The organism is Rhizobium sp. NLR16a (assembly GCF_017948245.1).
Taxonomy (GTDB): Bacteria; Pseudomonadota; Alphaproteobacteria; order Rhizobiales; family Rhizobiaceae; genus Rhizobium.
On record NZ_CP072865.1, the window covers coordinates 1,529,604 to 1,640,290 of the forward strand.

Here is a 110,687-nt window from a genome sequence, read left to right on the forward strand (position 1 = left end):
CATCGAAGCGCGGGCGAATTCGCGGATCGATTCATCGAGGTTGTACATGGCCATGGCAACGCCGGCGCCCGGAGCGTTAAAGACTTCCTTCTCGATGACCGTGCCGTCTTCGCCGACGAACTTGATCGTCAGCTTGCCCTTGCCGGGGAATTTGAAGTCGGTGGCGCGATACTGGTCGCCGAAAGCGTGACGACCGACGACGATCGGCTGGGTCCAGCCGGGAACCAGGCGCGGCACGTTGCGGCAGATGATCGGCTCGCGGAAGATGACGCCGCCGAGGATGTTGCGGATCGTGCCGTTCGGGCTCTTCCACATTTCCTTGAGGTTGAATTCCTTGACGCGGGCTTCATCGGGCGTGATGGTCGCGCACTTGATGCCGACGCCGTACTTTTTAATGGCGTTGGCGGCGTCGACGGTGACCTGGTCGTTGGTGGCGTCGCGGTTTTCGACCGAGAGGTCGTAGTAGTCGATGTCGAGGTTGAGATACGGATGGATCAGCTTATCCTTGATGAGCTGCCAGATGATGCGCGTCATTTCATCGCCGTCGAGATCGGCGACGGGATTGGCGACCTTGATCTTCTTCATGTATCTGCCTCGTTAAGCTTGGAATGGGGCGGTTGCCCCGGCTGGGTGATGTAATCCGGAGCGCTATAGCATTGTGAGCCGGGAACGCAAAGCTGCAACGGGCAGGGACATGACGTTTTTGCCGCCATTGCCAAGGGCCGGAAAATGGCTAACCTCCGCGGCATAAGCCCGACCGAGTCCCGGACATTTTGCCATGAAGAAGATCGCCGTTCTGTTCGCCGGCCTCGTTGTCGCCGTGTCTGTTGCACCTGGCCTTTTGCTTGCGGCCGATGCGACTGAGCCGGTCAAGGAAATCATGAAGGACACGCAGACAAACTGGGCGAGCGATGTCAGCGACTGGATCGATATTTTCGAGGAAAGCGTGCTCGGCCGGCTCTACAGCAAGGACTTCGGCGACAAATACAAGGCAGCCGCCCAGAACCCGGCCACCGACGAGGATGGCATTTCGCCCTTCGACTATGACGTAATCGTCAACGGCCAAGATGCCTGTCCGCTGCAGGACCTTTCCATCGAAGGCGGTCAGCCGGCAAACGGCACGACAGAGGTGACGGTGAAATTCAAGGCGGCGACCTGCATGGAAGGCGCACCTAACAAGGATGACTTCACGACTGTGCGTTTCGAGGTCATTGAGGAGAACGGCAAATCCGTCATCGACGACATCATGATTCAGGGTGACGAGGGGCAGGGGCCGACCTCGCTCAAGGAGACTATGGTGCTGATCGCCAAGGGCGAGTAAGCGCGACATTCGATCGGCATTGGCGTGTCAGCGGTTTGATTTCCGCTCCGGCGGCGGTATCTATCGATGCTTCATGGCATGAGGGGCTCATGCATTTGTTTTCCCGTTTTCAGTTCCGCGACTGGCTGCTTGCCAATGATCCGGCGCTTTCGCGCCTGCGCATGGCCTCGCGGGTGACGCTGACCATCGTCCTCGTGTTCCTGACCCTGCTTGCGATAAAAGCTTTCATCTTGCCGCTGCCGACGGCGGCCTTTGGCCTCGGCATCGTGCTGTCGATCGAAGGTGGGGTGGCGGTGCGCGATAGGGGCAATGCGCGCCAGCTGGTGACGCGGCTGTTCGGCTGCGCCGCAAGCCTTGCTGTCGTCGCCATTGCCGCAGGGCTCGAGGATCAACGCGTTCTTTCCGATCTCGTTTTTCTCGTCATCATCCTGCTCGCATCGGCGGGCCGCGTGTTCGGACCGCGCGGATTTGCGATCGGCATGTTCGCCTTCACCTCCTATTTCATGGGGGCCTATTTCCAGCCGCTGCTTGCCGAATTGCCCGAGGTGACGATCGGGCCGGTCGTCTCCGTGCTTGTCGGCCATGTGGTAAGGGTGGTGCTTCTTCCTGATGACTGGCGGCGCGATCTGCTGCGCTCGCTCGAAAGTGTCAGCGGGCGGATCAATCAGATCCTCTTCAAGCTCGCTGCCCTTGCCGCCAGTGGCGACATCGGCGATGCCGATCGGCAGGAACTGCGCCAGCTGGAAGACCGGCTGAAGGAAGTGGTGCTGATGGCCGAGACCTTCATCCCGCGCCCATCAGCGGGCGTCTTCGACGGCGCTTCCGATCCCGCTGCGGAGCTGGCGATCCGGCTCTTCGACGCGCATCTTGCCGCCGAAAGCGCTATCGTGCTGAGCTTCCAGAGTCCACCGCCCTTTGCACTCGTTCACGCGGTGATCGAGGCTGAGGCGGCGGAACTCAAAAGATATGAGGGAATGGCCGAGGCCATCAAGGATCAGCCGCAGGGCGAAACCGTACGGGCGCTGCTCTGGCTGGGCGAAGCGCGGCGGCAACTGGTCGAGGCGATCAACAAGGGACGGGCATCCGGTTTCTCCGGCATTGATGCGGCCAAGGATACCGCGCAAGTTCAGGCGATCGATTTTTCGCTGGCCAATCCGCTGTTGCGTTCAGCGCTGCAGATCACGCTCGCCTCGGCGATCGCCATGGGCTTTGGTTTGCTCTTGTCGCGCGAGCGCTGGTTTTGGGCGGTGCTTGCCTCTTTCCTTGTCTTTACCAACACCAATTCGCGCGGCGATACAGCCATGAAAGCGTTATCGCGTTCGCTCGGCACGGTGTTCGGCATCGCCATGGGCCTCCTCCTGGCGACGTTGATTTCGGGCGTGCCCGGTGTCGCTATTCCGGTCATGGCCATAGGCATCTTTCTCGCCTTCTATTTCCTGCAGGTTTCCTACGCGACGATGACCTTCTTCGTTTCGATCGTGCTCTGTCTGGTCTACGGCATGACCGGCGTATTGACGCTCGATCTGCTCAAACTGCGCATCGGGGAGACGATGATCGGCGCGGCGGCCGGAACGGCAGTCGCTTTCGTCGTTTTCCCGGCGCGCACGCGTAGCGCGCTCGATACGGCGCTCGCCCGTTGGTTCCAGGCGCTGCGCGAGCTGCTAGGCGCAATCGGCGCGGGCAAGAGCGGTTTCGAGTTGATCGAATTGTCGCAGAAGATCGACGCCTGCTATCGCGACGTGACGGTGGCGGCTCGCCCGCTTGGCTCCTCCTGGTCGGTGGTGACGCGGCCCGGCCAGATCCGCCAGACATTGGCGATCTTTCTTTCCTGCACCTATTGGGCGCGGATCCTGGCGAGGAGCTACGAAGCACCGCCTGCCGACAATGATCAGAAGAGGCTGATCGCGGCGGATCTCGCGTTGATTGCTGACGCGGCGCCGCGCGGCTCTGCTTGTTTCTTCGTCAGGCGCAAGGCGTCGCGAACGACAGGGCGGCATTTGCCAGTGTCGCGAGAAGGCGCCCGGGTGGGGCTCGAGATGATCGGTTCGGCGCTGGAAAGGCTCTATCCGCAGGCAGACACCTTGCCGTTTGCGTCGGGCGAGGCTATTGCGCGCTCGAAACAGGGATAAGACTATGGCAGGCACGAACAGCGAGCGTCAACTTGTGGCCGAAGGGCCGGCCATCATTCTGGTCGAGCCCCAGATGGGCGAGAATATCGGCATGGTGGCACGCGCCATGGCGAATTTCGGCCTGGCCGAACTGCGTCTCGTCAATCCGCGCGACGGCTGGCCGAACGAGAAAGCGCAGGCGACCGCCTCCAAGGCCGATCACGTGATCGAAGCGACGAAGGTCTACGCCACGCTGGAGCAGGCAATCGCCGATCTCAATTTCGTCTATGCAACGACGGCGCGCAGCCGCGACAACTATAAGCCGGTGCGCTCCCCGGTCTTTGCCGCGCAAACGCTGCGCACAAAGTTCCGGGCAGGCGAGGCAACGGGCATTCTCTTCGGTCGTGAGCGCTGGGGTCTGACCAATGAGGAAGTGGCGCTGGCTGACGAGATCGTGACCTTCCCGGTGAATCCCGCCTTCGCGTCGCTGAATATTGCTCAGGCCGTGCTTCTGATGTCCTATGAATGGATGAAGTCCGGCATGGAAGATCTGGAAGCCGTGCCGTTCCAGGCGCTCGGGCAGCGGCCTTCCACAAAGGAGCAGCTCTTCGGCCTGTTCGACCAGCTGGAAGAAGCGCTCGATTCGCGCAACTATTTCCATCCGCCCTCGAAAAAGCCGAAAATGGTGGACAACCTTCGCGCTGTTCTCTCCCGCCGGGCCTTCACGGAACAGGAAATCAGCGTGCTGCGCGGCGTCATCTCCTCCCTCGATCGCTTTTCGCGAAACAGTCCGCGCAAAGGCGGTTTCACCAGATCCGGCAAGGAAGCGCCAACCGATGACAGCGCCGACCAATGAGCTGAAACCCGTCCTCATCTTTGATTCAGGCATAGGCGGGCTGACCGTGCTGCGCGAGGTGCGTGTGCTAATGCCGGAACGCGGCTTCATCTATGTCGCTGATGATGCGGGCTTTCCCTATGGGGGGTGGGAAGAGCAGGCGCTGAAAGAGCGCATCATCGGGCTCTTCGGCAAGCTGCTTCAGGAGCACGATCCAGAAGTCTGTATCATCGCCTGCAACACCGCCTTCACGCTCGTTGGCGCCGACCTGCGGGCCGCCTTTCCCCAGATGACCTTCGTCGGCACAGTGCCGGCGATCAAGCCGGCGGCGGAGCGGACGCGCTCAGGTTTGGTTTCGGTGCTGGCGACGCCGGGGACGGTCAAGCGCGCCTATACGCGCGACCTCATCCAGTCCTTCGCGCAGCAATGCCACGTGCGGCTTGTCGGCTCGGAAAACCTTGCGCGCATGGCCGAAGCCTATATTCGTGGTGACGCCGTCTCCGACGAGGCGGTGCTTGCCGAGATCGACCAGTGCTTCGTCGAGAAGGGCGGCCAGAAGACAGATATCGTGGTGCTTGCCTGCACACACTATCCTTTCATGGCCAATCTTTTCCGCCGCCTTGCGCCCTGGCCGGTCGACTGGCTCGATCCAGCCGAGGCAATCGCGCGGCGCGCCCGCACGCTGGTGCCGCTGGTTGCCGATGCAGTGCATCCTGATAATTTCGACTTTGCAGTCTTCATGTCAGGCAATCCCGATTTTGCGACGCGGCGGCTGATGCAGGGATTCGGCTTGAGGGCATGAGCGGAATTGTCCTGTGGGTTGGCGAAATCGGCCCTGAAAAACTGTCCATTCTTTGATAGACGGAGCGTTGCCGTTTCGGAAGAATGGCGCTTCATTCATGTGAGTCTCTTCGCCGCGAGGATCAGCATTGCAGGTTGGCATCGATATGGGATTGGCGTCCGGCGCTCCGGCGACACTTGATATCGAGGAGTTGCTGGCGACCCGTCTGCTCGTGCAAGGCAATTCCGGCTCCGGCAAATCGCATCTCCTGCGCCGCCTGCTCGAGCAGTCCGCCCAATGGGTGCAACAGGTCATCATCGATCCCGAAGGTGATTTCGTCACCCTTAGCGACAGGTTCGGCCATGTGGTCGTCGACGGCGAGCGCACCGAGGCGGAACTGGCAGGCATCGCCAACCGCATCCGGCAGCATCGAGTTTCCTGCGTTCTGACGCTCGAGGGCCTCGATATCGAGCAGCAGATGCGCGCGGCTGCCGCCTTCCTCAACGGCATGTTCGATGCCGATCGCGAATATTGGTATCCTGTCCTCGTGGTCGTCGACGAGGCGCAGATGTTTGCGCCGTCGGTCGGCGGAGACGTTTCGGAGGATGCGCGCAAGATGTCGCTCGGCGCGATGACCAACCTGATGTGCCGCGGCCGCAAGCGCGGGCTTGCCGGGGTGATCGCAACGCAGCGGCTCGCGAAGCTCGCCAAGAACGTCGCGGCCGAAGCCTCGAACTTCCTGATGGGCCGCACCTTCCTCGATATCGACATGGCGCGCGCCGCCGACCTGCTCGGCATGGATCGGCGCCAGGCGGAAATGTTCCGCGATCTGAAGCGCGGCAATTTCGTCGCTCTCGGGCCGGCCCTGTCGCGCCGGCCGCTGCCGATCCAGATCGGCGCGGTGGAGACCTCGGCGCGCTCATCGAGCCCGAAGCTGATGCCGCTGCCGGATGCGCCGCAGGATGTCGAGGACCTGATCTTCACGCCCGACCCGGAAGAGTTTCAGCGCCCGCTCGTGCGCCGCACACCGCCGGCGCCGAGACCGACGACCGATATCCTGGCCGAACTCTCGCGCTCAGCGCCAGCCACATCCCCAGCGCCGGTGGAGACGAGGGCGAGCCAGGCGGAGATCTCCGCCGAGGAACGGGAGGAGCGCCTTGCCGGTGTGCTTGCCGAAATACTCGACGATCCCGCATCCGCCTTCCGCACCGATTCCGTGCTCTATCAGGACTTTCTTGTCCGGCTGCGCATGCGCCGCGTGCCGGGGCCGCCGATCGCGCTGCCGGATTTCCGCCGGCGCGTGGCGATCTCGCGCTCTGGCGTCGATGCGGCAACAGCGGCAAGCGATGAGTGGGCGACGGCGCTGTCGCTGTCGGCGGGCGTCACCGACGATTTGCAGGGTGTCTTCCTGATGCTGGCCAAGGCCGCCGTCCGCGCTGAGGCGTGCCCGTCGGATGCGCGCATTGCCCGCGCCTATGGCACACATTCGGCGCGGCGCGCGCGGCGCCTGCTCGGCTATTTCGAGGAGCAGGGTATCGTCGTCGTGCATACGGATTTCTCCGGCAAGCGCATTGTGGCGTTTCCCGACATGAATTGTCAGACGGCTCCAGGCGACGCCAACGCGCCGGATACGGGCGATCAGCCTCTGGCTGCGGAATAGTGGCGTTTTCGGGCTTTGGCTCAGTTGACATTTTCATAGCAGGCCTCTAAAGACCGCGCCAAGCACCGGGCAGCAATGTCCGGTGTTTCATTTGACATGTCCCGTGGATCGTTCCTGTTCGCGTAACCGGAACATCCTGTCAGGCCTCGGCAGAGGTCAGAGGAGGGCGTGTTTCCTTCGCACGGTTTGGCAACAAGCCGCCATAAACATTTGAAAGGAAATACGATGAGCAAGCGCGAATCGTCCAAATACAAAATTGACCGCCGTATGGGCGAAAACATCTGGGGTCGTCCGAAGTCCCCGGTGAACCGCCGCGAATACGGCCCGGGCCAGCACGGCCAGCGCCGCAAGGGTAAGCTGTCGGACTTCGGTGTGCAGCTGCGCGCCAAGCAGAAGCTCAAGGGTTACTACGGTGACCTGCGCGAGAAGCAGTTCCGCGCGATCTTCGCAGAAGCCGCCCGCCGCAAGGGCGACACCTCGGAAAACCTGATCGGTCTGCTGGAATCGCGCCTCGACGCGATCGTCTATCGCGCCAAGTTCGTTCCGACGGTCTTTGCTGCCCGTCAGTTCGTCAACCATGGCCACGTCACCGTCAACGGCGTCCGCGTCAACATCGGTTCCTACCGTTGCAAGGCCGGCGACGTCATCGAAGTTCGCGAAAAGTCGAAGCAGCTCGTGACTGTTCTGGAAGCCGTCAGCCTCGCCGAGCGCGACGTTCCCGACTATATCGAAGTCGATCACAACAAGATGGTCGCCACCTACGGCCGCGTTCCGACCCTCAGCGACGTTCCGTTCCCGGTCGTCATGGAACCGCATCTGGTCGTCGAATTCTATTCGCGTTAACAAAAACCAGGCGTTTTCGCATATAGAAAAGCCGCTCTTCCGGGCGGCTTTTTTGTTATTCGGAGAGAAGCGATGGCGGATTTGCAGGCGACCCTCGATAGCATTTACAGCGATATCCTGCCGCGTATCGGCGAGGGCAAGGTCGCCGACTATATTCCCGAGCTTGCCAAGGTGGACCCGCGGCAGTTCGGCATGGCGATCGTCACCGTCGACGGTCAGGTCTTTCGTGTCGGCGATGCGGATATCGCCTTTTCGATCCAGAGCATATCCAAGGTCTTTACGCTGACCTTGGCCCTCGGCAAGGTCGGCGAGGGACTGTGGAAACGCGTCGGACGCGAACCTTCGGGATCGGCCTTCAATTCGATCGTGCAACTCGAACACGAGAGCGGCATTCCCCGCAATCCCTTCATCAATGCCGGCGCGATCGCCGTCACCGACGTTGTCATGGCCGGCCATGCGCCGCGCGAGGCGATCGGCGAGCTGCTGCGTTTCGTGCGTTATCTCGCCGATGACGAGTCGATCACCATCGACGACAGGGTGGCGCGGTCGGAAACGCAGACCGGCTACCGCAATGTTGCGCTTGCCAATTTCATGCGCGCCTATCGCAATCTCGATCATCCCGTCGATCACGTGCTCGGCGTCTATTTCCATCAGTGCGCGCTCGCGATGAGCTGCGAGCAGTTGGCCCGCGCCGGGCTGTTCCTGGCGGCGCGGGGCAGCAATCCGATGACCGGTCATTCCGTGGTCTCGCCGAAGCGGGCGCGGCGCATCAATGCATTGATGCTGACCTGCGGCCATTATGACGGTTCGGGCGACTTTGCCTATCATGTCGGCCTGCCCGGCAAGAGCGGCGTCGGCGGCGGCATTTTTGCGGTAGCGCCCGGCATTGCCTCGATCGCGGTCTGGTCGCCGGGGCTGAACAAGGTCGGCAATTCGCAGCTTGGCGCCGTGGCGCTTGAGATGCTTGCGGCCCGCACCGGCTGGTCGGTTTTCGGCGATTGAGGCTGTGTTGCCGGATGACTTTCTGCTAAGGCAGGCAGACCTTCGATAGGACGGAGCAATGAATATCGCAGCCAACATCGCTGATGATCCGGAAACTGGCGAAATCGACGACGGCGCCGGCCCGGCACTCTTTGCCGATGCGCCACGTTCGGTCTCCTTCAACAAGCTGCGCAAGCGCCTGCTCAGGCAAATACGTGAGGCTTTCGATGACTTTGACATGCTGAAGGGGCAGAAACGCTGGCTGGTCGGCCTTTCCGGCGGCAAGGATTCCTACGGTCTCATGGCGCTGCTGCTCGATCTCAAATGGCGCGGGCTGCTGCCCGTCGAGCTTATCGCCTGCAATCTCGACCAGGGACAGCCGAACTTTCCAAAGCATGTGCTGCCGGATTATCTGACGAAGATCGGCGTCCGGCATCGGATCGAATATCGCGACACCTATTCGATCGTGAAGGAAAAGGTGCCCGAAGGCGCCACCTATTGCTCGCTCTGTTCGCGGCTGCGGCGCGGCAATCTCTACCGGATCGCGCGGGAGGAGGGCTGCGACGCACTGGTGCTCGGCCATCACCGTGAGGATATTCTGGAAACCTTCTTCATGAATTTCTTTCATGGCGGGCGACTTGCCTCCATGCCGGCAAAGCTTCTGAACGACGAGGGCGACCTGATGGTGCTTCGGCCGCTCGCCTATGCCGCCGAGGACGATCTTGCCAGGTTCGCCGTCGCCATGCAGTTCCCGATCATCCCCTGCGATCTCTGCGGCTCCCAGGACGGGTTGCAGCGCAATGCGATGAAGGACATGCTCGCCGATATCGAACGGCGCATGCCTGGACGCAAGGACACGATGCTGCGGGCGCTTTCGCATGTGAACCCGTCGCATCTGCTCGATCCGAAGCTCTTCGACTTTTCCAGCCTTGGCGTCACCGATCCTTCATCAAAGGGCGGCTAAGCAGGCTGGCTCTTTGCATGAAGGACAGCAATTCGCATGACTATTTCAGATCAGGATATTCTCTTTCTCGGCGAATGCGTAAAGGAGGCGGCGCGTGCGGAGATCATGCCGCGTTTTCGCAACCTCGGCGACACGGATGTTTCGGAAAAAACCTCGGCAACCGATCTGGTGACGCAGGCGGATCTGCTTGCCGAACACCGGATCACCGCGGCCCTGAAAGAGCGCTTTTCCTCTGCACTCGTCGTCGGCGAAGAAGCCTATGACGCCGATAAATCGGTGGTGCCGGCGCTTGCCGATGCCGAGCTTGCCTTTGTCATCGATCCTGTCGACGGCACGTTCAATTTTGCCGCCGGACTTCCCGTTTTCGGAACGATGCTTGCGGTTACCGTCAGGGGCGAGACCGTCGCCGGCATCATTCACGATCCCGCTCTCGGCGACACGGTGACGGCGATCAAGGGGGCGGGCGCCTTTCTGACGCGCCAGGACGGGCAATCGAGCAGGTTGACGGTGGCTGAGCCTGCCGCCTTGAACCAGATGGTCGGCGGCATGTCGTGGGGCCATATGGAAGAGCCCGATCGCTCGCGCATCTGCGCCAACATGGCAAAGGCGCGTATGACCTTCGCTTTCAACTGCTCGGCCTATGAATATTGGATGGTCGCGTCTGGCAAGATGCATTTCATCGGGCACGCGAAGCTGATGCCCTGGGATCACCTGGCGGGCGTGCTCGCGCATCAGGAGGCGGGCGGCCACACGGCGAAATTCGATGGCACGCCCTATCGTCCGGGCGAGACGGTCGGCGGCATCATCTCTGCGCCTGACAAGGAAAGCTGGCAGCTGATCAGGCGCGAGATCGTCGGCATCTGATATAAGGCCTCGGCCGAAGTGAGAGGATTTGATATGACAACAAGCGTTGACGTGACCGCTCTTGCCGATCTCTTGCGCCGCGCGGCGAAGGCCGAGATCCTGCCGCGCTTCCGCCGGCTCGGTCGGGATGAAGTGCGCGCCAAGAGCGAGGCAACCGATCTTGTCACCGAGGCCGACGAGCAGGCCGAGCGGATAATCAAGGCGGAAGCGCAACGGCGCTGGCCGGACGCGCTGTTCCTCGGGGAAGAGTCGGTCGCGGCCGATCCGACCCTGCTTGGCAGGCTTGCCGATGCCGATCTCGCGATCGTAGTCGATCCGGTCGACGGAACGTTCAACTTCGCCGCCGGCATCCCGGCCTTCGGCGTCATGGCCTCGGTCATTTCAGGCGGCGAGACCATTGCCGGCATTATCTACGATCCGATGGGCGACGACTGGGTGATGGCGGAGAAGGGCGGTGGTGCCTGGCTGCGCAGGCCGGATGGCGAGGCGCAGCGGCTGCAGGTCGCCGACCCTGTCGCGCTCGACCAGATGGTTGGCATGGCTTCGACCGGCTACCTGCCGGTGGCGAAGCGTGCCGAGGTCCTTGGCAATCTCGCCAAGGTGCGTTTCCTCACCAACTACCGCTGTGCTGCCCACGAATACCGCACCCTTGCCGGCGGGCACGTCCATTACCTGATGTACAACAAGCTGATGCCCTGGGATCATCTTGCCGGCACGCTGATCTCGCAGGAGGCCGGCGCGTATGCCGCCCGCTTCGACGGCTCGCCCTACCTTCCGCAGCATCTCGACGGTGGACTGCTGATTGCGCCCGACAAGGCATCGTGGGATACGCTACGGCGTGAGGTCGTTACCATCTAAATCTATGCGACCGGCCGTCGCAAAGCCGGTCGCAAATGACAATTCAGGCGTAGAATTTTTCCATCAGGAAGTTTTCCAGGCCCTGTCCGCGCTTCTCGACGATTTGCCGGGTTATCACGCGAAATCCTTTGCGTTCAAAGAACGAGCGAGCAGTTCTGCTTGCTTCCGTATGTATTCGGCGAAACCCCAGGCTGAGAGCCTCTTCTTCGACCCGGCCCAATAGGCGGGTTGCTGCGCCGACCCCTTGATAGCCAGGGTGCACGAACATCATGTCGACGCACCCATCGCTGGTGAGATCCGAAAAACCCACAGGGTTTCCGGCGATCTCTGCCATCCAGGCCGGTCTGCTCATCCTTCGCTTTGCCCATAGGCTGCGATCTTCCACCTTCGCCCAAGCTTCGATCTCGGCGGCGGAATAGTCTTTCGACGAGACTTCCCGGATGGAGCGCAGAAAAATCTCGATTGTGGCGTCCACGTCACCCGGCGCATAAGGCCTGATCAGAATTCGCTCGTCCATCAAGACCGCCTTGAATTGATCCGGTTCACCTGCCTCAGAAATGGGCGGCGCCCGGATCGAGCTGCGGACTGTCGCCGGGATGGGTGAAGAGCTTGCCGTTCTCAGCCCACAGCGTGGCTGCGATCGTCACCAGACCGAACAGCGCGAATCCGCCGAAGAGCGGCTGCACCGTGCCGTTGAACATCTGGCCGACCAGGCCGCCGAGAATAGCGCCGAAGGTCGTCGAGACGAAGCCGGTGATGGCGGTCGCCGTGCCGGCGAGATTGCCCATCGGTTCGAGGCTGATGGCGGTGAAATTGGTGGCGATCACCGCAAACATCATCAGAACGATAGTGAAGATGCTATAGGCGGTGGTGAAATCCGGCGTGCCCGCCAAGGCGATGACGAAGCCGAGAGCCGACAGTGCCGTGAAGATCAGCAGGGCGGCATGCGAGATCCGGCGCATGCCGAATTTGCGGACGAAGAAGCCGTTGGCGAAATTGGCGACGGCAATGCCGCCGGCGGTCGCCGCAAAGGCGATCGGCAGCCAGTCACCGAGGCCATAGACCTCGCCGAACACCTGCTGCACGGAAATCACATAGGCGCTGATGACGCCGGTGAACATGGTCAGACCGATCATGTAGCCGCAGGTGATGCGGTTGGTCAGCACGGTCCTGAGGCCGTCCGCGACCGAGCCGACCGACAGCGGCAGGCGTTCTGCCGGAGGAAGCGATTCCTTCAGCCGCAGAAGAGCCCAGACGAACAGGATGCTGGCGACGGCGCCGAGCAGGATGAAGATCCAGTGCCAGTTGGCATAGAGAATGATGAGCTGGCCGACCGAAGGGGCGACGATCGGCACGATCATGAAGACGATCATGACATAGGACATGACGCGGGCCATTTCGCGGCCGCCGAAGCAGTCGCGGACGATGGCCATGGTGGTGATGCGCACGGCCGCGCCGCCCACGCCCTGAACGAAGCGCATGAGGAGCAGCATTTCGAAGCTCGCTGTTGCGGCAGCGGCAAACATCGCGACCACATAGCAGGCGAGGCCACCGAGCAGGATATTGCGGCGGCCGAATGTGTCGGAAAGGCTGCCGAAGAATATCTGCGAGACGCCGAAGCCGAGGAAGAACACGCCGATGATGAGCTGGGCATCGTTGGTGTTGGTAACGCCGAGGGAATGGCCGATATTGGGCAATGCCGGCAGCATGCTGTCGATTGCCATGGCAATGCTGGCGGTCATGATGGCGATGGTGACGACGAATTCGCCGAAGCCCATGCCGATGCGGCGGGAACCCTGGTTTTCCTGGTGCGGTTTATGCGGCGGCGTCATGTGGTGAAATCCTGGATGCGGAAGGGACCGGCCATTCAAACGGCCGGGTTGTGCTGATGGAAGAGGCGGCCCTTTTCAGCAATCAGCACGAAGACGAGCCCGACGATCGATACGGCAAAATAACCGGCCACCATCGGCAGCGCCGTGCCGTCGAAGGCCTGGCCGATGCCGGCGCCGATAAGGGAGCCGCCGACCGTGCTCATGAAGCCGAGAACGGAGGAGGCGGTGCCGGCGACGTGCCCGAGCGGCTCCATGGCAAGCGAATTGAAGTTCGAGCCGATCCAGCCGAACTGGAACATGGCGAGGCCAAAGAAGGAGATAAACAGCGCAAACGGCATCGGCTCGGAGCTTGCCGTCTGGACGATCAGCCAGATGGTGTTGATGGCGATGAAGCCGAGGAGTGAGCCGTGTGACAGGCGGCGCATGCCGAGCTTGCCGACAAAACGGGAATTGAAGAAGGACGACAGCGACATGAAGATCGCCACGCCGGCAAAGGCGAACGGGAAATAGACGCCGAGGCCGTAGATGCCGACATAGATCTGCTGGGCGGAGTTGATGAAGCCGAATAGCGCGCCGAAGATGAAGGTGCTGGCGATGGTGTAGCAGAGCGCCACGCGGTTGGTCAGCACCAGCTTGAAGGCGCCGAAGATCGCGCGGGCGGTGAAGGGGCGGACATTCTGCGGATGCAGGGTTTCCGGCAGGCGGACATAGGCCCAGACGCCGATCGCCGTTGCCATTGTTGCGATGAAGAGGAAGATCAGGTGCCAGTTGCCGAAGAACATGACGACCTGGCCGGTGCCCGGCGCAATGACCGGCACGATCATGAAGACCATCATGATGAGCGACATGACTTCCGCCATCTGCCGGCCGCCATAGATGTCGCGGACGATGGAGATGGTGATGACGCGGGTGGCGGCCGAGCCGACGCCCTGGATGAAGCGCAGCACCAGCAGCCCGGCGAAGGAGGGAACGAAAACGATTCCGATGGCGGACACGATATAGACGACGAGACCGATCAGCAGCGGTGTGCGACGGCCGAAACGGTCGGAGAGCGGACCGTAGAACAGCTGGGCGCAGCCGAAACCGAGCAGATAGGACGAGACGACGAACTGCCGGTGATTCTCGCTTTCGACGCCGAGGCTCGCGCCGATCTGCTGCAGGGCCGGGAGCATGATGTCGATGGCAAGCGAGTTGATGGCCATCAGGAAGGCGGCAAGCGCGATGAACTCACGCTTGCCCATGGGCAGGCGGCCCGCGGACACGGCTTGTAATGAATCTGTCACAATGAAATTCCCATAAACAGGCCAAGGCGCTGCTCACCGCAGCGCCTCGGACTCGAGAAACAGATTTGGAAACCGGGCGGACGCCCGGTGACCGGTCAGGTCAGGCGGCGCCGCGCACGGTGATGCCATTTTCCTGGAGATGCTGCTGCAGCTCGCCAGCCTGGAACATTTCCCGGACGATGTCGCAGCCACCGACGAACTCGCCCTTTATGTAGAGCTGCGGGATCGTCGGCCAGTTGGAATAATCCTTGATGCCCTGGCGGATTTCCGAATCGGCGAGCACATTGATGCCCTTGTAGTCGACTCCGATGTAATCGAGAATCTGCACGACCTGGCCGGAGAACCCGCACTGCGGAAACTGCGGCGTGCCCTTCATGAAGAGGACGACGTCGTTGCTCTTGATTTCGTTGTCGATGAATTCGTGAATGCCGCTCATGTGACTTGATCCTTTCAACAGGCGAGTTAAAGGCCCGCCGTTTCAATCGTTTCCCTTAGATAGCATGTGACAGCAGGAATTCCAGCCGCCGCAGCCAAAAAAAGACTATCCGGTCAGACCACTTTGCGATTGTTGCCGTCGCGTTACGGTCGGAAGTCTGCTTCGCGCCTCAGACGCCACGCTGACGGCTGCGGCCGGCGGCGGTGCGGCGCTTGCTGACCTGTTTGCGGGCGCGCTTGCGCTTGGCCGTGGCCGTCTTCCGGCCAGCCGTCGTCGTCGCGGCGGGGCGGGCCTTGCGCCTCCTGCGCTTCGTCGTGACGCGACCGGTGGTCTTCTTCAGGATTTCCTTCAGCACGCTGTCGACGACACCCGATATCAGTTCTTTTACAAGATCGGCCACAAAACCCCTCCGTTCGCTTTGAAAAACGACGTGCTCGCTATTGAATTCCGGATGAGTTCGGTTAGCAAGACGGCTTTGAAATCATACCTGCTTTTTCGCTATATCGGCGGCCAGCAGGTGGTTTGCAGCAATATGCCGGCTATTTGCCCGGCCGGAACAGCGGAATGACATTGATAAAGAAGCGGGTCGTCCTGCATTTCCCGGGCTTCGAGCCGCTCGACGGTCTTGCCCATAGGGCGCGGTACGAACGCTCCGCCAGACAGAGTGCGGCCGCCTGGGGCTACTCCGTCGAAACCGGCGCGCCGGAGGCGGGAAGCGATCCTCTCAGCTTCGAGGTCACGACGGGCAGCGCAGGAACGCGCGAAACGGCGTCTGCCGCGGAGACCGGTTCCGCCGGCTGGTGGACGATGAGCCGGATCCACATGGTTGATCACGACATGCTCGTGCGCAGGCTGCGTGGGCGCAACATGCTGAGCCGGATCATTGCAGGCTTTCGGAGCTGCGCCGAGATCATGCTTGAAGGTGGCATGCGGGGATATTTCAGGCATGCGTGGCGTTTCGGCCTGTTCTTCCTCTTTCCGTTCCTGCTGACGGCGCTGGCAATCGCGCTGACCGCCGAGATGGTTATCCTGCCCTTTTGTCTCGGCTTCTCCGCCTGGCACGTGCTCTGGAGCGGGCCACTGGCGCTCTGCTTCTTCATCTTCGCCTTCCTGCCTTTTTCCGAGCGCTTCCATACGCTGCACCTTTTTGCCGATTGGGAAATGGCAGTGGCGCTCGGCCGTATGGATCGGGCCGACTTCAACGACTGGCTGGAAGAGCGGGCGACTGCGGTGCGCAAGTCTCTCGCCGAGGAGGCGGACGAGTACGTGATCTCCTCGCACAGCATGGGATCGAGCGTCGCCGCCCATGTCATCGGCATATTGCTTGAAAGGGAGCCGGAGATTTTCAAGGGCAGGCGCGTCGTGTTTGCCACGCTCGGCAGCGCCATTCTGCAATGCGCCCTGCTGTCATCGGCAACATTGCTTCGCGCCCGCGTCGGCCTGATCGCCCGCTGCCCGGAGATCTCCTGGCTTGACGTTCAATGCCTGACGGATTCGATCAATTTCTACAAGGTGCCGGTCGTTGCCGTCGCAGGCCATGCGGACGCGCCTCCGGCGAAGATCCTTCTTATCCGCGTCAAGCAGATGCTGACGGGCGAGCACTACCGGAAGATCCGCAAGGACCAGCTGCGCGTCCACCGGCAATATGTGCTGGGGCCAGATCTCAAGGCACCCTTTGATTTCACGCTGATGACGTCAGGTCCGATGCCGGCGTCGGTCTTTGCATCTCCGGATCAGAACAAGCTGCCGACTTGAGGGCTGGGTTCCGTCGGCAGCGTAGACTGAGGGGGACGTGGTTGTGTTGAATTGCTCCGTGAAAGAGCTCGACCCATTTCCGCATGCCGCCATCATGGGAGATTCTCTTCACCGTCGCCGGCCATGTGAACGTCTCCCGCAGCAGTTTCGTCCAGACGCCGTACGAAGTCCGCAAAGAAGGCCGAGGCATAAATGGATCTTCGGTGCACGGCGATCGTCTGGGGAATTTCGGAGAACGCTCCCTCCACCAGTCGGAAGCCGGAAATCCGCTCCGACGTCCGAACGAGGAATTCGGTCAATCCCGCAGCCGCGTCGCATTGCGACCCGACAAGGAGATCGATGGCAGCTGCCGGGCTGTCAGTAAGCGAGACAGTGGCTTCTTCAAGGATACGTTCGAGCTGCTTCGTATAGGCGGCGCTTCTTGCGGAGGCTATCCGCACTCCTTCAGCATCAACGTCTCCGACCGTTCGAAACGCTGAGTCCTCCGGCACCAAATAGGTCGCTCTGACCGAGATGTAGGGAGGTGAAAAGGAAAACCGGTCGGCTCTCGAGGGATCCGAGGCAATGAAAGCAATGTCCCACTCGCCGCGATCCGCAGCCGCGAGGATGTCGGCGGCCGAACCGTACTGGATCAGCGACACTCCGCGATCCAGCTGTTCGGCAATTTGGTGGCCGATCCGAGCGCTTGGACCGACCAAGGCGCCGGCCTGATCGTCCCAATGGACCAATGCTGCATTCGACATGTTGACGGCGGCCCGGATTACGCCCGCGGGCGCTATCTCGGACAGAACCTTCTTCCGCGTCGACATCGGCGCGAACTCCCTAAGATGCAAACCGAGATGCGAGCGCTTCCGATCCTCTCGCAAGGAGGGCGACGTCTACGCCAACGGCGGTGAACAACGTCCCGAGCGAAATGCAACGGGCTGCGAACGACTCGTCCGGCGTGAGGATGCCTGCCGGCTTTCCAAGAATTTTCAGACGTCCGATCGCGTCCTCGATCGCCGCGATCACCTCGGGATGCCCCGGTTGGCCGGGATGGCCGAAGCTAGCCGCCAGGTCGGCGGGGCCGATGAAGATGCCGTCGACGCCTTCGGTCGCTGCGATGGCCTCCAGCCGACCGAGTGCCTCTCGGGTCTCGATCTGCAGAAGCAGGCAGATCTCCTGTTCGGCAATCCGCGCGTAGTTCGGCACGCGCCCGAAGCGGGTGGCGCGCGTCAAGGCGGAGACCCCGCGAACCCCGTGCGGCGGATACCGTATGGCGGCGACCGCCGCCTTCGCTTCCTCTTCGTTCTGCACATAGGGAACGAGGAGCGTCTGGACGCCGATATCCAGAAAGCGCTTGATCAGCACCGGATCGTTGAATGCCGGGCGTACGACCGGGGAAACGTCGTAAGGCGCGACCGCCTGCAATTGCGGCAGGACGGTGAGGACGTCGCTTGGAGAGTGCTCGGTATCGAACAGCACCCAATCGAAGCCTGACGGCGCGACGATTTCTGCCGCGTAGCTTCCGGGAAGGCCGCACCAGAGACCGATCTGGCTTTCACCGGCTCTCAGTTTCCGCTTGAAGTGATTGACGGGAAGTTCCATCGGCGCCTCACACGAACGAGACGCCGATGGAGCCGACCGGACCGTAGTCGGCCTGGATGACATCGCCCTTGACGATGTCCACGGGGCGGGTGAACGAGCCGGCAAGCACGATCTGGCCCTTCTTCAAGCCGCCTCCGACGGCATGGAGTTTGTTCACGAGCCAGGCGACACCCGCGGCCGGATGCCCCATTATAGCTGCGGAAACACCAGATTCCTCGATGATGCCGTTTTTCGAAAGCGTCGCGCCGACCCAGCGGATGTCGATATCCATCGGCCGGATGATGCGGCCGCCCACGACGATCGCTCCGAACGCGGCGTTGTCGGCGATCGTATCGGTGATCGCTCTGGGCACCTCGGTTCGGTAGTCGATGATCTCAAGCGCGGGAACGACAAATTCAGTCGCGCGCATGACATCATAGATCCGAGCGCTCGGTCCTTCGAGATCCTCTCCCATTACGAAGGCGAGCTCGACTTCCAAGCGAGGCTTGATAAACAGCTCCGCCCTGATCTGCGCGCCGTCGTTATAGAGGGCGTCGTCGAGAATGACGCCGTAGTCGGGCTCGGTCATTTTCGAGGCCATCTGCATCGCCCGAGATGTCAGCCCGATTTTATGACCCGCGATCCGCGCGCCCTTTGCAATCCGTGCCTGCGCCCAAAGCGCCTGGATCTTATATGCGTCTTCAAGTTCGAGATCCGGGTATGTCTTACTTGGCTGGACGATGGGTCTGCGGTCAGTTTCTGCCCTCAGCAGCGCGTCGGCTGCGGCCTGGCGTTCCTTTTCGGTGATCATTATTTAGCTCTGCTGGTTGCTTACTTGATCGGGGGACGCGGCAGGATGGCCTCGCCCGGCTCCATGACGTAGGTGTAGTCGAGCGAGAACCACGGGCCAGTGACGTCCGCGTTGGACGGGTGCGGCTCGTCATGACGGACAAAGTCGCCTGTCAAAGCCGCGGTGACGCCGAACTGCACATCGGAATCAATGTTCGGATCGCTCGGGTCGAAGACCTGGGAGATGAGAGTTTTGTATCCCTCTTTGAAGATCAGGGCGTGCAGATGCGCAGGTCGGTAAGGGTGGCGGCCTTGCACTTGGAGAAGCCGACCTACGACCCCGTCGACAGGGATGGGATAGCCCACCATCTTGACCGTTCTAAACCAGAACCGACCCTCGTCGTCCGTGGTGAACTTGCCGCGCAGGTTCATTTCCGCCTGATCAGGATCCTGGTTCTCGTAAAGGCCGACAGGAGAGGCGTGCCATACGTCGATTTCGGCGCCCGGGATGGGCTTGCCACCCCGATCAACCACCTTCGCGTGGACGAACAAGGGTGTTCCCGGCGTTTCCGACCGGATGATGGTTCCGCCGTTTTCGACCCGCGGAGAGTTGAGCCGCCAGAACGGCCCGAGTAGCGACTGTGAAGTCTCGGTTTGCCCGTTGTCGCCGTTGTTGAGCAGGCACACAAGCGAGGAGACGCCAAGCGATCCGGCCATGAGCACGAATTCGTTGTGGCTGTCGGTCTGCAGCCGGCCGATTTCGTTGAGGATGGCGGTCGCTTCGCGAAACTCGACTTCCGACAGCCTGACTTCCCGCACGAATGCGTGGAGATGCTTCACCATTGCGACGAGTATGTCCCGCAACCGTGGATCTTCGGTGCGGTTCATCACGGCGAGGACGGCCGGCGTCAACTCGCTTTCCGTTCTGATTGTCATAAGGCTACCTCCCAATGAGGTTCGACTATCAAAATAATCGATTATCTGTCAAGCTGTAACTGTACATTCCATCCTGACGGCTAATGTAAATACGCCTGAATATGGCAATAAACCTTTGAAATATCATGATTAAAATGGCGTTCTAAAGGCGCGGCCACGGACGCTCAATGCTTTTCGGTGCGTCCGGGTTTGACACGAATAATCGTTTATTGTACCGATAATCGAAACTTGCGCTGGATTGCTGGGAGGAAGAATGGACACGGCCGACGACAGCTCTCTTGGGCCGTTGACAGAAGATGTGCCGTCAATCGGCTTTCTCGACGATGGCAAGAACACCATCGGCAGCCAACTCGCATCGCGCCTTCGGGAGGCGATTATCTCCGGTGAGCTGGAAGCGGGAAGCAAGATCAATCTCGACAAGGCGCGGAAGACTTTCAACGTCAGCCTAAGCCCGTTGCGGGAGGGCTTAGCCCGGCTCATTTCAGACGGCCTGGTCGAGTTTCAGGACAACAGAGGCTATCGCGTCGCGCCAATCTCACTGGCTAATCTCGAAGAGGTCACGAGCCTGCGCGAGGAGCTCGAGGTTTTCGCGCTGCGTGAATCCATGCGTCTTGGCGACGTCGAATGGGAGGGCAACATCATGCGTGCGCTTCATCGTCTTAACCGCACGGAGCGCGACGCCGCGCGTCCCGAAACGCTAGAGCACTGGGAAGCGCTTCATCGCGAATTCCACCTCACCTTGATCTCTGGCTGTGGCAAACCTCTGCTATTTCACTTCTGCAGTCTTCTGCTGAATCTCAATGACCGATATCGCCGCGTTTTCCTGATCCGTACATCGGGAGACCGCAATGTAGGGCAGGAGCACAGCGAGATTGCCCAGGGAGCGGTCGCGCGTGATGTCGACTATGCCTGTGAGAAGCTCCGCCAGCACATCCATCGCACCGGCACCAATCTCCGCAACCATCTCGCGACGAAAGGGATCGCATGATGGCCGCCGCGACATCGAAATCGGCGCCCCTGATTGGCGTTGCGCATTTCTCATCGATATTGCTGCCTCCCGTGCAATTTGCGAAGGTCGCCGCCCGCGCAGGGTTCTCCAGGATCGGGCTCAGGCTGAATCCGGCGTTCCCTGGTGCGCCTTACTACGAGCTGCCTGTCGGTGGTTCGGCTGCAGGCGATCTGAAATCCGTGCTTGCCGGCGAAGGCGTCGAGGTTTTCGATATCGAATTCTTCGTAATCGACCCCTCATTCAAGGCCTCGTCGGTTGAGGCCACCATCGCTGCGGCCGCAAACATTGGAGCGCGCCGTCTCAGTGTCTGCGGCGACGATGCTGACCAAGCCAGATTGGTATCGAACTTCTCGGATTTCTGCGGCCTCGCGGGCCAGTACGGCTTAGCTGTCGACATCGAGAACATGGGTTGGCGGGTGATTAAAACCTTTCAGGACAGCGTCAATCTTGCGAAGGCGAGCGGTGCCCGCAATGCCGGTGTCCTCGTCGACGGAGTCCATTTCTTCAGGAATGGCGGCACACTCGCCTCGCTCCGAACCGAGATATGCTGGGTAAAGCACGTTCAGTTGTGCGATGTCGCTGGACCGGCGCCGGTGACAGCAGAGGAGATGGTCGCTGAAGCTAGAGGTGGGCGGCTCGCACCGGGGGAGGGCGAATTGCCGTTGAAGGAACTCGTCGCAACGGTCGCTAGCTCCGCGGCGATCTCGGTGGAAGTCCCACTCGCAGGGTCTGTCCCGCCTGAGACGCATTTGAAACATCTGTACGACAACGCCGAAGGATTATTCGGGCCGGATCGCTGATCCGGCGCCGGCGAGGCGTGAGCCGCGTCGGAGGGAGGAAGTCAACATATGGGTTATACGTTCGATTTTGGTGCGGTCTTCGACCGCGCCCCGGAATTGCTGTGGGGTTCGCTTGGAACGCTCGGTCTGGCGGTTGTCGGAATGATCCTTGCGCTCGCGATCGGTATTGTCGGCGTCGCTGCGAGAACGTCCAAGAACAAACTCGTTCGGGCTCCGGTGATTGCCTTTGTCGAGATTGTCCGAAACACACCGTTTCTGGTGCAGATATTCTTCATCTACTTCGCGCTTCCGCTCATGGGTATCCGTCTCAACCCCACCGCTACCGCCATCATCGCGCTGGGGATCAACGGGGGCGCCTATGCGATTGAGATCATACGAGGCGGCGTGGAAAGCGTGAGCAAGGGGCAGGTCGAGGCGGGCTTTGCGTTAGGCCTGCATAAAACCGATGTGTTCCGGCTGATCGTTCTGAAGCCGGCTCTCCGGGCGATCTATCCGTCCCTGACCAGCCAGTTCGTGATGCTGACCTTGACGACTTCGGTCTGCACTTCGATCGCCGCCTACGAGCTGACCTCGGCGGCGCAGCGAATCGAATCCGACACTTTCCGGAGTTTCGAGGTCTATTTCAGCGTGACCGCAATCTATCTGCTCATCTCGAGCCTGATGATGGGCATCTTCGCCCTTATCTCCCGTTCCTACTTCAACTACCCGACCCGATAGGAGGCGTTCATGGGTCCCATCGGTGAAAACGAGCTGTTCTTTCTCTTGCAGGGTCTGAAGTGGACTGTGCTGCTGGCCATCATCGGGTTTGTCGGAGGAGGTGTATTTGGAATCCTGATCGCTCTGGTGCGCACGTCGCAGAACCCTGTCGCACGCTACGCATCGTCGGGCTACATAGCGCTCTTCCAGGGCACGCCGCTCCTGATGCAGCTCTTCGTCGTCTACTACGGCGTCGCGCTATTGGGCGTCGACGTCAATGCATGGATCGCTGTGGCCATCGCGTTCACCCTCCATGCAAGCGCCTTCCTTGGCGAGATCTGGCGCGGCTCGATCGAGGCCGTTCCGAAGGGCCAGACCGAAGCCGCGAACGCACTGGGGCTGCATTACGTCTCCCGGATGAAGGACGTTGTCCTGCCGCAGGCGCTGAAGATTTCGATGCCTGCAACCATCGGATTTCTCGTTCAGCTGATCAAGGGCACATCGCTCGCAGCAATCGTCGGCTTTATCGAGCTTACCCGTGCCGGACAGATCATTTCAAACCAGACCTACCGTCCACTGCTCGTCTTTGGGATCGTCGGAATGGTCTACTTCATTATTTGTTGGCCTCTTTCCCACATCGGGAGCGGCCTCGAAAAACGGATGGCGAAAGCTGCCCGGTAACCTTGCTTCGCCCGAAGCAAGACCACAGAGGAGGAGAACGTAATGCATAGCAATCGCAGACAATTTCTTGGAATGGCCCTGGCTACGGCCGCCTTCGTCACGGTGGGCGCAGCTGCGGCTTCCGCGGCGACCGTCGAGGAGATAAAGGCCAAGGGCACGATCGTCGTCGGCATTCAGGGCGACAACGCGCCATGGGGCTTCGTCAACACGAGCGGCAAGCAGGACGGGTTCGATGCCGATGTCGCGACACTTTTCGCCAGGGAACTCGGAGTTAAAGTCCAGTTCCAACCGCTTGCCGTCGCCAACCGCATTCCGGCCCTGACCACCGGCAAGGTCGACATCCTGTTCGCCACGATGGCAATGACGGAAGAGCGCGCAAAATCGATCCAGTACAGCAAGCCATACGCGGCGAACACGATCTCGCTTTATGCGGCAAAGGCCGACACCGCGAAAACGCCTGCCGATGTTGCTGGGTGGGAAATCGGCGTGCCGAAGTCCAGCTCGCAGGACAAGGCCATTACCGACGCTGTGGGATCGACGGCGACCGTCCGCCGCTTCGACGACGACGCTTCAACCATTCAGGCGCTGGTCTCCGGACAGGTCAAGGCCGTCGGAGGCAACATGTTCTACGGACAGCGGCTGGATGCCGCCAGCCCAGGCACCTACGAGCGGAAGATCGACTTCCTGACGACTTACAATGGCGTCGGAACGCGACTGGGCGAGAAGGACTGGAACGAGGCCGTCAATGCCTTCCTCGACAAGATCAAGGCTAATGGCGAACTTGCAGCCATCACCAAGAAGTGGATGAAGATCGATCTGCCGACGTTCCCGGAATCCATTCCCAACATCCCGTTCACCGTCAAGTAAAGCATAAATGGAGGGCGCCGTGCTCAGTTCCGCTAACGACCAGCCGACATTGATATCGCTTGAAAAAGTGGAGAAGTGGTACGGCTCCTTCCATGCGCTGAAAAACATCAGCCTGTCGGTTCGCAAAGGCGAGAAGATCGTCCTCTGCGGGCCTTCGGGTTCCGGCAAGTCGACGTTGATCCGCTGCATCAACGCCCTCGAGCTAATTCAGGAGGGCAGGATCGTCGTCGAGGGGCAGTTGCTCGACGGCACCAGCAAGGCGGTTGATGCCATTCGGCGCGAAGTCGGGATGGTGTTCCAGAACTTCAATTTGTTCCCGCACATGACCGTTCTGCAGAACTGCGCGCTCGCGCCCATGAGGGTCCGCGGAACGAGCCGCGCTGACGCCGAGCGACTGGCGAGAAAATACCTCGAACGGGTTCGAATCCTTGATCAGGCGGAGAAGTATCCCGCGCAGCTCAGCGGAGGGCAGCAGCAGCGTGTCGCTATTGCCAGGGCCCTTTGCATGGAACCCAAGGCGATGCTGTTCGACGAACCGACATCTGCGCTCGATCCGGAAATGGTCAAGGAAGTGCTGGACACGATGATCGGACTGGCACGCGACGGCATGACCATGATCTGCGTCACCCATGAAATGGGCTTCGCCCGCCAGGTTGCAGACAGGGTCATCTTCATGGCTTCCGGCGAGATCGTAGAGGAGGCCGAGCCCGAGGTCTTCTTCAAGTCTCCGAAGCATGAGCGCACCAAGGCTTTCCTTGGCGAGATCCTCGCACATCACTGAGGTGATTGGGTTATTGAAATGAATAACAAAAAATTTCTCGTCGGTCTCATCGGGGCCGACATCCAAATGTCGAAGTCTCCCGCACTGCACGAAACCGAGGCGCGGCACCTGGGGCTGGATTACCATTACGAACTCTTCGATTTCGCCGAACGCGGTCTAACCGCTTCTGCGCTGCCTGAATTGCTCGCCGAACTTGAGGACCGCGGCTTCGCTGGAAGCAACATCACGCACCCGTGCAAGCAGACGGTCATCGCTCATCTCACAAGCCTATCCGAGGACGCCGAGATGCTCGGAGCAGTCAACACGGTCGTGCTTCGGGACGGAGAGCGGATCGGGCACAATACGGACTGGTATGGATTCTACAAGAATTTCGAGCGCGGTATGGCTGGTGTCGCCAAAACTCACGCCATCCTGCTCGGGGCAGGCGGCGCAGGGGTCGCCGTCGCGCATGCGGCAATCAAGCTCGGCATCGGGATGCTCTCGATCTTCGACCAGGACGCACATCGCGCCGCCACACTTGCCGATCAGCTCAACCGACGCTTTTCAAGAACCTGCGCCCAACCGATCAGAGACGTCGGTGCGGTGCTCGCTTCGGCCGACGGGCTGATTCACGCTACGCCGACGGGCATGCGAAGTCATCCGGGTCTCCCGATCGAACCGGAATGGCTTCACCCACGTCACTGGGTCGCCGATATCGTCTACATGCCACTTGTGACCGAACTTCTGGCTCTGGCAGAGAAGAAGGGGTGCAGGACCTTGCCGGGAGGCGGCATGACGGTGTTCCAGGCGGCGGCGGCCTTTGAACTGTTCACGGGTGTAAAACCGGATGCGGAGCGCATGTCGCGCCACTTCGAAGAATTGTGTAGAGCTACAGCCTGACCGGGAGGACACGCCTTGCCGCACATCATTATCGACTATAGCCAGGGTGCTGCCGAACGGGTGGCGATCGATGAATTGACCAGAGCGGTCCACCACCGGGTGCGAGACGGAGGCCTGGTGAAGCCCACTGCCGTGCGGACCTTCGCCAGGGAGGCGACCTTCTCCTGCGTCGGCGACGAGCATCCGGAAAATCACTTCATCCAGATAATCGTGCGCATGGCGCCTGGCCGGCCGGCAGAAACCAAGCGGGAATTGTTGAAGTCGGTCCTCGAAGCTGCGCGCGCTGTCGCAGCTCCCGCGCTGCAAGCAGGCCGGCTGGGGCTGCGGGCCGATCTTTACGAATCCGATCCGAATTTCGCATTCCAGGAAATAGCGTTCGCCTGAGCTTGGCAACGCCTTACACAAGGAAAATCGCAATGAGCCTGATCTACGTTCTTAATGGCCCAAACCTCAATTTGCTCGGCAAACGTCAGCCTCACATCTATGGTCACGAGACGCTGGCCGGTGTCGAGGCAGACTGCCGGAAACTGGCCTCGGAACTCGGCCACGAGATCCGTTTCCACCAGAGCAACCGTGAATACGAAATCATCGACTGGATCCACGAAGCGCGCGAAGACGGAGCCGGTATCGTCATCAATCCGGCCGCATTCACCCACACGTCGCTTGCGATACTCGATGCCTTGAACACGTTCGAAGGTCCAGTCATCGAAATCCATATCTCCAACATGTATAAGCGCGAAAGCTTCCGTCATCATTCCTTCGTTTCCCACCGCGCCGACGGCATCATCACCGGTCTTGGTACGGAGGGCTATCAGCTCGGAATCCGGCGCGTCGCGACGATGCTCACGGCAACGACGAAGGACTGACAAATGACTCCTCCGGTCAAACTGGCGGTCCTCGGCGCGGGGCTTATCGGGAAGCGCCACATCAAACACGTGCTGGACGAACCGATGGCGGAGCTTGTCGCTATCGTCGACCCGAGCCCGGTTGGAGAGGCGATCGCCAGCGAGGTCGGCGCCAAATGGTTTTCGACCTTCGCTGAGATGGTCGCCGCAGCGCGCCCTGACGGCGTCATCATTGCGACACCCAACCAGATCCACGTCAGAAACGGTTTTGAAGCCGTAGAAGCCGGCATCCCGGCATTGATCGAGAAGCCAATCGTCGACGATATTGCCGCTGGCGAGAGGCTCGTTGAGATGGCCGAGGCCAAAGGGGTTCCGCTGCTGACCGGGCATCATCGCCGACATAATCCGATGATGCAAAAAGCTAAACAGGTTATCGAAAGCGGAAAGCTCGGGCGAATACTGATCGTGAATGCCATGTTCTGGCTATTCAAACCGGAGGAATACTTCGACACTTCCTGGCGGCGCGAACGCGGCGCGGGACCAGTCTTTCTCAATCTGATCCACGACATCGACAACCTCCGCTATTTATTCGGGGATATCACGGCGGTCCAGGCGCTCGAATCCAACGCAGTTCGCGGAAACGCCGTTGAGGAGACCGCAGTGATCCTGATCGAGTTCAAAAACGGAATTCTCGGCACTGCTTCCGTTTCGGATTCGGTCGTCGCGCCATGGAGTTGGGAGATGACGACCGGCGAAAACCCCGCCTATCCTAAAACTGAGGAGGCCTGCTACATGATCGGCGGCACGCACGGGTCGCTGTCGGTGCCGTCACTCAACATGTGGAGCAATCCCGGCAGCAGGGGCTGGACGGAACCGTTCGAATGTCATCGCGCCAAAATCGAAAACCAGGATCCGCTGGTCCTGCAGATACGCCAGCTTTGCAGGGTCATTAGAGGGGAAGAAGCGCCGCTGGTCAGCGGACGTGAGGGACTAGAAACCTTAAAGGTTATCGACGCCGTGAAGCGATCCGCCGCAGCGGGCAAGCGAATCAGCCTGACCTAAATGGTTGCGTGCCAGCTCACGGCGGTCGGGAGCGTTACGCGCGGTGGCGGCATCCCTGGGACATCCCTCGAGTCAGGCCCGAGGACAGGAATGAGGGAGGTTGAAGTACGGCGCACAACGAGGCCGGACACCTTTGTCATCCAGAACCGCTTTGCAGAGAACTAAAGACCCGGCAGGAAGGAATCCTTCCATCCGGGTCTCTTTATTTCAAAGCTTCAACCGGCCGAAGCCGGTATGTCAATCCGGCGCGGATGTCTGCAGAGCGAGAGCGTGCAATAGGCCGCCCATGTTGCCCTTCAGCGCCTCGTAGACCATCTGGTGCTGCTGCACGCGGCTCTTGCCGCGGAAGGCTTCGGCGACGACTTCGGCGGCGTAGTGATCGCCGTCGCCCGCGAGATCGCGGATCGTCACCCTGGCACCGGGAATCCCAGCCTTGATCATGTCTTCGATATCGCCGGGTTTCATGGCCATGATGTTACTCCTTGCGCATCATTCCGCGGCAAGTTCGCCGCGGCCTTCCATGAAATCAGGGAACCACGATTCATGGGCATCGCGCAATTGCTGAATCGGCAGTGAAATAAGATCGCCGACATCAAGTGCATCTCCACCGACCGTGCCGAGGCGACGGAAGGGAACGCCGGCACCTTCCGCATTGACGCAGACGAAATCGGCAACATCGGCCGGCACAGCCAGCACGTAACGGGCCTGGTCTTCGCCGAAGAGCAGCGCATGCGCAGCACCCTTGCCTTCGCCCAGATCGATCTTCATGCCCTTGTTCGAGGCCATGGCCATTTCGGCGAGCGCGACGGCCAGGCCGCCCGAGGAAATGTCGTGGCAGGCGGTCGCCTGGCCGTTGCGGATGACGGAGCGGACGAAATCGCCGTTGCGGCGCTCGGCGAAGAGATCGACTTCCGGCGCCGGCCCTTCACGGCTGGAGAGCAGGTCCCTGAGATAGACGGACTGACCGAGATGGCTGCCGTCCACGCCGATCATGATCACCTTGTCGCCGTCATTGGCGCTGCCGATGCGGACCATCTTGCGCCAGTCCGGCAGCAGGCCGACGCCTGCAATCGTCGGGGTCGGCAGGATGGCGACGCCATTGGTCTCGTTGTAGAGCGAGACGTTGCCGGAGACGATCGGGAAATCGAGCGCCCGGCATGCTTCGCCGATGCCCTTCACCGCCTGAACGAACTGGCCCATGATCTCAGGCTTTTCGGGGTTGCCGAAGTTGAGATTGTCGGTGGCGGCAAGCGGCTCGGCGCCCGTCGCGGTGATGTTGCGCCAGCATTCGGCGACCGCCTGCTTGCCTCCCTCGAACGGATCGGCCTCGACATAACGCGGCGTCACGTCGGAGGAGAAGGCGAGCGCCTTGCTCTTGTGGCCATCGACGCGCACGACGCCGGCGTCGCCGCCGGGGAGCTGCAGCGAATTGCCCTGGATCAGCGTGTCATACTGTTCGTAAACCCAGCGGCGGCTCGACTGATTGGCGGAGCCGACGAGCTGGAGCAGCGCCTGGCCGTAATCCTTGGGGGCGGCGACGAGATTGGCGGGCAGGGGCGCAGGCTTGCCGGATTCGCGCCAGGGGCGATCATATTCCGGCGCCTGGTCGCCGAGATCCTTGATCGGCAGGTTGGCGACTTCTTCGCCCTGGTGCATGACGCGGAAGCGCAGGTCGTCGGTGGTCCTGCCGACGATGGCGAAATCGAGGCCCCATTTGACGAAGATCGCCTTGGCTTGCTCTTCCTTCTCCGGCTGCAGCACCATGAGCATGCGCTCCTGGCTTTCCGACAGCATCATCTCGTAGGCGGTCATCCGCTCTTCACGGACCGGCACCTTGTCGAGTTCCAGAAGAATACCCAGATCGCCCTTGGCGCCCATTTCGACGGCCGAGCAGGTGAGGCCGGCCGCACCCATATCCTGGATAGCGATGACGGCGCCGGTCTTCATCAGTTCGAGGCAGGCTTCGAGCAGGCATTTTTCGGTGAAGGGATCGCCGACCTGAACCGTCGGGCGCTTCTCCTCGATCGATTCGTCAAATTCAGCCGAGGCCATCGTCGCGCCGCCGACGCCGTCGCGGCCGGTCTTGGCGCCGAGATAGACGACCGGAAGGCCGACGCCCTTGGCTTCAGACAGGAAGATGGCATTCGATTTCGCGATGCCGGCGGCAAAGGCGTTGACCAAGATGTTGCCGTTATAACGCGCATCGAACTCGACTTCGCCGCCGACGGTGGGAACGCCGAAGGAATTACCGTAGCCGCCGACGCCGGAGACGACACCGGAGACGAGATGGCGGGTCTTGGGATGATCCGGCTCACCGAAGCGCAGCGCGTTCATCGCGGCGATCGGCCGCGCGCCCATGGTGAAGACGTCGCGAAGGATGCCGCCGACGCCGGTCGCAGCACCCTGATACGGTTCGATGTAGGAGGGGTGATTGTGGCTCTCCATCTTGAAAACCACGCAATCGCCGTCATCGATATCGACGACGCCGGCATTCTCGCCGGGCCCCTGGATGACGCGCGGCCCCTTGGTCGGCAGTGTCCGCAGCCATTTCTTCGAGGATTTGTAGGAGCAGTGCTCGTTCCACATGGCCGAGAAGATGCCGAGTTCGGTGAAGGTCGGCTCGCGGCCGATCAGATCCAGAATGCGCTGATACTCATCCGGCTTCAGGCCGTGGTTTGCAATGAGGTCCGGCGTGATCGGGATGGTGTTTGGAATGGTCATGAGCGGAAAGTCCCTGGCGCGTTTTGCGCTGTCTTTAGCTTATGTAGCGGCGACGCGCGACAGAAAAAAGCCCACCGTCAACAGAGGGCGGGCAGGCTTTTCTCGTAAAGGCGGCAATCGCTCAGAACTTGTAGCCGATCTGGATGCCGGCGCGCGTCATGCCGTCGTTCGGGCCGTCGCAGAGATTGGCATGAGAGGAGTGGGCGATCTGGGCCATCACGTTCCAATTGCGGGTGAAACGGTAACCGGCGCCGACATATTCGTGGAACAGAACGCGACAGCCGAGTTCCGGGCCGTCATCATTGTCGTCCAGCTCGCCGGTGTGGATGACGCCGCCGAATCCGGTTTCGGCAAAGAGCTTTTCGTTGAGATCGACCGTCCAGGTGAAGCCCGTGAAGAATTGCGTTGCTTCACCCGAGGTGCCGATGGAGGTCCCAAGATGGACGCGGGGATGCAGCAGCTGTTGTTGCCAGCCGACAGCCCCCTCATATCCGAAAGGATCGAAGAGAGCGGTAATCTCCGGAAAGACGCCATCTTCCCCGGCCCGACCCGATTGCACCGAGGCGGAAGCCCCGAAACGCAATTCATCGAATATCTGCTCGCTGGCATTGGCCGAACCCACCATCGAGGCGGCGGCTACGACTGCCACGGATGCCAGCCCCAAGAAGCGTAACGCGATCCTTCCGAACTCGACCCTCATCTGCCGTCCTTTGATTCGCACCAAGCGGGAATAACAAAGAGGTAGCACGGGGGGCGAGGCGGTAAAGCGCTCTCGTCAGGCGTGTGCGCTTTTTCGAAATTATGGCGTGCATTTGCAACAGATCATATTTCGCCGTCATAGGCGGAACCGCCATTTTCCAGCAGCCGGCGCAGGATCATCAGGCCTGCGGTCAATTCCTGGCCTGTTTTGGGTGAGGAGAAACCGATGCGAATGCGGTAGTAGGTTTTCTCGCCGCGGGCCGCCTTGAACTCGTCTTCGTCATCGACCAGCACGCCGTCGCGAAAGGCGGCATTCTTGAAGGTGCCGGACATCCAGGGCTCCGGCAATTTCAGCCAGAGGAAAGGCGCATGCGGATGCGACGCGAAGTCGAAACCCTGCAGATGTTCGCGGGCGAGATGGGCGCGCCGGGAGAGTTCCCCGATAACCTCCTTGCGGATGTCGTGCGCCCGGCCGCTTTCGACCAGGCGGGCACAGGTCTCTGCCAGGATGAAAGGCAAGCCGCCAGTGACCATCCTGTGCGTCACCTTGATGCGCTGGGCAAAATGCGGCGGGCAGGCGACCCAGCCGCCGCGCACACCGGCGGCGACTGATTTCGACAGGCCGTTGACCAGAAAGGTGCGGTCGGGCGCAAGGGAGGCGATGAGCGGCGTCTCATCGTCGGCCATGCCGCCGTAGAGGTCGTCCTCGATCAGCCAGACGCTGTGCTTTCGGGCGATTGCGGCAATTGCCGCGCGCCGCTCATGGGGCATGATCGTCACTGTCGGATTGTGGACAGTCGGCATCAGGAAGGCGATCTTCGGATGCTGCTGCTGGCAGAGCCGTTCGAAATCATCGGGAATGACGCCGAATTCGTCGGATGCGACCGTTACCGTGCGGCGGCCGAGAAGGCGGGCGCTGCGGCTGACCTGGGTGTAGGTCAGATTTTCGAAAACGATCTTGTCGCCCGGCGCCGAGACAGCGGCAATAACGGCGACCGCCGCGGCATGGGCGCCGAGCGTCGGCACGATGTTTTCGACTTCCGGCGTCCAGCCGCTGCGGGCAAGCCAGCGGCGGCCCGCCTCGAACCAGTTGCGCGGAAAACTTCGGGAATAGGAGGAAATCTCGGTGAGATGCTGTTCGCCGATCTCGGCGAGGATGGCTGAGATGATCTTGCCCTGGCCGAGGTCGGGGGCGGCTGTCGTATCGAAACGGATCTTGTCGGCAGGCGCGTCCTGAAAGCGAGTGCCGCCGAGCGAGACTGCCACTGGATCGGCTTGTTCACCGGGCGGCGTCTCGGCGCGGTTCAGCACATAGGTGCCGCGGCCAACCTCGCCGGCAACCAGGCCGCGCTCGTGCACCAGCGCATAGGCGCGGCCGATCGTGCCGATCGTCACGCCGATATCATAGGCAAGATTGCGCTGCGGCGGCAGTTTGCTGCCGGCGGGCAGGGCGCCGCTCGCAATGGCGGATTCGATGCTGTCGGCAAGCCGGAGATAGACCGGCCCGGAGCCGCGGGAAAGATCTGGAAGCCAATTTGTCATGGTGACAATTGCTATATTGTCACCATGTCCCTGTCAAGATTAAGAGTCAATTCCAAGGACGAACCGACAGGATTCCTGGAATGTCTGCATTGCCCGAAATCAATACGCCAATTGTGCCGATTGTCTCTTATGAGGACCGGCGCGTCATCCTTCCCAGTCCGCCTGCCGAGGCGACGACGCGTCTGGGATGGATCTGGGCTGCCATTCGTCTCTGGCATCAGAAGCGGGAGGGCCGCCGCGCGCTGAGGGAGCTTTCGGCGGCGGGACTCAAGGACATCGGGGTATCGCAGTCCGAAGCCGCACGCGAAATCGGCAAGTCATTTTTCTGGGACTGACGCTGCGGATGATCACAGCGATCAATTGCAGGCCCTGTTGCCGCCGGACCAGCGGTTGACGTCGGCGGCGATGCGGCCGGCGACAGGCTCCTGCATCATCGGACCAAAGGCCTGCAGATGGGCAGGGCTTCCCTCGGCCTGGACGACGAGCAGCGGCCGGCTTTCCGGGCTGCCCTTGTGGACGAGCAGGATACGCGGCCGACCGGAGAAGGAATTGAGTTCCGGAGCGAGCTTATAGGCGGCAAAGGCCGGATCGCCCGATTTGAACCAGCAGGCATTGGCGCCGAGCGCTACGCGCTCCATCGTCGGCAACGCCGCCCGGTTTGGACCTGCTGCCGGTGCCGGCGACTGGCAGGCCGCCACAATGGTTGCCAGAGCAGTCAACAAAGCGGTGTTTGCGACGGTGAGGCGAGGGCGCATTGATCTTGCTCCAGCGATCCGGATGAAAGTCTTCTGAGTTACATGCCGTTGCCCGCGGCGCGCCTACGGGCGGCATGGCTGAGGTGGGGTCAGGCGGCGACGACGTCGAGCGCCGAGGCGAAGAGGCCTCGGCCATCCGAACCGCCATGGGCGGTCTCGATCAGGTTTTCCGGATGCGGCATCATGCCGAGCACATTGCCCCTTTCGTTCATCACGCCGGCAATGTCGTTGATCGAACCGTTCGGATTGGTGCCCTCGGCATAACGGAACAGCACCTGACCATTGCCCTCGATCTTCGACAGCGTCGCTTCGTCGGCAAAATAATTGCCGTCGTGGTGGGCGACAGGGCAACGGATGACCTGCCCTTGCGCGTAGGCGCGGGTGAAATCCGTCTCGGCATTGACGACTTCGAGCTTGATCTCGCGGCAGACGAATTTCAGCGAGGCATTGCGCATCAGCGCGCCAGGCAGCAGGCCCGCTTCGACGAGGATCTGGAATCCGTTGCAGACGCCGAGGACCTTCACGCCCCTTGCAGCCTTGTCGATGATCGCCTGCATGACCGGCATGCGGGCGGCGATCGCGCCGCAGCGCAGATAATCGCCATAGGAGAAGCCGCCGGGGATGACGATCAGGTCAACGTCGGGGATTTCCGTCTCGGTCTGCCAGATCGTCACCGGTTGGTGACCCGAGATCTTGGTGAGAGCTGCGATCATGTCGCGATCGCGGTTGAGGCCCGGAAGTTGAACGACGGCTGATTTCATAGAGTCCCCGCATTTCGCGAAAGATATTGGACTGGAACGCTCTCGGCGAGCCATACTCCATTGTCCGCGACAAAGAAAGAATGGCCTTCTGAAAACATGGCGGCTGCGTCGACACGCAGAATGATATAGTCGCCCTTGCGGCGCACGGCGACTATTTTCGCCGTATCGATGTCAGCCGACAGATGGACGTGGTGCCGCTCCATCTTCTTCAGGCCTTCGCGCTTGATCGACGGCCAGTTCGTGAGTGACGTGCCGTGAAAGAGAACTGCCGGCGGTTCAACCGGGGTCAATCCCAGATCGACCTCGACACTGTGGCCCTGGTTGGCGCGAATCCTGTTATCGACAAGCGTGAAGCGTTTCTTCGGACTGTTGTCGATGATCTCGACGATATCGGCGCGGGAGATGCCGTATTTCGACGTCAGCACCCTTTCGAGATCATCGAACGATACCCAACCCTCGGCATCAAGCGTCAAGCCTGCGGCATCCGGCGCATGGCGCAAAACATAGCTCATGAATTTCGAGACTTCCGTCTCCAGCTTTGCCTTCAGCATGACGCTCAATCCATAAGACCCGCCGGTTGACGGGCAGGTCAGCAATGGTCAGTCGATTGCGATCGCGTAGTTCTCGATGACCGTGTTGGCGAGCAGTTTTTCGCACATCGCCTTGAGGTCTGCCTCGGCCATGGCCTTGTCGGCGCCTTCGAGCTCCAGGTCGAAGACCTTGCCCTGCCTTACATGGCCGACGCCCGAAAAGCCGAGGGCGCCGAGCGCGCCTTCGATGGCCTTGCCCTGCGGATCGAGAACGCCGTTTTTCAGCGTGACGGTGACACGAGCCTTGATCACTTTGTCTTTCCTGCCTTACTTGACCAGACGAATTTTTATTTAACCAAAACGGGGCCGGTGCCGCGCACAGGCTCATTTTCATTGATGATGCCGAGACGGCGAGCGACTTCGGAGTAGGCTTCGAGCAACCCGCCGAGGTCGCGGCGGAAGCGGTCTTTGTCCATCTTCTCGCGGGTTTCGATGTCCCAGAGCCGGCAGCTGTCCGGCGAGATCTCGTCGGCGAGGATGATGCGCATCAGATCGCCTTCGAAGAGGCGGCCGCATTCGATCTTGAAATCGACGAGCTGGATGCCGACGCCGAGGAAGAGGCCGGTCATGAAATCGTTGACGCGGATGGCGAGCGCCATGATGTCGTCGAGCTCGGCCGGATTGGCCCAGCCGAAGGCGGTGATGTGCTCTTCGGAGACCATCGGATCGTCGAGCGCGTCGGACTTGTAATAGAATTCGATGATCGAGCGGGGCAAAACGACGCCTTCCTCGATGCCGAGGCGTTTGGCGAGAGAACCGGCGGCGACATTGCGCACGACGATCTCCAGCGGGATCATCTCCACTTCCCTGATCAGCTGCTCGCGCATGTTGAGCCGGCGGATGAAATGGGTGGGAATGCCGATCTTGTTCAGATGGCTGAAGATATATTCGGAAATGCGGTTGTTCAGGACACCCTTGCCGTCGATGACTTCATGTTTCTTCTTGTTGAAGGCGGTGGCATCGTCCTTGAAGAACTGGATCAAAGTGCCCGGCTCCGGACCCTCATACAGAATCTTTGCCTTGCCCTCGTAGATACGGCGGCGACGGTTCATCTTGGTCATTCTCTGTTGTTGGCGCTCTTGGGATAGCGCGAGTGGATCGATCTCGTGGCGTCCCCTTAAAGGAAAAGAGAGTGTTTCACAATCCGCCTGTCGCTCCTTCCCCGGTTTCCGGATTTCGTGGCCCCGGCTGCCGGTTTTCATGGCCCTGTTTCCGGATTTTACGGAATAGCGCGAAGAGAATCGAATGAATTCGCTTTACGACTCTAGCCGCTTTTTCTCTACGGTGGAATGAAGGCGAAATGGCGGGCCGCTTATACAGGTTTTATTTGGCGGTTCTGCTTGGCGTCGCGCGGAGAAGATGCGTCTGCAAGCCGCGCGCGGCGGTCAGATGGCGCCAGCTTCCGGCGCGGATGAAGGAGGGGATCTGTATGGCCGGCATCGGCCGGGCGAGCGCATAGCCCTGCAGCGTGTCGCAGCCGAGTTGCTCCAGAATGCGCACATGATCCGCCGTTTCGACGCCCTCAGCGATGACGAGAATATTGAGCGAGCGGCCGATATCGATGATGGAGCCAACGAGTTTACGCTGCTCGGCAGATTGCGGCAGCATGCGGATCAGTTCGCGATCAATCTTCAGCGTGTTCGGGCTCAGGCGCAGAAGGCTGACGATCGAGGCGTGGCCGGTACCGAAGTCGTCGATATGGATGTCGATGCCGAGCTTGCGCAGCTTTTTCAAATTGGCGGCCACCGCCTCGTCGCAATCGTCGAGCGAGATCGATTCCAGCAGTTCGAAGGCGATGGCGCCGGGTTCGATTTTCAGGGCGCGGAGCTTCTTGCCGAGGTCGGGATCGGTCAGCCGGCGGGCGGAAACGTTGACCGATATTTTCGGGATCGACAGCCCATCCTTGATCCAGGCACGGCGGTCTGCCAGCGCGCGCTCCAGGATCAGGGCGTCGATCGTCGAAACGACGTCGAGATCCTCTGCGATATCGAGAAAGCGATCTGGGGTCAGCAGGCCGTGTACGGGGTGTTGCCACCGGGCGAGCGTCTCGACACCCGTGACATCGAGCGTGCGGGCGTCGAACTGCAATTGATAGAACGGCACGAATTCATTGCGCTCCAGGCCGATCAGGATTTCGTCGGCGAGTTGCTTGGCCGAGACGATATCGTTGCGGGCCGATGCCGAGTAGAATTCGAAGCGATTTCGGCCGAGCCCTTTGGCGCGATAGAGCGCGATGTCGGCGTCGAGCAGCGTCTGCTTGGCGTCGAGCTTGGTGCCGCCATTGAGCGCGATGCCGATGCTGGCGCCGAAACGGCAGTCATGCCCCTCGTATCTGACGGGCCGGCGCAATTCGCGGATCAGGCGTTCGGCCAGGCTGGCGATCTTCTTCGATGCAGCATCGACGGCGCAGAGGACGACAAATTCATCACCGCCGATACGCGCGACAAAATCGGCGGCGCGGACGGAATGTCTGAGCACATTTCCGGCGTGCTGCAGCATGGCGTCGCCCGCCCGATGGCCGAGGGTATCGTTGATCTGCTTGAAGCGATCGAGATCGATATGCAGAACCGCCAGAGCAAGACCGCTGGCCCGGCATTCCGCCGCGCGGTCGTCCAGCATCTTGTCGAGATAACGGCGGTTGGGCAGGCCGGTGAGATAATCGTGCAATGCCAGGTGCTCGATGTTTTCCTTGACGGCTTCGAGTTCGCGGTTGCGGGCTTCCGCCAGTTCCTTGGCGCGCTGCAGCTCGTTGCGAAGCGCGACCTCCTCGGTGACGTCCCAATTGGCGCCGATCAGCTTGCGTTGGCCGTTGCCGTCGACGAAGAAGGCCGAGCGGGCACGGATGATCCGTTCGACGCCGTCGCCGCGGATGATGCGGTATTCCTGCTGAAAGTCGCTGCCGCTTTCGACGCTGCGATCGGCGAGGCCGAGCACGCGCTCACGGTCGTCCGGATGCAGGCTTTTGGCCCAGGCGTCGGCGCCGATCTTGCGCGCCGCACCCTGCAAGCCGTAGATGGCAATCAGGCGATCGTCCCATTCGACGACGTCATTTTCGATATCGGCCTCGAAGACGCCGATGCGGGAAACTTCCAGCGCCAGGTCGAGCCGGCGCGACAGACGCGACAGCGTCTCCTCGGCTTCCTTGCGGGCGGTGATATCTGTATCCGTTCCGACGATGCGCGTCGGGACCCCGTTCTCATCCCATTCGACGCAGGCGCCACGGCAATCGATCCAGACCCAATGGCCGTCCCTGTGGCGTTCACGATATTGGAAGATCTGATAGGCCGGATCGCCGGCATTCTGCCGCTCGATCGCATGAGCAACGAAGTCGCGGTCGTCGGGATGGACGAGTTGCAACCAGGCCTCATAGTCGCCGGCGACGTCCTCGTCCGGCGCCATTCCGCGGATGGTTTTCCACGTCGGCGAATAATATTTCCGGTCGAGACGGTAATTGTGATCCCATACGCCGAGGCCGGAACCAACAAGCGCATGGTTCCAGCGGCTCTCGCGCTCAGCCAGATCGGAATCGTCGGTTGACCCGTTGCCGACGCCGGCCTCAGCCGCTGCGAGATCGCCATGCGGTTCATCGGCCTCCGGGCGGGCTTTCTTCACGGGCATTCTCGCTGATTTCATCTCGGCGCAGTCTGCGGGCTTTCTATTAAGAAAGGCTTAGAAAGCGGTCGCTGAAAAGGCGAAGGCCGGGTTTTCCAAATCAGGCAGAAAGGCGACTGAGGAACTGGGCGAAGACCATTGTTCCTTCGGGCCACGGGCCATGCCCGGAATCAGCATTGATATGCCCCGCCTCGCCGGCATCGACGAGGAAGGAACCCCAACTGCTGGCGATATCGTCAGCATGGTCGTAGCTGCCGAACGGATCGTTGCGGCTGGCGACGGTGATCGAAGGGAAGGGCAGCGGGTCACGCGGATAGGGGCCGAAGGTCATCAGGTGCTTGGGGCGAATGTCTGGATTGGTGACTTCAGGCGGAGCGACAAGGAAAGCGCCTGCCACCCGCTTTCGGAAATGCGGGATGGCATGGATTGCCGAGGGCACGCCGAGCGAATGGGCGACGAGCACGACCGGGCGGGTCGAGGCGTTCACCTCTTCGGCGATGCGGGCGATCCAGTCCTCGCGGACCGGCTTCGTCCATTCGGCCTGTTCGACGCGCCGCGCCGTGCTGAGCTTCGCCTGCCAGCGGCTCTGCCAATGGCTGGGGCCGGAATTGGTGTAGCCGGGGATGATGAGAATATCTGCGTCTGAGGCTTTCATAGTGCCGCCGATGTGAGAAGGCTTGACCAAGATGTCAAGAGGGGGCGGCAAGGGAGCGACACGGGCGCTGAAGTTTGTTATGTTGCTCCAGTGCCGGTTGCGGATTTCGTATCGGCTTATCCGCCGATGCATGTCCGCGGCCGACCAAGTCTCGGCTGAGGAGGAGAAAGCCATGGCGGCATTTCATGTCATGACGGGTGCCAGCGAAAATTTTGTTTGGCCCGTGGTCAACCGCATCGGCATCGCCGATGTTTTCGATGCGCTGAAGCGCGGGCTCGACGATTTCAGTGAAAAGCCTTCGCACTACGTGTTCCTGTGCCTGATGTATCCGATCGCCGGCATCTTCCTGACGCTGTGGACCTCCGGCGCCAACCTTCTGCCGATGGTCTTTCCGCTGATGTCCGGCTTCGTGCTGATCGGTCCGATCGCGGCGATCGGCCTATATGAGATCAGCCGCCGCCGGGAGGAAGGCCTCGACACCTCATGGACGCATGCGCTCGAGGTGCGCCGTTCGCCGGCGCTGCCGTCGATCATCGCGGTCGGGCTGATGCTCTTTGGCCTGTTCGTCGTGTGGCTTGTGACGGCGCAGACGCTGTACACCAATCTTCTTGGCGACGTGTTTCCGCGCACCATGGCGGATTTCAGCCGCCAGGTCTTCGGCACGGCCGAGGGCCTGCAACTGATCATCTGGGGCAATCTCATCGGTTTTGTCTTCGCGCTTGTTGTGCTGGCCATATCGGTCATCACCTTTCCGCTTCTGCTCGATCGTGACGTCGGAGCGGTTGCCGCCGTCGTGACCTCGATCCGCGCGACGATCGCCAATCCGGTGCCGGTACTGCTCTGGGGCCTGATCGTCGCCGCACTTCTCGTCATCGGCACGATCCCGGTCTTTGCCGGGCTCGCGCTCGTCATCCCGATCCTCGGCCATGCGACCTGGCATCTCTACCGCAAGCTGGTCGCTCGCGAAGCCGTATGATCACGGCTTCTCCCGGGACCTCAGCCCAGACCGGGGTCCCGGGGGAACATACGAACCTGCCACTGCGTTTTTAGCATGGACTTCGATTTCAGAGGTGACGATGAAGCATCTGTTCGCCCGCTTCGCAACCAAGATATCGGAATGGGCGGGTAAGCCCGTCATCTTCATCCTGGCCCTGAGCGTCGTCATCATCTGGGCCGTGCTCGGCCCCTTCTTCAACTATTCGGAAACCTGGCAGCTCATCATCAACACGGGCACGACGATCATCACCTTCCTGATGGTCTTCGTGCTGCAGAACGCCCAGACGCGCGACACCCGGGCGATCCAGGCCAAGCTCAACGAAATCATTCTGACAAGCCATGCGGAGAACCGCTTCATCGGCATCGAAAATCTCGACGAGGAAGAGCTGAAACATCTGGACGAACTGGTCGCCAAGGCGGCCAAGGGACGGGGGCAGACGGAGGCCTGCCAAACGACCGAGATCGCGCAAGCGATGCCGCCGCCGAAAAAAGCGCAGGCGCGCAAACGCTCTGCCAATGCCAAAGCATTGAAGCAGAAACAACGGCCACTTGAGAAAAGCTGACCATCATCCATTCTGCAATCACAAAAATAACAAGGCACAATTGAAAACGACGCCCTGAAGGACCGTCAGTTTGTTGGAAAAATCTCCTCAGTCATGCTCGGCCTTGCGCCGAGCATCTTACCTCTGCAATTTCCTAACGGGAATTTCAGCCACTTATTGGGTCAGCGCAGTTCCTCGGCACAAGGCCGAGGATGACGTCGCGAGTCTCGCAGTGGTTTGTCAACAGCCTGACGACGCCTGAAAGACGCCGTCATATCGTTGCAGCCCACTCAAGCGTTGCCGAAGACGCGGCGGAAGATCGTATCGACATGCTTGGTGTGATACCCAAGGTCGAACTTCTCCCGAATATCCTCTTCGGACAACGCAGCCCTGACCTCGGCATCAGCCAGCAGCTCTTCCAGGAAATCCTTGCCCTGTTCCCAGACCTTCATGGCGTTGCGCTGGACGAGGCGGTAAGCATCCTCGCGGGAAACACCGGCCTGGGTCAGTGCAAGGAGAACACGCTGGGAGTGGACGAGGCCGCGGAACTTGTTGAGGTTCTTCTCCATGTTCTCCGGGTAGACCAGCAGCTTTTCGACGACGCCGGCGAGGCGGGAGAGGGCGAAGTCGAGGGTGACCGTCGCGTCGGGACCGATCATGCGTTCGACCGAGGAATGGGAGATATCGCGCTCGTGCCAGAGGGCGACGTTTTCCATGGCCGGCACGGCGTAGGACCGGACCATGCGGGCGAGGCCGGTGAGGTTTTCGGTTAGCACCGGGTTACGCTTGTGCGGCATCGCCGAGGAGCCCTTCTGGCCGGGCGAGAAGTATTCCTCGGCCTCCAGCACCTCGGTGCGCTGCAGGTGGCGGATCTCGGTCGCCAGACGCTCGATCGAGGAGGCGACGACGCCGAGGGTGGCGAAATACATGGCGTGGCGGTCGCGCGGGATGACCTGGGTCGACACCGGCTCGGCCTTCAGGCCGAGCGCTTCGGCGACATGTTCCTCGACGCGCGGATCGATGTTGGCGAAGGTGCCGACGGCGCCCGAGATGGCGCAGGTCGCGACTTCCTCGCGGGCGGCGACGAGGCGCTGGCGGCAGCGCTCGAATTCGGCATAGGCAAGCGCTAGCTTGACGCCGAAGGTGGTCGGCTCGGCATGGATGCCGTGCGAGCGGCCGATAGTGACCGTGTCCTTGTGTTCGAAGGCCCGGGTTTTCAGCGCTGCGAGCAGCCGGTCGAGATCGGAGATAAGGATGTCGGTGGCACGCACCAGCTGGACGTTGAAGCAGGTGTCGAGCACGTCGGACGAGGTCATGCCCTGGTGGACGAAGCGCGCATCCGGGCCGACGATCTCGGCGAGGTGGGTGAGGAAGGCGATGACGTCATGCTTGGTGACGGCCTCGATCTCGTCGATGCGGGCGACGTCGAAGGTGGCCGCGCCGCCTTTTTCCCAGATGGTCCTTGCCGCCGATTTCGGGATGACGCCGAGTTCGGCTAGCGCGTCGCAGGCATGCGCCTCGATCTCGAACCAGATGCGGAACTTGGTTTCGGGAGACCAGATGGCGACCATTTCGGGCCGGGAGTAACGCGGGATCATGGGCGGCTGCCTTCACTTCGAGAGGTTTGAACGTCTAAGACGCAATTCCCGGCAAAACCGCTTCGCGCTTTGCCTGGCAAAACCGCTGGGCACTTTTGCTGAAATTGCTGCATCGAGCTAGCGCCCCTTTAGCAAAGACGGGCGGTAATCTCAACGCATGCGTTTGGCGAGATGATAGCTGCTGACGACAAGGCAGGCGAGGCCGAGCGGCAGGAAAAGGCGAAGGCCGATCACCAGGAACTGGTAGACGGCACTGATGCCGGTGAAGACGAACTGGAAGGCCCAGGCGATGCTGCCGAAGGGCGCGTGCCAGCGCGAATAGAAGATCCGGTATTCCATGGCGAACAGGAAGGCGGTCATCAGGATCGTGGCTGCCGTCAGCGTCACGAAAAAGGCGGCGAAGCGCGCTTCCGGTGGCCTGTTAAAGGCACAAAAGCGAGCGACCGGCAGGGCGAAGGGCCAGGAGAGCAGGCCGCCGAGAAAATAGAGTGCCGCCACCTCGGCGAGCCGGCTCGTCTCGAGGCCGTTGCGGAGGTAAAGGCCGAGCATGGCGGCGGCCAGCATCTGCACGCCCCAGAGCAATGCGCCGGCAAAGAGATCGGAGGAGGGCGGCTTTGCCGCCCTTAGACGATCCATCCTGGGGCGATCCATACTCAGGGATGGACCGGAACGGCGATCCAGCGTCCGTTCCTTTCAGCATCGAAGGCGAGGACCAGCGCAATGTGAATTTGATTTCCGCCTTCCGGCTGGTAGACCACCGCGCCGCCGATCCTGAATTCGACCGAGCATGTCCGCTCGGCTGGAACAATCGTTGCCTGCCGCGCTGCCTGACGGTTCGGGACACCTTCCTTCTCGATCATCTGCAGGCTGAAACCAAGGACCCGCTTGTCGACTGTCGCGCATTCCTTCGGCGTCGGCACCGGCATCTCGCCGAGTGAGAGCGTATAGGGCGTTTTCGGCGGCCCATCGATTGCGAGTGTGGTGTAGCGAAGCGTCTTCGAGGGCGAGCCGAGCTCGGTTGGCGGGTTGAAGGCGGCAATCAGACCCGGATTTGTCAGAAGGTCGTACTTATCCATCTGGCTGCGCGCCGCCGTCAGGTTCTGGCGGCGGGCCTTGGAAAGATTGGCGTTCTTATCCGTCAGTTCGGTACGAAAGGGGGTGCCTTCGAGATATTGGCCGCTGTCGGTATCGATGAAATAGGTTTCCGAATAGGGAGTCTTGCTGTTCTCCTTGATGCCGAATTCCTGAAATGCGAAAACCTTGCCGTCGGCGGAAAAACCGATCGGCTGGATGCTGGCAATGTCTCCGGCCAGTGACAAGCCAGGCAGGCCGGCGACTGCTGCTAGCATGCCGCCAAAGATCAGACGCTTCGTCATGTACGTGCCCCTTCGGCTGCCTGACGCAATTCGGCGACGGTCTTGCGATAGTTGTCGACCGTACCACCCTTGAAAATTGCCGAGCCGGCGACGAGGACGTTGCCGCCGGCGCGCGCGATATCAGGCGCCGTTTCCACGGTGACGCCGCCGTCAACCTCGAGTTCGATCGGCCGGTCACCGATCAGAGACCTTGCCGCGGCGATCTTGGCCGTCATCGCGGGAATGAATTTCTGTCCGCCGAAACCGGGATTGACCGACATGATGAGGATGAGGTCGACGTCGTCGAGCACGTTCTCGATGGCGCTCAGCGGCGTCGCCGGATTGATCGTCACGCCGACCTTCTTACCGAGATTGCGGATCGTCTGCAGCGAGCGGTGCAGATGTGGCCCGGATTCGGCATGGACGGTGATGCGGTCGCAGCCGGCCTTGGCGAAGGCTTCGAGATAGTCATCGACCGGAGAGATCATCAGATGGCAGTCGAAAGTGGCTGGTGTGTAGGAACGCAGCGACTTGATGACATCGGGACCGAAGGAGATGTTCGGCACGAAATGTCCATCCATCACGTCGAGGTGGATCCAGTCGGCGCCGGCGGCCGTGACGTCGCGCACCTCCTCGCCGAGCCTGGCGAAATCCGCCGCGAGGATCGAAGGGGCAATGCGAATGGGCAGCTTCATCAAGTCTTACTCCCGTAGGGGCGCCATCTGCGCACGGCGCCGGAATTCAGTGCTGGCGGCCGCTCATTGCGTCGGCGCAGCAGGTGGAAAAAAGCCATTGCCCCGCCATTCAAGCAGGCGGTAGGGGTTTTGCGAAAGTTCATGCGCGCCGGTGAAGGCGACGGCGCCGATCGGTGTCTGGAAAGTAGCGCCGACAAGGGTTTCCCGCGGCGGCTTGCCGGCGGCAGCGGCGGCTTCGGCCGCCCGACCGGCAATCAGCGCGGCCGCCAGGGATGGCAGGACATAACCTTCCGGCTCGGTGCCCTTGGCGCGCAGCGCGTCGGCCGCCGGCGCGCCTTCGGGCGAAAGCGCATATTCGGGTAGGGCGACCGCACGCACGCCGGGAGTGAGAGGCAGCGGCTGATCGGCGGCGCGCATGGCATCGCCGCCGAGGATCGACAGCGGAATGTTTTCCGCCTTGGCGTCGCGGGCGATGACGGCGACATCGTTGCGATCGCCGCCGACGAAGACCCTGGTGGCGCCGGCCCGTTTCAGTCGGCGCACGAGGGCGATCTGCTGCTCCTGTCCCGGCCGGTAGGTATCGGTGAAAACCGGCTTCAGGCCGTTCTGCTCGAGCGCATTGCGCACGGCTTCCGTCAGTTCGCGGCCATGAATGGTGCCGTCCTCGATCAGCGCGATCGGGTCGGCGGCCCAGTCCTTGAGGATCACCTCGATGATCTTTGCCGCCTCAGTGCCATCGGCAGGTGCCAAGCGGAAGAGCGGCCAGCCGTTTTTCAGCGCATCCTCCATCAGGATGCGCGAACGCGCCGAAACGGTGATCGCCGGAATATTGGCGTCCTTCAGCTTCGGCAGTGCGCCCTCCAGCGTCTCACTGCAGAGAAAACCGACGGCAATCTGCACCCTGGCACTGACGAGCGCATCGGCAACCGCCGCGCCGCTATTGTCCTCGCAGGTCTCGTTGACGGCGACGAGCGTATTGCCGGATTGCTGGATCTCGAAACCGGCGCCGGCGGCGATCTGCGCGCCTAGCAGGCCGAGCGGCCCGCCCTGCGGGGCGACGACGCCGATCGTCACGCCGGCCGCATGGCCTTGCGCCGCCGTTCCGAGCAGCGTCAGAAAGGCTGCTATGCCACGCAGGTTGATCATGAAAGGCGAAGATCCCTAGCCATCGTCCATGCCCTTTTATCCGCAAGGCCGCAATCGTCAAAGAAAAACAAGCGGAACCCAGCGCTTTTCACCGGTCCTATTGTAGAAAAGGTAACCGATGCTCGCCATATTGGCGCGATAAAGCGCATGGCGATCTTTCAGATTCGCTCCTCGAGCTTTACGTCTTTGTTTTTACGCATGTCGTTGTCGCAAAACCGCCGCACGCTTTTCGGCGATATGCTCTAGCAAGATGATCCAGGCAGATGAACGTGCATGGGAGAAGCAGGTGTTGAACAGACAGCATATCGATCCCGGCCTTTATCGCGATGCCATGAGCCGTTATGCCGGTCATGTGCAGCTCGTGACGACGGCGATGGAAGGTCTGCGCCGCGGCGTCACCATCACTGCCGCCTGCTCGGTCTCGGACAATCCGGCTTCGGTGCTGATCTGCCTCAACAACACCAATCCGAAAAACGAGATCTTTTTCCGCAGCGGCATCTTCGTGCTCAACACGCTCGGCGCCCACCATCAGGCCGTCGCCGACGCTTTCTCCGGGCGCACCGCGATTGCCAATGACGAGCGCTTCGCCAGCGCCCGTTTCGACACGCTCGTCACCGGCGCGCCCGTTCTTGCCGATGCGCTTGCCGCCTTCGATTGCCGGGTGACCGACATCAAGGAAATGCCGACGCACAATGTCATCTTTGGTGAGGTTGCCGCCGTCCGCTTCAGCGAGAAGCACCCGGCGCTCATCTATATGAACCGGGATTATCACACGCTGTAATCCGGCTGGCAGGTATGCGAGGAAACAGAGAATGGATAATGCCGGGATCGAGGAAATGTTTCAGGGGCTCGGCCCCGTCACGATCAAGCGCATGTTTGGCGGCAAGGGCATTTATCATCTCGGGCGCATCGTTGCCGTCGAAGTGCGCGACGAGATGCTGCTGAAAGCCGATGAGACGAGCGCTCCGGAATTTGCTGCCGCCGGCGCCACGCAATGGGCCTATGAAGGCAAGAAGGGCAAGCCGGTGAAAATGCCCTACTGGTCAATCCCCGAAGAAGCCTACGACGATCCCGATCTGATGGCGAAGTGGGTGCGGCTTGCCTATGAGGCGGCGCTTCGCGCCGAAGGTTGAGCGGGCTAGAGCTTTTCCGTGCTCCGGCAGAATGCTTCAATCTAACCCGGAAAGCTCAAGCCTGGCGGCAAGGCAGCGATCGCCGCCTTGGTGAAGGCTGACAGCGGCTCGGGCAAATCAGTCAAGGGAAACCAGCCGAAATCCGAAAGCTTGTCCGGCTCGGTCAATTGCGGCTCGCCATCGACGTCGCGCGCGAGATACAGGATGGAGATCCAGTGCTGGCGGTCGGCATCGATGATTTGTTCGGTCATGCCGATGCGCTCAATCCCGCCGATCGTGAGGCCGGTTTCTTCTTCGGCCTCGCGGCGCGCAGCTTCTTCAGCCGGCTCCATGTGATCGACCTTGCCGCCGACGATGTTCCAGTAGCCGGCTTCAGGCGGGCGTATGCGCCTATAGAGAAGGATCCTGCCCTGGCGCAGAATCACCAAACCTACCCCAAGGCCCGGGAAGTCGACGCCAGGCCTACCCATGGGATGCTCAGACCTTGGCGCTGCCGGCGATCAGCATGAAGGCGGGGATATCGTCGCCGAAACCGACCGGGGTCGGCCCGTCGTCGTGATCGCGATGACGGCGGCGATCGCGGCTGTCGTCATTTGCCGGATAGGGCCGATTGTTGCGCGCATTGTTTTGCGGCTTCTGCTCTGCTTTGCGCTCGTTCTTCACGACTTCGGCCTTTGCTGGTGCTGCTGCGATCACTTGGACGTCACTATCCTGTATGTCGTTATCAGATTTATGACTCGCAGCACTGTGCCTGCCGCGTCCGCGCCCGCGATCCTTGTCGCCACGTTCGCGTCCGTTGCGGCGCGGACGGTCGCTGTCCTTGCCTTCTTCCGCCGGTGGCAGCGAGTTCAGGTCGCCATTCAACCATTCGACATTTTCGCCGATCAGCTTCTCGATCGCGTCGACGAATTTCGTGTCGCGCTTGGTGACGAGAGTGAAGGCGGCACCGGAGCGGCCGGCGCGGCCGGTGCGGCCGATCCGGTGGACATAGTCCTCGGAGTGGATCGGCACGTCGAAATTGAAGACATGGCTGACATCGGGAATGTCGAGACCGCGGGCGGCAACGTCGGAGGCCACCAACAGCTGGAGGTTGCCGTCACGGAAATTCTGCAGCATCGTCGTGCGGGAACGCTGGTCCATGTCGCCATGCAACGCCCCGACGTTGAAGCCGTGGCGTTCGAGCGAACGGAAGAGATCGGCGACATCCTTCTTGCGGTTGCAGAAGATGATGGCGTTCTTGAGCTCAGTCTGTGCACGGACGAGTTCACGCAGAACCGCGCGTTTCTCGTAATCCTTGCTGTGCGAGGCGACGAAGCGCTGCGTCACGGTCTTTGCGGCCGAAGCGGGCTTTGCCACTTCGATGCGCTCCGGGTTCTGCAGGAACCGGTCGGCCAGCTTCTGGATCTCCGGCGGCATGGTCGCCGAGAAGAACAGCGTCTGGCGGGTGAAGGGGATGAGCTTGGCGATGCGCTCGATATCGGGAATGAAGCCCATGTCGAGCATGCGGTCGGCTTCGTCGATGACGAGGATTTCGACGCCGCTCATCAAGAGCTTGCCGCGCTCGAAATGGTCGAGCAGGCGGCCGGGCGTGCAGATCAGAACGTCGGCGCCGCGCTCGAGCTTGCGATCCTGGTCCTCGAAGGAAACGCCGCCGATCAGGAGGGCGACGTTGAGGCGGTGGTTCTTGCCGTATTTCTCGAAATTCTCGGCAACCTGGGCGGCGAGTTCGCGCGTCGGCTCGAGGATCAGCGTGCGGGGCATGCGGGCGCGGGCGCGGCCCTTTTCAAGAAGCGACAGCATCGGCAGGACAAAAGATGCCGTTTTGCCGGTGCCCGTCTGCGCGATGCCGCAAATGTCGCGACGCTCGAGCGCAAAGGGAATAGCCCCCGCCTGGATAGGTGTGGGGATCGTATAGCCCGCGTCTGTGACAGCGGATAGCACTTTTTGGCTCAAGCCAAGGTCAGCGAATGTCGTCAAAGGGAAAACAGTTTCCGTTCCGGTTCGGCCGAGCTCTGAACGAGTCGGCGGGATTGCATGCCGCAATGCAGCGCGACATAGCCCCGAATGGCCGGCAAGTCAAGAAATACAAAGGCCGCACCCCGTGCAGAGTGAAGCTTTGGTTACCAGGCGGGTATTACTTGATATAGGTGGCGAGTTTAAGGCCTGCATTCATGAAATATACTGGATCGACCGCATGGCCGTTCTGGCGCACTTCATAATGCAGATGCGTGCCAGTCGAGCGGCCGGTGCTGCCGGCAAGGCCGATGACGTCGTTGCGGTCGACAGTATCGCCGGCCGTGACCAGGACCTGGGACATGTGGCCGTAACGCGTCGAGATGCCGTTGCCGTGATCGATCTCGACCATATTTCCGTAACCGCCTGTCCAGCCGGCTGATATCACCTTGCCCGGCGCCGTCGGGCGGATCTTTTCGCCCGGCGAAAAGCGGAAGTCTATGCCGGAATGCAGCGCCAGGCGGCCGAGGAAAGGGTCCCGGCGGTTGCCGAAGGGGCTGGTCATTTCCTTGCCGACGGCGGGGTTGCGGAAGGGCAGGGATTCGGCGGTGCTGCGTACAGCTTCGAGCCGTGTCAGTGCGCCGTCGAGAGCGATCAGCGAATTGTTGAAATCGTCATTGCTCTCCGGCTCGACATAGGGGCCGCCGACGGCGCTGTCATCCAAGTCCTGCTTGGCTGCGGTCTCGGGCATGGCGATCTTGAACCGGGTCAGCACGCTCTCGATGGCGTTGGCAGCGTTGCCGGCGTCGCTCGTCAGCTGCTCGACGCGGTTGCGCTGGTCCTGTTCGACATCCTTCAGCGACAGCGTCACCTTGGAGAAGATGCGGTCGGCGCGGTCGCCGACCGTCTCGGTGGCCGGGACGTAGGCGAGGGTCGTATTGTCGGGAGTGGCGTCGGCTGGTGCGCCGCCTGCCAGCTGTTTCTCGATCGCCTCGATGCCGCTTTCGCCGAGCGAAGCGCGCTTGTCCTTGATGGCGGGGGCATAGGATTGCGCAGGCGAAGACGGCGCGCTGTCCTTGTCCGTGAGCCCGGAGCTTTCGGCACGGTCGAGCAGGTTGTCGAGCTTGCCGTGGCGAGAGGTGAGCGCCATCTGCTGCTCCATCAGCTTGTCGACCTTGTCTTCCACCACCTGCTGATCGAGAAGCTGGCGGGAGGTGATGCGATCGACCTGGGCGCGAAGGGCGGCGATGCGGTCCTCATAGTCGTGCTGCATGCGGGCCTGGCGCGCCATGGTGGCGCCGATCAGGTCGTCGCGCAGCACGAGATAGGAGGTCGCCAGGAGATAGCCGATGGAAAAGACGCCGACGAAGCAGAATGCGAGGGCGGCCATCCACGGCCGGACCGTCATGTGGCGGACCTTGTCACCGCTTGCCAGGATGAGAATATGCTCCTGCGCCCGCCTGCCGAATACCCGGTGCTGATGTCCGCCGTTCACGCAGGCTCTCCCGATTGATGCTCCACGCCTCTTTCGGAAAATTAGACACGTTTATGGTTAATGAACGCTTACTCTGCCGTTATGCGGGTCGAAATGGTGCATCAATTCCAGGTGCTACAGCGTCCTCACCGGAATGTTCTCACGCATGGCTGATCGATGCCAGGGAGCGGTAGAAGGATGGCGTCAGCCCGGCCTCGGCGCGGGCGAGATCGTTGAAAGGCGGCTTCAGCGGCCCGCGGAAATTGGCGCGCACCAGTTCCTGAAAGGCCTTCGCCGGATCGCGCTTCTCCCGCGCACAGAGGAAGCGAAACCATTTGGCGCCGACGGCGACGTGACCTTTCTCGTCGTTGTAGATGACATCAAGCACCGCAGCGCTTTCGAGATCGCCGGTCTCACGCATCTTCGCCTGCAGCGATGGCGTGACGTCGAGACCGCGGGCTTCGAGAATCAGTGGCACGACGGCGAGCCTTGCCGTCAGGTCGTTGCGTGTCGAATGGGCCGCCTGCCACAGCCCGTCATGGGCGGGAAGATCGCCGTAATCGGCGCCGAGATCGTTGAGGCGGGCGCGCACCATGCGGAAATGCTTCGCCTCCTCGAAGGCGACCTGCATCCAGCCGTCGAAGAAGGAATTCGGCACCGGCTCAGTCGCGAATCGCGCGACGATATCGAGCGCGAGATCGACGGCGTTGAGCTCGATATGGGCGATGGCATGGAGGAGGGCAATGCGGCCTTTCAGCGTGTGCAGCGAGCGTTTCTCCACGTGGGTCGGCGGTGTCAGCACCGGTCTCTCGGGCCGGCCAGGCCTCTCCGGCAGGGCTCCGTCGAGCGGTGATCGCAGCGACACCCGGCGGGCGAACCAGCGGGTGGCGCTTTCCTGCGCAAGGGCGGTCTTGCGGTCGAGGTCGGCCGAGCGGATGGCGTCGATAGCGCCGCCGCGCAGCGAGCTTATCGCGAGATCACCGGTCACGCGGCCAGATTCCTGACGGCCTCGAGGACGGTCTCGGCATGGCCCTGTACTTTCACCTTCTGCCAGATTGTCGCGATCGTGCCATCCTGGCGGATAAGGAAAGTCGTGCGTTCGACGCCCATGAAGTTGCGGCCGTACATGCTCTTTTCCTTCCAGACGCCATAGGCCTGCAGCGTCGTCTTGTCCTCATCCGAGGCGAGCGCGACCGAAAGACGATGCTTTTTGATGAACTTGTCATGGCAGGCTGCCGAATCGGGCGACATGCCGACAACGGCAGCACCTGCTGCTTCAAACTCCGGCGCCAGCGCTGTGAAAGCCAGCGATTCGGCCGTGCAGCCCGTCGTGTCGTCCTTGGGGTAGAAGAAGATAACGAGCGGCCTGCCGTGAAAATCCGAAAGCGACACACGGCCGCCGCCATCGCGGGGGAGATTGAAGTCGGGGGCCAGGGCACCGATGCCGGGAACCGCCATTGGGAAAACCTTTCTTTTGCCGGGTTTATGGATGACACTCTCCGTCCCCGAATTATATAGTGGACGGAAACCCGTCCAGCATGGCCGGGTTCAATTCTTCGATTTATGGGAGAGCCCGAAGGCGCATGTCAGCCATCCGCGGCGAAAAGGTCACGTTTCGCAAGAAGGATATCGTTGCGCTGGACCGCTTGCCGTCCGCTCAGGCCGAGGATCCGATCATCGTTCATTGCCCGCCGCCGCGTTCGCCGATGCGCCGGACGGCGAAGCTGACGTCAGTTTTTCTCGCACTGATTCTCCTCATCATTGCTGCCATCGTGTTCACCATCGAAAGCGGCATGTTCGACAAGCCGCTGTCTCAGCAGGCGCAGGCGGCGCTTGATGGCGTGGCGGGACCGCGTTACCGCGCCGAAGTCGGCTCCACCGTTATCCGTTTCACCTCCGACTTCCGGCTGGCGCTGGAAGCGCGCAACGTCAACATGATCGACCAGAAAAGCGGCCAGCACCTGTCGACGACGGGTTCGGTGCGCCTGGGCCTCGATCCGCTGCAGCTTTTCCGCGGCCGTATCGCCGTCGCGGATATCGAAGCGGAGGATATCGCGCTCGACACCGCGCTTCTGCCCTCCGGCAACCCGGTCAAGCTTGACGATCTGCGCATCGACGCCATGCCGGCGGCGATGGAGACGATCTTCGAGCAACTCGACATGTTCGACAGCATCGTGACGCGCGGCTCGACGAATTCCGTGCGCATCTCCGGCATTGACATCAAGCTTGCCGATACGGCGAATGGCCCGCTGTCGCTCGTCGTCGACAATCTGGTGTTCGCTCATGCCGGGCCATCCTCGCTGCAATTGAGAGGCGAAGTTGCGCTCAACGGCGAGGTGGCGGAACTCGACGTGCTGGCCGAGAAGGAAAACGGCCAGGTGTCGAAGGTGGTGGCGACGCTCGAGCATGCGGACCTGACGCCATTTGCGCTGAAACGCAACGATCAGGGTGCGATACGGCAGGGGCTCAGTGCCTTTGCCGATCTGACCGTGTCGGCGACCAGGGCGCGCGATGGCGTCGAGCCGGCGCTCGCGGCGACGATCGACGTCGATCCCGGTCTGATCTATGCGGACGGCGATCCGCAGGAACTGTCGGGCGGGCAAATCAACCTCACCTACGATTTCGCCAAGCAGACGCTGGAGATCGCTCGGTCGAACGCCCGGTTTGGCGCGACCATACTGCCCCTTAACGGCGCGCTGATCGATCTCGACAAACTCAATCCCAAAGCCGGCAAGGGCTTCGGTATCGATCTGCTCGTCAGCGGCGGCACCGCCGCCCCGAGCAGCTCCGGCGAACAGCCTGTTGCTTTCGACATCCAGGCGACCGGACGCTATCTGGTCGCCGGCCGGGAATTCCTGTTTCCCAACATGACCGTCTCCAGCCCGCTCGGCGCACTTTACGGGGCGTTGCACGTCAGGCTCGGCGACAAATCGCCGGAAATCAGCTTTGCCGGCCAATCCAGAGAGCTGCAGACGACGGCGATCAAGCAGCTGTGGCCGTTCTGGATGGCGCCCAAGGTGCGCGCATGGGTTCACGGCAATCTCTTTGGCGGCACCGTCACTGACGCCGCCATCTCCGTCTTCATCCCCTTCGGTCGGCTCGACGAGGCAGCCGGCGGCAAAGGATTGAAGCTCGATGCCAGTCAGATCCGCATCGGCTTCGATATTGCCGGTGCGCGGATGAACGTTGCCGGCGACATTCCGCCGGTCCGCGATACGGCGGCGCATTTCGACCTGACCGGTCCCGTTGCAACGATTTCGATCAAGAGCGGCGTGTCCTATTTCCCCTCCGGCCGGTCCGTCGACCTCGGGCAGGGAACGTTCGTCATACCGTCCGCCTACGACAAACCGCTCATGGCCGATATCGACCTGGCGGTATCGGGTGCGGCGGACGCCATAGGCGAGCTCCTGACCTACAAGCCGATTCGGGTGCTGCAGCGCGCCGGCTTTACGCCCGACGATTTCAAGGGGCACATCGACGCGAATGTGAAGGCGCATTTCGGACTGCTGTCGTCACAAAACCCGCCGCCGGCTGAGTGGAAGGCCGCCATGAAGCTCGCTGACGTCGATCTTGCCAAGCCGTTTTCCGGCCGCACGATCAGCAATGTCAGCGGCATGCTGAATGGCGATCCGAAGCAGATTACGCTCGACGCCAAGGGTGAGATCGACGGCATTCCCGCCGACATCGACCTGACCGAGCCGGTCGAGGCGTCGTCCGGCGTTGAGCGGCAGCGCGTGATCACGGCCACGCTCTCCGATGAGCAGCGCAGCAAGGTGATGCCCGGGCTTTCCGATATCGTCAGGGGCAACCTGAAGATGGTGATGACGCGGATCGACGACGACCGGCAAGACGTTCAGCTCGACCTCACCAAATCGATGCTCGACCTGCCGTGGATCGGCTGGTCGAAAGGCAGCGGCATTGCCGCCTCCGCGGAATTCGAGATGTCCGGCCCGCCCGAGAATACTGAGATCAAGAATTTCCGGCTGAAGGGCGACGGCTTCGGTGCCAGCGGATCGCTTGTTGTCGGTAAGGCCGGCCTTCTCTCCGCGGATTTCGACAGCGTTCGGCTCTCCTCGCTCGACGATTTCGCTCTGTCGGTCAAGCGCAGCAAGGGTAATTTCGACGTCTCCGTTTCGGGCGACAGCGCCGATGCGCGGCCGGTCATCGCGCGATTGAAATCGGGCTCGGAGGGCGGCGAGGACGGCGACAACGACAACACCGGCGTGTCGGTGCGCGCCAGACTGAAAAATGTCGTCGGCTTCAACGATGAGAAGGTCGGCAATTTCCAGGCGCAGGTGTCGCTGCGCGGCGACAAGCTGCAGACGCTGAATTTTTCCGGCATCACGGACAGCGGCGAGGCCGTTGTCAGCCAGATGAAGGACGGCGGTGTCATCAATATCACCAGCGGCGATGCCGGTGCGGTGTCACGTTTTGCCGATCTCTATCAGCACATGCAGGGCGGCCTGCTCAACCTGGCGATCCGGCTTTCGCCGCAGGGCGGATGGGACGGCTCGCTCGATGTGCGCCGCTTCTCGATCGTCAACGAACAGCGCCTGCGTTCCATCGTCTCAACACCTGTCGGCAACGAGCAGCGCAGCCTCAATGAGGCGGTCAAACGCGACATCGATACCTCGTCGCAACGCTTCCAGCGCGGCTTTGCCCGCATCGTCTCGCGCAACGGCATGGTCGGTATCGAGAACGGCGTGCTGCGCGGCGACCAGATCGGCGCGACCTTCCAGGGCGTGGTCCGCGACCGCCGAGGCAATATGGATATGACCGGCACCTTCATGCCGGCCTACGGCCTCAATCGCCTCTTTGCCGAACTGCCTCTGATCGGCGTCATCCTCGGAAATGGCAGCGACCGCGGTCTGATCGGCATCACCTTCAAGCTCACCGGCAAGTTCGACCAGCCGAACCTGCAGATCAATCCGCTGTCGATCATTGCGCCGGGAGTCTTCCGGCAGATTTTCGAATTCCAGTGAGGGAAAGCAAGATTAAATATCCTTCCGCCTGAGGAGATAGTCGAGGCCGCCGACCCGATACCAGCGGTAGCCATAGGCATCGAGCATGACCGTATGGCGCCCCTTGTCGTCGGCTTCGCTACTTGCCCCATCGGCAATATCGATCAGCGATCGCCCGAGTTCACCAACATTAGGATCGAAGGTCACTTCCATCGGGTGCGGATGCAGGTTGTGCAGGATCAGCACCGAATTGCCGCGCCAGTCATAACGCAGCGCCAGGACGCCGTCGTCACCTGTGTCGACCGCTGAGAAATCGCCCCAACCGATCTCGGGAGCCTCCTTGCGCATCCGGATCATCCGCTCGGTCCAGTTCAAGAGCGAATTGGGGTCGCGCCGCTGGACGGCGACGTTGATATGTTCGAAGCCGTAGGGGCCGTCTTTGATAACGGGCGAAACGGGCTTCGCGCTTTTGGTGAAACCGCCTTCCGGTTCCCTCGACCATTGCATCGGGGTGCGCGCGCAATTGCGCTCCGGCAGGCACAAATCATCGCCCATGCCGATTTCATCGCCGTAGCGGATGACCGGCGTTCCGGGCAGCGAGAACAGCAGGCTGTAGGCCAACTCGATCCTGCGACGGTCGCCGCCGAGCATGGGTGCCAGGCGCCGGCGAATGCCCCTGTCATAAAGCTGCATGCCCTTCTCGGGTCCAAACGCGGCGAATACCGCGTCGCGCTGCTTATCCGTCAGGCGACCGAGATCAAGTTCATCGTGGTTGCGAAGGAACAGCCCCCATTGCGCGGTCGCCGGGCGCGGCTTCGTGGCCTCCATCGCTTTCTTCAGAGGCCGCGTGTCGGCCGTGGCGAGAGCATAAAACAGCGTCTGATTGACTTGGAAATTGAACATCATCTGCATGCGGTCGCCATCGTCGCCGAAATATTCGAAATTGTCCTTCGGCAGGATATTGGCCTCCGCCAGCACGATGGAATCTCCCATGCGCCATTGCAGGAATTCGCGAAATTTCCTCAGCATTTCGAACTGCTCGACCGGCTTGGTGACCTCGGCGCCCTTGGTGGCGATGATGAAGGGGGCGGCGTCCATCCGGAAGCCCGAGACGCCGAGCTGGATCCAGAAGCCCATGATCTTGAGTATCTCGGCCTGCACTTCGGGATTGGACGTGTTGAGATCGGGCTGATGATCGTAAAAGCGGTGGAAATAATAGGCCTTGGCTCTTTCGTCATAGGTCCAGGTCGTCTTCTGGACGCCCGGGAAGACCATGCCCTGATCTGAGTTTGCAGGCTTTTTGTCTGACCAGACGTACCAATCGCGATAGCGTGAATGCGGATCGCTCCTGGCGTCTTCGAACCAGGGATGATCCTTGGAGGTGTGATTGATCACCAGATCGATCAACACCCGTATGCCCCGCTGTTTGGCACCATGGGTGAATTCGACGAAATCGCCGAGCGAGCCATACCGCGGGTCGACATTATAGTAATCCGAGACGTCGTAGCCATCGTCGCGACCGGGCGAAGTCTGGAACGGCATGAGCCAGATTGCCGTCACGCCGAGGCCGGAGAGATAGTCGAGACGGCGCATCAGGCCCTGAAAATCACCGACGCCATCGCCGTTCGCATCCATGAAGGTCTCGACGGACAGGCAGTAGATGACGGCGTTCTTATACCAGAGGTCGTTGATCATGCCGGCGCTCCAAATGCATCTGGTCGCAAATCCCGTCGGGCGGAAAATGTTCCGCAAGGCGATATTGTGCGCGGCCAGTTGGATAATTCCGACCTATAGCGACAGGCTGGTCATTGATGCTTTGCTTATTTTAGATAATTCTGATGTAATGTGGGTGCCAGCTGCAACAGCGATCGGTGCAATGTCGGAGGATGCCATGCAGTGCGCTCGGACGGTCTCTTTCCTATCGGCCACCATGATGGCCGTGACAGTTGGCGAGGCCTCGAATTCTGCAGAAAAAGGCGGACGGCTGAAGCCGGTGAAGAGCACCCCCTCTGAGCATGTGCTGCTGGTTCCCCTCGACGCAAAGATGACGCCGCCGATCTTCTCGATCAGCTGGTGGTCGCGCGTAAGGCCCACTTCGGACGTCAATCCGCCCGGATCGCTCTTTCGCGAGACGAAACAAAAGGACGCGGAATACGGCTGGCGAGCTGACTGATCACGTTCAAAAGGAAAGGCCGGCGCGGGGCGCCGGCTTCAAAGATCCGTTCGGTTTGAAGCAACCTAGGCCGCGCGGCGGATCAGGATGTGCTTCTTCTTGCCGAGGGAGAGCTTGATGACGCCGTCGGAGGTGATTTCGCCGCTGCCGATCAGGCGGCGTTCGTCGCTGACAGCCTCGTCATTGATGCGCACTGCGCCCCCCTGGACGTGGCGGCGGGCCTCGCCGTTGGAACCGGCAAGGCCGGCGCGGACCATCAGCGAGAGCAGGCCGATGCCGCCGTCGAGTTCGGTGGCCGGGATCTCGACCGAAGGCAAGTTTTCGGCGACGCGGCCTTCCTCGAAGGTGGTGCGGGCCGTTTCGGCGGACGCTTCGGCCGCCTCGCGACCGTGGACGATCGCGGTCGCTTCCGTGGCGAGAATCTTCTTCGCCTCGTTGATTTCGGCGCCGCCAAGGGCCTCGAGCCTGGCGATCTCGGTGAGCGGCAGGCGGGTGAAGATCTTCAGGAAGCGGCCGACATCGGCATCCTCGGTGTTGCGCCAATACTGCCAGAAATCATAGGGGCTGAAGACATCCTCGTTCAGCCAGACGGCGCCGGAGGCGGTTTTGCCCATTTTGGCGCCGGAGCTCGTGGTCAGAAGCGGCGTCGTCAGCGCGTAGAGCTGCGGCGTCCCCATGCGATGGCCGAGATCGACGCCGTTGATGATGTTGCCCCACTGATCCGAACCGCCCATCTGCAGGCGGCAGCCGTAGCGGCGGTTGAGCTCGACGAAGTCGTAGCCCTGCATGATCATGTAGTTGAACTCGAGGAAGGAGAGCGACTGCTCGCGGTCGAGGCGCAGCTTGACGCTGTCGAAGGAGAGCATGCGGTTGACCGAGAAATGCCGGCCGACATCGCGCAGGAATTCGACATAGTTGAGCTTCATCAGCCAGTCGGCATTATTGACCATGAGGGCATCGGTCGGGCCGTCTCCGAAGCGCAGAATGCGCGAGAATATCTTCTTGATGCCCTCGATGTTGGCGGAGATCGCCTCCGGCGTCAGAAGCTTGCGCTGCTCGTCACGGAAGGAGGGATCGCCGACCATCGAGGTGCCGCCGCCCATCAGCGCAATCGGCCGGTGGCCGGTCTCCTGCAGCCAGTGGAGCATGGTGGCGGAGATCAAATTACCGATATGCAGGCTCGTCGCCGTTGCGTCGTAGCCGACATAGGCCGTCACGACCTCCTTCGCGAACAGGTCGTCGAGGCCGCTTTCATCGGAAACCTGATGAATGAAGCCGCGCTCTTTCAGCGTGCGGAGGAAATCGGACTTGAACTCGGACATGGCTTTCGTCTCTTCGTGCCTGCGCTGCGCCCACCGGGCTTCACGCAACTTCGTTGTTGTTGATCTGTCGCGGCGCGTTTAGCACTGTTTTTACAAAAGTGCATCCGGGAATCGCATGGGAGACAAGCCTCATGGATGTGGTCAGAACCGCGATCGGACTGATGAGCGGCACGTCAATGGATGGAATCGACGTCGCGCTCATCAGGACAGACGGCCGCGGCTTCATCGAGCGCGGGCCCTTCCTCGGCGTGCCCTATGAGGCCGATTTTCGCGGGCGGCTCAAACGGGCGCTGGAACTGGCGCGGCCGCTGACCGACCGGCGCGAGCGGCCCGCGGAACTCCGCGAAATCGAACTCGAGCTGACCGGACGGCATGCTCTTGCCGTTACGGCATTTCTGGAGCGTTACGGGCTCTCAGCCGGTGCCGTCGATGTCCTCGGCTTTCACGGTCAGACGGTGCTGCATCGTCCTGACGACGGGCTGACGATCCAGATCGGCGACGGCCGGGAATTGGCGCGCCGGACGGGCCTATCAGTGGTCTACGACATGCGTGCCAACGACATGGTGCAAGGCGGGCAGGGTGCGCCGCTGGTGCCGGCCTATCACGCAGCACTGGCGGGAAAACTGCAGCAGGCGGGAGAGGCGGTGTGCTTCGTCAATATCGGCGGCATCTCCAACCTCACCTATATCGACGCTGACGGCCGGATTGCCGCCTTCGACAGCGGCCCGGGCAATACGCTGATCGACCAATGGATAGAGATGCGGACCGGCAGACCCTATGATCCCGGCGGGGAGATCGGCGGGCGCGGCAAGGTCGTCCCCGCCTTGGCCGAGCGGTATCTGGACAGCCCGTTCTTCCGCGGCAATATCCGTCGGTCGCTCGATCGCGGCGATTTCGCGCCGCTTCGGCCTGATGAGGCGAGCCTCGAAGACGGCGCCAGGACGCTTGCGCATGTCGCCGCAGCATCGATCGTCAAATCCGCCGGATTCCTGCCCGAGCGTCCCTCGGCCTATATCGTCTGCGGCGGCGGACGGCTGAACGGCACCTTGATGGCCGAGCTCTCGGCGATGGCCGAGGGATCGAGAGTGTTGAGCGCCGAGGCCGCGGGCTTCGACGGCGATGCGATGGAGGCCGAAGCCTGGGCTTATCTCGCCGTACGCTCGCTGGACGGGCTGCCGCTGACCTTTCCCGGCACGACGGGAGTTGCGGCTCCCGTCAGCGGCGGCGTGCTGGCAACGCCGTGACAGGCGAAAGAACCCCAGTGCGTCGTGACGATGGCGGTGGCAGACGTCGGTGCTCTGCCGGTCAGCGGATCCGCTTGGCCGCCGGCTCTGGCACCAGCTCGCCATTGAGGCGACGGTCGAGATAATCCTCGCATTCGCTCATCAGCGTCTCCACCTGACCGTTGAAGAAGTGGTTGGCGTTGGCGACCGTGCGATGGGTGATGAGGATGCCCTTCTGGGTCTTCAGTTTTTCGACCAGACCATTGACATCCTTTTCCGGCGCCACCTTGTCGGCCTCGCCGTTGATGATCAGGCCGGAAGAGGGGCAGGGCGCCAGGAAGGAGAAGTCGTAGGTATTCGGCTGCGGGGCGATCGACATGAAGCCCTCGATTTCCGGCCGGCGCATCAGAAGCTGCATGCCGATCCAGGCGCCGAAGGAATAGCCGGCGACCCAGCAGGTCTTGGAATCGGGGTGCAGGCTCTGCACCCAGTCGAGCGCGGAGGCGGCATCCGACAATTCGCCGGCGCCATGATCGAATTCGCCCTGGCTGCGGCCGATGCCCCGGAAGTTGAAGCGCAGCGTCGTGAACCCGCGCTTCTGGAACATGTAGAAGAGCTGGTAGACGATCTGATTGTTCATCGTGCCGCCGAACTGCGGATGCGGGTGCAGGATAAGCGCGATGGGCGCGCTTTTTTCCTTGGAGGGCTGGTAGCGGCCTTCAAGACGGCCGGCTGGGCCGTTGAAAATTACTTCGGGCATTGGTACTCCGGGTTTTATTTCGCGTTCGCGCTGCGTTGGACGACAACATGACTTGACTAACGTTGTCAGCTTTTCTAAAACGCAGTTTAGAACAATTCGAAACTTGCATGGCGATCCACGCTTCGTGGAACGTGTCATAAGGCAAGCCCGGCGGAAATTTCAAGAAAAATGCACCGCGGATGCTGAAGCAAGCTCGTCAAGCGCAGGACTGAAGATCATGGCGCCGCCACGCCTTTATCTCGACTGGAACGCCACAGCGCCGCTGCATCCCGCAGCACGCGAGGCGATCATGCGCGCCATTGACATATTCGGCAATCCGAACAGCGTGCATGGGGAGGGCCGCGCCGCCCGCGCCGCCATCGAAGGCGCACGGCGCAAGGTGGCCGCTCTTGCCGGCACCGATCCGGGCAATGTGATCTTCACCAGCGGCGCGACGGAGGCCGCCAACTTGGTGCTGACGCCGGATTTTCGCATGGGCCGCACGCCGCTTCAGCTCGGCCATCTCTATTTTTCCGCCGTCGAGCACCTGGCTGTACGAGAGGGAGGCCGATTCCCGAAGGACCGCACGACCGAGATCCCGGTGACGGACGCCGGTATCGTCGATCTGCAAGCGCTGGCCGCATTGCTCGATGCCCATGACACATCGACAGGCCTCCCGATGGTCGCGATCATGTTCGTCAACAACGAGACGGGCATTGTCCAGCCGGTCGAAGAAGCGGCCAGGATTGTGCGGGCGCACGGTGGTCTCTTTGTGGTCGACGCCGTGCAGGCGGCCGGTCGTCTGCCGATCGAGATCGAGCGCATCGGCGCGGATTTCATCATCGTCTCCTCTCACAAGATCGGTGGACCGAAGGGGGCGGGTGCACTGATCGCGCGCGGCGAGGCGCTGATGCCGAAGGCGTTGATCCGCGGTGGCGGGCAGGAGAGGGGTCACCGGTCGGGGACACAGAATTCGCTGGCGCTGATTGGCTTCGGAGCTGCGGCGGAAGCCGTGCTTCAGGATCTTGAGGAACGGAACGCTGCGATTGCTGCGCTGCGCGACAGGCTGGAAGCCGGCATGCACGCTACCGCGCCCGATGTCATCATCCATGGCGCCGGTGGTCCGAGGGTCGCCAACACGATTTTCTTCACGCTCCCTTGCCTGAAGGCGGAGACCGGGCAGATCGCTTTCGATCTTGAAGGCGTTGCCCTTTCGGCGGGCTCTGCTTGCTCATCCGGCAAGGTCGGCGAAAGCCATGTGCTGACGGCGATGGGGCGCGACGCCAAGCTGGGGGCGCTGCGCATCTCGCTCGGCTTTTCCACAACGGAAGAGGATATCGATAGGGCGATTGCCGCCTTCGCGAAGATAGCCTGCCGGCGCAGGTCGGCGGGCGAGGCGGCTTGACCGCCTCATAAACTTGCGGAAACACAAATTTCCGCTTGCCAATCGGGCTGAAAAGTTCCTTTTGGCCTCCTACATCAGGGCAAAGGATTTTGCCCGGGGCAAGTCAACTGCCCATACGCTACAAGCTGCCGGACCTTGTATCCGGCGAGATTGGAGAACGAAATGGCTGCCGTGCAGGAAACGATCGACCAGGTGCGCCTGATCGATGTGGACCAGTACAAATACGGTTTCGAGACCGTCATCGAAATGGACAAGGCGCCGAAGGGCCTGTCCGAGGATATCATCCGCTTCATTTCGGCCAAAAAGCAGGAGCCGGAGTGGATGCTGGAATGGCGTCTCGAGGCCTATCGGCGCTGGCTGACGCTGGAAGAGCCGACCTGGGCACGCGTCAATTATCCGAAGATCGATTTCAACGACATCCATTATTATGCCGCGCCGAAAAGCGCGCCGGGTCCGAAGTCGCTCGACGAGGTCGATCCGGAGCTCTTGAAAGTCTATGAGAAGCTTGGCATCCCGCTGCGTGAGCAGGAGATCCTGGCCGGCGTCGAGAAGCCGAAGATCGCCGTCGACGCCGTTTTCGACAGCGTCTCGGTCGTCACCACCTTCAAGGCGGAGCTGAAGAAGGCCGGCGTGATCTTCATGTCGATCTCGGAAGCCATTCGCGAACATCCCGATCTCGTGCGCAAATATCTCGGTTCCGTCGTGCCGACCTCGGATAATTATTATGCGACGCTGAATTCGGCGGTCTTCACCGACGGTTCCTTCGTTTTCGTGCCGAAGGGCGTTCGTTGCCCGATGGAGCTTTCCACCTATTTCCGCATCAACGAGAAGGGCACCGGCCAGTTCGAGCGCACGTTGATCATCGCGGAAGAGGGCGCCTACGTCTCCTACCTCGAAGGCTGCACTGCGCCGCAGCGCGATGAGAACCAGCTGCATGCGGCCGTGGTCGAGCTCGTGGCTCTCGACGATGCCGAGATCAAATATTCCACCGTCCAGAACTGGTATCCGGGCGACAAGGAAGGCAAGGGCGGCATCTACAACTTCGTCACCAAGCGCGGCGATTGCCGTGGCAATCGCTCGAAGATTTCCTGGACGCAGGTCGAAACCGGGTCGGCGATCACCTGGAAATATCCGTCCTGCATCCTGCGCGGCGACGACAGCCGCGGCGAATTCTACTCGATCGCCGTGTCGAACGGCCATCAGCAGATCGACAGCGGCACCAAGATGATCCATCTCGGCAAGAACACGTCGAGCCGTATCGTCTCCAAGGGTATCGCGGCCGGCGTTTCCAACAACACCTATCGCGGCCAGGTCTCGGCCCACCGCAAGGCGTCGAATGCGCGCAATTTCACCCAGTGCGATTCGCTGCTGATCGGCGACAAGTGTGGCGCTCATACCGTGCCCTATATCGAGGCGAAAAACTCGACGGCGCAGTTCGAGCACGAAGCGACGACCTCGAAGATCTCCGAGGACCAGCTGTTCTACTGCCTGCAGCGCGGCATCCCCACCGAAGCGGCGATCGCGCTGATCGTCAACGGCTTCGTCAAGGAAGTCCTGCAGGAACTGCCGATGGAATTTGCGGTCGAGGCGCAGAAGCTGATCAGCATCTCGCTGGAAGGCTCGGTCGGTTGATATGAACGAGACGGACAAAAAATGTATTTTTGGACGTCTGGAGAATATGCGCGGGGAAATATTGGCGAAAATTCGTCCCCGCGAGCAAAGGTACGAAACGGAAAAGCCGCCGGAGCAGCCTTACGTGTTTCTCCAGCAGCGCATGGAAAAACCGGCAAAGATCATTGGGGTTATCGGGCGGCCTATGGAGATCCCGGAATTTGTCGAGTGCCTTCGGTTGATTTTAAAGGCAGCGGGCGCAGTTTTCGCTGCCATCTGTTTTTGGCGATAACGCCGAGTACAACAACATGTCGACGCGCCCCCAAAGCGATCCTCGGGACGGGCCCGAGGATGACGGATCGAGGCCGGTGCGAACGGTCAATCAGGCGGCACTTGAACCCGCTTTATGAACAGGAAGAACGAAATGCTTGAAATCAGAAACCTTCATGCCCGCATCGCCGAAGACGGCACCGAGATCATCCGTGGTCTGAACCTTACGGTGAAGGCCGGCGAAGTTGCGGCGATCATGGGGCCGAACGGCTCCGGCAAGTCGACACTCTCCTACGTGCTGTCCGGCCGCGAAGACTATGAAGTGACCGAAGGCGACATCCTTTATAACGGCGAGAGCATTCTCGAGCTCGATCCATCCGAGCGCGCCGCCAAGGGCATCTTCCTCGCTTTCCAGTATCCGGTCGAAATCCCGGGCGTCGCCACCATGCAGTTCCTCAAGGTGGCGATGAACGAGCAGCGCAAGGCGCGCGGCGAGGACGAGCTGACGACGCCGGATTTCATGCGCCGCGTCAAGGAAGCTGCGGCCAAGCTGCAGATCAATACCGAAATGCTGAAGCGGCCACTCAATGTCGGCTTCTCCGGCGGCGAGAAGAAGCGCGCCGAGATCCTGCAGATGGCGCTGCTGGAGCCGAAGCTCTGCGTGCTCGACGAAACCGATTCCGGCCTTGATATCGACGCGCTGAAGATCGTCGCCGACGGCGTCAACGCGCTGCGTTCGCCTGATCGCGCTGTCGTCGTCATCACCCACTATCAGCGCCTGCTCGACTATATCGTGCCTGATACCGTCCACGTGCTCTACAAGGGCCAGGTCATCAAGTCGGGCGACAAGACCTTGGCCCATGAGCTGGAAGCCAATGGTTACGCCGACATCATCGGCACAGCGGCCTGAGTTCGGGTGGAAAGGACGACGTCCATGAACATGCAGACGACGAGCCGCCAGACCGCGGCCGAAACGGCGCTGATCGAGGCCTTCAATCAGCAGATCGGCGACCTACCCGGCAATGGTGCAGTGACGGCGCTGCGTGACCGGCTTCTCGATGATCTGAAGAAGGCCGGCCTGCCGACGCGCCGCATCGAAGCCTGGCACTATACCGACCTCAAGAATCTGCTGCGTGCCGTACCGGCGCAAGTGGGTGATGCGGGCTCCAACGCGCTTGAGCCGGTCGTTGCCGGTTCCTCGGTGCTGGCGGTCATTCAGGGCCATGCCAATCAGAAGGCGGCCGTCGACGGTCTTGGCCTGTCGGCCTATTCCGAACGGCTGATCGACGGTTCCGCCGTCGAAAGGCTCGATGCGTTGGGCAGCGACGATGCGGTCGGGCGGATCAACGGCAGCTTCGTGCGCGACGGCTATGTGGTCGACGTGCCTGATGAAACCGAACTTGAAAATCCGCTGGAAATCCAGTTCATCCATGCCGGCGGGCAGACGCATACGCGTCTTCCGGTTTCCTTCGGCGCCGGCGTCAAGGGAACTGTCATCGAGCGTCACCGTGCGGTGACGGGCGATGCCGCCTTCGTGTCCCATATCAGTGACATCACAGTCAGCGAGGGCACGGAGCTGACCTGGATCATCCTGCAGCAGCAGGGTCCCGACGATACTCATCTTGGCCAGATCCGCATCGATCTCGGCGCCGACGCCAAGCTCCGGCTGTTCGTCATCAATGCGGGCGGCAAGCTGGTGCGCCAGGAACTGAATATCAAGGTGACGGGCGAGGGCGCCGATCTGACGCTGCGCGGCATCAACCTGCTCGGGGCCGATAGCCATACCGATGTGACGATGGTGCTCGGCCACGACGTCCCGCATACCGGTTCGACCGAAGTGATTCGCAACGTCGTCTTCGACCGCGCCAAGGGTGTCTTCCAGGGCATGATCCGGGTTGCGCCCGATGCGCAGAAGACCGACGCCAAGATGGCCTGCAACACGCTCTTGATGTCCGACGACGCCGAGTTTTCGGTCAAGCCGGAGCTCGAGATCTTCGCCGACGACGTGCAATGCGGCCATGGCGCGACGGTCACCGATATCGATGCCAATCATCTCTATTACATGATGGCGCGCGGCATTCCGGAGAACAAAGCGCGGGCGATGCTCGTCAACGCCTTCGTCGCCGAGATCGTCGAGGAACTGGAAGACGAGGCCCTGGTCGAGGCGCTGGAAAGCGTGATTTCGGCCTGGCTCGAAAAGCACGCCTGATCGGATGAATGCCATGGACAAGATAGTGCCAGCCACTGAGTACGACGTCGAAGCCATCCGCCGGGATTTCCCGATCCTGGCGGAGAAGGTGCACGGCAAGTCGCTGGTTTATCTCGACAATGGCGCTTCGGCACAGAAGCCGCGGTCGGTGATCGACGCCATCTCGCATGCCTATGCGCATGAATATGCCAATGTGCATCGCGGCCTGCACTATCTCTCCAATGTCGCGACGGATGCCTATGAGGCAGCGCGCGAGAAGGTTCGTCGCTTCCTCAACGCGCCCTCGGTCAACGACATCGTCTTCACTAAAAATTCGACCGAAGCGATCAATACTGTCGCCTATGGCTGGGGCATGCCGAAGATCGGCGAAGGCGACGAGATCGTCCTGACGATCATGGAGCACCATTCCAACATCGTGCCCTGGCACTTCATCCGCGAGCGCCAGGGCGCGAAGCTGGTCTGGGTTCCGGTCGATGACGAAGGCGCCTTCCATATCGAGGATTTCGAGAAAAGCCTGACGGAGCGCACCAAGCTCGTCGCCATTACCCATATGTCGAATGCGCTCGGCACGATCGTTCCGGTCAAGGAAATCTGCCGGATCGCGCATGAACGCGGCATCCCGGTGCTGATCGACGGCAGTCAGGGTGCCGTGCACCTGCCGGTCGACGTGCAGGATATCGATTGCGACTGGTATGTCATGACTGGCCACAAGCTCTACGGCCCGTCAGGTATCGGCGTGCTTTACGGCAAGAAGGAGCGGCTCTCGCAGATGCGCCCCTTCCAGGGCGGCGGCGAGATGATCTTCGAAGTCGCCGAGGACGCGGTCACCTACAACGATCCGCCGCATCGCTTCGAAGCCGGCACGCCGCCGATCGTCCAGGCGATCGGGCTCGGTTATGCGCTCGACTATATGGAGAAGGTCGGGCGCGAGGCAATCGCCCGCCATGAGGCCGATCTTGCGGCTTACGCAGCCGAGCGCCTCAGATCGGTCAATTCGCTGCGGATGTTCGGGACGGCGCCCGGCAAGGGGAGCATCTTCTCCTTCGAGCTTGCCGGCATCCATGCCCATGACGTCTCGATGGTGATCGACCGGCAGGGCATTGCAGTGCGGGCCGGCACGCATTGCGCCATGCCGCTCTTGAAACGCTTCGGCGTCACCTCCACATGCCGAGCATCGTTCGGCATGTACAATACCCGCGCCGAGGTCGATGCGCTGGCCGATGCGCTTGATTATGCGCGCAAGTTCTTTGCCTGAGGAGTGTCCGTGATGAGCCTGGACGAAAGCGAACAGAAGATCGACGTGCGCGAAGGCATCGTGCATTCCAGCATCCCGGCCGATGAACTGGCGCGGCTCAGTGATGACGTCATCGCCGCGCTGAAAACCGTCTACGACCCGGAAATCCCTGCCGACATTTTCGAACTCGGCCTGATCTACAAGATCGACATCGAGGACGACCGGATGGTCAAGATCATGATGACCCTGACCGCTCCCGGCTGCCCGGTCGCCGGCGAGATGCCGGGCTGGGTGGAGAATGCCGTCGGCGCCGTCGAAGGTGTGTCGGGCGTCGAGGTCGAAATGACCTTTGATCCGCCGTGGACGCCGGACCGCATGTCCGAGGAGGCGCAGGTCGCCGTCGGCTGGTACTGAGCAGGAGATGGTACCGGCGCAGTACCATAGTATTGATCCGTTTACCTCGCGCGATTACATTTGATTCATGAAGCACCGGATCTTGACCCCGGTTGTGGAAGGAGATTGAGCCGATGGGCTTTGCAGTGATGAGCATGACGGACGGGGCTGCGGCCCGCGTCAAGGCGATCGTCGAAAACTCCGGCCCGGAGGCGAAGGGCGTTCGCGTTGGCATCAAGAAGGGCGGCTGCGCCGGGATGGAATATACCATCGACCTGGTGACCGAGCCGAATGCCAAGGACGATCTGATCGAGCGCGACGGCGCCAAGGTCTGGATCGAGCCCTCAGCCGTGCTCTATCTTCTCGGCACCGAGATGGGCTTCGAGCAGACGACCCTGCGCTCCGGCTTCACCTTCACCAATCCGAACCAGACGTCGGCCTGCGGCTGCGGCGAATCCGTCGAGCTGAAACCTGCCGATCTTGCGGCTCTCGCCGCACAGCGCCAGAGCGAGCCGGCGCATTCGTGATACCGTTCAGGCTGTTGGGAAATTTCCTTAGCATCTGTTCAAGAAAGCGGATGCTGGTCAAACCCTTATTATCACGGGCTTGATCAGTGGCTTGGATGAAGGTGAGGCTTGTTGCTGAAAAGCGTTCGAATTCTTGCCGGACGTAGATTTATACCAAACCATGCCAAAGTGCGCTCGACGATTCACCGTTTGGGGCCCCACCTAAAGGCCGATTTGATTGAATTTAATGAGACGCCATATGGCAGAAAATCAAATCAATGATCCGTACTGCTCTCAAACTTGCTAAGATCCTTGGTGCGTTGACTGTGTTAGCCACAGGATTGCTCTCTGGCTGCGCCAGAATGCCACCAGTATTTTCGGACGATGGCGCGACAATTTCATTCAAGGGTGAAAAGTTTAAGTACCATGCTCCCGGTCAAGCGGAAGTGTCTTGCAGATTTGTTGATCGGCGAAAATCGGCAGTTTGTGACAATGGCTTAACCTCCGAGTTGGTAGTGGCTGGGCTTCCCTTCCACGGCGTCGTATTAGTTGAATTCGATGGGCGGCGGTTTAGGCCCGCAGAAAGTCCCTAAACGACGCCGCGGTTCGAAAGCTGATGATCGCAATTACGCTACCCCTTAGAACAGCGGCCACTCTCGGACGGCCGTTAGGCGATTGCTGATCGAGTGCCGGTGTGTTCAGTCGCGCTTGATGCTCATCAGCATTTCCCACATGTCGGCGCCGGTCTCGAAGACAGCGGCGTTCGCCTTGTAGCTCTGCTCGGCTTCGATCAGGTCCGTGAGTTCCGTGGCCGGATCGACATCGGATGCTGTCGGGCTGACGATGGCCTGAACGCCGCCTGATCCGACAGAGGTGAGGCTGGTGTTCAGCCTGTTATAACCAGGGGTGCTGCTGTTTGCGATGTTGCTGGCGATCGCGCCGATCCGTGTCGTCTGTGCCTGCATGCCCGAAAGAGCAGTGTTTGCGATACCCGATATGCTCATCAACCGTTTCCCCGGAACTGGATAGTCGTCTTTTACTCGCAAGGCTTTAGGGAATGCTGAAGGCGCTGCGTTAGCAAAGATCTATCGGCGCGTGGTCATGCCATCATATTTGCTCCGAAACGGCACGGCGCCATACGCGTGATCGACACTTGCGTGAGGCTTTGCCCGCTCCCGGATACGGAAAGAGGGGCATCACAGCAGCATCGAGGCTCCGCGATCGATGTAGGTATCAAGAAACTGTTCGAGGCGGGGATTTCGCGGTCGCTTGAAAACCTCTTGCGGCGGACCGGTGAACAGCACCTTGCCGTGATCGAGAAAGATGATCTGCTGGCCGACCGTTGCGGCAAACCCGATCTCGTGGGAAACGACGACCATTGTCATGCCTTCGGCGGCGAGATCGCGCATGACGTTCAGCACTTCGCCGGTCAGTTCGGGATCGAGTGATGAGGTTGGCTCGTCAAAGAGCATGATCTTCGGGTTGAGAGCCAGGGCCCGCGCGATAGCAACACGCTGCTGCTGTCCTCCCGAAAGTTGCGACGGATAGTGGTTTGCCCGACCCTCGAGACCGACTTTGGCGAGCTGGGCCATTGCCCGCTCCTCCGCGTCCTTGCGGTTCATCTTGTGAACCGTCTTCAGCGCCTCGCTGACGTTGCCGAGCGCCGTCATGTGCGGCCAGAGATTGAATTGCTGAAAAACCATGCCGATCTGGGCACGAATCCGCCGATTTGCGGCGGCCGGCAATCGCTCCCTTACGCCCTTCGCATTTTCCGCAAAGCCGAGCACCTCGCCATTGACGGCAATGGTGCCCTTTGTCGATTCTTCCAGAAACGCCATGCAGCGCAGCAGCGTGCTCTTGCCGGATCCTGATGGACCGATCACGCAGGAAACCTGTCCCTGGGCGATATCAAGATCGATACCGTTCAGCACGGTGGAATCGCCAAACGTCTTGACTAGATTTTTGACTGCGATCGCGGGAACGCTCATATGTTGAAAAACCTGAATCTGGTGAGTTTCGTTTCGGCGAGACGACCGAGCCAGCCGGTGATTTCGACCAGCGCCCAGTAGAAGAGGGCGAGGACAAAAAGCGCTTCGACAAAAGCATATTGCTGCGATCCGATGGCGCTCAGTGTTGCCGTCAGTTCCGGCACGGTGATGATCGACAACACGGCCGTCTCCTTCATGAGGATGATCGTCATGTTGAGCGAAGGCGGCAGCACCAGCATGGTCATCTCAGGCAGCAATATGCGCCTGACGATCTGCGTGTGTGTCAGCCCAACGCATAGACCCGCCTCGATATGCCCCTTCGGGACGGCGGCAAAGCCCGAGCGGAATATCTCGCTGAAATAGGCCGCGCCGTAGATGGACAGGCCGACGACGCCTGCTGGGATCGGATTGAGCGACAATCCAACGAAGGGGCCGCCGTAGTAGACGAGGAATATCTGAATGAGGAAGGGCGTGCCGCGCAGCACTGCGATGACAATCCCGAACGCCCTGTCGAAGAGCACCCCGCCAAAACGCCGCGCGACAGCGACAAGGAAACCCAGAACGGCAGCGGCAAGAGCGGCGACGATCCAGATAACGATTGTCACGAAGGCACCGCTGGCGATCTCCGGCAAATGGCTGAAAATCACATTGATATCGAACGTCATCGCGGTGCTCCCGGCAGGGAGCGCTCGATCAGACCGCCGGCAAGCGCTACGATCCAATTGATGGCGAGGTAGATCAGACCGGCGGAAGCGAAGATTTCGAGCGGCAGAAAGGTGCTGCCGGCAAGGTCCTGGGCCATGCGCGTCAGCTCAACGATCCCGACAACGGAGACCAGCGAAGAAGCCTTCAAAATAAGGATCGCTTCGTTGACGAGCGCCGGAAAGGTCAGCCGCAGAGCGATTGGCGCCTTGATCCGGCGGAAAATCTGCATGGGCGTGAGACCGACCATCTCGGCGGACTCGACAAGGCCCGAGGGGACGCTGGCAAAACCGCCGCGCAGATTTTCAGCCTGATAGGCAGCCGTGCACAGCGAAAGGCCAACGACGGCCGCAACGATACTCGGCACGTTGATGCCGATCACCGGCAGAAGGTTGTAGATCAGCAACAGCTGCACCAGCAGCGGTACGCCGCGAAAGAAGCTGATGAAAACCTGCCCCAGCAGCATGAAAAGCCGTTGCCGCGAAAGGAGCATGGCGGAAACAATGATCGAGATCGCAAAGCCGATCAGAATCGAAACCACGCTGATCGTGACCGTGTAGATCGAAGCTTGCAGAAGAAGTTCGAAAAGTTTGGTGGACATGGGCGGTACTTGCCTGCGTGCTGCGGCCGTGACGTCTGTTCGCACGGCAAATTGCGCCCCGACCGATGGCGGGGCGCGAGCATTTCACCGGCAATGATTAGAATGCCGGATCCTTGACAGCGTCCGGTGTGTCGAAAGACGCACCGAACCACTTCTTTTGCAGCTCTGCCATACGCCCGTCTGCCTTGATCTTGAGCATCGCGGCATCGACCGCGTCCATCAGCGGGGCGTGATCGGCGTCCTTGAGACCGATGAAGCCGAAATAGGACTTCTTTCCGAAAGGCGGCAGGACAACTTCGAAAGTGCCCTTTCGCTGGCTCGCGACAAAGGCGATGTTCGGGAGCGAATTGGCAACGCCGGCAATACGGCCGGCTGCGAGATCGGCGTAGGTCTCCGTGAAGGCAGGATATTCGCGCACATCGACTTTGGTCGGCAGCGTGTCGGAGAATTCCTTCAGCTGGTCGAGCTGGGCAGTTGCCTTGCCGACACCAATCGTCTTGCCGGCAATGTCTTCCGGCTTGCTGATCGTCGTGTCGCCGGCCTTCTTAAGGATGGCAATCGTCGCTTCGGCGATCGGCGGCGTGAAGCGATAGCGCTCCATGCGCTTCTTGGTGATCGTTGCAGGACCTGCGACGATATCGAACTTGCCAGCCTCAAGCGCGGGGAAGACGCCGTCCCAGGGAAGTGCCACCCACTCGATCTTGACGCCAAGTTCCTTGCCGATCTCGGCAAAAAGGTCGACGTTCAGGCCCGTATGTTCACCGGCGTCGATATAGTCAAACGGTGCGAAAGCCGTTTCGGTGCCAACCTTGAGCGTGCCGGCTGCCTTGACGGCCGCCAGCGTATCGGCTGCGTGGGCGGAAAAGGCTGCTCCTAACAGGAACGCAGCGCCGACCAGACCCGTCAGCAGTGACTTTGCCTTCATGATCATCTCTCCAGTTTTATTCCTCCGACGGAGGAGTTTTGTTCCCGATTTTGATTTCAATGCGCGGATTTTTATGCTCCGCTTTTGACTATACAAATAGATATAGGCTGGCCTAGAGTGTCAATGTAAAAGTCAAGGAACGCAAAAATTGTGCCGGGTGGCGGCAATCTTTGCCGGCGTGACGCGACCGCTCCGGCACTTTGATAGTGACGCCCAACGAGGTGTGGACTTGGTGTCGATTTATCAGCGCATTTACATGGATATCGAGGCGAAGATCATTAGCGGCGATTGGCGGCCCGGCGACCGTATTCCCATAGAACATGAACTGGTCGCGGAATATCAATGCTCGCGCATGACCGTCAGCAAGGCACTGTCGGCTCTGGTCGAGCGCGGCATGATCGTCAGAAGGCGCAAGACCGGTTCGTTTGTTGCGTCGCCCCAGATCGACCGCACGGTAATGGATATTCAGGATATCAGCACCGAAGCGGAACTGGCCGGGCACGAACACCGCTTCGAGCTTCTCACCCGTAAAGTCGAACGCCTTGGAGAAACGGACGCACAACAGCTGTCGGAAGCTCCCGATGCGGAGATACTCAGGCTTCAATGCCTGCATATCGTGGACGGCAGACCCAATGCCATCGAACGGCGGATCATCATGCTCGACGCCGTCCCACGTGCGCGCGACGAGAGCTTCGCCTCGATCCCGCCCGGCAAATGGCTGCTTGCAGAAGTTCCCTGGTCCAAGGCCAAACACGTCATCCGCGCCGTCTCGGCCGATACGGCGACGGCGCGAATGCTGGAGATAAAAAGAGGCCAGGCGTGCCTTAGCCTAATCCGGCAGACCTGGCAGAACGGCCGGACGGTGACATATGTTGAGATTACCCATCCAGGCGACCGGTTCCAGTTCGCAGGGACGTTTCATCCGATGGCAAATTGAGTTGGCGCACACCACGGGAGGTTCTGCAAGTGATCGATGAGCGCTTCAAGACGATCCCGCTCAAGGGTCTGCAAGCCTTCGAGGCGGTGGGGCGTTGCGGCGGCGTGACGGCTGCGGCACTGGAGCTCAAGGTCTCGCCGGGGGCAATCAGCCAGCAAATTCACAAGATCGAAAGTTTTCTTGGAGTTTCGCTGCTGGAGCGGAGCGGGCGAACCGTTGAGCTGACCGCCTGGGGCCGGCTTTATCATCAGGAGATTTCGAAGGGATTTGAGCAATTTGCGTTCGCTCAGCAGTTATTGGAAAGGGCACGCAACGAGACGCCGCTGGTCCTTAGCGCACTTTCTTCCGTCGTCAACAAATGGATCGGCAGGCGAATCTTCGACTGGCAGGCCCTACACCCCGATGTTCAAGTGAGAATTATTGGACGGGACAAGGAGCCCAGGATTGGTTTCGACGATGTCGATTTCCGCGTAAGCTACGGGTCGGACGTCCTGCAGCACGACCATTATACTGAACTGTTTCGCGATTGGGTCGTGCCTGTCTGCTCGCCGTCGCTAATGCAGGATCGCGCGCACGCGGCCCGAGATCTCTTCGAGCAGCCGCTTCTGCATGTCGAGTGGGAAAGGCACTTCACGCCTTACCCAAGCTGGGCGGAGTTTGCGGCCATGGCCGGTATACCGTTCGACGCGTCGACGCCCGGCCTCTCCTTTACCCTGTCGAGCAGCGCGATCGATGCAGCCGTCAACAAGCGTGGCGTCGTCCTCGCGCAGATGTCGATGATATCAGATGAGCTCGAGGCGCAGACGCTCGTCACTCCCGTCGATATGCGGATTCCGCTGCGCGAAAGCTACTTTCTCGCCTGGGACCGCGCGGCACTGCAAAAGCCGCGCGGCCGCGAATTCCGCGACTGGCTCGTCGCCATTTCCCGTCAGCAAGCTTTGGTGTCAGCCTCCAAGTGAACGTTTTAGAAAATCTAAAACGGACCTTAGCGCCGCGATGTTGATGAAAATTTGCGCCTGGTGATAATTTGCGCGGCCACCTTCAATCGGCAGCATGCATAAGGGGGAGAGCTCGATGGCGCGAACTGACAAGATGAAACTTGGGACCTTCGTCTACACTTTCGGCTTTCATCCAGCCTCGTGGCTGCATCCGGCCAGCGATGTCGGCGGCGCCAATGACTTCGCCCATCTGCTCGATGTCGCCAAACGATCCGAGGCGGCCAAGTTCGATTTCATGTTCATGGCGGATTCTCCGGCTGCCGCCGTCGGTGATCCGAATGCGCTTGCCCGTATTCCGACCAAGATGAATCGCTTCGAACCCCTCTCACTGCTATCAGCATTGGCGGTCACGACCAGCAATCTCGGTCTCGTTGCGACGGTGTCGACAAGTTATTACGAGCCATACAATGTCGCCCGCCTGTTCGCCTCGATCGACCATCTGAGCAACGGGCGCGTCTGCTGGAATGTTGTCACCTCCGACCATGACGAAACCGGCTACAACTTCAATCGCGAGGGACTTGATCCGCACGCGCTACGCTATGAGCGCGGCAACGAATTCGTCGATGTCGTTTTCGGCCTTTGGGACAGCTTCGAGGAAGGTGCTCTGCTTCTCGACCGCGAAAACGGTGTCTATTATGACAAGGACAAGCACCACACCCTCAATCACAAAGGCAAGCATTTCCAGGTCCGCGGACCCCTCAACATTGCGCGAACGCCCCAGGGCCGTCCCGTCATCGCCCAGGCCGGCGGTTCAGAACCCGGAATGGACATGGCGGCGCGCACTGCCGAGATCGTCTTCAGCCTCGCGTCGAATATCGAGCGGAACAGGGCCTTCTACGAAAACGTCAAGAGCCGGATGCCGGCCTATGGGCGCGATGCCGACGACCTGAAGATCATGCCGGGCATCGTTCTCAACGTCGGTGAAACGGTAGCCGAGGCGAAGGCGAAGGTCGACTATCTGATCGACAAGATGCATCCTGATGTCGGCCGGTTAATGCTTTCCGAATTCCTGGAAGCGGACTTGCGCGACGTGCCGCTCGATAAGCCCTTCCCCATGGATCGGCTTCCGGCGGCGCCGAAGGGTTCACGCGCCTTGTTCGACGAACTGGTCGGTTTCGTCAGGAGCGGCCATACCGTCGGCGAGCTCATCCGGCACTATGCCGAGAAGCATACCGGAAATGGCATTACAGGTACGCCCACCCAGATCGCCGACTTTATGGAGGAATGGTTCGAGACGCGGGCCGCCGATGGCTTTATCCTGATGTTCCCGACTCTGCCGTCCAGCCTCGAGGATTTCGTGGGGCTCGTCCTGCCCGAGCTTCGCCGCCGCGGTCTGTTCCGCGAGGAATATGAGGGAAGGACCTTGCGCGAAAACCTCGGTCTTTCAATGCCGGCAAACCGTTTTGCCAAAACGCAGACGCCGGCCCGATGAGTGCAGCGGCTTTGATCAGCGAAGCAGATTTCAAGCTTTCGATGCGTCATCTGGCGGGTGCGGTCAGTGTGATCACGGTCGGCGACGGACAAGACCACACCGGCTTCACCGCAACCTCGGTCTCTTCATTGTCGGCGGAGGTGCCCTCCGTCATCGTCAGTGTCAACCGCGCATCTTCCTCGTGGCCGGTATTGCAGCGGTACGGCTGTTTCTGTGTCAACGTGCTCGCGGCCGACCAGCAGCAGGTGGCGCAATCCTTTGCAGGTTTCGACGGACGCAAGGGCGTGGAACGCTTCGGTAATGCGGGATGGTATCGCCTCACGACTGGCGCGCCCGTTCTCGAAAACGCTCTTACCGTGCTGGACTGCAAGCTCGAAACGGAATTCCACCATCATTCCCATGCGATTCTGATCGGGCATATTTGCGCCATCCAAGTCCGACAAGGCATAGGGCCGCTCATCTATTGGCGCGGCGGCTATCGTGAACTTCCGGCGGAGGTCGATTGCCACGTTCTAGCGGAGCCGCTCCGACAATAGCCCTATCGAGGCAACATCCGCATTGGCAAAGGCAAGTCTGAGGTAATGCTCTTGTCTCTCGCCGAAATAGGCGCCGGGCAAACAGACGATGCCCGATTCCCTGGCGAGTCTTTCGGCGATCTCTGAAGATGATCGATCGGCGAAAGGGTGACGGACGAAGGCGAAATATGCGCCGATCGCTCCTATTTCCCAATCATGCAAGCTGGAAAAGACCAGCTTTAACGCATCCGCCCGGCGCGCGATTTCCAGCCGGTTGCCGGCCCGCCAATCGGCAAGCGCGGGGATAGCCGATGCAACGGCGATCTGAGCCGAGCGCGGTGCGCAGATCTGCATATTGTCCATCACCTTGGCGATCTCGGCGACGAGCTTGGGTCCTGCCGTGATGGCACCCAGCCTGTGGCCGGGGATGCAAAAGGATTTCGAAAAACTGTAAAGAAGGACGACCGTGTCCTCCCAACCCGGCTCGGACAGGAGTGAGTGCGGCCGGCCGTAATCCTCGCCCAGGAAATCGCGATAGGTTTCATCAAGGATCAGCCAGGTGCCATACTTCCGGCAAAGAACTAAAAGCTCGTGCAGCAGGCTTGGCGGATATACCGCTCCGGTCGGATTGTTGGGTGAGACGACTGCCAGCACCTTGGCGCCGGCCGCAAGTGCTGCTTCGGTCGAACTCGGGTTAGGCAGAAAACCGCTGGCAGGATCGCACTCAACCAATCGACGTCCGATTCCCAGCATCGACAGCGTCGTATCGTGATTGAAATAGAAGGGATTGGTGAGAGCCACCGTATCGCCCGCGCCAGCAAGGGCGATCGCCGCGCACATGAACGCCTGATTGCAGCCGGCGGTGATGTGGATATTGCCTTCGGAAAGGTCGGCGCCGTAAAGCGCGGCGAGATGTGCTGCATAGGCCTTGCGTAACAGGGGCTCGCCTTCGATTGGACCGTAGCCTGTCATCGCCTGTTGTCCGGCCGCCTCGGCAAGCCGGCGAAGCATCTCCGGATGGGCGGGATAGCCGGGTACGGCTTGCGATAGATCGATGAGCGGCCCCTTGTTGCCTTTATATTCGCGGCTCCAGGCAATGACGGAAGGAATGGGCGGGGCAGAGAGTCGGGAAACACGTAAATTGGGTTTTGCAGCGATCATGTCGATTTCTCATTGATAGCAATTGCTACAACGATACCAATTACCTTCTCAATCCCTTTGTCGCCTGAGACGGGACCGAAGCGAAGACATATGCTCATGGTGTGGGACAAAAACCGACTCGAACAGATGCGCGCAGATTTCGCGGACGCCAATGGTGGTGAGATATTCGATGAGAGGTTTCGGAAAGTGGCGGAGAAGATCATCTCCAAGAACGGCACGAGACTGGCGCCATATGCCGGCGTACCGACATTCCTCAGCGCACCCTATATGCAGGTCGCAGACGATGAGCCGGACTTCGGCAATCTCCAGGTTGCGATCACCGGGATACCCATGGATCTCGGCGTCACCAACCGCCCGGGCCCCCGTTTCGGACCGAGAGCGCTTCGCGCCATAGAAAGGATCGGCCCCTAATGAACTGGTGCGTATTGATTTTGAGGATTGAGGGGTCTTTTGTCCAGGCATCGCAGATTGCCTGGTAGGGCGTTCGCCACCGCAAAGCCTTGAGGTGCTTGGCACAGTAATAGGCTGTGACGAAGGCAAGGACATGGGCTTTCAGGCTGTCGAGATTAACGTGACACCACCCAGTTGTGCCAATCGCTTTCACTGCCGTTGAAGACGTTGAGGTCGATCTTGCCGTCGACGCCGTCGGAGAGGCCGGAGCCGGAATATTGCCAGAACAGCCATTTGCGGCCGGGATAGACCTTGGACGGGTGAGCGGCGACCGAGCGCAGCCAGAAGGGATAATCGAGCATCTGACCTTTCAGATTGTCGCGATAGAAATCCGGCGCCGTGTAGATGATCGGGCGCTGGCCGTAATGACGCTCGAGCTTGTCCATGAAGACCTGCATCTTTTCTCGAACCCGAGCCGGGGAGATGCGGCGCTTGCAGCTCGACTCACCGTTCCACTCGACGTCGATGACGGGCGGAAGCGCGTTGGCTTCCTTAGGAACGTTGCGGATGAACCAGTCGGCCTGTTCGCCGGCTGTCCGGCACCAGTAGAAGAAGTGATAGGCGCCGTGTTTCAGGCCTGCTTCCTTGGCCCGGCGCCAGTTCTTTCTGAACATCGGATCGAGGTGATCGCCGCCGTCGGTCGCCTTGATGTAGACGAAATTCGCGCCTTGCTGCCGCAGAGTGTCCCAATCGATCTCGCCTTGCCAGCGCGAGACGTCGACGCCATGCACGGCGAGCTTTCGGGGTGAGGTCGAGCCGAAGTTGATCGGTTTGGCGTCGCGGAATCGGTGGCTATAAATTCGCGAGCGCGTCGGTGATTTCGGGCCGGCATCCGGATCAATCCCCGGATTGGCAGGCATCAACATCGCAACCGGCCGTTCCGTCGGCATCGGCATGCCGACCGGTCTCTCCGTCGGCACCAGCGCCTGAGGTTCCGGAACCGGTCCGGTCCAGCTCAATGCTTCCTGCGGCGGGCTTGCCTGCGGGGCGGCGTCGCCAACGGCAGCGGCCGGTATCGGGCCGCTCGGCTTCGTGATGGCGTTGGTAGTTTCCTTCGACGGCACAGGGGTGAGTACATCTTCGGCGCCGGAACTTGTAGAGCATCCCGACAGGATCACGGCGGCGAGGAGAATTGCTGATACAGCCGATGGACGCATAAGAACCTGCACGCAAAACCAAGATCGATGGCGACGTTTCCGGTAGGGAAAACCGCCCATTTGAAATTGCTAACAGACACTTGCTAAGAAAGGTTAAATTTGAATCCAATGCCTTGAAAAGGGGCCGGGTTCAGTCCGCCGTTCGCCGCCTGTGCAATGCCGGCGTGCAAGCCCTCCCGAACGGCACGGGAGGGCTTGTGCAATTGCTGTTATTCCGCCGCCTCTGCGTAACTTTCCACCGGCGGGCAGGTGCAGATCAGGTTGCGGTCGCCATAGACATTGTCGACTCGGTTGACCGGCGACCAGTATTTGTCGACGCGGAAGGCGCCGGGCGGAAAGCAGGCCTGTTCCCGGCTGTAGGGACGATCCCATTCGCCGACAAGGTCTTCCACCGTGTGCGGGGCGTTCTTCAGCGGGTTGTCGGCCTTGTCCATGCGGCCTTCCTCGATGGCCCGGGCTTCCTCGCGGATCGCCAGCATCGCCTCGCAGAAGCGGTCGAGTTCGGCCTTGGTCTCGCTTTCCGTCGGCTCGATCATTAGCGTGCCTGATACAGGCCAGCTCATCGTCGGCGCATGGAAGCCGCAGTCGATCAGGCGCTTTGCGACGTCATCGACGGTGACGCCGGCGCTGTCGACCAGCGGGCGCGTGTCGATGATGCATTCATGCGCGACGCGGCCGGTCTTCGATTTGTAGAGCACGTCATAAGCGCCCTTCAGCCGGGCAGCGATATAGTTTGCGTTGAGGATCGCCACCTTGGTCGCCTGCGTCAGGCCTTCGCCGCCCATCATCAGGCAGTAGCTCCAGGAGATCGGCAGGATCGACGCGGAGCCGAAAGCGGCTGCTGAAACCGCGCCCGGACGACCGTCGGTTTCAAGGTGGCCCGGCAGGTGGGGCGCCAGATGTGCCTTGACGCCGATCGGGCCCATGCCGGGGCCTCCGCCGCCATGCGGGATGCAGAAGGTCTTGTGCAGGTTGAGGTGGGAGACGTCGGAGCCGATGTCACCGGGGCGGGACAGGCCGACCATGGCGTTCATGTTGGCGCCGTCGAGATAGACCTGGCCGCCGTGCTGATGCACCAGTTCGCAGATTTGCTTGACCGTCTCCTCGAACACGCCGTGCGTCGAGGGATAGGTGATCATGCAGCAGGAGAGATTGGCCGCATGCTCCTCGGCTTTGGCGCGGAAATCCTCCATGTCGATGTCGCCGTTTTCGCGCACCTTGATGACGACAACCTTCATGCCGGCCATCTGCGCCGAGGCAGGGTTGGTGCCGTGCGCCGAGGTCGGGATCAGGCAGACGTCGCGATGGCCTTCGCCGTTGGCGATGTGGTAGTTGCGGATGGTCAGCAGGCCGGCATATTCGCCTTGCGCGCCGGAATTCGGCTGCATGGAAAAGGCGTCGTAGCCCGTGACGGCGCAGAGCTTTTCCGTGAGATCATCAAGCATTTCGCGATAGCCGAGCGCCTGGTCTGCCGGCACGAAGGGATGGATGTCGGAAAATTCCGGCCAGGTGATCGGCAACATTTCCGCGGTGGCATTGAGTTTCATCGTGCAGGAGCCGAGCGGGATCATGGCGCGGTCGAGCGCGAGGTCACGGTCGGAGAGCCGGCGGATGTAACGCGTCATCTCGCTTTCGGCCCGGTTCATGTGGAAGATCGGGTGGGTGAGATAATCACTGGTCCTGAGCAGGTCCTTCGGCAGGCGGTAGGATGGCTCGAAATCAGCAATGGCAAAATTGCCGCCGAAGGCGCGCCAGACTGCTTCGAGCGTCGCGGGGCGCGTGCGCTCGTCGAGGCTGATGCCGATTCCGGTTTCGCCGACCTTGCGCAGATTGACGCCCTCGGCGACGGCGGCGCGCAGGATCAGGCCTTGCATGTGGCCGACATCGACGGTGACCGTATCGAAGAAGCTTTCGGGCTCGACCTTGTAGCCGAGTTTCTCCAGGCCCTTGGCCATCAGCACGGCCTTCTGGTGCACCTGCTGGGCGATTGCCTTGATGCCCTTCGGGCCGTGGAAGACGGCATACATCGACGCCATGACGGCAAGCAGCACCTGGGCGGTGCAGATGTTGGAGGTCGCCTTCTCGCGGCGGATATGCTGTTCGCGGGTCTGCAGCGACAGGCGATAGGCGCGGTTGCCGCGGGAATCGACGGACACGCCGACGAGGCGGCCGGGCATGGAGCGCTTGATGGCATCCTTGACCGCCATATAGGCCGCATGCGGACCGCCGTAGCCGACGGGAACGCCGAAGCGCTGCGAGGAGCCGATGGCGATATCGGCGCCCATTTCGCCAGGTGATTTCAGCAGCGTCAGCGCCAGAATGTCGGCTGCGACCACGGCGATTGCGCCGGTCTGGTGCAGGCGGGAGATCAGGCCGGTGAAGTCATGCACGTGACCATGCGTGCCAGGATACTGGAAGATCGCGCCGAAGACATCGACCGGATCGAGATCGGTGAAGGGATTGCCGACGATGACGCTCCAGCCCAGCGGCTCGGCGCGGGTACGGATGAGGGCGATGGTCTGCGGATGGCAGTCGGCATCGACGAAGAAGGCCTTCGCCTTCGACTTGGAGACGCGCTCGGCCATCGCCATGCCTTCGGCGGCGGCGGTCGCCTCGTCGAGCAGCGAGGCGTTGGCGACGTCGAGGCCGGTCAGGTCACAAATCATTGTCTGGTAGTTCAGCAGCGCTTCGAGGCGGCCCTGGCTGATCTCCGGCTGGTAAGGCGTATAGGCCGTATACCAGGCAGGATTTTCCAGGATGTTGCGCTGGATGACCGGCGGCGTGATCGTCCCGTAGTAACCCTGACCGATCAGCGAAACGAGCACCTTATTCTTGTTGGCGGTCTCGCGCAGCTTGTCGAGCGCCTCGCGCTCGGTCATCGGCGCCCCCCAGACGAGCGGCGCCTTCTGGCGGATGGCGGGTGGTAGCGTCGCATCGATCAAGCCGTCGAGGCTGCTATAGCCGATCACCTTCAGCATCTCGGTCATCTCCGTCGGCGAGGGGCCGATATGCCGGCGATTGGCGAAATCGTAGGGCTGATAGTCGGTGAACTGGAATTCGGTCGGCGTCGTCATTACGCGGTGAGCTCCCTGTAGGCGGCCTCGTCGAGCAGGCCGTCGGCATCGGCTGGGTTCTTGAGCTTGAGCTTGAAGAACCACCCGGCGCCTTGAGGATCGGAGTTGATGAGCGAGGGATCGGCGACGATTGCCTCGTTGACCGCGGTGATCTCACCGTCGAGCGGACAATAGACTTCGGAGGCCGCCTTGACGGATTCGACGGTTGCCGCATCGTCGTTCTTCGCAAAGCTCTTGCCGACTTCCGGCAGTTCGACGAAGACGAGATCGCCGAGCTGTTCGACGGCATAGGTGGTGATGCCGACGGTTGCGACATCGCCGTCGAGCTCGAGCCATTCATGTTCAGCGGTAAATTTCAGCATGGAAAAATCCTTTCGGAAAACAGGGTTTCAGCGTTTGTAGGTCGGCGTGACGAAGGGCAGGGCGGAGACAGTGACGGGCAGGAACTTGCCGCGCACCTCGGCATAGACCTGGGTGCCCACCGCAGCATGGGAGATCGGCAGATAGCCCATGGCGACGGGACCTTCGACGCTGGGGCCGAAGCCGCCCGATGTGACTTCGCCGATTTCGGTCTTGCCCTCGGCATCGGCGTAAAGCTTGGCATGGCCGCGCACCGGCGCCTTGCCCTCCGGCTTCAGGCCGACACGACGGCGGGCCGCGCCGTTTTCGAGTTCGGAGAGGATGCGGCCGGAGCCCGGAAAGCCGCCGGCGCGTGCGCCGCCGGCCCGCCGCGCCTTCTGCATCGCCCATTCGAGCGCTGCCTCGACCGGCGAGGTGGTGGTGTCGATGTCGCTGCCATAAAGGCAGAGGCCGGCTTCCAGACGCAGGGAGTCACGGGCGCCGAGGCCGATCGCCTGGACGTCCGGATGTTCGAGCAACCGCATGGCGACATCTTCGGCCTTGTCAGCCGGGACGGAGATTTCGAAGCCGTCCTCGCCGCTATAGCCGGAACGCGAGACAAGGCAGGAAACGTCGTGCAGGCGGCAGTGGCGCACATCCATGAATTTCATCGCCGCGACGTCGGCCCAGAGTTCGGCGAGAACCTCGACCGCGCGCGGTCCCTGCAGCGCGATCAGCGCGCGATCCAAAAGGGTGATATCGCACTGGTCGCCGATATGGGCCTGCAGATGGGCGAGATCGGCCTCCTTGCAGGCGGCGTTGACGACGACGAAAAGGTGGTCGTCGAGATGGGTGATCATCAGATCGTCGAGAATGCCGCCGGTATCGTCGGTGAAGAAGCCATAGCGCTGGCGGCCTGCCGGGAGCCCGAGAATATCGACAGGCACAAGGCTTTCGAGCGCCAGCGCCGCATCCTCATAGCTGCCCGACTTCGCCTTCACGATGACCTGGCCCATGTGGGAGACGTCGAAGAGGCCAGCCTCGGCGCGGGTATGAAGATGTTCCTTCATGACGCCGGCGGGATATTGCACCGGCATGTCGTAACCCGCAAACGGCACCATGCGGGCGCCGAGCGAAAGATGCAGGGCATGCAGCGGGGTTTTCTTGAGGGCAGCAGTATCGTCCAAACGACGCCTCCGGGGTTTGCGCCTTTTGCTGAGGCGCGGGCTCAAATCTGAAGGCGCGGCTGCGCGCTTCTCTCCTGAGCCCCCTCTGTCCCTTTGCCTGAGATTGTTATCCCTTCGGCGAGCGTTTCGAGAACGCTTCTCTCCAGAGTTCCGTCTGCCCCCTTGCTGGTCCTTTGGCCTGAGAGTTTCCGGGGCGGTTGCTCCTTCGGCACCGGTGGCACAAGCACCGGATTCTCCCAACAGGGTTGGCCGCAATTATCCGGCGGGCGCAGCACTTGGCAAGGCCAAATGTCGTGACCTGACAAATTTTTGTCGCCATACTCACGGCAGGGCGCGATCTGCGGCAAATCTGCTTTTGCATTCGGCCGTGAAAACGGCTATCGCGACTTGCTGTTGAAGGGGATTTCATGCGGCGGACAGGACTGAAAGCGATGCTCTTCCTGCGCATGTTTTGCGCCTTGGGCCTGCTTTTGCTCGGATTCTCCCATCAGGCCCCGCAGGCTGCCGCTTCAGATGGTTATGATGCCACGGCCTACATGCTGCCGGATGGCAGCTTTGCGTCGCTCTGCGTCACAGTGAAGGAGGCGGGAGGCAAGACTGTCGGCTTCAAGCCGAATTGCGAAGCCTGCCGGCTGTCTGCGTCGGTGATCCTGCCGATGCCGGATGCGGGTTCGTGGCTCGCGCGCAAGCTCGCCTCGCTCGTCAATGTTCCGATGGAGGCCGCGGCCGTTGCCGGCGTCAGCGCCGTCAGCCGGGCAAATTCGCGTGCGCCTCCTTCCCTCATCTGATCTGCCTCCGCAACCTAAGACGTAGAATGCCGGTTCGCCCAAAGAAGATAGCGACCGGCGAGGAGATATCCGATGAAAACAATCAAGACTTTCGCGCTTTCCGCGCTTCTTTCCGCTACCGCCTTCGCCGGCGCCGAGGCGCATGTCAGCTTCCTCGACCGCGAGGTGCCGCTGGACACCACGATTCTCGCCACGCTGCAGGTGCCGCATGGCTGTGATGGCAAGGCGACCACGGAAGTGCGGGTGAAACTGCCGGAAGGTTTCGTCTTCGCCAAGCCGCAGCCAAAGGCCGGTTGGGAGCTCGAAGTGATCAAGGGCGACTACCAGAAGACCTACGACAATCACGGCGACAAGGTGAAGACGGGCGCTATCGAGATCCGCTGGAAGAATGGCAATCTTTCTGATGATTTCTACGATGCTTTCGTCATCCAGGGGAAGGTTTCGGGCGTCGAGGCCGGCAGCTCGCTTGCCTTTCCGGTGACGCAGCTCTGCGGCGATGCGGTCACGGTCTGGGATCAGGTGGCAATGGCTGGCGGCGATGCGCATGAGCTAAAAAGCCCGGCGCCGCTGCTGAAGATCGTTGCCGGCGAAGATCATGGCCACGACCATGACGACATGGCTGGGATGAGCATGCCCGGCATGGACGCGACCGGCAAAGCCGGCATGGACGCGACCGGCAAAGCCGGCATGGACATGTCCGCTATGGCGGCTGGGGCCCCGGCCGGGGAAACGGTCAAGGCTGGCGACCTCGAAATCTCCGGCGGCTTCGCCAAGGCGATGCTGCCAGGCCAGCCGGTCGGCGGCGGCTTCTTCACGGTGAAGAATAACGGCCAGACGGACGATCGACTGGTGTCGGTAAGCTCGCCGGCAGCCGGTGAGGTTCAGATTCACGAGATGGTGACGAAGGACAATGTCATGCGGATGCGCCAGCTGAAGGATGGCATCGCCGTTGCTGCAGGCCAGACCGTGAAGCTTGAGCCCGGCAACCTGCATCTGATGTTCCAGAAGGTGAAGACGCCGTTCAAGCAGGGCGATACGGTGCCGGTGACGCTGAGCTTCGAGAAAGCCGGCAAGATTGACTTGGTGCTGCAGGTACTTTCGGCGCAAGGCAAGTGAGCACAGGCTGGTTAAGACAGAAAAGCCCGCGACGCGGGCTTTTCGCTGGAGAGGCGGTTGCCTCAGACGTCTTCGTAGGACTGCAGCGCCTGCTTGAGGCCGGCCTGCGGCTGACGATTGCCCCTCTCCATCAGGTCGAGTGCCACTTCGGTCGACTGGATGATACTGGCGGGATCGTCGACTCCTTCGGTGCCTTCGGCCTTTAACTGCCGGTCAGCGAGCCGGCGCGAGTCGCGGGCGGCGGTGCTCGTGGCGACGCGCTGCGGTATTCTCAGCGTTTCCAGGGCAATGGCGGCGGTGCTTGCCGAAATGGACAGGAGCTGGGTCATGCCGGCACAGTATCGACAGGACCTTGGCGCCGGCATAAGAAAGTTGTTAGCATTTTACTGAATTTAAAGAATTTATTCCGTCACGATCGGCTGCGTTCTCAAACTCGGATATTCCGCCCATGATCCAGGCTCTCCTCGTCGCCGTCGGTGGCGCCATCGGTTCCGTCCTCAGATATTTTGTCGGTCAATGGGCGCTGAGGCTCCTGGGGCCGGCCTTTCCCTGGGGCACTCTCGCGGTCAATGTCGTCGGCTGCTTCGTCATTGGTGTCTTTGCCGAACTGGTCGCGCGGAAGTTCAACGCATCGGTGGAACTGCGCCTGCTGTTGATCACCGGTTTTCTCGGCGGCTTCACCACCTTCTCGGCCTTCTCGCTCGATGCCATCTCGCTCTTCGAGCGCGGCGAGGCTGTCGCCGGCGGCCTCTACATAGCAGCCAGCGTCGGCCTTTCGATGGCGGCAGTGTTCGCGGGCCTCGCCATCATGCGCGCTTTGGTCTGATTCCGGTTTCCGTTTTGCATGAAAATGCTCTAAGGCTGCGGCAAGAACGCCGGCTTGGCCCGCGCTGCAATTTCCGAAAGACTATTCATGGCTGGCATAGAACATATAAAGGTTGAACCTGACGAGGCGGGCATGCGGCTCGATCGCTGGTTCAAGGTGCATTTTCCCGGGCTGGGCTTCGGGCCGCTGCAGAAGCTGCTGCGCTCCGGCCAGATACGCGTGGACGGCGGACGCGTGAAATCGGATGCACGCGTGCAGCCCGGTCAGACGGTGCGCGTGCCGCCACTCGATGTCGACGCCAGGCTGAAAACCGGGCCGATCGCCGGCAAGGATCTCAAACATTCCACGGATTTCGACCTCCTGTCACGCATGGTGCTGCATGAGGACGACAAGGTGATCGTCCTCAACAAACCGGCCGGCCTTGCCGTGCAGGGCGGTTCCGGTGTCGCCAGGCATATCGACCAGATGCTCGAGGCCTGGACCAGCCCGAAGGGCGAGAAGCCGCGCCTCGTTCACCGCCTCGACCGCGACACGTCAGGCGTGCTCGTCATCGCCCGCACCCGGGGCGCGGCACAGAAGCTGACGGCCGCCTTCCGCGAGCGCGATACGAAGAAGACCTATTGGTCTCTGGTGAAAGGCGTGCCGCGCAAGCGTGAGGACAAGATTTCGACTTGGCTCGTCAAGGAGCCGACGGCTGATGGCGACCGCATGCGCATCGCCAAGCATGGCGAAGAGGGCGCCGATCATGCCGTGTCCTATTACCGCATCGTCGAGACGGCGGCGCAACGTCTCGCCTGGCTGGAGATGGAGCCCTATACGGGGCGCACACACCAGCTTCGTGTTCACGCTTTGCACATCGGCCATCCGATCATCGGCGATCCCAAATATTTCGACGATGATCCGAACTGGGATTTTCCCGGCGGTATCCAGAAGCGGCTGCATCTGCACGCCCGCCATATCGACATTCCGCATCCCTCCGGCGGCCGGCTGCGCGTCACCGCGCCTTTGCCGCCGCATATGGTGCAGAGCTGGAATTTGCTCGGCTTCGATGAAAATTCGGCTCCCATCCTGGACGACGAAGCATGAAACTTGCGCTTTTTGATTGCGACGGCACATTGGTCGACAGTGCCGGGCTGATCCACGAAACGATGCGCCGCACCTTCGCGAAGTTCGGCAAGGCGGAACCTCGATTTGACGACACCAAGGCCATTATCGGCCTGTCGCTGGATATCGCGATCGCCCGCATGCAGGGCAGGCCGCATGTCGAGCAGGAAGACATCGACATGACGGCGCATTATAAATCGCTGTTTACGATCGTGCGTAGGGATCTCGACCACAGAGAGCCGCTGTTTGCCGGCATTCGCGAGATGATCGATGCGATCAGCGGCCGCGAGGATCTGCTGATCGGGGCGGTGACCGGCAAATCCCGGCGCGGGCTGAAGCTGGTGATGGAGACGCACGGCTTCGACAAGCATTTTGTCGTTGCGCGCACCGCCGACGACTGCCCCTCCAAGCCGCATCCGGCCATGGTGACGGAATGCTGCGACGAAACCGGGATGAATGCCGCCGATACCATTGTCATTGGCGACGCGGTTTACGATATGCAGATGGCAAAGGCTGCCGGCGCAAAAGCGATCGGTGTTGCCTGGGGTTATGCCAGCGTGGATGAGCTGATCGCCAACGGCGCCGATGCGATCGCCTACCATCCGAACGAGATATTGCGCCATTTTTCCTGAGGTGAGCCCATGCGCGATCTGCTGAACGATCTGTCCGAGGGACTGAGCCATCCCGATCCCATCCGTCGAGCCCAGATCCAGACGAAAAAGCCGCTGCCGAAGCGTTTCTACACCGACGTGGCGGTCGCCGAGCACGAGGGCAGTTTCGCAATCATGCTCGACGGCAAGTCGGTGCGCACGCCGGCACGGCAGGTTCTTGCCGTTCCCACAGAGGCGCTCGCACAACTTGTCGCCGCCGAATGGCGTGGGCAGGGCGAGGAAATCGATCCGGTCACTATGCCGGTGACCCGGCTGGTCAACACCGCGCTGGATGGTGTGACAACCAATACGCAGGCGATCTTCGAAGACATTCTCCGCTTTTCCTCGAGCGACCTCATCTGCTACCGCGCCGACGGGCCGGAGCTGCTGGTCGAGCGCCAGAGGGAACGTTGGGACCCGATCATCGACTGGGCGGCCAGCGATCTCGGTGCCCGTTTCATTCTCGTCGAGGGGTTAATGCATCACGAACAGCCGCGTGAGGCGACCGCTGCCTTCGCCGTGACGCTGGCGCGGCATCAGAGTGCGATGGCGCTCGCCGCCCTCCATACGATCACGACGCTGACCGGCTCGGCGATCCTGGCGGTTGCCTTGGCCGAGGGCCGGGTGACGGTGGAGGAGACATGGTCGCTTGCGCATCTCGATGAGGACTGGACGATCGAGCATTGGGGGCGCGACGAGGAAGCCGAAGAGCGGCGGGCCAAGCGCTTTGCCGAGTTCAAAGCGGCAGCGGACGTTTTTTTCGCCCTAAGCGCCTGAAACATATTGCCTTCTCAGACATTATGGCGAAATCTGCGACTCCAACGGGTGGTGCGGGATTTTGCGATGGATTGGCTGAGGTCGTGTTTTTGCCGGACCGTGCTCGTCTGTATCGCGCTGACGGCCTGCGGCAGCCTCTCGGCCAACAAGCCGAAGGCGCCGCTCTATGATGTGCGCAGCGCCGTCGTTCTTTCCGGCCCGAACATCCCGGCCGAGCTGCTTGCCGGGATCAACGACCGCGTCAATGCCGCGATCAATGCAACGATGCGCGACACCGTGCTGCCGCGGGTGGTGCTGACGATCCGCGTGGTCTCGATCCAGAAGGGACTCGGTTTCCAAAAGGATCGCAACGTCGCCAAAATCAGCGTCGACGCGGCTTCGGTCGAGGATGGCTCGGTGATTGCCGTCAGCGCCTTCGATGTGACCAGTATCGCCGCCGATCCGAAACTTGCCGACGACATCATCGCCGAGGACGTCGCTGCACGGATTCGCTCGGTTTTCTCGCTTAGCGGACGCAGCCGCTAGCGCATATCGGCCGCGAGAGCGGCGAGGGGAGATCGCATGAAGGAAATTCTCGAAGAACTGGAACGCCGCCGCGGCATCGCACGCCTCGGCGGCGGCAAGGAGCGCATCGATGCTCAGCACAAGCGCGGCAAGCTGACGGCGCGCGAGCGCATCGACCTCTTCCTCGACGAGGGCTCCTTCGAAGAGTTCGACATGTTCGTGGAGCACCGCTCCACTGATTTCGGCATGGATAAGAGCCGTATCGCCGGCGACGGCGTCGTTACCGGCTGGGGCACGGTCAGCGGCCGCACGGTTTTCGTCTTCGCCAAGGACTTCACCGTCTTCGGCGGCTCGCTTTCGGAGGCGCATGCAGAGAAGATCATGAAGGTGCAGGACATGGCGCTGAAGAACCGCGCGCCAATCGTCGGCATCTACGATGCCGGCGGCGCGCGCATCCAGGAAGGAGTGGCCGCGCTTGGTGGTTATGCCGAAGTCTTCCAGCGCAATGTGCTTGCCTCGGGCGTCATTCCGCAGATTTCCGTGATCATGGGCCCCTGCGCCGGCGGCGACGTCTATTCGCCCGCCATGACCGATTTCATCTTCATGGTGCGCGATACCTCCTACATGTTCGTCACCGGCCCCGACGTGGTGAAAACGGTGACCAACGAGACGGTTACGGCTGAAGAACTCGGCGGCGCCGTGGTGCATACGGTGCGCTCGTCGATTGCCGACGGCGCCTATGAGAATGATGTCGATACGCTGTTGCAGGTGCGCCGGCTGATCGATTTCCTGCCGCTTTCGAACACGTCGCCGGTGCCTGAGATCGAATGTTACCAGTCAGTGACCGAGACCGATGCGTCGCTCGACACGCTGGTGCCGGCGAGCGCCAACAAGCCCTATGATATCAAGGAGCTGATCCGGAAGGTGGCGGACGAGGGGGATTTCTTCGAGATCCAGGAGAGCTTCGCCAAAAACATCGTCTGCGGCTTCGGCCGCGTCGAAGGCTCTACCGTCGGTTTCGTCGCCAACCAGCCGATGGTGCTGGCCGGCGTGCTCGACAGCGATGCCTCGCGCAAGGCGGCGCGTTTCGTGCGCTTCTGCGACTGCTTCAATATTCCGATCGTCACGTTCGTCGACGTGCCGGGCTTTCTGCCGGGCACGGCGCAGGAATATGGCGGCCTGATCAAGCATGGCGCCAAGCTGCTCTTCGCCTATGCGGAAGCAACGGTGCCGAAGCTCACCGTCATCACCCGCAAGGCCTTTGGCGGTGCCTATGACGTGATGGCGTCTAAACATCTGCGCGGCGATTTGAATTATGCCTGGCCGACGGCGCAGATCGCCGTGATGGGCGCCAAGGGCGCGGTCGAGATCATCTTCCGCAAGGATATTGCCGATCCGGAGAAGATCGCCGCCCATACGAAAATGTACGAGGACAGGTTCCTGTCGCCCTTCGTCGCTGCCGAGCGCGGTTATATCGACGAGGTGATCATGCCGCATTCGACCCGGCGGCGGCTGGCGCGCGGTCTGAAGATGCTGCGCAACAAGGATCTCGCCAATCCCTGGAAAAAACACGACAATATCCCGCTCTGATATCCGGCCGCGTGTTGCCTGCTGTCGAAAAAGTGAACGGCCGTCAGCGATCCGTGTGTTCAATCGCGGCCGGGGACGGGCTAACGCTCGGCTGCAATTTCTTTAATGGAGAGGTTTAATGTCAACTTTCGAGCGTCTTTCCGCCTATCGCCCCTATGGGCTGGCCGCTCTCAGAATCATCACTGCACTGCTGTTCATCGAGCATGGCACGATGAAGCTTTTCGCCTTTCCGGCTGCGCAGATGCCAGGCCCGCTGCCGCCATTGATGCTTTTCGCGGCTCTTCTGGAGCTTGTCGGCGGTCTCCTCATTCTGGTCGGCCTGCTGACGCGTCCGGTCGCCTTCCTGCTGGCCGGCCAAATGGCGGTCGCTTATTTCATGGCGCATGCCCCGAACAGCTTCTTCCCGGCCCTCAACCAGGGCGACGCCGCGATCTTGTTCTGCTTCGTCTTCCTCTACCTGTTTTTCTCCGGTCCCGGCGCTTTTGCGGTCGATAACCGCAAGATGGCTTGAAACGGACAATGACTGCGGGGCGTTTCGGCGCCCCGCAGCATTTCGGAATCAGGCGGTGAGCTTGAGGCCGGCGATGCCGGTGACGATCAGCGCGATGCAGGCGAGACGGGAGACACTTGCCCCATCACCAAGCAGCCAAATGCCGAGGAGCACGGTGCCGACCGTGCCGATGCCGGTCCAGACCGCATAGGCGGTGCCGATCGGAAGATACCTCACCGCCAGGCCAAGCAGGACGACGCTCACGACCATTGAAATGACGGTCAGCGCCGTCGGCAGCGGCCGCGTGAAACCCTCGGTGTATTTAAGGCCGATCGCCCAGCCACATTCGAAAAGACCGGCGAGAAAAAGCAGAAACCAGGCCATACGCCTCTCCTTGTTCAAGAGCGAGGCCGTCCCCGCGACGGTTGCATCCTCTGGACGCCGCAGTCGTCTGCGATAGTGCCTATATCAGTGAGGGAACGGCCGTCTTCAAGGTAGGAATCGGCATGGCTGCCATGCCACCCGTTTCTTGCCGGCCTGCGGAGGAGATCATGGCCGGCCGCCGGCCTCGCTGGAAAGGTTCTTGGCGCGGCGGCAGAGGCGATCGAAGGTCTCGAGGAATCGCGAGCGGTCTTTCGGGCTGAAGGCGGCGTTGTAACCTTTGCTTTCCCCGGTTTCGCGCAGATGCGCACCAAGATCGCGCATGGCGCTCGCCATGCCGATATTGGTTTCATCGAAGACACGTCCGGTCGGGCCGCTGACGAAAGCGCCGGTCGCGACGCAGCGTACGGCCAGCGGCACGTCGGCAGTAACGACGACGTCGCCCGCGCCTGCGCGCTCGGCGATCCAGTTATCGGCGGCATCGAAGGCGTTGGAAACGATGACGTTGTGGATCATGGGATCGCGGGACGGGCGCAGGCCGGAATTGGCGACGAAGGTAACTTCAAGGCCGTGGCGTTCGGCAACCTTCAGGATTTCCGGCTTCACCGGGCAGGCATCGGCGTCGACATAGATCATGGCGGTATCCTCATGCCGGATGAATGGCAGGCTGTCTGACCATATCGACATGGGGAATGCCGTCTTCCAGATATTCCTGTGACGTCCCGACAAAGCCGAAGGATTCATAGAAGCGGCGCAGATGGGCCTGCGCCGACAAGGCGATCGGATTTGCCGGATAAAGCCGCTCACAGGCGGTGATCGATTCGCGCACCAATGCATCGCCCAGACGTTTGCCGCGATGGGCAGGCGAGACGACGACGCGGCCGATCTTTGACGGCTCCTGTGGCTCATGTGGTTTCAGGATCCGCGCCGCCGCCAGGAGGTCACCGCCCTCCAGCAGTCGCAGATGCAGAGCATCGATGTCCTTGCCGTCGAGTTCCGGATAGGGACAGTTCTGCTCGACGACGAAGACATCGACCCGCATTCGAAGGAGGTCGTAGAGCTCCCGCGCGGGGAGCTCATCGAAATGCCTGAGATCGACCCGGTAGTTGGCTGCCGCCATCAGTACACCACCACGCCGCGGATGCTTTCGCCCTTGTGCATCAAGTCGAAGCCCTTGTTGATGTCTTCGAGCGGCATCGTGTGGGTGATCATCGGATCGATCTGGATCTTGCCCTGCATGTACCAGTCGACGATCTTCGGCACGTCGGTGCGGCCGCGCGCGCCGCCGAAGGCGGTGCCCATCCAGTTGCGGCCGGTCACCAGCTGGAATGGCCGCGTCGAGATTTCCTGGCCGGCGCCGGCAACGCCGATGATGACCGGTTTGCCCCAGCCGCGATGCGAAGCTTCCAGCGCCTGGCGCATCACCTTGGTATTGCCGGTGCAGTCGAAGGTGTAGTCGGCGCCGCCGATCAGGTCGCCGTTGCGCTTGGTCATGTTGACCAGATGGGGAACGATGTCGTCGCCGACCTCCTTCGGATTGACGAAATGCGTCATGCCGAACTTCTCGCCCCAGGCCTTGCGATCCGGGTTGATATCGACGCCGATGATCATGTCGGCGCCGGCAAGCCGCAGCCCCTGCAGCACGTTGAGGCCGATGCCGCCGAGACCGAAGACGATCGCCGTCGATCCGATCTCGACCTTGGCGGTGTTGATGACGGCGCCGATGCCTGTGGTGACGCCGCAGCCGATGTAGCAGACCTTGTCGAAGGGCGCGTCGGGATTGATCTTGGCGAGCGCGATCTCCGGCAGCACCGTGTAGTTGGCGAAGGTCGAGCAGCCCATATAGTGATGGATCTTGTCCTTGCCGATCGAGAAGCGGCTCGTGCCGTCCGGCATCACGCCCTGACCCTGGGTTGATCGAATCGAGGTGCAGAGATTGGTCTTGCGCGACGTGCAGGAATAACACTCGCGGCATTCCGGTGTATAAAGCGGGATGACGTGATCGCCCTTCTTCACCGAGGTCACACCCGGGCCGACATCGACGACGATGCCGGCGCCCTCATGGCCGAGGATGGCCGGAAACAGGCCTTCCGGATCGGCGCCCGACAGGGTGAAATCATCGGTGTGGCAGATGCCGGTCGCCTTGACTTCCACCAGCACTTCGCCGGCCTTCGGGCCGTCGAGTTGCACGGTCATCACTTCGAGCGGTTTTCCAGCCTGAACGGCAACGGCGGCGCGAACGTCCATCTTCCCAAATCTCCCTTGTAACATTATCAGACGAACCTTGGCATGTCAGGCAAGCCGGGCTCAAGAGAAAACGCCGACCGGCACTGCTGCCGCCCCTGCCGTGTTCCTTCAGGCGAATTCCATGATCACGGCATCGACGGCCAGGCTTTCACCGGGAGCGGCGTTGATCTTCGAAACGACAAGATCGCGTTCGGCGCGCAGGACGTTTTCCATCTTCATCGCCTCGACGATCGCAAGCGTTTCACCGGCCTTGACCTCCTGGCCTTCGGCGACCGCTATAGACACGACGAGGCCGGGCATCGGGCAGAGCAGGAGCCTGGAGGTGTCGGGCGGCAGCTTCACCGGCATCAGCCTGTCGAGTTCCGCGTGGCGCGGCGAAAAGACTTTGGCGGTCACCGACAGTCCCTGCCAGTCGATGCGCACGCCGTTGAGGGCGGGACGGATTTGCGCGGCAATATCCTTGTCGCCGACCTTGCCGCTCCAGACCGGATCACCCGGTCTCCAATCGGTGACAATGCTCCGGCTTTCATCCTCGAATTCCATCTCCATATCGAAGGGAATGGTGACGAGGCCATCGAGCAGTCTGACAGCGACGTAGCTGCCTCCTGTTTTGACCACCCAATGCTCCGGCAGTGTGGCCGATGCGGCGCGCAGGCGATCGGCGAAACGGTCGCGGCGGTTCGCTTCGATAAGCGAGGCAGACAGCGCGATTGCGGCAAGCGTGGCTTCCTCCTGCCGGTCCGGCTTCATCGGCGCGAAACCGTCAGGATATTCCTCGGCAATAAAGCCGGTGGAAAGCCGGCCCTCGCGCCAGCGCGGATGTTTCATTAGCGCCGACAGGAAGGGAACATTGTGTTCGATGCCGTCGACGACAAAGCCGTCCAGCGCCTGGCCCATGGCCTCGATCGCTTCACTGCGCGTCGGCGCCCAGGTGCAGAGCTTGGCGATCATCGGATCGTAATACATCGAGATCTCGGCGCCCTCGAATACGCCGGTATCGTTGCGAACGACAATGTTGCCTGTCCTGCCTTCCGCTGGCGGGCGGTAGCGCGTCAGTCGGCCGATCGAAGGCAGAAAGTCGCGGTATGGATCTTCAGCATAGAGCCGGCTTTCGATCGCCCAGCCATCGAGCCTGACAGCCTCCTGGCCGAAGCCGAGCGGCTCTCCCGCCGCGATGCGGATCATCTGCTCGACGAGATCAATGCCGGTGACGAGTTCGGTCACGGGATGTTCGACCTGCAGGCGGGTGTTCATTTCGAGGAAATAGAAATTGCGGTCGCGGTCGACGATGAATTCGACCGTGCCGGCGCTCTGGTAGTCGACGGCCTTCGCCAGCGCCACCGATTGTTCGCCCATGGCCTTGCGGGTCTTTTCGTCGAGGAAAGGCGAGGGTGCCTCTTCCGCGACTTTCTGGTTCCGCCGCTGGATCGAGCATTCCCGCTCGCCGAGATAGACGACGTTGCCATGCGCATCCGCCAGCACCTGGATCTCGATATGGCGCGGCTCGACGATGAACTTCTCGATGAAAACGCGGTCGTCGCCGAAGGAACTCTTCGCCTCCGAGCGGGCGCGCTCGAAGCCGTCGCGCACCTCGGCTTCGTTCCAGGCAATGCGCATGCCCTTGCCGCCGCCACCGGCAGACGCCTTGATCATGACCGGATAGCCGATCCCGCCAGCGATCGTTTCCGCATGCGCGGCGTTCTCGATGATGCCGAGATGGCCGGGCACGGTAGAGACGCCGGCCGCATTGGCGAACTTCTTCGATTCGATCTTGTCGCCCATCGCCATGATGGCCTTCGGCTTCGGGCCGATGAAGACGATGCCCTGCTTTTCCAACTCGGCGCAGAAAGAGGCGCGTTCGGACAGAAAGCCGTAACCCGGATGCACCGCTTCGGCGCCGGTCGCCTTGCAGGCGGCGGTGATCTTCTCGGCGACCAGATAGCTTTCCGACGCTGCGGCGGGGCCGATATGGATGGCCTCATCGGCCATTTCGACGTGCAGCGCGTCCCGATCCGCGTCCGAATAGACCGCAACGGTCGAAATGCCCATGCGGCGCGCGGTCTTGATCACGCGGCAGGCAATCTCGCCGCGATTCGCGATCAGGATTTTCTTGAACATCGAGACTCCACCCAGAAATGCGTTCCGGAGTTTTACGCATAAAATACCGGAACGCACAATCGGCTTGGGGCCGGCACGCGGGAGATGTGGGGCTAAGCCGCCGAATGTCAGGCGACGACGGCTTCCGCAACGGATTCCTCATCGACGATGCGCAGCCAGCGGCTGCGCCGCGGTTCCGGGCGATCGCGCAGCGTGACGGAGGCCATGATCCCAGCCCAGTGCGGATGGTTGGCGCCCGGCAGCGTTGCCTGCTCGATCTGATTGAGGACGCCATATTCAGCCGGCGACACGGCGATGACGCCGCCTGCGGCGATGCCTCTGAAGATGCGCATCGCAAAATCGACGTCCTGGCGCGTGATGTTCTTGCGGTCGACGGCGCGCGACAGATTATAGCCGCCGATGCCGTCGGTGATCGCCAGGCGAAGCTGGTCGAGGGCAAGCGCTCTCAATTCACCCGGGACATCGGTCGAAATCTCCATGACGTGGAGAATGAGCTCGAGCTCCAGCGCCGAGTTGACGACGCCGTCGGTCGCGAACATGCGCGTGATCCAGGCAACGTTGATTTCATCAAGCGAGCCCTGCGGATAGGTGTAATGGACGATAAAACCGGCGATCTGCTCCACAAAGAAAGCGTTCCACTCGGCACATTTTTCGGGACAGGAATTGTTGAGCGCCAACATTGCAACGACATCCTGAGACGTCCGGATCCCCTCGGGGAAAGCATGTTTGCGCAGCAGCACGATATCTTCGGCCGTCAGCCGATGCTTACCGGCCACGACACAGGCCGGAAAAGCGAGACGGAATTCGCTCATGTTTTAACTCCAGGCTTCATCATGAAGCCGGAAACAGTTTTAGCGGTCGGGAATTGACGATCCCTCAAGAAGGGGAGTTAACCGCCTGCTGCGCCAATCACGAAGATTTTAGCGATCGCGCCTGCAGCCGCTCTCGCCAGATGATGAAGAGGCCGGATGCGACGATGATGAAAATGCCGATCCATTTGGAGAAATTCGGGAAATCATTGAACAGCGCATAGCCGAGCACAGTGGCCGAGATGATCTCGAAATATTGGAACGGGGCAAGCAGCGACAGCGGTGCAAGCCGGAAAGCCCGCACCACCAACATATGCGCATATCCTGAGATCGAGCCGAGGGCGACAAGCAGCGCAAGGCCGAGGCCGGAGGAGGGCAGGGAAATGGCGAAGTCCCCATTACCGGCGCTGCTGCCGACGAGAAGGGCGGCCGCCATGAAGATCGTTCCGCCGATGCCGGCCATCGTCTGCATGGTGAGCGGTGAATCAGCCTCGCCGATCGCGCGATTGAGGAAAAGATAGAGCGAGAAGAGAAAGGCGCAGGCTACCGGCAGCAGCGCCTTCAGGCCGAAAATCTCGTAACTCGGCTGGATGACGATCATCGCGCCGCCGAAACCGACGACGATTGCCATCCAGCGCCGCCAGCCGACCTTCTCTCCGAGAAACAGGGCCGACATGGCGGTCAGCATGAAGGGCTCGACGAAATAGATGGCGAAGACGTCGGCAAGCGGCATGTATTTGACGGCGACGAAGAACAGCAGGCTCGCAGCCCCGTGCAGTACGCCGCGCAGCAAATTCATCCACGGCCGCTTGGCGGAAAGCGCCTCGCGTCCAAAAATGGCAAAGAGAATCGGCAGGGTGCAGGCGATCTGGAAGAAGAAGCGGTAGAAGGTGACCTGAGCCGGCGACATCGATTCGAAGGTCGCCATGTATTTGGCGATGGCATCCATGACCGGCAGGATGAACATGGCGCCGGACATGATGGCCATGCCCTGCAGGGAATTTTCAGGGGGCTTTGACATGGCTGCCGATTCTTGTGGGAACAGCGCCCATCAATCACGGGAAAGCCGGACAAATCAAGCCCGTGAAACCGCTCAAGCGGTCAGAGATCATTCGCCGTTTCACCAAAAACCGTCTCGAAAGCGGCCCGCAGCCGGATGTCGACATCCGCCATCATGACGGGAAGGCCGAGATCGACGAGGCTGGTGACGCCATAGGCCGATATCCCGCAGGGCACGATGCCGCTGAAATGATCAAGATCGGGATCGACGTTGAGCGACAGGCCGTGGAAGGTCACCCATTTGCGCAGCCGGATGCCGAGGGCGGCAATCTTGTCTTCAGCCATCGTGCCGTCCGGCAGCAACGGCTTTTCCGGGCGGCGGACCCAGACGCCGACACGATCCTCGCGCCGCTCGCCGCGCACGTTCATCATGCCGAGCGTGAGGATGACGACCTCCTCGAGAGCGGCGACGAAGGCGCGCACGTCCTGGCGCCTGCGCTTCAGGTCGAGCATGACGTAGGCGACGCGCTGACCGGGTCCGTGATAGGTATATTCACCGCCGCGTCCCGTCGCAAAGACCGGAAAGCGGTCCGGCTGGACGAGGTCGCCCGCATTGGCGCTGGTGCCGGCGGTATAGAGCGGTGGATGCTCGACGAGCCAGACAAGCTCGTCGCCGCCTTCTCCGATCGCCGCCACCTCGCGCTCCATCGTCGCCACCGCCGCCTCATAGGCAACGAGTTCATCGGCGATGCGCCAGCGCACCGGCCGGGTGCCGAGTTTCGGGAGCATGGAGAATTCGAGATCGGTGCGAAGCATGGCCATTCCTTGCCGCCTGTCCCAAATGCCTGACGAAATAGGGGCGGCAGGAGACCTATATGGACCCGTTTTCCGGCCAATTCAAATGCCGTGAAAGGTTTTTAAAAAAACTGTCATATCGCCCTTGTGCACCCCAAATGCTTTTGCTACATGCTGCCCCGCCGACGCAAATCGGCATCTACCACGATGCGGTCGTGGCGGAATTGGTAGACGCGCAGCGTTGAGGTCGCTGTGGGGCAACCCGTGGAAGTTCGAGTCTTCTCGACCGCACCAGATTATTAAAAAACCCTCGTGACCATTTGGTTCCACGAGGTTTTTTTATGTCTTGATTTTCCCAGATATACGCGAGAGTGCCGCGACGCAGGAAATCAGCGCGTCCCCGGCCACGGCACCGGACAGCTGAACAGAAAAAAGGGCCGACTGCGGCCCTTTCGTCCCGATCGTCTGTTGTGGCCGATCAATGCGTTGCGCGGCAGGCTTCGGTGCGCGAGGCGCCGCTGTCGGCACCTTTGGTATGGGAGCCGCTCGGGCCGATCATGCTGTGGCACGGGGGCAGGGTCTTGATGCTTGCGGTCGCGGTCTTGTCGATCGCCGGGTTCGTCATGGCAACCGGGGCGAAGCCGTCGCTGTCATTGGTGTAGTCGCTGGAATAGGCCGGAGCCTTGTGGTTGTTGCCATAGTGCACGGGGGCAGGCTGCGCCATCTTTGAGGGCGCAAAGCCATCGCTGTCGTTGGTATAATCATCGGAATAAGTCGGCTGAGCGAAGGCAGCGCCGGCAAGGCTGACGGCAAACAGGGACGCGGCGAGGGCAAATCTGATGCGCATGGTACTTCTCCTCAATCTGTTGTTGCATTCAACAACATAAACCATCCCCGGCAGCTAAGATTTCGCGCGCCAATTGCGGCAATATTGTGAACGGAAGTTGGCCGATTCACTGCCTTTTCTTCAAATGAAATCACGGTGTTGTCAATGACCGTGACGCTTCCGTTACGGCAGCCACCGGACCAAATGGACGGCAGACTGCCTGCTCATGCTGCAATCGCAAATTGTTAACTTTTGGTAATGTGAGGTAAGACCGGACGGGAGGCGACGCCGCCTCCGTTCAATGATAACCATGGGCGTCACAGATCAGTCCTCGTTCGGGATATGCGCGTCAACCCCGGTCAGCTGCAGCTTATTGCGAACATGGTGGACGCCGTCGACCGAAAGCGCGCCGAGCTCGACCTTGCGCGCAATGCCGATCGTCTCGACCGAGCCTTCGAGAGTGATGACGTGACCGTCCGCATGAACCTCGATACTGTTGATATCGACCTCGGGAATGTTTTCGAGAGCGTCGTTCACCCGCGCCTCGAGCTCGTCGCTTTCATCGCGATCGATCATACCGGCGCGCAATGAATCCTTCAGGCGGTTCTCGTTGCCGTCTCGGTCTGTGCCATCGACTCGGAACCCTGTGTTGGGATCGCTGTCGAAATTTGCCGAAGTCTCGCCATAGGGACGGTTTGCCGGGTCGCTGGCAGCGGTGCCATCGGCATAAGGCCAGCCATCATCGAGATTGCGTTCCTCGAGGTCGCGATAATCTTCTTCACGGGAAAGCTCGGGGGCCTCGCGTGAAATCGGGGTCTTGTCACCGATCCTTGCCATTATAGTCGCTCCTAGTTTCTCTCGTGACAACGCCGACAGGGGCGAATGGTTCGGTGTCGCGGGCGATTTGTCAGCGTTGGGTTTTCTCCCATTTTTTGACGAGGCGTTCGCGTTTCAGCCGCGAAAGCCGCTGCAGCCAGAAGATACCGTCGAGCTGGTCCACCTCGTGCTGGACGCAGATGGCGAGGAAACCTTCGGCGGTCTCCTCGTGCACGACGCCGCCGGCATCCTGATAACGAAAGCGGATCGCCCGTGGGCGTGTGAGCTCTTCGGTCGCGCCGGGCATGGAGACGCTACCCTCGGCATGGTTCATCGTCTCCTGCGACCTCCAGGTAATCTGCGGATTGACGTAGAGGCGCGCACTGTCGGCCCGGTCGAGCTCCAGCACCGTCACACGGAGGAAGACGCCGACATGGGCGGCGGTGATGCCGACGCCGGGGGCTGCGCGCATCGTCGCCAGCAGGTCGTCGGCGAGCGCTGCCAGCGACGTATCGAAGACCGTCACCGGTTCGCAGACGGTCTTCAGGCCCGGATGCGGATAGCGCAGGATCGGACGGATGGGCATGAGGCAGGCTCCCCTCTGTTTGAGCGGCGGGGAAACTATCGCCGGCCGCAGACATTGTCATCACGAAGCACGGTTGGCGCTTTACGACAAGGATGCTTTGAGCTAGCAGGGGCCAAGAATTCCGGCTGCGGGCGCTTCGCGCGGGATTCGCTTATCCGCTTGTTGACAATGTGTTTTCGGCCGACATTTGCGAATGCGATGCGGTAATCGTTGAAATTCGAACCAGGTGCGAGGGCGGCAGATGACCACGACCGATGGGGAAGACCGCATCCGCCGGCGCGATGACGAGGAAGCGGATATCTACGACGAGGACGGCAATGTCCGCGGCGATTTCCTGGCGCTCGTTGGTGCGGCGATCGCCGATCGTGATACGCTGTTCCTGCGTGGGAATGTCGCCCGCCTGCATGAATCCGAAATAGGCGACCTGCTCGAATCCATCCAGCCGGATCAGCGCCTGGCGCTTGTGCGCCTGCTCGGCGAAGATTTCGACATGACGGCGCTGACCGAGGTCGACGAGGCGATCCGCCGCGAGATCGTCGACCAAATGCCGAACGAACAGATCGCAGCGGCGATCGGCGAGCTCGATTCGGATGACGCCGTTTACATTCTCGAAGACCTCGACAAGGAGGACCGGGAAGAAATCCTCGCCCAGATGCCGTTTACCGAGCGGGTGCGGCTGCGCCGGGCGCTCGACTATCCCGAAAGCTCGGCCGGCCGCCGCATGCAGACCGAGTTCGTCGCCGTACCGCCATTCTGGACGGTAGGGCAGACGATCGACTACATGCGCGACGAGGAGGATCTGCCCTATTCCTTCTCGCAGATCTTCGTCATCGATCCGACCTTCAAGCTGCTCGGCGCCGTCGATCTCGACCAGATCCTGCGCACCAAGCGGCAGACGAAAATCGAGCAGATCATGCGGGAGACCAACCATCCGGTTCCCGCCGAGATGGATCAGGAGGAGGCCGCCCAGCTCTTCGAACAATATGACCTGCTCTCGGCTGCCGTCGTCGACGAGAACGGCCGGCTAGTCGGCGTGCTGACGATCGACGACGTCGTCGACGTCATCCACGAAGAGGCGGACGAGGACATCAAGCGCCTCGGCGGCGTCGGCGATGAAGAACTGTCGGACAACGTGATCTCGACGGCGCGATCGCGTTTCCTTTGGCTTCTGATCAATCTCGGCACGGCGATGCTGTCGGCGAGCGTCATCGGCCTGTTCGACGCCTCGATCGAGAAAATGATCGCGCTGGCGGTGCTGATGCCGATCGTCGCCTCGATGGGCGGCAATGCCGGCACGCAGACGATGACGGTGACCGTGCGTGCGCTCGCCACCCGCGATCTCGACATCTACAATGCCGGCCGCATCATCCGCAGGGAGGCCGGCGTCGGCATTCTCAACGGCGCCGTCTTTGCGACGATCATGGGCGCGATCGCCGGTATCTGGTTTCACGACTATCAGCTCGGCGGGGTGATCGCGGCGGCGATGATCATCAATCTGATGGCGGCCGCGCTTGCCGGCATCCTGCTGCCGCTGCTGCTCGACAAGGTGGGAGCGGACCCGGCGATTGCCTCGTCGGTGTTCGTGACGACGGTGACCGACTGTACCGGCTTCTTCGCTTTTCTCGGCATCGCCACCTGGTGGTTCGGCATCTGACGGGCGCCGAAATTGACTATTACGTAAAAGTCAATATTATTGCCGGTTCGACGACGGGGAACACATGCCTGTGAACAAATATTATAGCATAACGGAGCTGACGCGCGAATTCGGTGTCTCGACGCGCACGCTCCGCTTCTACGAAGACGAGGGACTGATCCATCCGGAGCGGCGAGGGCGCACGCGTCTCTTCCGGCCGGCGGACCGACGGCTCATCGGAGAAATCCTGCGCGGACGGCGGATCGGCTTCACCATCGCGGAAATCCGCGAGATCATTCAGGTCTATAAGGAGCCGCCCGGCGAGCTCGGCCAGCTGAAGCTTCTGATGAAGCGCGTTGACGAGAAGCGTGAGGACCTGCGCCAGAAGCGTAAGGACATAGACGACACGCTGACGGAGCTCGACAATATCGAAGAGGCCTGCCTCGGCCGCCTCGCCGAAATCGGCGTTACCACCTGAGACTTGCCGCAAAACGGTTGCCGGTCCTTTATTGCGCCTCGGCACTGCATTCGCTGGCGATCGTCTGGACCCGCTCATCGTTTTGAAGATCGATCTTGCCGGCCTGAAGCGGTATCAGCAGCGCCTGGGCCCGCAATCTGTCGAGCGTGCACTGGCAAAAGCTGCGGCAGAGCGCTTCGCTTTGCTGCATGACGCAAGCGGAGTTGCATTGCCTAAGGTAAGTTTCGACCGGATCCGGCTGCGGCGGCGGGACGACAATGGAAAGTCCGTAAGCGATCGCGATCAGCACCGGCTGATGAATGAGGTAGAAGGCAAGGCTGTGGCGGCCAAGCTTCGCCGGCCACCAGGAGCCTGTGCCGATGGCCGCGAGCCGATGCGGCAGCCTGGTTCTGATGGCGATCAAGGCGATGCTCAAGCCAACGAAAAACGGCGTAGCCCAAGGAAACAGTGGGACGTAATCGTTGGAGCGTTGCGGCGTTTCGGCAAGCCCGATCCAGGCGAGATATCTCGGATCGAAGAAGGATGAGCGGAGCAGGCCCGGTGTGCCGAAGTTGTCGAGGATCCAGGCGCCAAGGAGCGCGACGGTGACGAGGAGCGTCAAGGCGAGCGGCAATCTGACAAAAACGATGCCGATGAGCGTGAGTACCGCGATGCAATGCAGGATGCCGAAATAGATCCAGGTGTCCGGCATTGCAATGCGGGTGGCGACCGAGATGACCGCGGCGGCCCCAGCTATCATGCCGAAACGTTTCCAGAAGGACGGCCAGCGAATCGTCGGCGTGCTGGAGAGCACCAAGCTGACGCCGACGATGAAGAGAAAGGTCGTGGCGATCGCCCGGGCATAGATCTTCAGCCAGCCGGTCTCGGCCGTGCCCGGCGCCAGATAGGCCATGAACTCCATGTCCCAGGTGAAATGGTAGCTCGCCATGGCGATCAGCGCGACGCCGCGCGCCGTATCCAATAGACCGATGCGCGGCGGTTTTGCCACCGCATCGGCGTGCATTGCCGGCATGGTCATCAAAGTCCCCTGGTCGAATCATTTCCGTCGTTCGACGGCGTGTCGCGGCGAATAGCAGAAAGGTGGAGATTTGATGGCGGGCCTGCATCCATGATCGCCAGCCGCGCCTCCGAAAAGAACTGTCGCCGGGTCAGCACGAAGATGACGGTCGCCGTCGTCAGCATGAAGACGTAAGGATTGATGAACCAGCCGAGATAGCCGATCGACAGGAAGATTGCCCTGAGACCCTCGTTGAAATTGCTGCCGGCGATGACATTCATGCGGATGACGCGCTCGGCGGCCCGCTCGGCGGCGATGATGTCGCTCTCGGCATCGCGCATCATCGGGATGGAGCCGAAAAGGATGGTGCAGTAATTGAACAGCCGATAGGACCAGCCGAACTTGAAGAAGGCATAGCCGAAAAGCGCCGCCAGTCCGCCGACCTTCATCTCGAAGGCGGCATGGCCGCCATGGAGCACGAAGGGCAGGTCGGCAAAGACGGCGTCGACCTTCTCGGTTGCGCCGAGCAGCGCGAAGCAGCTGCCGATTGCGAAGATCGAGGTCGAGGCGAAAAAGGCCGTGCCGTTCTGCAAGCCGGCCATGATCTGTGTGTCGATCATCTTCAGGTCGCGGCGTAGCGAATTGTAGATCCACTCGCGGCGCCGTTCGGTCATCGCATGCGTCAGACTGGTGCGGCCGAAGAAGGTGCGGCCCTTGAGCAGCCAGGAATAGCCCATCCAGACACAGGCAAAGAAGGCCAGAGCAATGTAGTCCGCCGTCGTCATCAGTGATTCAGTCTCCGCATGAAGTGCGGCCACCTTACATATGCATCGAAATGCTGCAATGACCGGAAGGCCGGGCCGCCGGATTTCGGCGCCTGGCGTGTCCGAAAGCACGCTGCAACGCTCTGTATCGATACATCGTACTTTCCGAAAAGCGATTCTGATATTCCGGCCGATGCGCTGAAACAGGACTATTTCGGGCCGGCTCGGCTCGAGCTTTGAATCCTGTTCCAAATTAAATAGTTAGCGCATGATACTGTCCGAAACTGCTGCCGCTTTTCGGCATCGTACTCCGGGTGTATGGTCCCGGGAATGTCGCATCGGCTGCAGGCGATGTCGGTGGCCCGCGCGGGTTCGAAACCGACCTTGCTTAAGCTTACAACTTCATATTCAAAAGGCGCATCCATGTTTCTTTCGGTATTCGACGTGTTCAAGATCGGTGTCGGGCCGTCGAGCTCGCACACCATGGGTCCGATGTCGGCTGCCAACCGGTTTCTCGATCTGATCCTGTCGAATGAATGGCCACGCCCTTCATCGGGCGCGCAGGTCGCCGCGATCAAGGTCAGCCTGCATGGTTCGCTCGCTCATACCGGAATCGGCCATGGAACGGGCAGGGCCGTCATTCTCGGACTGATGGGTGAGGCGCCGGACAGTGTCGATCCCGACAGGATGGACGGCATCATCGATACCGTCGAACGCACCGGACGCATCACCCCTGCAGACCATCCGGCCTACCAGTTCCAGCCGAAGACCGACCTGATCTTCGACAAGAAACAGCCGCTGCCGGGCCATGCCAACGGCATGATCTTTTCGGCGTTTGACAAGGACGGCCGGCTGCTCCTCAAGCGCATCTATTATTCGGTTGGCGGCGGCTTCGTCGTTACCGACACCGAGCTGGAACAGATGCGGGCGAAGAAGAATGCCACGGGCGGCGTGCGCGTCCCCTATCCCTTCTCGACCGCCAAACAGATGCTGGAGATGGCGGAGCGCTCCGGGCTTTCGATCGCGCAGATGAAGCGGGCGAACGAGGAGAGCCAGCGCAGCCAAGAGGAGCTCGATCAGGGGCTCGACCGCATCTGGGAAGCGATGCGCTCCTGCATCGAGCGCGGCCTCAAGGTCGAGGGCGTCATGCCCGGCGGCCTTAACGTCAAGCGCCGCGCCCGCCGCATTCACGACAAGCTGCAGGAGGAGTGGCGTAGCAATCGCGTCAATCCGCTGCTTGCCAATGATTGGCTCAGCGTCTATGCGATGGCCGTCAACGAGGAGAATGCCGCCGGCGGGCGCGTCGTCACCGCGCCGACCAATGGCGCGGCGGGCGTCATTCCGGCAACGATCCGTTATTATGAGCATTTCCACGAGGACTGGGACCAGAACGGCATCCGCGACTACCTGCTGACGGCAGCGGCGATCGGCGGCATCATCAAGCACAATGCGTCAATCTCTGGCGCCGAGGTCGGCTGTCAGGGCGAGGTCGGCTCGGCCGCGGCGATGGCGGCTGCAGGCCTTGCAGCCGTAATGGGCGGCACGCCGGAGCAGATCGAGAATGCCGCCGAGATCGCGCTCGAACATCATCTCGGCATGACCTGCGATCCTGTCGCAGGCCTCGTGCAGGTTCCCTGTATCGAGCGCAATGCGCTCGGCGCCGTCAAAGCCGTCACCGCGGCTTCGCTCGCCGTCAAAGGTGATGGTCAGCATTTCGTGCCGCTTGACGCCTGTATCGAGACGATGCGCCAGACTGGCCACGACATGAGCGAGAAATACAAGGAAACCTCGACCGGCGGCCTGGCTGTCAACGTCGTCGAATGCTGAGCGTGCGGACTCCTTCGCTTCACACTTGACGCCCGCCGCCAAAAGGATTTGAACGGCGGCATGGCATTGCATCTCATCAAACTCTGTGTCGGCGCCGACTCGATCGAGGACCTGCGCGAATGGGTGGCGGAGCGCTCGCTGCGCGCCATTGCCGCCGGGCTCGAACCGCATTCGGTTCACACCACGCGCATGGTGCCCAAACGCATGGAGGAGCTTCTTGACGGCGGCTCGCTCTATTGGGTGATCAAGGGGCAGGTGCAGGCGAGGCAGAGGCTGCTCGACATCGAGACGTTCACAGACGATGAAGGGATTTCACGCTGCCGTCTGATGCTCGGCCCGGAGGTCATCGAAACCGCGGTGCAGCCGAAGCGGCCTTTTCAGGGCTGGCGCTACTACACGCAGGATGACGTGCCGCCCGATCTGACGAGCTTGGGCGCCGGGATCGCCGAAATGCCCGCGGAACTGCGCCGCGAACTGACAGATCTCGGCCTGCTCTAATTCTATCGCCCAAGATACCGGTTTCGGACGACGGCATGCGGATTTCAGCGCAGACGCAGTTGCACCGGCGCGTTGCCGTCCGGCGACGTCACATGCAGATGAATGCGGGCTTCCGGCTGCGAATAGCGCCAGGCGCGGGCGCCATGGCAAAGCAGCAGATTGATGAGATCCCGGGTCTTGGCAGACTTCGCCCTCGGCCGTTGCAGACCGATTTCGGCAAGTCGCAGCGCCGCTTCGTGCAGCGGATGCAGGGATGAACGCCCTTTGGCCCCGCCGCGGCGGTCGCCTGGCATTCCCGGAACATTCTCATTGATCGCCATAGTTTTCCCCGTACGCACTACTGATCGAGTTCAAACCGATAGCCGGAAACGCAAACACCGATTCCGGCCGTTCCAGATGCCGCCGGCCTTGTCGCAGGCGGCACCGAATAGCTCATTGTGCTGCCGCCCAGCACTTGATGCCGGCCTTCTTCAAGGCCTTGCAGGCGTTGACCGCATCGCGCTGATCGTCAAAGCCGCCGAAGCGGGCGCGGTAGACCTGGTCGTTGCCTGCGCCGTAGGCGACGGCGAAGGGCTTTGCCGAGGCCAACTCCTTGCCGCCCTTGCTCTTCGCGCTCTCCAGGAGGTCCATGGCCATCTGCCGGCTCGGCGAGACGCCGACCTGGACGACCCAGCCCGCAGGCGCGGCACTTGCCGGGGTGGCGTTGGTCGAAGCGGTCGTGACGTGGTCGACGGCGGCGTTGTCCTGTGCAGCCGGTGCGACGACCGGAGCCTGCTGCTTGAAGCTCGTGGTCTTGACCTTGGTCGCAGCCGGCATCGTCTGGGCAACCAGCGGGTTCTCGGATTTCGGCGCCGATGTTTCGGTATAGGCGACTTCGGCCTCGGCCACCTGATAACGGGCATCCGGCAGCGGGCCCTTATGCGGCAGGCTGAGATCGGCGGCAGCGGCAGAAATGGGCGGCTGCGTCGCAGTGATCGTTTTTGCGACCTGTTCCGGGGCGACCTGCAGCCGGGCCTTCTGCGGCTGAACCGGAGCGGGCGTTTCGATCATTTCAGGGGCAGGGGCTGCCTGGGCCACCAGCGCCGAATTTCCGCCGCGGCTCGACGCCTTCGGCAGGTAGGTGGCGATCAGATTGCGCATCTGGGCATCGCGAGCCGGGCCGGACGTGCCGCCGAGCACGACGCTGACGATCGACTTGCCGTCGACCTGTACCGAACTCACCAGGTTGAAGCCGGCGGCGCGCGTATAACCAGTCTTGATACCGTCGACGCCGCGCACGGAGCCGACCAGCCGGTTGTGGCTGCGGATCGTGCGGGTGCCGAACTTGAAGGCGCGGGTGGAGAAATAACCGTAATATTGCGGGAAATGCTGGCGAAGGGCGATGCCGAGGCGGGCCTGGTCGCGCGCCGTCGTCATCTGCGCCGTGTTCGGCAGGCCATTGGCGTTGCGATAGGTGGTGCGCGTCATGCCGAGTGCATGCGCCTTGGCAGTCATCATCTGGGCGAAGCGGTCTTCGCTGCCGCCGAGCATCTCGCCAAGCGCGGTTGCCGCATCATTGGCCGACAGGGTGACGAGACCGAGGATGCCCTGCTCGACGGTGATGGAGCCGCCGGCGCGCACGCCAAGCTTGGTCGGCGCCTGGGCGGCCGCGTGAGCGGAGAAGGGAACCAGCGTATCGAGGCGGATGCGACCCTGCTCCAAGGCCTCGAAGGTCATATAAAGGGTCATCATCTTGGTCAGCGAGGCGGGATATTGCAGCCGATCGGCATTCTCGCTGTAGAGAACGTTGCCGGTCTTGGCGTCGACGACGATGCCCGCATATTTCGGATTGGCCGCCTCCGCGTCGGCATTGACCGAATCAACCAGGACGACCGTGAGAGCCATCGAAAGGATCGCCAGGAGCTTTGCGAAAAAGCTGCCGGACCGGGACGATGATACGGAGGAGACTGACCTTGACACTATTCCACTCTTCGCTTTGCATTTCAGATATTGGGCGGGAACCGCACACGCCCGCCGCACAGCTCGTCTTTTGAGATTACCGATTCAGCGTTACCAATCCGTTTATGATGAATCGTTTCATGCCTTCTCCGGCGGCATTTTAGGGACCTGTCACAGAACGGTTCACAAGACGCGGCTCCACAAAGAGGCGGATCGCGGCATCAATATGTTCCCAGTCGGCGAGATGGCTGCTGGAGAAGCGGTAGAGGACGCTGAGATCCTTGCCGACCTTGATGTCGCGCTGACAATCTCCGCTTGCGGCCTTGTCCTGAGTTGAAGGCAATATGCAGCGCACGACGTAGTCCGGCCCGCCTTTGACCGGTGCCGTGAGCAGCACTTCTCCGCCATAACCGGCGTCGGCGCGAAGTCGATGGAGGGTCAATCCGTCCCGGAACGGCTCGGCTGCTCCTTCGATCAGATGCGAATAGATCGGCTCCAGCCGGCCGGACATGTCGCGCGACATGGTGCTTTGAGTGATTTGCAGGAAGATGAGGCTGGAGGATTGGGCGATGTCGTCGAATCGCAGATGGTTGTCCTTGCCGTAACCCTGCATGGAGGGCCAGGCGAGGTAGAGATCCACGCGTTCGGCGGCGCCGTCATGCCTCTGGCTCGGGAAGCGTATGGTATTTTCGGGGAATTTCACGGTGTCGCGGCCGATGGTCAGCGTGATTTCTGTCGTGCTGTCGGTATTGCCGGCAAGGGAGATGTGCCGGCCGAACCAACGGCCGGCGATGCTGATGGCGACGGTCAGGACCGCCAGGACTGATATCACCGCCATCGTGCGCAGGAGAAACCTCATGGAAAGAAGCGGCTGCTCGTCGGGTGCGCTTTGGGCGGCTTGGCTCATGGCGGTTCTTCGCGTTTCGGTCCGCCGCAGGAAGAACATGAGCCGCCGGTGCCGATGATGAATCTGATCGCCATCATCGAACCGGCAGGGTTAATACTTCGCTAAGATTTGGGTCGCACCGGGATGGACCCTTGTCCCAAAAAGGAGCGAGCCGTTCCCGGGACAGCGGGAACGGCTCTTGGGCACCGGTCGGGGACGGGATGCGGGGACTGACCGGGCCGAAACCTGTGCCGGCTTTGCCGGCGGGCTGGCTTACCTGACGCTGCCGACCGCGACAGCGCGGCCGTCCTGAAGCTTCGACCAGCGGGCCGGATCGGTGGCGGATTGGCGCTTCAGATAGGTGTATTCGGTGTCCGACCACAGCAGCACCTTGTTGCGCATGTTGTCGAGAATGAAGTCGCCGTGATCGGTGCGGACCGTCAGCACGGCATGACCTTCGCCGTTCGGCTGCAGCACGACGGTGATCAGCGTGTCGGATGGCGAGAAGCCGTCCTCGATCAGCATCTTGCGCTTCAGCAGGGCATAGTCCTCGCAATCGCCGACGGTTGTGGGATATGCCCAGCGTTCCTCGACACCGTAGATCTGTTCGTCCGTCTCCGGCTGGATCGACGAATTGACCGTATAGTTGATTTTGAGAATTTCCTTCCAGCGATCCTCCGTGAGGACGGCCGGCCCGGCATCGCCGCCGGCATAGGTGCATTCCGTCGGATTGGCCTTGCAGAATTCATAGTGTCCGATCGGCGGGCTGGCATTGCCCGCCAGTGCCATGCTGGCGGGCGTTGCCTGTCCCGAGCTCGCCATTGCCATCATGATCGCACTGGCCAGAAGGCCGCCTTTCAGGATGTTCGCAGTTGTCATTGCCGTCTCCCCTAAGTTGAGACGACAATGACATGGACGTTTTTATCTCACGCAAAATTACGCAATAGAATTAAATGCTTAGTTGAATCAAATGCCGATAAAACTTGGCTCGAATGCGAATAAAATTCAGCGCGTATTTGTGTCGAAATCGATTAAAATTGTAGTGGACGCGACAAGGACTTCTCCCAGGGAAA

Annotated in this window: 117 protein-coding genes, 1 tRNA gene, 2 pseudogenes and 2 riboswitches (1 of these 122 only partly in view); of the genes and pseudogenes, 57 read left to right on the forward strand and 63 right to left on the reverse strand. The window is 61.1% G+C overall.

Translation table 11 applies throughout. The features are described 5' to 3' along the window. Positions 1–585, reverse strand: partial view of an NADP-dependent isocitrate dehydrogenase gene (locus J7U39_RS07255; protein ID WP_210631128.1) — the beginning only. It extends 627 nt beyond the left edge of the window; 585 of the gene's 1,212 nt are visible here — the first part of the coding sequence; its start codon is at positions 583–585; its stop codon lies beyond the left edge, outside the window. A 193-nt stretch (positions 586–778) separates the two neighbouring features. Between J7U39_RS07255 and J7U39_RS07260 the strand changes: the two genes are divergently transcribed. The 10 genes from J7U39_RS07260 to J7U39_RS07305 all read left to right on the forward strand — a co-directional run bounded on the left by J7U39_RS07260 (position 779) and on the right by J7U39_RS07305 (position 11,215). After that, complete coding sequence (locus tag J7U39_RS07260) at positions 779–1,321, forward strand: hypothetical protein (RefSeq protein WP_210631129.1); 543 nt, start codon at positions 779–781, stop codon at positions 1,319–1,321. Between the two features lie 89 nt (positions 1,322–1,410). Then, complete coding sequence (locus J7U39_RS07265; protein ID WP_210631130.1) at positions 1,411–3,450, forward strand: FUSC family protein; 2,040 nt, start codon at positions 1,411–1,413, stop codon at positions 3,448–3,450. Positions 3,451–3,454: 4 nt separating this feature from the next. After that, the gene (locus J7U39_RS07270) at positions 3,455–4,285 is read left to right on the forward strand and encodes an RNA methyltransferase (protein WP_210631131.1); all 831 of its coding nucleotides are present in this window, start codon (positions 3,455–3,457) and stop codon (positions 4,283–4,285) included. Next, positions 4,266–5,066: a glutamate racemase gene (gene murI / locus J7U39_RS07275; protein WP_210631132.1), complete on the forward strand. Its 801-nt coding sequence runs from the start codon at positions 4,266–4,268 to the stop codon at positions 5,064–5,066. The genes J7U39_RS07270 and murI overlap by 20 nt, the downstream gene beginning before the upstream one ends. A 127-nt stretch (positions 5,067–5,193) precedes the next feature. Beyond that, the gene (locus J7U39_RS07280) at positions 5,194–6,705 is read left to right on the forward strand and encodes an ATP-binding protein (protein ID WP_210631133.1); all 1,512 of its coding nucleotides are present in this window, start codon (positions 5,194–5,196) and stop codon (positions 6,703–6,705) included. Positions 6,706–6,930: 225 nt separating this feature from the next. Further along, positions 6,931–7,548 carry a 30S ribosomal protein S4 gene (gene rpsD / locus J7U39_RS07285; protein ID WP_064685423.1) on the forward strand — a complete coding sequence of 206 codons (618 nt, stop codon included), beginning with the start codon at positions 6,931–6,933 and terminating at the stop codon, positions 7,546–7,548. Between the two features lie 72 nt (positions 7,549–7,620). After that, the gene (locus J7U39_RS07290) at positions 7,621–8,550 is read left to right on the forward strand and encodes a glutaminase (protein ID WP_210631134.1); all 930 of its coding nucleotides are present in this window, start codon (positions 7,621–7,623) and stop codon (positions 8,548–8,550) included. Between the two features lie 58 nt (positions 8,551–8,608). Further along, a complete protein-coding gene (ttcA, locus tag J7U39_RS07295) occupies positions 8,609–9,493 on the forward strand; it encodes a tRNA 2-thiocytidine(32) synthetase TtcA (RefSeq protein WP_210631135.1) in 885 nt (294 codons plus the stop codon). Positions 9,494–9,529: 36 nt separating this feature from the next. Beyond that, on the forward strand, positions 9,530–10,357 hold the full coding sequence (locus tag J7U39_RS07300) for an inositol monophosphatase (RefSeq protein ID WP_210631136.1): 828 nt from the start codon (positions 9,530–9,532) through the stop codon (positions 10,355–10,357). A gap of 33 nt (positions 10,358–10,390) precedes the next feature. After that, positions 10,391–11,215, forward strand: a complete 825-nt coding sequence (locus J7U39_RS07305; protein WP_210631137.1) for an inositol monophosphatase family protein — start codon at positions 10,391–10,393, stop codon at positions 11,213–11,215. A 43-nt stretch (positions 11,216–11,258) separates the two neighbouring features. Here the strand turns inward: J7U39_RS07305 and J7U39_RS07310 are convergent, their stop codons facing one another. The 5 genes from J7U39_RS07310 to J7U39_RS07330 all read right to left on the reverse strand — a co-directional run bounded on the left by J7U39_RS07310 (position 11,259) and on the right by J7U39_RS07330 (position 15,166). Next, positions 11,259–11,732 carry a GNAT family N-acetyltransferase gene (locus J7U39_RS07310; RefSeq protein ID WP_210631138.1) on the reverse strand — a complete coding sequence of 158 codons (474 nt, stop codon included), beginning with the start codon at positions 11,730–11,732 and terminating at the stop codon, positions 11,259–11,261. A 34-nt stretch (positions 11,733–11,766) separates the two neighbouring features. Beyond that, positions 11,767–13,047 (reverse strand): multidrug effflux MFS transporter, encoded by a 1,281-nt coding sequence (locus tag J7U39_RS07315; RefSeq protein WP_210631139.1) that lies wholly within the window; start codon positions 13,045–13,047, stop codon positions 11,767–11,769. A 35-nt stretch (positions 13,048–13,082) separates the two neighbouring features. Further along, positions 13,083–14,288 (reverse strand): multidrug effflux MFS transporter, encoded by a 1,206-nt coding sequence (locus tag J7U39_RS07320; RefSeq protein ID WP_210631619.1) that lies wholly within the window; start codon positions 14,286–14,288, stop codon positions 13,083–13,085. A 142-nt stretch (positions 14,289–14,430) separates the two neighbouring features. Next, positions 14,431–14,766 carry a Grx4 family monothiol glutaredoxin gene (gene grxD / locus J7U39_RS07325; protein WP_210631140.1) on the reverse strand — a complete coding sequence of 112 codons (336 nt, stop codon included), beginning with the start codon at positions 14,764–14,766 and terminating at the stop codon, positions 14,431–14,433. Between the two features lie 169 nt (positions 14,767–14,935). Beyond that, positions 14,936–15,166, reverse strand: a complete 231-nt coding sequence (locus tag J7U39_RS07330; RefSeq protein WP_210631141.1) for a hypothetical protein — start codon at positions 15,164–15,166, stop codon at positions 14,936–14,938. A gap of 164 nt (positions 15,167–15,330) precedes the next feature. On the opposite strand from J7U39_RS07330, the gene J7U39_RS07335 reads away from it, so the two are divergent. Continuing rightward, a complete protein-coding gene (locus J7U39_RS07335) occupies positions 15,331–16,521 on the forward strand; it encodes a hypothetical protein (RefSeq protein ID WP_210631142.1) in 1,191 nt (396 codons plus the stop codon). A gap of 92 nt (positions 16,522–16,613) precedes the next feature. On the opposite strand, the gene J7U39_RS07340 is transcribed toward J7U39_RS07335, so the two are convergent. The 4 genes from J7U39_RS07340 to J7U39_RS07355 are packed head-to-tail and all read right to left on the reverse strand — an operon-like array spanning position 16,614 to position 19,812. Next, positions 16,614–17,330, reverse strand: a complete 717-nt coding sequence (locus J7U39_RS07340) for a transporter substrate-binding domain-containing protein (RefSeq protein ID WP_210631143.1) — start codon at positions 17,328–17,330, stop codon at positions 16,614–16,616. A 13-nt stretch (positions 17,331–17,343) separates the two neighbouring features. Continuing rightward, positions 17,344–18,108 (reverse strand): 4-hydroxy-2-oxoheptanedioate aldolase, encoded by a 765-nt coding sequence (hpaI, locus tag J7U39_RS07345; RefSeq protein ID WP_210631144.1) that lies wholly within the window; start codon positions 18,106–18,108, stop codon positions 17,344–17,346. Between the two features lie 7 nt (positions 18,109–18,115). Next, complete coding sequence (gene hpaH / locus J7U39_RS07350; protein WP_210631145.1) at positions 18,116–18,898, reverse strand: 2-oxo-hept-4-ene-1,7-dioate hydratase; 783 nt, start codon at positions 18,896–18,898, stop codon at positions 18,116–18,118. A gap of 20 nt (positions 18,899–18,918) precedes the next feature. Further along, a complete protein-coding gene (locus tag J7U39_RS07355; protein ID WP_210631146.1) occupies positions 18,919–19,812 on the reverse strand; it encodes a dioxygenase in 894 nt (297 codons plus the stop codon). A 253-nt stretch (positions 19,813–20,065) separates the two neighbouring features. Here J7U39_RS07355 and J7U39_RS07360 point away from each other — a divergent pair, with 253 nt between their 5' ends. The 10 genes from J7U39_RS07360 to J7U39_RS07405 are packed head-to-tail and all read left to right on the forward strand — an operon-like array spanning position 20,066 to position 27,432. Next, on the forward strand, positions 20,066–20,800 hold the full coding sequence (locus tag J7U39_RS07360) for a GntR family transcriptional regulator (RefSeq protein WP_210631147.1): 735 nt from the start codon (positions 20,066–20,068) through the stop codon (positions 20,798–20,800). After that, positions 20,800–21,621 carry a sugar phosphate isomerase/epimerase gene (locus J7U39_RS07365; RefSeq protein WP_210631148.1) on the forward strand — a complete coding sequence of 274 codons (822 nt, stop codon included), beginning with the start codon at positions 20,800–20,802 and terminating at the stop codon, positions 21,619–21,621. Before J7U39_RS07360 ends, J7U39_RS07365 begins: the two co-directional genes overlap by 1 nt. Before the next feature lie 48 nt (positions 21,622–21,669). Beyond that, entirely contained in the window at positions 21,670–22,338 is a 669-nt protein-coding gene (locus tag J7U39_RS07370) for an amino acid ABC transporter permease (RefSeq protein WP_210631149.1), read from the forward strand. A gap of 9 nt (positions 22,339–22,347) precedes the next feature. Then, complete coding sequence (locus J7U39_RS07375; RefSeq protein ID WP_210631150.1) at positions 22,348–22,998, forward strand: amino acid ABC transporter permease; 651 nt, start codon at positions 22,348–22,350, stop codon at positions 22,996–22,998. A gap of 42 nt (positions 22,999–23,040) precedes the next feature. Further along, a complete protein-coding gene (locus J7U39_RS07380) occupies positions 23,041–23,865 on the forward strand; it encodes a transporter substrate-binding domain-containing protein (protein WP_210631151.1) in 825 nt (274 codons plus the stop codon). Positions 23,866–23,872: 7 nt separating this feature from the next. Beyond that, on the forward strand, positions 23,873–24,646 hold the full coding sequence (locus J7U39_RS07385; RefSeq protein ID WP_282615049.1) for an amino acid ABC transporter ATP-binding protein: 774 nt from the start codon (positions 23,873–23,875) through the stop codon (positions 24,644–24,646). 18 nt (positions 24,647–24,664) lie between these two features. Next, positions 24,665–25,525 (forward strand): shikimate dehydrogenase, encoded by an 861-nt coding sequence (locus J7U39_RS07390; RefSeq protein ID WP_210631152.1) that lies wholly within the window; start codon positions 24,665–24,667, stop codon positions 25,523–25,525. Between the two features lie 15 nt (positions 25,526–25,540). Beyond that, entirely contained in the window at positions 25,541–25,909 is a 369-nt protein-coding gene (locus J7U39_RS07395) for a 5-carboxymethyl-2-hydroxymuconate Delta-isomerase (RefSeq protein ID WP_210631153.1), read from the forward strand. Between the two features lie 32 nt (positions 25,910–25,941). Next, entirely contained in the window at positions 25,942–26,391 is a 450-nt protein-coding gene (gene aroQ, locus J7U39_RS07400) for a type II 3-dehydroquinate dehydratase (RefSeq protein ID WP_210631154.1), read from the forward strand. 3 nt (positions 26,392–26,394) lie between these two features. Then, on the forward strand, positions 26,395–27,432 hold the full coding sequence (locus J7U39_RS07405; RefSeq protein ID WP_210631155.1) for a Gfo/Idh/MocA family oxidoreductase: 1,038 nt from the start codon (positions 26,395–26,397) through the stop codon (positions 27,430–27,432). 237 nt (positions 27,433–27,669) lie between these two features. Here the strand turns inward: J7U39_RS07405 and J7U39_RS07410 are convergent, their stop codons facing one another. The 4 genes from J7U39_RS07410 to J7U39_RS07425 all read right to left on the reverse strand — a co-directional run bounded on the left by J7U39_RS07410 (position 27,670) and on the right by J7U39_RS07425 (position 32,394). Continuing rightward, positions 27,670–27,903, reverse strand: a complete 234-nt coding sequence (locus J7U39_RS07410) for a BolA family transcriptional regulator (protein WP_210631156.1) — start codon at positions 27,901–27,903, stop codon at positions 27,670–27,672. Between the two features lie 18 nt (positions 27,904–27,921). Beyond that, a complete protein-coding gene (gene purL / locus J7U39_RS07415) occupies positions 27,922–30,153 on the reverse strand; it encodes a phosphoribosylformylglycinamidine synthase subunit PurL (protein ID WP_210631157.1) in 2,232 nt (743 codons plus the stop codon). 121 nt (positions 30,154–30,274) lie between these two features. Continuing rightward, positions 30,275–30,853: an acyloxyacyl hydrolase gene (locus J7U39_RS07420; RefSeq protein ID WP_210631158.1), complete on the reverse strand. Its 579-nt coding sequence runs from the start codon at positions 30,851–30,853 to the stop codon at positions 30,275–30,277. Between the two features lie 122 nt (positions 30,854–30,975). Continuing rightward, a complete protein-coding gene (locus tag J7U39_RS07425; protein ID WP_210631159.1) occupies positions 30,976–32,394 on the reverse strand; it encodes a PLP-dependent aminotransferase family protein in 1,419 nt (472 codons plus the stop codon). 80 nt (positions 32,395–32,474) lie between these two features. On the opposite strand from J7U39_RS07425, the gene J7U39_RS07430 reads away from it, so the two are divergent. After that, positions 32,475–32,729 carry a DUF1127 domain-containing protein gene (locus J7U39_RS07430; RefSeq protein WP_210631160.1) on the forward strand — a complete coding sequence of 85 codons (255 nt, stop codon included), beginning with the start codon at positions 32,475–32,477 and terminating at the stop codon, positions 32,727–32,729. Positions 32,730–32,750: 21 nt separating this feature from the next. Here J7U39_RS07430 and J7U39_RS07435 read toward each other — a convergent pair whose 3' ends face one another. From J7U39_RS07435 to J7U39_RS07465, 7 genes are all read right to left on the reverse strand, one after another. After that, positions 32,751–33,149: a hypothetical protein gene (locus J7U39_RS07435; RefSeq protein WP_210631161.1), complete on the reverse strand. Its 399-nt coding sequence runs from the start codon at positions 33,147–33,149 to the stop codon at positions 32,751–32,753. A gap of 89 nt (positions 33,150–33,238) precedes the next feature. Then, positions 33,239–33,910 carry a phosphoribosylformylglycinamidine synthase subunit PurQ gene (gene purQ, locus J7U39_RS07440; RefSeq protein WP_210631162.1) on the reverse strand — a complete coding sequence of 224 codons (672 nt, stop codon included), beginning with the start codon at positions 33,908–33,910 and terminating at the stop codon, positions 33,239–33,241. Further along, positions 33,907–34,461, reverse strand: a complete 555-nt coding sequence (locus J7U39_RS07445; protein ID WP_210631163.1) for an RNA 2'-phosphotransferase — start codon at positions 34,459–34,461, stop codon at positions 33,907–33,909. The genes purQ and J7U39_RS07445 overlap by 4 nt, the downstream gene beginning before the upstream one ends. 48 nt (positions 34,462–34,509) lie before the next feature. Further along, positions 34,510–34,752, reverse strand: a complete 243-nt coding sequence (gene purS, locus J7U39_RS07450) for a phosphoribosylformylglycinamidine synthase subunit PurS (RefSeq protein ID WP_011425539.1) — start codon at positions 34,750–34,752, stop codon at positions 34,510–34,512. A gap of 35 nt (positions 34,753–34,787) precedes the next feature. Further along, on the reverse strand, positions 34,788–35,552 hold the full coding sequence (gene purC / locus J7U39_RS07455) for a phosphoribosylaminoimidazolesuccinocarboxamide synthase (RefSeq protein ID WP_085780082.1): 765 nt from the start codon (positions 35,550–35,552) through the stop codon (positions 34,788–34,790). A gap of 271 nt (positions 35,553–35,823) precedes the next feature. After that, the gene (locus J7U39_RS07460) at positions 35,824–38,118 is read right to left on the reverse strand and encodes an EAL domain-containing protein (protein ID WP_210631164.1); all 2,295 of its coding nucleotides are present in this window, start codon (positions 38,116–38,118) and stop codon (positions 35,824–35,826) included. 94 nt (positions 38,119–38,212) lie between these two features. Then, a complete protein-coding gene (locus tag J7U39_RS07465) occupies positions 38,213–38,767 on the reverse strand; it encodes an alpha/beta hydrolase (protein WP_210631165.1) in 555 nt (184 codons plus the stop codon). A gap of 172 nt (positions 38,768–38,939) precedes the next feature. On the opposite strand from J7U39_RS07465, the gene J7U39_RS07470 reads away from it, so the two are divergent. After that, complete coding sequence (locus J7U39_RS07470) at positions 38,940–39,743, forward strand: DUF2189 domain-containing protein (RefSeq protein WP_210631166.1); 804 nt, start codon at positions 38,940–38,942, stop codon at positions 39,741–39,743. A 100-nt stretch (positions 39,744–39,843) separates the two neighbouring features. After that, on the forward strand, positions 39,844–40,326 hold the full coding sequence (locus J7U39_RS07475) for a low affinity iron permease family protein (protein WP_210631167.1): 483 nt from the start codon (positions 39,844–39,846) through the stop codon (positions 40,324–40,326). 269 nt (positions 40,327–40,595) lie between these two features. On the opposite strand, the gene purB is transcribed toward J7U39_RS07475, so the two are convergent. The 5 genes from purB to J7U39_RS07500 form a co-directional block, all read right to left on the reverse strand. Continuing rightward, complete coding sequence (purB, locus tag J7U39_RS07480) at positions 40,596–41,903, reverse strand: adenylosuccinate lyase (RefSeq protein WP_210631168.1); 1,308 nt, start codon at positions 41,901–41,903, stop codon at positions 40,596–40,598. 150 nt (positions 41,904–42,053) lie between these two features. Next, positions 42,054–42,539, reverse strand: a complete 486-nt coding sequence (locus J7U39_RS07485; protein WP_210631169.1) for a hypothetical protein — start codon at positions 42,537–42,539, stop codon at positions 42,054–42,056. Between the two features lie 17 nt (positions 42,540–42,556). Further along, the gene (locus J7U39_RS07490; RefSeq protein ID WP_210631170.1) at positions 42,557–43,279 is read right to left on the reverse strand and encodes a DUF2259 domain-containing protein; all 723 of its coding nucleotides are present in this window, start codon (positions 43,277–43,279) and stop codon (positions 42,557–42,559) included. Continuing rightward, positions 43,276–43,953 (reverse strand): ribulose-phosphate 3-epimerase, encoded by a 678-nt coding sequence (gene rpe / locus J7U39_RS07495; RefSeq protein WP_210631171.1) that lies wholly within the window; start codon positions 43,951–43,953, stop codon positions 43,276–43,278. Before rpe ends, J7U39_RS07490 begins: the two co-directional genes overlap by 4 nt. Before the next feature lie 63 nt (positions 43,954–44,016). After that, positions 44,017–45,099 (reverse strand): ABC transporter substrate-binding protein, encoded by a 1,083-nt coding sequence (locus J7U39_RS07500; protein ID WP_210631172.1) that lies wholly within the window; start codon positions 45,097–45,099, stop codon positions 44,017–44,019. 286 nt (positions 45,100–45,385) lie between these two features. Between J7U39_RS07500 and J7U39_RS07505 the strand changes: the two genes are divergently transcribed. After that, positions 45,386–45,880, forward strand: a complete 495-nt coding sequence (locus J7U39_RS07505) for a flavin reductase (RefSeq protein ID WP_210631173.1) — start codon at positions 45,386–45,388, stop codon at positions 45,878–45,880. A 31-nt stretch (positions 45,881–45,911) separates the two neighbouring features. Then, complete coding sequence (locus J7U39_RS07510; protein ID WP_038689192.1) at positions 45,912–46,232, forward strand: TfoX/Sxy family protein; 321 nt, start codon at positions 45,912–45,914, stop codon at positions 46,230–46,232. A 41-nt stretch (positions 46,233–46,273) separates the two neighbouring features. On the opposite strand, the gene J7U39_RS07515 is transcribed toward J7U39_RS07510, so the two are convergent. The 5 genes from J7U39_RS07515 to J7U39_RS07535 form a co-directional block, all read right to left on the reverse strand. Then, positions 46,274–46,702, reverse strand: coding sequence for an NUDIX domain-containing protein (locus J7U39_RS07515; protein ID WP_210631174.1), 429 nt, complete (start codon positions 46,700–46,702; stop codon positions 46,274–46,276). Between the two features lie 7 nt (positions 46,703–46,709). Then, positions 46,710–48,209 carry a DEAD/DEAH box helicase gene (locus J7U39_RS07520; RefSeq protein ID WP_210631175.1) on the reverse strand — a complete coding sequence of 500 codons (1,500 nt, stop codon included), beginning with the start codon at positions 48,207–48,209 and terminating at the stop codon, positions 46,710–46,712. A 157-nt stretch (positions 48,210–48,366) separates the two neighbouring features. Further along, positions 48,367–49,680: a M23 family metallopeptidase gene (locus tag J7U39_RS07525; protein WP_210631176.1), complete on the reverse strand. Its 1,314-nt coding sequence runs from the start codon at positions 49,678–49,680 to the stop codon at positions 48,367–48,369. A 139-nt stretch (positions 49,681–49,819) separates the two neighbouring features. Then, positions 49,820–50,647 (reverse strand): ferritin-like domain-containing protein, encoded by an 828-nt coding sequence (locus J7U39_RS07530; RefSeq protein WP_210631177.1) that lies wholly within the window; start codon positions 50,645–50,647, stop codon positions 49,820–49,822. Continuing rightward, the gene (locus tag J7U39_RS07535; RefSeq protein ID WP_210631178.1) at positions 50,644–51,117 is read right to left on the reverse strand and encodes a peroxiredoxin; all 474 of its coding nucleotides are present in this window, start codon (positions 51,115–51,117) and stop codon (positions 50,644–50,646) included. Before J7U39_RS07535 ends, J7U39_RS07530 begins: the two co-directional genes overlap by 4 nt. A 125-nt stretch (positions 51,118–51,242) precedes the next feature. Here J7U39_RS07535 and J7U39_RS07540 point away from each other — a divergent pair, with 125 nt between their 5' ends. Next, the gene (locus J7U39_RS07540; protein ID WP_210631179.1) at positions 51,243–54,641 is read left to right on the forward strand and encodes an AsmA-like C-terminal domain-containing protein; all 3,399 of its coding nucleotides are present in this window, start codon (positions 51,243–51,245) and stop codon (positions 54,639–54,641) included. Positions 54,642–54,653: 12 nt separating this feature from the next. On the opposite strand, the gene J7U39_RS07545 is transcribed toward J7U39_RS07540, so the two are convergent. Then, a complete protein-coding gene (locus tag J7U39_RS07545) occupies positions 54,654–56,315 on the reverse strand; it encodes an alpha-amylase family protein (RefSeq protein WP_210631180.1) in 1,662 nt (553 codons plus the stop codon). 13 nt (positions 56,316–56,328) lie between these two features. Between J7U39_RS07545 and J7U39_RS32250 the strand changes: the two genes are divergently transcribed. After that, positions 56,329–56,793, forward strand: coding sequence for a hypothetical protein (locus J7U39_RS32250; RefSeq protein WP_311043531.1), 465 nt, complete (start codon positions 56,329–56,331; stop codon positions 56,791–56,793). Between the two features lie 65 nt (positions 56,794–56,858). Here the strand turns inward: J7U39_RS32250 and tyrS are convergent, their stop codons facing one another. Then, positions 56,859–58,115, reverse strand: coding sequence for a tyrosine--tRNA ligase (gene tyrS / locus J7U39_RS07555; RefSeq protein ID WP_210631181.1), 1,257 nt, complete (start codon positions 58,113–58,115; stop codon positions 56,859–56,861). A 131-nt stretch (positions 58,116–58,246) separates the two neighbouring features. Here tyrS and J7U39_RS07560 point away from each other — a divergent pair, with 131 nt between their 5' ends. Further along, positions 58,247–59,359, forward strand: a complete 1,113-nt coding sequence (locus J7U39_RS07560) for an anhydro-N-acetylmuramic acid kinase (RefSeq protein ID WP_210631182.1) — start codon at positions 58,247–58,249, stop codon at positions 59,357–59,359. Positions 59,360–59,420: 61 nt separating this feature from the next. Here J7U39_RS07560 and J7U39_RS07565 read toward each other — a convergent pair whose 3' ends face one another. Then, positions 59,421–60,098 carry an alpha/beta hydrolase gene (locus tag J7U39_RS07565; protein ID WP_064705075.1) on the reverse strand — a complete coding sequence of 226 codons (678 nt, stop codon included), beginning with the start codon at positions 60,096–60,098 and terminating at the stop codon, positions 59,421–59,423. Between the two features lie 217 nt (positions 60,099–60,315). Between J7U39_RS07565 and J7U39_RS07570 the strand changes: the two genes are divergently transcribed. The 8 genes from J7U39_RS07570 to sufA all read left to right on the forward strand — a co-directional run bounded on the left by J7U39_RS07570 (position 60,316) and on the right by sufA (position 67,726). Next, the gene (locus J7U39_RS07570) at positions 60,316–61,482 is read left to right on the forward strand and encodes a cysteine desulfurase family protein (protein ID WP_210631183.1); all 1,167 of its coding nucleotides are present in this window, start codon (positions 60,316–60,318) and stop codon (positions 61,480–61,482) included. Positions 61,483–61,644: 162 nt separating this feature from the next. Further along, positions 61,645–63,114: a Fe-S cluster assembly protein SufB gene (gene sufB / locus J7U39_RS07575; protein ID WP_064705073.1), complete on the forward strand. Its 1,470-nt coding sequence runs from the start codon at positions 61,645–61,647 to the stop codon at positions 63,112–63,114. 1 nt (position 63,115) lies between these two features. Next, entirely contained in the window at positions 63,116–63,385 is a 270-nt protein-coding gene (locus tag J7U39_RS07580; protein ID WP_210631184.1) for a hypothetical protein, read from the forward strand. Positions 63,386–63,517: 132 nt separating this feature from the next. Further along, complete coding sequence (gene sufC / locus J7U39_RS07585) at positions 63,518–64,273, forward strand: Fe-S cluster assembly ATPase SufC (protein ID WP_210631185.1); 756 nt, start codon at positions 63,518–63,520, stop codon at positions 64,271–64,273. Between the two features lie 24 nt (positions 64,274–64,297). Then, entirely contained in the window at positions 64,298–65,572 is a 1,275-nt protein-coding gene (sufD, locus tag J7U39_RS07590; RefSeq protein WP_210631186.1) for a Fe-S cluster assembly protein SufD, read from the forward strand. A gap of 13 nt (positions 65,573–65,585) precedes the next feature. Further along, positions 65,586–66,827 (forward strand): cysteine desulfurase, encoded by a 1,242-nt coding sequence (locus J7U39_RS07595; RefSeq protein ID WP_210631187.1) that lies wholly within the window; start codon positions 65,586–65,588, stop codon positions 66,825–66,827. A 12-nt stretch (positions 66,828–66,839) separates the two neighbouring features. Further along, positions 66,840–67,220: an SUF system Fe-S cluster assembly protein gene (locus J7U39_RS07600; RefSeq protein ID WP_210631188.1), complete on the forward strand. Its 381-nt coding sequence runs from the start codon at positions 66,840–66,842 to the stop codon at positions 67,218–67,220. 113 nt (positions 67,221–67,333) lie between these two features. Continuing rightward, entirely contained in the window at positions 67,334–67,726 is a 393-nt protein-coding gene (gene sufA, locus J7U39_RS07605) for a Fe-S cluster assembly scaffold SufA (RefSeq protein WP_210631189.1), read from the forward strand. A gap of 677 nt (positions 67,727–68,403) precedes the next feature. On the opposite strand, the gene J7U39_RS07610 is transcribed toward sufA, so the two are convergent. From J7U39_RS07610 to J7U39_RS07630, 5 genes are all read right to left on the reverse strand, one after another. Beyond that, positions 68,404–68,709 carry a flagellar basal body protein gene (locus J7U39_RS07610; RefSeq protein WP_210631190.1) on the reverse strand — a complete coding sequence of 102 codons (306 nt, stop codon included), beginning with the start codon at positions 68,707–68,709 and terminating at the stop codon, positions 68,404–68,406. A gap of 192 nt (positions 68,710–68,901) precedes the next feature. After that, a complete protein-coding gene (locus tag J7U39_RS07615) occupies positions 68,902–69,693 on the reverse strand; it encodes an amino acid ABC transporter ATP-binding protein (protein ID WP_210631191.1) in 792 nt (263 codons plus the stop codon). Next, entirely contained in the window at positions 69,690–70,358 is a 669-nt protein-coding gene (locus J7U39_RS07620; RefSeq protein WP_210631192.1) for an amino acid ABC transporter permease, read from the reverse strand. Before J7U39_RS07620 ends, J7U39_RS07615 begins: the two co-directional genes overlap by 4 nt. After that, complete coding sequence (locus J7U39_RS07625; protein ID WP_210631193.1) at positions 70,355–70,996, reverse strand: amino acid ABC transporter permease; 642 nt, start codon at positions 70,994–70,996, stop codon at positions 70,355–70,357. Before J7U39_RS07625 ends, J7U39_RS07620 begins: the two co-directional genes overlap by 4 nt. Before the next feature lie 97 nt (positions 70,997–71,093). Then, the gene (locus J7U39_RS07630) at positions 71,094–71,921 is read right to left on the reverse strand and encodes a transporter substrate-binding domain-containing protein (RefSeq protein ID WP_210631194.1); all 828 of its coding nucleotides are present in this window, start codon (positions 71,919–71,921) and stop codon (positions 71,094–71,096) included. A gap of 229 nt (positions 71,922–72,150) precedes the next feature. On the opposite strand from J7U39_RS07630, the gene hutC reads away from it, so the two are divergent. From hutC to J7U39_RS07650, 4 genes are all read left to right on the forward strand, one after another. Then, complete coding sequence (gene hutC / locus J7U39_RS07635; RefSeq protein ID WP_210631622.1) at positions 72,151–72,858, forward strand: histidine utilization repressor; 708 nt, start codon at positions 72,151–72,153, stop codon at positions 72,856–72,858. 29 nt (positions 72,859–72,887) lie between these two features. Next, complete coding sequence (locus J7U39_RS07640; RefSeq protein WP_210631195.1) at positions 72,888–73,817, forward strand: LysR family transcriptional regulator; 930 nt, start codon at positions 72,888–72,890, stop codon at positions 73,815–73,817. 115 nt (positions 73,818–73,932) lie between these two features. Then, positions 73,933–75,288 (forward strand): LLM class flavin-dependent oxidoreductase, encoded by a 1,356-nt coding sequence (locus J7U39_RS07645; RefSeq protein WP_210631196.1) that lies wholly within the window; start codon positions 73,933–73,935, stop codon positions 75,286–75,288. Then, positions 75,285–75,824 carry a flavin reductase family protein gene (locus J7U39_RS07650; protein WP_210631197.1) on the forward strand — a complete coding sequence of 180 codons (540 nt, stop codon included), beginning with the start codon at positions 75,285–75,287 and terminating at the stop codon, positions 75,822–75,824. Before J7U39_RS07645 ends, J7U39_RS07650 begins: the two co-directional genes overlap by 4 nt. On the opposite strand, the gene J7U39_RS07655 is transcribed toward J7U39_RS07650, so the two are convergent. Further along, positions 75,801–76,964 (reverse strand): aminotransferase, encoded by a 1,164-nt coding sequence (locus J7U39_RS07655; RefSeq protein ID WP_210631198.1) that lies wholly within the window; start codon positions 76,962–76,964, stop codon positions 75,801–75,803. The genes J7U39_RS07650 and J7U39_RS07655 overlap by 24 nt on opposite strands. A 96-nt stretch (positions 76,965–77,060) precedes the next feature. On the opposite strand from J7U39_RS07655, the pseudogene J7U39_RS07660 reads away from it, so the two are divergent. After that, positions 77,061–77,372: pseudogene (locus tag J7U39_RS07660) on the forward strand (arginase family protein); the annotation flags it as partial. On the opposite strand, the pseudogene J7U39_RS31745 reads toward J7U39_RS07660, so the two are convergent. The 5 genes and pseudogenes from J7U39_RS31745 to gcvT all read right to left on the reverse strand — a co-directional run. Further along, positions 77,308–77,544 (reverse strand): annotated as a pseudogene (locus tag J7U39_RS31745) (hypothetical protein); the annotation flags it as partial. The pseudogenes J7U39_RS07660 and J7U39_RS31745 overlap by 65 nt on opposite strands. Next, positions 77,531–78,571, reverse strand: coding sequence for a GH25 family lysozyme (locus tag J7U39_RS07665; protein WP_210631199.1), 1,041 nt, complete (start codon positions 78,569–78,571; stop codon positions 77,531–77,533). The gene J7U39_RS07665 and the pseudogene J7U39_RS31745, both read right to left, overlap by 14 nt. A 209-nt stretch (positions 78,572–78,780) precedes the next feature. Beyond that, the gene (gene gcvP, locus J7U39_RS07670) at positions 78,781–81,645 is read right to left on the reverse strand and encodes an aminomethyl-transferring glycine dehydrogenase (RefSeq protein ID WP_210631200.1); all 2,865 of its coding nucleotides are present in this window, start codon (positions 81,643–81,645) and stop codon (positions 78,781–78,783) included. Then, positions 81,645–82,007 carry a glycine cleavage system protein GcvH gene (gene gcvH / locus J7U39_RS07675; RefSeq protein ID WP_210631201.1) on the reverse strand — a complete coding sequence of 121 codons (363 nt, stop codon included), beginning with the start codon at positions 82,005–82,007 and terminating at the stop codon, positions 81,645–81,647. The genes gcvP and gcvH overlap by 1 nt, the downstream gene beginning before the upstream one ends. A gap of 27 nt (positions 82,008–82,034) precedes the next feature. Then, complete coding sequence (gcvT, locus tag J7U39_RS07680; RefSeq protein WP_210631202.1) at positions 82,035–83,171, reverse strand: glycine cleavage system aminomethyltransferase GcvT; 1,137 nt, start codon at positions 83,169–83,171, stop codon at positions 82,035–82,037. A gap of 75 nt (positions 83,172–83,246) precedes the next feature. After that, positions 83,247–83,327: riboswitch (glycine riboswitch) on the reverse strand. Next, positions 83,328–83,420, reverse strand: a riboswitch (glycine riboswitch). A gap of 158 nt (positions 83,421–83,578) precedes the next feature. On the opposite strand from gcvT, the gene J7U39_RS07685 reads away from it, so the two are divergent. Then, positions 83,579–83,959, forward strand: coding sequence for a hypothetical protein (locus tag J7U39_RS07685; protein WP_210631203.1), 381 nt, complete (start codon positions 83,579–83,581; stop codon positions 83,957–83,959). A gap of 72 nt (positions 83,960–84,031) precedes the next feature. After that, on the forward strand, positions 84,032–85,075 hold the full coding sequence (locus J7U39_RS07690; protein ID WP_210631204.1) for a copper chaperone PCu(A)C: 1,044 nt from the start codon (positions 84,032–84,034) through the stop codon (positions 85,073–85,075). A gap of 62 nt (positions 85,076–85,137) precedes the next feature. Here the strand turns inward: J7U39_RS07690 and J7U39_RS07695 are convergent, their stop codons facing one another. Next, the gene (locus tag J7U39_RS07695; RefSeq protein ID WP_210631205.1) at positions 85,138–85,404 is read right to left on the reverse strand and encodes a hypothetical protein; all 267 of its coding nucleotides are present in this window, start codon (positions 85,402–85,404) and stop codon (positions 85,138–85,140) included. Between the two features lie 119 nt (positions 85,405–85,523). Between J7U39_RS07695 and crcB the strand changes: the two genes are divergently transcribed. From crcB to J7U39_RS07730, 7 genes are all read left to right on the forward strand, one after another. Then, complete coding sequence (crcB, locus tag J7U39_RS07700) at positions 85,524–85,901, forward strand: fluoride efflux transporter CrcB (protein ID WP_210631206.1); 378 nt, start codon at positions 85,524–85,526, stop codon at positions 85,899–85,901. A gap of 87 nt (positions 85,902–85,988) precedes the next feature. Further along, on the forward strand, positions 85,989–86,987 hold the full coding sequence (locus tag J7U39_RS07705) for an RluA family pseudouridine synthase (protein ID WP_210631207.1): 999 nt from the start codon (positions 85,989–85,991) through the stop codon (positions 86,985–86,987). Beyond that, positions 86,984–87,637, forward strand: a complete 654-nt coding sequence (locus J7U39_RS07710) for an HAD-IA family hydrolase (RefSeq protein ID WP_210631208.1) — start codon at positions 86,984–86,986, stop codon at positions 87,635–87,637. Before J7U39_RS07705 ends, J7U39_RS07710 begins: the two co-directional genes overlap by 4 nt. Positions 87,638–87,646: 9 nt before the next feature. Then, complete coding sequence (locus tag J7U39_RS07715; protein WP_210631209.1) at positions 87,647–88,432, forward strand: ATP12 family chaperone protein; 786 nt, start codon at positions 87,647–87,649, stop codon at positions 88,430–88,432. A gap of 66 nt (positions 88,433–88,498) precedes the next feature. Further along, on the forward strand, positions 88,499–88,957 hold the full coding sequence (locus tag J7U39_RS07720; RefSeq protein ID WP_210631210.1) for a hypothetical protein: 459 nt from the start codon (positions 88,499–88,501) through the stop codon (positions 88,955–88,957). Between the two features lie 36 nt (positions 88,958–88,993). Next, on the forward strand, positions 88,994–90,526 hold the full coding sequence (locus tag J7U39_RS07725) for an acyl-CoA carboxylase subunit beta (protein ID WP_210631211.1): 1,533 nt from the start codon (positions 88,994–88,996) through the stop codon (positions 90,524–90,526). A gap of 118 nt (positions 90,527–90,644) precedes the next feature. Further along, the gene (locus tag J7U39_RS07730; protein ID WP_210631212.1) at positions 90,645–91,037 is read left to right on the forward strand and encodes a DoxX family protein; all 393 of its coding nucleotides are present in this window, start codon (positions 90,645–90,647) and stop codon (positions 91,035–91,037) included. Positions 91,038–91,085: 48 nt separating this feature from the next. Here J7U39_RS07730 and sugE read toward each other — a convergent pair whose 3' ends face one another. The 8 genes from sugE to lipB all read right to left on the reverse strand — a co-directional run bounded on the left by sugE (position 91,086) and on the right by lipB (position 98,392). Further along, positions 91,086–91,400, reverse strand: coding sequence for a quaternary ammonium compound efflux SMR transporter SugE (gene sugE / locus J7U39_RS07735; protein ID WP_210631213.1), 315 nt, complete (start codon positions 91,398–91,400; stop codon positions 91,086–91,088). Between the two features lie 165 nt (positions 91,401–91,565). Further along, a complete protein-coding gene (locus J7U39_RS07740; RefSeq protein ID WP_210631214.1) occupies positions 91,566–92,033 on the reverse strand; it encodes a YaiI/YqxD family protein in 468 nt (155 codons plus the stop codon). A gap of 10 nt (positions 92,034–92,043) precedes the next feature. Next, positions 92,044–92,517 carry a GNAT family N-acetyltransferase gene (locus tag J7U39_RS07745; RefSeq protein WP_210631215.1) on the reverse strand — a complete coding sequence of 158 codons (474 nt, stop codon included), beginning with the start codon at positions 92,515–92,517 and terminating at the stop codon, positions 92,044–92,046. Next, positions 92,517–93,644 carry an S-(hydroxymethyl)glutathione dehydrogenase/class III alcohol dehydrogenase gene (locus tag J7U39_RS07750; RefSeq protein WP_210631216.1) on the reverse strand — a complete coding sequence of 376 codons (1,128 nt, stop codon included), beginning with the start codon at positions 93,642–93,644 and terminating at the stop codon, positions 92,517–92,519. The genes J7U39_RS07745 and J7U39_RS07750 overlap by 1 nt, the downstream gene beginning before the upstream one ends. Positions 93,645–93,752: 108 nt before the next feature. Next, positions 93,753–95,762, reverse strand: a complete 2,010-nt coding sequence (locus tag J7U39_RS07755; RefSeq protein ID WP_210631217.1) for an acetyl/propionyl/methylcrotonyl-CoA carboxylase subunit alpha — start codon at positions 95,760–95,762, stop codon at positions 93,753–93,755. Positions 95,763–95,869: 107 nt separating this feature from the next. Further along, positions 95,870–96,574, reverse strand: coding sequence for a hypothetical protein (locus J7U39_RS07760; protein WP_210631218.1), 705 nt, complete (start codon positions 96,572–96,574; stop codon positions 95,870–95,872). A gap of 97 nt (positions 96,575–96,671) precedes the next feature. Beyond that, on the reverse strand, positions 96,672–97,592 hold the full coding sequence (locus J7U39_RS07765; protein WP_210631219.1) for a DMT family transporter: 921 nt from the start codon (positions 97,590–97,592) through the stop codon (positions 96,672–96,674). A gap of 80 nt (positions 97,593–97,672) precedes the next feature. Next, the gene (gene lipB, locus J7U39_RS07770) at positions 97,673–98,392 is read right to left on the reverse strand and encodes a lipoyl(octanoyl) transferase LipB (RefSeq protein WP_210631220.1); all 720 of its coding nucleotides are present in this window, start codon (positions 98,390–98,392) and stop codon (positions 97,673–97,675) included. A 53-nt stretch (positions 98,393–98,445) separates the two neighbouring features. On the opposite strand from lipB, the gene J7U39_RS07775 reads away from it, so the two are divergent. Both J7U39_RS07775 and J7U39_RS07780 read left to right on the forward strand, forming a co-directional pair. Then, positions 98,446–98,610, forward strand: a complete 165-nt coding sequence (locus J7U39_RS07775; RefSeq protein WP_210631221.1) for a hypothetical protein — start codon at positions 98,446–98,448, stop codon at positions 98,608–98,610. Then, positions 98,575–98,659 (forward strand) — tRNA-Leu (locus tag J7U39_RS07780). Before J7U39_RS07775 ends, J7U39_RS07780 begins: the two co-directional genes overlap by 36 nt. 184 nt (positions 98,660–98,843) lie before the next feature. Here the strand turns inward: J7U39_RS07780 and J7U39_RS07785 are convergent. From J7U39_RS07785 to J7U39_RS07795, 3 genes are all read right to left on the reverse strand, one after another. Then, a complete protein-coding gene (locus tag J7U39_RS07785) occupies positions 98,844–99,212 on the reverse strand; it encodes a hypothetical protein (RefSeq protein ID WP_210631222.1) in 369 nt (122 codons plus the stop codon). A 303-nt stretch (positions 99,213–99,515) separates the two neighbouring features. Beyond that, positions 99,516–100,028, reverse strand: coding sequence for a BON domain-containing protein (locus J7U39_RS07790; RefSeq protein WP_210631223.1), 513 nt, complete (start codon positions 100,026–100,028; stop codon positions 99,516–99,518). Between the two features lie 70 nt (positions 100,029–100,098). Continuing rightward, on the reverse strand, positions 100,099–100,593 hold the full coding sequence (locus tag J7U39_RS07795; RefSeq protein ID WP_210631224.1) for a peptide deformylase: 495 nt from the start codon (positions 100,591–100,593) through the stop codon (positions 100,099–100,101). Between the two features lie 241 nt (positions 100,594–100,834). Here J7U39_RS07795 and mgtE point away from each other — a divergent pair, with 241 nt between their 5' ends. Both mgtE and J7U39_RS07805 read left to right on the forward strand, forming a co-directional pair. Beyond that, positions 100,835–102,247 carry a magnesium transporter gene (mgtE, locus tag J7U39_RS07800; RefSeq protein WP_064802760.1) on the forward strand — a complete coding sequence of 471 codons (1,413 nt, stop codon included), beginning with the start codon at positions 100,835–100,837 and terminating at the stop codon, positions 102,245–102,247. Positions 102,248–102,311: 64 nt separating this feature from the next. Then, the gene (locus tag J7U39_RS07805; protein ID WP_011425479.1) at positions 102,312–102,704 is read left to right on the forward strand and encodes a MerR family DNA-binding transcriptional regulator; all 393 of its coding nucleotides are present in this window, start codon (positions 102,312–102,314) and stop codon (positions 102,702–102,704) included. A 28-nt stretch (positions 102,705–102,732) separates the two neighbouring features. Here J7U39_RS07805 and J7U39_RS07810 read toward each other — a convergent pair whose 3' ends face one another. Together J7U39_RS07810 and J7U39_RS07815 are read right to left on the reverse strand one after the other, a co-directional pair. After that, positions 102,733–103,722, reverse strand: coding sequence for a heparan-alpha-glucosaminide N-acetyltransferase (locus J7U39_RS07810; RefSeq protein WP_210631225.1), 990 nt, complete (start codon positions 103,720–103,722; stop codon positions 102,733–102,735). Continuing rightward, complete coding sequence (locus tag J7U39_RS07815; RefSeq protein ID WP_210631226.1) at positions 103,722–104,486, reverse strand: DUF599 domain-containing protein; 765 nt, start codon at positions 104,484–104,486, stop codon at positions 103,722–103,724. The genes J7U39_RS07810 and J7U39_RS07815 overlap by 1 nt, the downstream gene beginning before the upstream one ends. Before the next feature lie 402 nt (positions 104,487–104,888). Here J7U39_RS07815 and J7U39_RS07820 point away from each other — a divergent pair, with 402 nt between their 5' ends. Together J7U39_RS07820 and J7U39_RS07825 are read left to right on the forward strand one after the other, a co-directional pair. Then, positions 104,889–106,292 carry an L-serine ammonia-lyase gene (locus J7U39_RS07820; protein ID WP_210631227.1) on the forward strand — a complete coding sequence of 468 codons (1,404 nt, stop codon included), beginning with the start codon at positions 104,889–104,891 and terminating at the stop codon, positions 106,290–106,292. Between the two features lie 60 nt (positions 106,293–106,352). Continuing rightward, a complete protein-coding gene (locus J7U39_RS07825; RefSeq protein WP_210631228.1) occupies positions 106,353–106,790 on the forward strand; it encodes a DUF1489 family protein in 438 nt (145 codons plus the stop codon). A gap of 44 nt (positions 106,791–106,834) precedes the next feature. Here J7U39_RS07825 and J7U39_RS07830 read toward each other — a convergent pair whose 3' ends face one another. The 4 genes from J7U39_RS07830 to J7U39_RS07845 form a co-directional block, all read right to left on the reverse strand. Continuing rightward, a complete protein-coding gene (locus J7U39_RS07830) occupies positions 106,835–107,110 on the reverse strand; it encodes a hypothetical protein (protein WP_210631229.1) in 276 nt (91 codons plus the stop codon). A 112-nt stretch (positions 107,111–107,222) separates the two neighbouring features. Further along, positions 107,223–108,749: a D-alanyl-D-alanine carboxypeptidase gene (locus J7U39_RS07835; RefSeq protein ID WP_210631230.1), complete on the reverse strand. Its 1,527-nt coding sequence runs from the start codon at positions 108,747–108,749 to the stop codon at positions 107,223–107,225. A gap of 139 nt (positions 108,750–108,888) precedes the next feature. Further along, a complete protein-coding gene (locus tag J7U39_RS07840; RefSeq protein ID WP_210631231.1) occupies positions 108,889–109,674 on the reverse strand; it encodes a hypothetical protein in 786 nt (261 codons plus the stop codon). A 213-nt stretch (positions 109,675–109,887) separates the two neighbouring features. Next, on the reverse strand, positions 109,888–110,493 hold the full coding sequence (locus J7U39_RS07845) for a transglutaminase-like cysteine peptidase (RefSeq protein WP_210631232.1): 606 nt from the start codon (positions 110,491–110,493) through the stop codon (positions 109,888–109,890). Between the last annotated feature and the right edge of the window lie 194 nt (positions 110,494–110,687).

Excerpts from the sequence above, each read along its gene's own strand:
- J7U39_RS07260 (WP_210631129.1), top strand. The coding sequence starts at position 779 with ATGAAGAAGATCGCCGTTCTGTTCGCCGGCCTCGTTGTCGCCGTGTCT.
- J7U39_RS07265 (WP_210631130.1), top strand. The coding sequence starts at position 1,411 with ATGCATTTGTTTTCCCGTTTTCAGTTCCGCGACTGGCTGCTTGCCAAT.
- J7U39_RS07270 (WP_210631131.1), top strand. The coding sequence starts at position 3,455 with ATGGCAGGCACGAACAGCGAGCGTCAACTTGTGGCCGAAGGGCCGGCC.
- murI (WP_210631132.1), top strand. The coding sequence starts at position 4,266 with ATGACAGCGCCGACCAATGAGCTGAAACCCGTCCTCATCTTTGATTCA.
- rpsD (WP_064685423.1), top strand. The coding sequence starts at position 6,931 with ATGAGCAAGCGCGAATCGTCCAAATACAAAATTGACCGCCGTATGGGC.
- J7U39_RS07290 (WP_210631134.1), top strand. The coding sequence starts at position 7,621 with ATGGCGGATTTGCAGGCGACCCTCGATAGCATTTACAGCGATATCCTG.
- ttcA (WP_210631135.1), top strand. The coding sequence starts at position 8,609 with ATGAATATCGCAGCCAACATCGCTGATGATCCGGAAACTGGCGAAATC.
- J7U39_RS07300 (WP_210631136.1), top strand. The coding sequence starts at position 9,530 with ATGACTATTTCAGATCAGGATATTCTCTTTCTCGGCGAATGCGTAAAG.
- J7U39_RS07305 (WP_210631137.1), top strand. The coding sequence starts at position 10,391 with ATGACAACAAGCGTTGACGTGACCGCTCTTGCCGATCTCTTGCGCCGC.
- J7U39_RS07310 (WP_210631138.1), bottom strand. The coding sequence starts at position 11,732 with ATGGACGAGCGAATTCTGATCAGGCCTTATGCGCCGGGTGACGTGGAC.
- J7U39_RS07315 (WP_210631139.1), bottom strand. The coding sequence starts at position 13,047 with ATGACGCCGCCGCATAAACCGCACCAGGAAAACCAGGGTTCCCGCCGC.
- J7U39_RS07320 (WP_210631619.1), bottom strand. The coding sequence starts at position 14,288 with ATGGGCAAGCGTGAGTTCATCGCGCTTGCCGCCTTCCTGATGGCCATC.
- grxD (WP_210631140.1), bottom strand. The coding sequence starts at position 14,766 with ATGAGCGGCATTCACGAATTCATCGACAACGAAATCAAGAGCAACGAC.
- J7U39_RS07335 (WP_210631142.1), top strand. The coding sequence starts at position 15,331 with ATGACATTGATAAAGAAGCGGGTCGTCCTGCATTTCCCGGGCTTCGAG.
- J7U39_RS07340 (WP_210631143.1), bottom strand. The coding sequence starts at position 17,330 with ATGTCGACGCGGAAGAAGGTTCTGTCCGAGATAGCGCCCGCGGGCGTA.
- hpaI (WP_210631144.1), bottom strand. The coding sequence starts at position 18,108 with ATGGAACTTCCCGTCAATCACTTCAAGCGGAAACTGAGAGCCGGTGAA.
- hpaH (WP_210631145.1), bottom strand. The coding sequence starts at position 18,898 with ATGATCACCGAAAAGGAACGCCAGGCCGCAGCCGACGCGCTGCTGAGG.
- J7U39_RS07355 (WP_210631146.1), bottom strand. The coding sequence starts at position 19,812 with ATGACAATCAGAACGGAAAGCGAGTTGACGCCGGCCGTCCTCGCCGTG.
- J7U39_RS07360 (WP_210631147.1), top strand. The coding sequence starts at position 20,066 with ATGGACACGGCCGACGACAGCTCTCTTGGGCCGTTGACAGAAGATGTG.
- J7U39_RS07365 (WP_210631148.1), top strand. The coding sequence starts at position 20,800 with ATGGCCGCCGCGACATCGAAATCGGCGCCCCTGATTGGCGTTGCGCAT.
- J7U39_RS07370 (WP_210631149.1), top strand. The coding sequence starts at position 21,670 with ATGGGTTATACGTTCGATTTTGGTGCGGTCTTCGACCGCGCCCCGGAA.
- J7U39_RS07375 (WP_210631150.1), top strand. The coding sequence starts at position 22,348 with ATGGGTCCCATCGGTGAAAACGAGCTGTTCTTTCTCTTGCAGGGTCTG.
- J7U39_RS07380 (WP_210631151.1), top strand. The coding sequence starts at position 23,041 with ATGCATAGCAATCGCAGACAATTTCTTGGAATGGCCCTGGCTACGGCC.
- J7U39_RS07385 (WP_282615049.1), top strand. The coding sequence starts at position 23,873 with ATGGAGGGCGCCGTGCTCAGTTCCGCTAACGACCAGCCGACATTGATA.
- J7U39_RS07390 (WP_210631152.1), top strand. The coding sequence starts at position 24,665 with ATGAATAACAAAAAATTTCTCGTCGGTCTCATCGGGGCCGACATCCAA.
- aroQ (WP_210631154.1), top strand. The coding sequence starts at position 25,942 with ATGAGCCTGATCTACGTTCTTAATGGCCCAAACCTCAATTTGCTCGGC.
- J7U39_RS07405 (WP_210631155.1), top strand. The coding sequence starts at position 26,395 with ATGACTCCTCCGGTCAAACTGGCGGTCCTCGGCGCGGGGCTTATCGGG.
- J7U39_RS07410 (WP_210631156.1), bottom strand. The coding sequence starts at position 27,903 with ATGGCCATGAAACCCGGCGATATCGAAGACATGATCAAGGCTGGGATT.
- purL (WP_210631157.1), bottom strand. The coding sequence starts at position 30,153 with ATGACCATTCCAAACACCATCCCGATCACGCCGGACCTCATTGCAAAC.
- J7U39_RS07420 (WP_210631158.1), bottom strand. The coding sequence starts at position 30,853 with ATGAGGGTCGAGTTCGGAAGGATCGCGTTACGCTTCTTGGGGCTGGCA.
- J7U39_RS07425 (WP_210631159.1), bottom strand. The coding sequence starts at position 32,394 with ATGACAAATTGGCTTCCAGATCTTTCCCGCGGCTCCGGGCCGGTCTAT.
- J7U39_RS07430 (WP_210631160.1), top strand. The coding sequence starts at position 32,475 with ATGTCTGCATTGCCCGAAATCAATACGCCAATTGTGCCGATTGTCTCT.
- J7U39_RS07435 (WP_210631161.1), bottom strand. The coding sequence starts at position 33,149 with ATGCGCCCTCGCCTCACCGTCGCAAACACCGCTTTGTTGACTGCTCTG.
- purQ (WP_210631162.1), bottom strand. The coding sequence starts at position 33,910 with ATGAAATCAGCCGTCGTTCAACTTCCGGGCCTCAACCGCGATCGCGAC.
- J7U39_RS07445 (WP_210631163.1), bottom strand. The coding sequence starts at position 34,461 with ATGCTGAAGGCAAAGCTGGAGACGGAAGTCTCGAAATTCATGAGCTAT.
- purC (WP_085780082.1), bottom strand. The coding sequence starts at position 35,552 with ATGAACCGTCGCCGCCGTATCTACGAGGGCAAGGCAAAGATTCTGTAT.
- J7U39_RS07460 (WP_210631164.1), bottom strand. The coding sequence starts at position 38,118 with ATGCCCGTGAAGAAAGCCCGCCCGGAGGCCGATGAACCGCATGGCGAT.
- J7U39_RS07465 (WP_210631165.1), bottom strand. The coding sequence starts at position 38,767 with ATGAAAGCCTCAGACGCAGATATTCTCATCATCCCCGGCTACACCAAT.
- J7U39_RS07470 (WP_210631166.1), top strand. The coding sequence starts at position 38,940 with ATGGCGGCATTTCATGTCATGACGGGTGCCAGCGAAAATTTTGTTTGG.
- J7U39_RS07475 (WP_210631167.1), top strand. The coding sequence starts at position 39,844 with ATGAAGCATCTGTTCGCCCGCTTCGCAACCAAGATATCGGAATGGGCG.
- purB (WP_210631168.1), bottom strand. The coding sequence starts at position 41,903 with ATGATCCCGCGTTACTCCCGGCCCGAAATGGTCGCCATCTGGTCTCCC.
- J7U39_RS07485 (WP_210631169.1), bottom strand. The coding sequence starts at position 42,539 with ATGGATCGTCTAAGGGCGGCAAAGCCGCCCTCCTCCGATCTCTTTGCC.
- J7U39_RS07490 (WP_210631170.1), bottom strand. The coding sequence starts at position 43,279 with ATGACGAAGCGTCTGATCTTTGGCGGCATGCTAGCAGCAGTCGCCGGC.
- rpe (WP_210631171.1), bottom strand. The coding sequence starts at position 43,953 with ATGAAGCTGCCCATTCGCATTGCCCCTTCGATCCTCGCGGCGGATTTC.
- J7U39_RS07500 (WP_210631172.1), bottom strand. The coding sequence starts at position 45,099 with ATGATCAACCTGCGTGGCATAGCAGCCTTTCTGACGCTGCTCGGAACG.
- J7U39_RS07510 (WP_038689192.1), top strand. The coding sequence starts at position 45,912 with ATGGATAATGCCGGGATCGAGGAAATGTTTCAGGGGCTCGGCCCCGTC.
- J7U39_RS07515 (WP_210631174.1), bottom strand. The coding sequence starts at position 46,702 with ATGGGTAGGCCTGGCGTCGACTTCCCGGGCCTTGGGGTAGGTTTGGTG.
- J7U39_RS07535 (WP_210631178.1), bottom strand. The coding sequence starts at position 51,117 with ATGGCGGTTCCCGGCATCGGTGCCCTGGCCCCCGACTTCAATCTCCCC.
- J7U39_RS07540 (WP_210631179.1), top strand. The coding sequence starts at position 51,243 with ATGTCAGCCATCCGCGGCGAAAAGGTCACGTTTCGCAAGAAGGATATC.
- J7U39_RS07545 (WP_210631180.1), bottom strand. The coding sequence starts at position 56,315 with ATGATCAACGACCTCTGGTATAAGAACGCCGTCATCTACTGCCTGTCC.
- J7U39_RS32250 (WP_311043531.1), top strand. The coding sequence starts at position 56,329 with ATGCATCTGGTCGCAAATCCCGTCGGGCGGAAAATGTTCCGCAAGGCG.
- tyrS (WP_210631181.1), bottom strand. The coding sequence starts at position 58,115 with ATGTCCGAGTTCAAGTCCGATTTCCTCCGCACGCTGAAAGAGCGCGGC.
- J7U39_RS07560 (WP_210631182.1), top strand. The coding sequence starts at position 58,247 with ATGGATGTGGTCAGAACCGCGATCGGACTGATGAGCGGCACGTCAATG.
- J7U39_RS07565 (WP_064705075.1), bottom strand. The coding sequence starts at position 60,098 with ATGCCCGAAGTAATTTTCAACGGCCCAGCCGGCCGTCTTGAAGGCCGC.
- J7U39_RS07570 (WP_210631183.1), top strand. The coding sequence starts at position 60,316 with ATGGCGCCGCCACGCCTTTATCTCGACTGGAACGCCACAGCGCCGCTG.
- sufB (WP_064705073.1), top strand. The coding sequence starts at position 61,645 with ATGGCTGCCGTGCAGGAAACGATCGACCAGGTGCGCCTGATCGATGTG.
- J7U39_RS07580 (WP_210631184.1), top strand. The coding sequence starts at position 63,116 with ATGAACGAGACGGACAAAAAATGTATTTTTGGACGTCTGGAGAATATG.
- sufC (WP_210631185.1), top strand. The coding sequence starts at position 63,518 with ATGCTTGAAATCAGAAACCTTCATGCCCGCATCGCCGAAGACGGCACC.
- sufD (WP_210631186.1), top strand. The coding sequence starts at position 64,298 with ATGAACATGCAGACGACGAGCCGCCAGACCGCGGCCGAAACGGCGCTG.
- J7U39_RS07595 (WP_210631187.1), top strand. The coding sequence starts at position 65,586 with ATGGACAAGATAGTGCCAGCCACTGAGTACGACGTCGAAGCCATCCGC.
- J7U39_RS07600 (WP_210631188.1), top strand. The coding sequence starts at position 66,840 with ATGAGCCTGGACGAAAGCGAACAGAAGATCGACGTGCGCGAAGGCATC.
- sufA (WP_210631189.1), top strand. The coding sequence starts at position 67,334 with ATGGGCTTTGCAGTGATGAGCATGACGGACGGGGCTGCGGCCCGCGTC.
- J7U39_RS07610 (WP_210631190.1), bottom strand. The coding sequence starts at position 68,709 with ATGAGCATATCGGGTATCGCAAACACTGCTCTTTCGGGCATGCAGGCA.
- J7U39_RS07615 (WP_210631191.1), bottom strand. The coding sequence starts at position 69,693 with ATGAGCGTTCCCGCGATCGCAGTCAAAAATCTAGTCAAGACGTTTGGC.
- J7U39_RS07620 (WP_210631192.1), bottom strand. The coding sequence starts at position 70,358 with ATGACGTTCGATATCAATGTGATTTTCAGCCATTTGCCGGAGATCGCC.
- J7U39_RS07625 (WP_210631193.1), bottom strand. The coding sequence starts at position 70,996 with ATGTCCACCAAACTTTTCGAACTTCTTCTGCAAGCTTCGATCTACACG.
- J7U39_RS07630 (WP_210631194.1), bottom strand. The coding sequence starts at position 71,921 with ATGAAGGCAAAGTCACTGCTGACGGGTCTGGTCGGCGCTGCGTTCCTG.
- J7U39_RS07645 (WP_210631196.1), top strand. The coding sequence starts at position 73,933 with ATGGCGCGAACTGACAAGATGAAACTTGGGACCTTCGTCTACACTTTC.
- J7U39_RS07650 (WP_210631197.1), top strand. The coding sequence starts at position 75,285 with ATGAGTGCAGCGGCTTTGATCAGCGAAGCAGATTTCAAGCTTTCGATG.
- J7U39_RS07655 (WP_210631198.1), bottom strand. The coding sequence starts at position 76,964 with ATGATCGCTGCAAAACCCAATTTACGTGTTTCCCGACTCTCTGCCCCG.
- J7U39_RS07665 (WP_210631199.1), bottom strand. The coding sequence starts at position 78,571 with ATGCGTCCATCGGCTGTATCAGCAATTCTCCTCGCCGCCGTGATCCTG.
- gcvP (WP_210631200.1), bottom strand. The coding sequence starts at position 81,645 with ATGACGACGCCGACCGAATTCCAGTTCACCGACTATCAGCCCTACGAT.
- gcvH (WP_210631201.1), bottom strand. The coding sequence starts at position 82,007 with ATGCTGAAATTTACCGCTGAACATGAATGGCTCGAGCTCGACGGCGAT.
- J7U39_RS07685 (WP_210631203.1), top strand. The coding sequence starts at position 83,579 with ATGCGGCGGACAGGACTGAAAGCGATGCTCTTCCTGCGCATGTTTTGC.
- J7U39_RS07690 (WP_210631204.1), top strand. The coding sequence starts at position 84,032 with ATGAAAACAATCAAGACTTTCGCGCTTTCCGCGCTTCTTTCCGCTACC.
- J7U39_RS07695 (WP_210631205.1), bottom strand. The coding sequence starts at position 85,404 with ATGACCCAGCTCCTGTCCATTTCGGCAAGCACCGCCGCCATTGCCCTG.
- crcB (WP_210631206.1), top strand. The coding sequence starts at position 85,524 with ATGATCCAGGCTCTCCTCGTCGCCGTCGGTGGCGCCATCGGTTCCGTC.
- J7U39_RS07705 (WP_210631207.1), top strand. The coding sequence starts at position 85,989 with ATGGCTGGCATAGAACATATAAAGGTTGAACCTGACGAGGCGGGCATG.
- J7U39_RS07710 (WP_210631208.1), top strand. The coding sequence starts at position 86,984 with ATGAAACTTGCGCTTTTTGATTGCGACGGCACATTGGTCGACAGTGCC.
- J7U39_RS07715 (WP_210631209.1), top strand. The coding sequence starts at position 87,647 with ATGCGCGATCTGCTGAACGATCTGTCCGAGGGACTGAGCCATCCCGAT.
- J7U39_RS07720 (WP_210631210.1), top strand. The coding sequence starts at position 88,499 with ATGGATTGGCTGAGGTCGTGTTTTTGCCGGACCGTGCTCGTCTGTATC.
- J7U39_RS07725 (WP_210631211.1), top strand. The coding sequence starts at position 88,994 with ATGAAGGAAATTCTCGAAGAACTGGAACGCCGCCGCGGCATCGCACGC.
- J7U39_RS07730 (WP_210631212.1), top strand. The coding sequence starts at position 90,645 with ATGTCAACTTTCGAGCGTCTTTCCGCCTATCGCCCCTATGGGCTGGCC.
- sugE (WP_210631213.1), bottom strand. The coding sequence starts at position 91,400 with ATGGCCTGGTTTCTGCTTTTTCTCGCCGGTCTTTTCGAATGTGGCTGG.
- J7U39_RS07740 (WP_210631214.1), bottom strand. The coding sequence starts at position 92,033 with ATGATCTATGTCGACGCCGATGCCTGCCCGGTGAAGCCGGAAATCCTG.
- J7U39_RS07745 (WP_210631215.1), bottom strand. The coding sequence starts at position 92,517 with ATGGCGGCAGCCAACTACCGGGTCGATCTCAGGCATTTCGATGAGCTC.
- J7U39_RS07750 (WP_210631216.1), bottom strand. The coding sequence starts at position 93,644 with ATGGACGTTCGCGCCGCCGTTGCCGTTCAGGCTGGAAAACCGCTCGAA.
- J7U39_RS07755 (WP_210631217.1), bottom strand. The coding sequence starts at position 95,762 with ATGTTCAAGAAAATCCTGATCGCGAATCGCGGCGAGATTGCCTGCCGC.
- J7U39_RS07760 (WP_210631218.1), bottom strand. The coding sequence starts at position 96,574 with ATGAGCGAATTCCGTCTCGCTTTTCCGGCCTGTGTCGTGGCCGGTAAG.
- J7U39_RS07765 (WP_210631219.1), bottom strand. The coding sequence starts at position 97,592 with ATGTCAAAGCCCCCTGAAAATTCCCTGCAGGGCATGGCCATCATGTCC.
- lipB (WP_210631220.1), bottom strand. The coding sequence starts at position 98,392 with ATGGCCATGCTTCGCACCGATCTCGAATTCTCCATGCTCCCGAAACTC.
- J7U39_RS07775 (WP_210631221.1), top strand. The coding sequence starts at position 98,446 with ATGGACCCGTTTTCCGGCCAATTCAAATGCCGTGAAAGGTTTTTAAAA.
- J7U39_RS07785 (WP_210631222.1), bottom strand. The coding sequence starts at position 99,212 with ATGCGCATCAGATTTGCCCTCGCCGCGTCCCTGTTTGCCGTCAGCCTT.
- J7U39_RS07790 (WP_210631223.1), bottom strand. The coding sequence starts at position 100,028 with ATGGCAAGGATCGGTGACAAGACCCCGATTTCACGCGAGGCCCCCGAG.
- J7U39_RS07795 (WP_210631224.1), bottom strand. The coding sequence starts at position 100,593 with ATGCCCATCCGTCCGATCCTGCGCTATCCGCATCCGGGCCTGAAGACC.
- mgtE (WP_064802760.1), top strand. The coding sequence starts at position 100,835 with ATGACCACGACCGATGGGGAAGACCGCATCCGCCGGCGCGATGACGAG.
- J7U39_RS07805 (WP_011425479.1), top strand. The coding sequence starts at position 102,312 with ATGCCTGTGAACAAATATTATAGCATAACGGAGCTGACGCGCGAATTC.
- J7U39_RS07810 (WP_210631225.1), bottom strand. The coding sequence starts at position 103,722 with ATGACCATGCCGGCAATGCACGCCGATGCGGTGGCAAAACCGCCGCGC.
- J7U39_RS07815 (WP_210631226.1), bottom strand. The coding sequence starts at position 104,486 with ATGACGACGGCGGACTACATTGCTCTGGCCTTCTTTGCCTGTGTCTGG.
- J7U39_RS07820 (WP_210631227.1), top strand. The coding sequence starts at position 104,889 with ATGTTTCTTTCGGTATTCGACGTGTTCAAGATCGGTGTCGGGCCGTCG.
- J7U39_RS07825 (WP_210631228.1), top strand. The coding sequence starts at position 106,353 with ATGGCATTGCATCTCATCAAACTCTGTGTCGGCGCCGACTCGATCGAG.
- J7U39_RS07830 (WP_210631229.1), bottom strand. The coding sequence starts at position 107,110 with ATGGCGATCAATGAGAATGTTCCGGGAATGCCAGGCGACCGCCGCGGC.
- J7U39_RS07840 (WP_210631231.1), bottom strand. The coding sequence starts at position 109,674 with ATGTTCTTCCTGCGGCGGACCGAAACGCGAAGAACCGCCATGAGCCAA.
- J7U39_RS07845 (WP_210631232.1), bottom strand. The coding sequence starts at position 110,493 with ATGACAACTGCGAACATCCTGAAAGGCGGCCTTCTGGCCAGTGCGATC.